This window comes from Flavobacterium xueshanense (genome assembly GCF_900112975.1).
GTDB lineage: Bacteria > Bacteroidota > Bacteroidia > Flavobacteriales > Flavobacteriaceae > Flavobacterium > Flavobacterium xueshanense.
Map to the genome: position 1 here is coordinate 1 of NZ_FONQ01000015.1, position 87,443 is coordinate 87,443.

Annotated in this window: 67 protein-coding genes, 2 tRNA genes and 1 rRNA gene; 45 read left to right on the forward strand and 25 right to left on the reverse strand. The window is 34.2% G+C overall.

The genetic code is table 11. The features are described from left to right. The 4 genes from BMZ76_RS16215 to corA form a co-directional block, all read right to left on the reverse strand. A partial coding sequence (locus BMZ76_RS16215) for a helix-turn-helix domain-containing protein (RefSeq protein WP_244281814.1) occupies positions 1-306 on the reverse strand: 306 nt, incomplete at its 3' end. A 97-nt stretch (positions 307-403) separates the two neighbouring features. Beyond that, entirely contained in the window at positions 404-1,603 is a 1,200-nt protein-coding gene (locus BMZ76_RS12680) for an acetate/propionate family kinase (protein WP_091207246.1), read from the reverse strand. 1 nt (position 1,604) lies between these two features. Beyond that, on the reverse strand, positions 1,605-3,698 hold the full coding sequence (pta, locus tag BMZ76_RS12685; protein WP_091207249.1) for a phosphate acetyltransferase: 2,094 nt from the start codon (positions 3,696-3,698) through the stop codon (positions 1,605-1,607). A 53-nt stretch (positions 3,699-3,751) separates the two neighbouring features. Then, positions 3,752-4,822, reverse strand: coding sequence for a magnesium/cobalt transporter CorA (gene corA / locus BMZ76_RS12690; RefSeq protein ID WP_091207252.1), 1,071 nt, complete (start codon positions 4,820-4,822; stop codon positions 3,752-3,754). Positions 4,823-5,163: 341 nt separating this feature from the next. On the opposite strand from corA, the gene BMZ76_RS12695 reads away from it, so the two are divergent. Then, positions 5,164-7,725, forward strand: coding sequence for a zinc-dependent metalloprotease (locus BMZ76_RS12695; protein WP_091207485.1), 2,562 nt, complete (start codon positions 5,164-5,166; stop codon positions 7,723-7,725). Positions 7,726-7,987: 262 nt separating this feature from the next. Here BMZ76_RS12695 and BMZ76_RS12700 read toward each other — a convergent pair whose 3' ends face one another. Next, a complete protein-coding gene (locus tag BMZ76_RS12700) occupies positions 7,988-8,713 on the reverse strand; it encodes a bacteriorhodopsin-like (RefSeq protein WP_091207255.1) in 726 nt (241 codons plus the stop codon). A gap of 111 nt (positions 8,714-8,824) precedes the next feature. On the opposite strand from BMZ76_RS12700, the gene BMZ76_RS12705 reads away from it, so the two are divergent. Continuing rightward, a complete protein-coding gene (locus BMZ76_RS12705) occupies positions 8,825-9,727 on the forward strand; it encodes a Brp/Blh family beta-carotene 15,15'-dioxygenase (RefSeq protein WP_091207258.1) in 903 nt (300 codons plus the stop codon). Positions 9,728-9,815: 88 nt separating this feature from the next. On the opposite strand, the gene dnaK is transcribed toward BMZ76_RS12705, so the two are convergent. Beyond that, a complete protein-coding gene (dnaK, locus tag BMZ76_RS12710; protein ID WP_091207262.1) occupies positions 9,816-11,702 on the reverse strand; it encodes a molecular chaperone DnaK in 1,887 nt (628 codons plus the stop codon). A gap of 498 nt (positions 11,703-12,200) precedes the next feature. On the opposite strand from dnaK, the gene BMZ76_RS12715 reads away from it, so the two are divergent. The 4 genes from BMZ76_RS12715 to BMZ76_RS16220 all read left to right on the forward strand — a co-directional run bounded on the left by BMZ76_RS12715 (position 12,201) and on the right by BMZ76_RS16220 (position 16,366). After that, positions 12,201-13,007, forward strand: coding sequence for a WG repeat-containing protein (locus BMZ76_RS12715; protein WP_167547463.1), 807 nt, complete (start codon positions 12,201-12,203; stop codon positions 13,005-13,007). A 399-nt stretch (positions 13,008-13,406) separates the two neighbouring features. After that, positions 13,407-13,988, forward strand: a complete 582-nt coding sequence (locus tag BMZ76_RS12720; RefSeq protein WP_091207271.1) for an outer membrane beta-barrel protein — start codon at positions 13,407-13,409, stop codon at positions 13,986-13,988. A gap of 136 nt (positions 13,989-14,124) precedes the next feature. Further along, complete coding sequence (locus BMZ76_RS12725) at positions 14,125-15,597, forward strand: serine hydrolase (protein WP_091207275.1); 1,473 nt, start codon at positions 14,125-14,127, stop codon at positions 15,595-15,597. Between the two features lie 604 nt (positions 15,598-16,201). Further along, a complete protein-coding gene (locus BMZ76_RS16220) occupies positions 16,202-16,366 on the forward strand; it encodes a hypothetical protein (RefSeq protein ID WP_244281815.1) in 165 nt (54 codons plus the stop codon). A 522-nt stretch (positions 16,367-16,888) separates the two neighbouring features. On the opposite strand, the gene BMZ76_RS12740 is transcribed toward BMZ76_RS16220, so the two are convergent. Further along, on the reverse strand, positions 16,889-17,932 hold the full coding sequence (locus tag BMZ76_RS12740) for an RluA family pseudouridine synthase (RefSeq protein ID WP_091207285.1): 1,044 nt from the start codon (positions 17,930-17,932) through the stop codon (positions 16,889-16,891). Continuing rightward, positions 17,922-18,548, reverse strand: a complete 627-nt coding sequence (locus BMZ76_RS12745) for a PASTA domain-containing protein (RefSeq protein WP_091207288.1) — start codon at positions 18,546-18,548, stop codon at positions 17,922-17,924. Before BMZ76_RS12745 ends, BMZ76_RS12740 begins: the two co-directional genes overlap by 11 nt. A gap of 246 nt (positions 18,549-18,794) precedes the next feature. On the opposite strand from BMZ76_RS12745, the gene BMZ76_RS12750 reads away from it, so the two are divergent. From BMZ76_RS12750 to BMZ76_RS12765, 4 genes are all read left to right on the forward strand, one after another. Further along, complete coding sequence (locus tag BMZ76_RS12750; RefSeq protein WP_091207292.1) at positions 18,795-19,769, forward strand: D-alanine--D-alanine ligase; 975 nt, start codon at positions 18,795-18,797, stop codon at positions 19,767-19,769. Positions 19,770-19,778: 9 nt separating this feature from the next. Then, positions 19,779-20,471 (forward strand): DUF421 domain-containing protein, encoded by a 693-nt coding sequence (locus BMZ76_RS12755; RefSeq protein ID WP_091207297.1) that lies wholly within the window; start codon positions 19,779-19,781, stop codon positions 20,469-20,471. A gap of 44 nt (positions 20,472-20,515) precedes the next feature. Next, positions 20,516-20,971, forward strand: coding sequence for a pantetheine-phosphate adenylyltransferase (gene coaD, locus BMZ76_RS12760; RefSeq protein WP_091207301.1), 456 nt, complete (start codon positions 20,516-20,518; stop codon positions 20,969-20,971). A gap of 119 nt (positions 20,972-21,090) precedes the next feature. Further along, positions 21,091-21,669, forward strand: coding sequence for a PhnA domain-containing protein (locus BMZ76_RS12765; protein ID WP_091207304.1), 579 nt, complete (start codon positions 21,091-21,093; stop codon positions 21,667-21,669). 157 nt (positions 21,670-21,826) lie between these two features. On the opposite strand, the gene BMZ76_RS12770 is transcribed toward BMZ76_RS12765, so the two are convergent. Continuing rightward, the gene (locus tag BMZ76_RS12770; RefSeq protein ID WP_091207307.1) at positions 21,827-23,173 is read right to left on the reverse strand and encodes a DEAD/DEAH box helicase; all 1,347 of its coding nucleotides are present in this window, start codon (positions 23,171-23,173) and stop codon (positions 21,827-21,829) included. Positions 23,174-23,327: 154 nt separating this feature from the next. Here BMZ76_RS12770 and BMZ76_RS12775 point away from each other — a divergent pair, with 154 nt between their 5' ends. Further along, on the forward strand, positions 23,328-25,058 hold the full coding sequence (locus BMZ76_RS12775) for a M14 family metallopeptidase (protein WP_091207310.1): 1,731 nt from the start codon (positions 23,328-23,330) through the stop codon (positions 25,056-25,058). 140 nt (positions 25,059-25,198) lie between these two features. Here BMZ76_RS12775 and BMZ76_RS12780 read toward each other — a convergent pair whose 3' ends face one another. Beyond that, entirely contained in the window at positions 25,199-25,801 is a 603-nt protein-coding gene (locus BMZ76_RS12780; RefSeq protein ID WP_091207313.1) for an NUDIX hydrolase, read from the reverse strand. Positions 25,802-25,808: 7 nt separating this feature from the next. Here BMZ76_RS12780 and pyrE point away from each other — a divergent pair, with 7 nt between their 5' ends. Both pyrE and BMZ76_RS12790 read left to right on the forward strand, forming a co-directional pair. Further along, positions 25,809-26,456 (forward strand): orotate phosphoribosyltransferase, encoded by a 648-nt coding sequence (gene pyrE, locus BMZ76_RS12785; protein ID WP_091207315.1) that lies wholly within the window; start codon positions 25,809-25,811, stop codon positions 26,454-26,456. A gap of 23 nt (positions 26,457-26,479) precedes the next feature. Then, positions 26,480-26,872: an SRPBCC family protein gene (locus BMZ76_RS12790; protein ID WP_091207317.1), complete on the forward strand. Its 393-nt coding sequence runs from the start codon at positions 26,480-26,482 to the stop codon at positions 26,870-26,872. A 409-nt stretch (positions 26,873-27,281) separates the two neighbouring features. Here BMZ76_RS12790 and BMZ76_RS12795 read toward each other — a convergent pair whose 3' ends face one another. Next, positions 27,282-27,668, reverse strand: coding sequence for a hypothetical protein (locus BMZ76_RS12795; RefSeq protein ID WP_091207320.1), 387 nt, complete (start codon positions 27,666-27,668; stop codon positions 27,282-27,284). A gap of 263 nt (positions 27,669-27,931) precedes the next feature. On the opposite strand from BMZ76_RS12795, the gene BMZ76_RS12805 reads away from it, so the two are divergent. The 6 genes from BMZ76_RS12805 (at position 27,932) to tamL (ending at position 39,675) form a co-directional block, all read left to right on the forward strand. After that, complete coding sequence (locus BMZ76_RS12805) at positions 27,932-28,369, forward strand: acyl-CoA thioesterase (protein ID WP_091207324.1); 438 nt, start codon at positions 27,932-27,934, stop codon at positions 28,367-28,369. Positions 28,370-28,453: 84 nt separating this feature from the next. Further along, positions 28,454-29,038: a cytochrome b/b6 domain-containing protein gene (locus tag BMZ76_RS12810; protein WP_091207327.1), complete on the forward strand. Its 585-nt coding sequence runs from the start codon at positions 28,454-28,456 to the stop codon at positions 29,036-29,038. 519 nt (positions 29,039-29,557) lie between these two features. Then, positions 29,558-30,367, forward strand: coding sequence for an NIPSNAP family protein (locus BMZ76_RS12815; protein WP_091207330.1), 810 nt, complete (start codon positions 29,558-29,560; stop codon positions 30,365-30,367). Between the two features lie 166 nt (positions 30,368-30,533). After that, positions 30,534-32,216 (forward strand): Na/Pi cotransporter family protein, encoded by a 1,683-nt coding sequence (locus tag BMZ76_RS12820; RefSeq protein WP_091207333.1) that lies wholly within the window; start codon positions 30,534-30,536, stop codon positions 32,214-32,216. 168 nt (positions 32,217-32,384) lie between these two features. Next, positions 32,385-37,388, forward strand: coding sequence for a translocation/assembly module TamB domain-containing protein (locus tag BMZ76_RS12825; protein WP_091207336.1), 5,004 nt, complete (start codon positions 32,385-32,387; stop codon positions 37,386-37,388). Next, a complete protein-coding gene (gene tamL, locus BMZ76_RS12830) occupies positions 37,381-39,675 on the forward strand; it encodes a translocation and assembly module lipoprotein TamL (protein WP_091207339.1) in 2,295 nt (764 codons plus the stop codon). The genes BMZ76_RS12825 and tamL overlap by 8 nt, the downstream gene beginning before the upstream one ends. A 70-nt stretch (positions 39,676-39,745) precedes the next feature. Here the strand turns inward: tamL and BMZ76_RS12835 are convergent, their stop codons facing one another. Next, positions 39,746-42,253, reverse strand: a complete 2,508-nt coding sequence (locus BMZ76_RS12835; protein ID WP_091207342.1) for a M14 family metallopeptidase — start codon at positions 42,251-42,253, stop codon at positions 39,746-39,748. A 238-nt stretch (positions 42,254-42,491) separates the two neighbouring features. On the opposite strand from BMZ76_RS12835, the gene BMZ76_RS12840 reads away from it, so the two are divergent. From BMZ76_RS12840 to BMZ76_RS12900, 13 genes are all read left to right on the forward strand, one after another. Continuing rightward, the gene (locus BMZ76_RS12840; RefSeq protein ID WP_091207346.1) at positions 42,492-43,919 is read left to right on the forward strand and encodes an L-serine ammonia-lyase; all 1,428 of its coding nucleotides are present in this window, start codon (positions 42,492-42,494) and stop codon (positions 43,917-43,919) included. Positions 43,920-44,040: 121 nt separating this feature from the next. Continuing rightward, complete coding sequence (locus BMZ76_RS12845) at positions 44,041-44,664, forward strand: outer membrane beta-barrel protein (RefSeq protein WP_091207350.1); 624 nt, start codon at positions 44,041-44,043, stop codon at positions 44,662-44,664. Positions 44,665-44,718: 54 nt separating this feature from the next. Next, the gene (locus tag BMZ76_RS15945; protein ID WP_167547464.1) at positions 44,719-44,889 is read left to right on the forward strand and encodes a hypothetical protein; all 171 of its coding nucleotides are present in this window, start codon (positions 44,719-44,721) and stop codon (positions 44,887-44,889) included. 128 nt (positions 44,890-45,017) lie between these two features. Further along, the gene (locus BMZ76_RS12850; protein ID WP_091207353.1) at positions 45,018-45,650 is read left to right on the forward strand and encodes a SatD family protein; all 633 of its coding nucleotides are present in this window, start codon (positions 45,018-45,020) and stop codon (positions 45,648-45,650) included. Positions 45,651-45,654: 4 nt separating this feature from the next. After that, positions 45,655-46,002: a hypothetical protein gene (locus tag BMZ76_RS12855; RefSeq protein WP_091207369.1), complete on the forward strand. Its 348-nt coding sequence runs from the start codon at positions 45,655-45,657 to the stop codon at positions 46,000-46,002. A 587-nt stretch (positions 46,003-46,589) separates the two neighbouring features. Further along, positions 46,590-47,408 carry a 3-methyl-2-oxobutanoate hydroxymethyltransferase gene (gene panB / locus BMZ76_RS12865; RefSeq protein ID WP_091207370.1) on the forward strand — a complete coding sequence of 273 codons (819 nt, stop codon included), beginning with the start codon at positions 46,590-46,592 and terminating at the stop codon, positions 47,406-47,408. Between the two features lie 30 nt (positions 47,409-47,438). Next, on the forward strand, positions 47,439-48,128 hold the full coding sequence (locus tag BMZ76_RS12870) for an RluA family pseudouridine synthase (RefSeq protein ID WP_167547465.1): 690 nt from the start codon (positions 47,439-47,441) through the stop codon (positions 48,126-48,128). Between the two features lie 156 nt (positions 48,129-48,284). Further along, complete coding sequence (locus BMZ76_RS12875; protein WP_091207372.1) at positions 48,285-49,613, forward strand: aldehyde dehydrogenase; 1,329 nt, start codon at positions 48,285-48,287, stop codon at positions 49,611-49,613. Next, positions 49,604-50,341, forward strand: coding sequence for a nitroreductase family protein (locus BMZ76_RS12880; RefSeq protein ID WP_091207373.1), 738 nt, complete (start codon positions 49,604-49,606; stop codon positions 50,339-50,341). The genes BMZ76_RS12875 and BMZ76_RS12880 overlap by 10 nt, the downstream gene beginning before the upstream one ends. Before the next feature lie 20 nt (positions 50,342-50,361). After that, positions 50,362-51,144, forward strand: coding sequence for a DUF2189 domain-containing protein (locus BMZ76_RS12885; RefSeq protein WP_091207374.1), 783 nt, complete (start codon positions 50,362-50,364; stop codon positions 51,142-51,144). Positions 51,145-51,356: 212 nt separating this feature from the next. Continuing rightward, positions 51,357-55,286 carry a PAS domain S-box protein gene (locus BMZ76_RS12890; protein WP_167547466.1) on the forward strand — a complete coding sequence of 1,310 codons (3,930 nt, stop codon included), beginning with the start codon at positions 51,357-51,359 and terminating at the stop codon, positions 55,284-55,286. Positions 55,287-55,368: 82 nt separating this feature from the next. Further along, a complete protein-coding gene (gene ypfJ, locus BMZ76_RS12895) occupies positions 55,369-56,229 on the forward strand; it encodes a KPN_02809 family neutral zinc metallopeptidase (RefSeq protein WP_091207401.1) in 861 nt (286 codons plus the stop codon). Between the two features lie 167 nt (positions 56,230-56,396). Continuing rightward, positions 56,397-57,686: a DEAD/DEAH box helicase gene (locus BMZ76_RS12900; protein WP_091207407.1), complete on the forward strand. Its 1,290-nt coding sequence runs from the start codon at positions 56,397-56,399 to the stop codon at positions 57,684-57,686. Between the two features lie 362 nt (positions 57,687-58,048). Here BMZ76_RS12900 and BMZ76_RS12905 read toward each other — a convergent pair whose 3' ends face one another. The 4 genes from BMZ76_RS12905 to BMZ76_RS12920 form a co-directional block, all read right to left on the reverse strand. Further along, a complete protein-coding gene (locus BMZ76_RS12905) occupies positions 58,049-58,219 on the reverse strand; it encodes a type II toxin-antitoxin system antitoxin (RefSeq protein ID WP_091207412.1) in 171 nt (56 codons plus the stop codon). A 4-nt stretch (positions 58,220-58,223) separates the two neighbouring features. Continuing rightward, a complete protein-coding gene (locus tag BMZ76_RS12910; RefSeq protein ID WP_091207417.1) occupies positions 58,224-59,078 on the reverse strand; it encodes an SPFH domain-containing protein in 855 nt (284 codons plus the stop codon). A gap of 358 nt (positions 59,079-59,436) precedes the next feature. Further along, the gene (locus BMZ76_RS12915; RefSeq protein ID WP_091207421.1) at positions 59,437-60,135 is read right to left on the reverse strand and encodes a pseudouridine synthase; all 699 of its coding nucleotides are present in this window, start codon (positions 60,133-60,135) and stop codon (positions 59,437-59,439) included. A gap of 217 nt (positions 60,136-60,352) precedes the next feature. After that, entirely contained in the window at positions 60,353-61,888 is a 1,536-nt protein-coding gene (locus BMZ76_RS12920) for a YifB family Mg chelatase-like AAA ATPase (protein ID WP_091207425.1), read from the reverse strand. Between the two features lie 234 nt (positions 61,889-62,122). Between BMZ76_RS12920 and BMZ76_RS12925 the strand changes: the two genes are divergently transcribed. From BMZ76_RS12925 to BMZ76_RS12940, 4 genes are all read left to right on the forward strand, one after another. After that, complete coding sequence (locus tag BMZ76_RS12925) at positions 62,123-65,113, forward strand: amidohydrolase family protein (RefSeq protein ID WP_091207428.1); 2,991 nt, start codon at positions 62,123-62,125, stop codon at positions 65,111-65,113. Positions 65,114-65,147: 34 nt separating this feature from the next. Next, a complete protein-coding gene (locus BMZ76_RS12930; RefSeq protein ID WP_244281816.1) occupies positions 65,148-66,491 on the forward strand; it encodes an amidohydrolase family protein in 1,344 nt (447 codons plus the stop codon). Between the two features lie 9 nt (positions 66,492-66,500). Further along, positions 66,501-66,878, forward strand: coding sequence for a PH domain-containing protein (locus BMZ76_RS12935; protein WP_091207433.1), 378 nt, complete (start codon positions 66,501-66,503; stop codon positions 66,876-66,878). 334 nt (positions 66,879-67,212) lie between these two features. Beyond that, entirely contained in the window at positions 67,213-68,529 is a 1,317-nt protein-coding gene (locus BMZ76_RS12940; protein WP_091207438.1) for an ammonium transporter, read from the forward strand. Between the two features lie 247 nt (positions 68,530-68,776). Here the strand turns inward: BMZ76_RS12940 and BMZ76_RS12945 are convergent, their stop codons facing one another. Continuing rightward, on the reverse strand, positions 68,777-70,624 hold the full coding sequence (locus BMZ76_RS12945) for a CocE/NonD family hydrolase (protein WP_091207441.1): 1,848 nt from the start codon (positions 70,622-70,624) through the stop codon (positions 68,777-68,779). Between the two features lie 631 nt (positions 70,625-71,255). Between BMZ76_RS12945 and BMZ76_RS12950 the strand changes: the two genes are divergently transcribed. The 5 genes from BMZ76_RS12950 to BMZ76_RS12970 are packed head-to-tail and all read left to right on the forward strand — an operon-like array spanning position 71,256 to position 76,518. Beyond that, a complete protein-coding gene (locus BMZ76_RS12950) occupies positions 71,256-72,728 on the forward strand; it encodes a sodium:solute symporter family protein (RefSeq protein ID WP_091207444.1) in 1,473 nt (490 codons plus the stop codon). Next, a complete protein-coding gene (locus tag BMZ76_RS12955) occupies positions 72,709-73,143 on the forward strand; it encodes a GNAT family N-acetyltransferase (protein WP_091207447.1) in 435 nt (144 codons plus the stop codon). The genes BMZ76_RS12950 and BMZ76_RS12955 overlap by 20 nt, the downstream gene beginning before the upstream one ends. A 6-nt stretch (positions 73,144-73,149) precedes the next feature. Next, positions 73,150-74,304, forward strand: coding sequence for an amidohydrolase (locus BMZ76_RS12960; RefSeq protein ID WP_091207449.1), 1,155 nt, complete (start codon positions 73,150-73,152; stop codon positions 74,302-74,304). Beyond that, the gene (gene alr, locus BMZ76_RS12965; protein WP_091207493.1) at positions 74,294-75,445 is read left to right on the forward strand and encodes an alanine racemase; all 1,152 of its coding nucleotides are present in this window, start codon (positions 74,294-74,296) and stop codon (positions 75,443-75,445) included. The genes BMZ76_RS12960 and alr overlap by 11 nt, the downstream gene beginning before the upstream one ends. Further along, positions 75,445-76,518, forward strand: a complete 1,074-nt coding sequence (locus BMZ76_RS12970; RefSeq protein WP_091207451.1) for an alanine/ornithine racemase family PLP-dependent enzyme — start codon at positions 75,445-75,447, stop codon at positions 76,516-76,518. The genes alr and BMZ76_RS12970 overlap by 1 nt, the downstream gene beginning before the upstream one ends. A gap of 6 nt (positions 76,519-76,524) precedes the next feature. On the opposite strand, the gene BMZ76_RS12975 is transcribed toward BMZ76_RS12970, so the two are convergent. The 3 genes from BMZ76_RS12975 to BMZ76_RS12985 are packed head-to-tail and all read right to left on the reverse strand — an operon-like array spanning position 76,525 to position 81,182. Beyond that, positions 76,525-78,558, reverse strand: coding sequence for a protein-disulfide reductase DsbD family protein (locus tag BMZ76_RS12975; protein WP_091207454.1), 2,034 nt, complete (start codon positions 78,556-78,558; stop codon positions 76,525-76,527). A gap of 2 nt (positions 78,559-78,560) precedes the next feature. Beyond that, a complete protein-coding gene (gene tilS / locus BMZ76_RS12980) occupies positions 78,561-79,868 on the reverse strand; it encodes a tRNA lysidine(34) synthetase TilS (protein ID WP_091207456.1) in 1,308 nt (435 codons plus the stop codon). Positions 79,869-79,880: 12 nt separating this feature from the next. After that, a complete protein-coding gene (locus tag BMZ76_RS12985) occupies positions 79,881-81,182 on the reverse strand; it encodes an anthranilate synthase component I family protein (protein ID WP_091207459.1) in 1,302 nt (433 codons plus the stop codon). Positions 81,183-81,325: 143 nt separating this feature from the next. On the opposite strand from BMZ76_RS12985, the gene BMZ76_RS12990 reads away from it, so the two are divergent. Next, complete coding sequence (locus tag BMZ76_RS12990) at positions 81,326-81,724, forward strand: VOC family protein (RefSeq protein WP_091207463.1); 399 nt, start codon at positions 81,326-81,328, stop codon at positions 81,722-81,724. Positions 81,725-81,766: 42 nt separating this feature from the next. Beyond that, positions 81,767-82,147, forward strand: a complete 381-nt coding sequence (locus BMZ76_RS12995) for a DoxX family membrane protein (RefSeq protein WP_091207466.1) — start codon at positions 81,767-81,769, stop codon at positions 82,145-82,147. A gap of 79 nt (positions 82,148-82,226) precedes the next feature. Here the strand turns inward: BMZ76_RS12995 and lpdA are convergent, their stop codons facing one another. After that, positions 82,227-83,630 carry a dihydrolipoyl dehydrogenase gene (lpdA, locus tag BMZ76_RS13000; protein ID WP_091207470.1) on the reverse strand — a complete coding sequence of 468 codons (1,404 nt, stop codon included), beginning with the start codon at positions 83,628-83,630 and terminating at the stop codon, positions 82,227-82,229. Positions 83,631-83,781: 151 nt separating this feature from the next. Further along, complete coding sequence (locus BMZ76_RS13005) at positions 83,782-84,240, reverse strand: Lrp/AsnC family transcriptional regulator (protein WP_091207474.1); 459 nt, start codon at positions 84,238-84,240, stop codon at positions 83,782-83,784. 285 nt (positions 84,241-84,525) lie between these two features. On the opposite strand from BMZ76_RS13005, the gene BMZ76_RS13010 reads away from it, so the two are divergent. Both BMZ76_RS13010 and BMZ76_RS13020 read left to right on the forward strand, forming a co-directional pair. Beyond that, positions 84,526-85,731: an aminotransferase class I/II-fold pyridoxal phosphate-dependent enzyme gene (locus tag BMZ76_RS13010; RefSeq protein ID WP_091207478.1), complete on the forward strand. Its 1,206-nt coding sequence runs from the start codon at positions 84,526-84,528 to the stop codon at positions 85,729-85,731. 687 nt (positions 85,732-86,418) lie between these two features. After that, positions 86,419-86,745, forward strand: a complete 327-nt coding sequence (locus tag BMZ76_RS13020; RefSeq protein WP_244281817.1) for a transposase — start codon at positions 86,419-86,421, stop codon at positions 86,743-86,745. 128 nt (positions 86,746-86,873) lie between these two features. Here the strand turns inward: BMZ76_RS13020 and BMZ76_RS13025 are convergent. From BMZ76_RS13025 to rrf, 3 genes are all read right to left on the reverse strand, one after another. After that, positions 86,874-86,959 (reverse strand) — tRNA-Leu (locus tag BMZ76_RS13025). A 6-nt stretch (positions 86,960-86,965) separates the two neighbouring features. Further along, positions 86,966-87,038, reverse strand: a tRNA-Phe gene (locus BMZ76_RS13030). 69 nt (positions 87,039-87,107) lie between these two features. Continuing rightward, positions 87,108-87,217, reverse strand: a 5S ribosomal RNA gene (gene rrf, locus BMZ76_RS13035). Positions 87,218-87,443: the final 226 nt, after the last annotated feature.

The following is an 87,443-nucleotide window of genomic DNA, read 5'->3' on the forward strand; positions in this document are numbered from 1 at the left end:
GGCAATGTCTATAGCAACATTTAAGACATGTACTTTTTCTTTTTCCTTAGAAAGTAGTGATTCTAGCTCTTTTATTCGTTGTTCTGGAGTATTCTTTTGTGACATAGATGGTAATTCTTTCCAATCTAAGATACTATGTTTTCGCATCCAAACCAAAACAGTGCTTCTACCTTGAATTCCATACTTTTTTTGAGCTTGTTTATAGGTTAACTCGCCTTTTTCTACTTCGGCAACTACTTGTAATTTAAAAGCTAGGCTGTAATCTCGTTGACTACGTTTTTGTCTTTGCGGGGATTGTGATTCCATAAATTAAGTTGTTTGAGTGACAACCTATTTCAGGACGGGACAATGTAAATAAAAAAAGCCTCTGTTTACAGAAGCTTTTTTCAAGTTGATTATTTTCTTAGTTTGTCAGTAATTCAAATACCTGATTTGCTATTTCAATTTCTTCATTGGTAGGAATAACTAATATTTTAGTTTTCGAGTCGGGTGTATTGATTTCCCGAATTTCATTTGAACGAATTTCATTTTTAGAATCGTCTAATTCTATTCCGAAATAATCCATATCTGTACATACCAGTTTTCGAATATAAGAGGAATTCTCTCCTATTCCTGCCGTAAAAACAATAGCATCAAGTCCATTTAAAACTGCCGTATACGAACCAATATGTTTTTTAATTCGATAGGCATTCATATCTAAAGCCAACTGGCAATCAACATTTCCTTTCGCTGCATTCGCTTCAACATCCCTCAAATCGCTATAGCCGGTAAGACCAAGCATTCCACTTTGTTTCTGTAACATCGTATTGACTTCATCAAGCGTGTAACCCAAAGAGTTAACTAGATAAAAAATCACGGATTGATCTACATCTCCGCTTCGGGTTCCCATTATCAAACCATTCATAGGACCAAAACCAAGCGTATGGTCAATGCTTTTTCCGTCTTTTATGGCTGTCATGCTGCATCCATTTCCTAAATGTATCGTAATAATTTTCGAGCCTTTATTTATAGAATTCTGTTTCAAATAATGAATCGCATTTTCTGAAACATACTTATGACTCGTTCCGTGAAATCCATAAACACGAATTTTATTTTCTGTCAAAAGGGAATTCGGCAATGCATATTTGTGCGCCACAATTGGAATCGTTTGATGGAATGCAGTATCAAAAACAGCTACTTGTATTGCCGAATTGAAAATTTCCTCGGCCACATTTATTCCTTCCAAATTCGCTGGATTATGCAAGGGTGCTAAATCAAAAAGTTGTCTGATTTTGTCTTTTACCTCACTGGTAATAATTACGGTATTCGAAAAAGCGCTTCCGCCATGCACCACGCGATGTCCGACCGCTTCAATTTCATCCGTACTTTTAATCACTCCTACTATTTCATCCATCAGTAATTTGGCAATTTTCTCCAAACCTATTTTATGGTTTGCAATAGGCAACGTTTCTTCTAATTTAGTAGTATTCGTAACATACGTTAGATTTGAAGTTTCCAATCCTATTCGGTCAATCATCCCCGAACAAATTACTTCATTCGCGGGCATATTGATTAATTGGTATTTTATAGAGGAACTTCCTGAGTTTACAATTAATATTTTCATTTTATAATCCTTGTGCTTGAATCGCCGTAATCACGACAGTATTTATGATATCATCAACCGTACAACCGCGGCTTAAATCATTTACGGGTTTGTTCAGTCCTTGTAACATTGGGCCAATTGCTAATGCACCCGTTTCTCTTTGCACCGCTTTATACGTATTATTTCCTGTATTTAAATCCGGGAAAATTAGAACGCTTGCTTGTCCTGCCACTTCTGAATTTGGCATTTTACTTTTCCCCACTTCCATATCTACGGCGGCATCATATTGAATAGGCCCTTCAATTTTTAAATCGGGACGTTTTTTTCTCACTATTTCAGTCGCTGTTCGCACTTTATCCACTTCATCACCTTTTCCTGAAGAACCGGATGAGTAGGAAAGCATGGCGATTTTTGGTTCAATACCAAAAGCCAAACTGGAATCAGCAGATGAAATGGCAATTTCAGCCAATTGTTCTGCAGTAGGATTTGGATTAATGGCGCAATCTCCAAAAACAGAAACCCTGTCCTCTAAACACATGAAAAATATCGAGGAAACCACTGATGAATTGGGTTTTGTTTTAATGAATTGCAACGCGGGTAAAATGGTATGTTGCGTAGTATGTGCAGCACCAGAAACCATTCCGTCAGCATGTCCTTTGTAGACCATCATCGTACCAAAATACGAAACATCTTCCATCAAATCTTTAGCCATTCCTACAGTTACGTTTTTTGCTTTTCGCAGCTCAAAATACGTGTTTACATAATCATCATAATATTTAGATTCTATTGGATTAATGATGTCAACTTTTGAGAAATCGAACTCTAAACCTAGTTCTGAGACTTTGCTTTCTATTTGTTTTTTGTTACCAATAATCGTAATATCAACCACATCCATTGTTAGTAATCGAGAAGCCGCAATAATAATTCTTTCATCGTTTCCTTCTGGCAAAACAATGTGTTTTCTGTGCTTTCTGGCTCTTTTTACCAAATTATACTGGAACATTTTTGGCGTCATTCCTTCTGCTTCAAAAGTAATCAGCTTTTCAGCCAAGTTGTCTAAGTCTACATATTTTTCAAAAGTGGTAATAGAAATTTCAATCTTCTGCTTGTTGTTTGCGTAGATTTTAGACTTTATAGATCCTATTTTATTGGTGATAAAATAAGTACCCTCTTCAACGGCAATAATTGGAACAACCGTCGAAAGTCCTTCTATCAATTTCAAAATACTGATTTCCGGCAAAATATTCCCTGTCAAAACAATTCCGGAAATTGTGGGATAATTTACAGATTCATTGGCTTGCAAAGCTCCCAAAATAATATCGGCACGATCTCCGGGAGTAATTACCAGACTATTCTCTTTTAAATGCAACAAATAATTACACAATTGCATGGCGCCAACGCTAAAATTTCCCGTTTGATTGTTCAAATTAGCGGCACCAAATAAAACTTTGGCATCCAACTCATTGACGATCTCCTGTACTGTTGGGTTGTTCAAATTATGGATTAATGGAATCGCATTTACCATTACGCTTTCAGGCAAAGTTTTTCGTAATCCATTCGTAACTATTTCTATATTTTCCTGCTGCACCTTATTCGCAATTACGGCCAAGACCTCCACATCCTTCACTTTGAATGAATCATAAGCGAGATACAAACTGTCCAATAATTCTTCCAGCGTTTTACCGACTCCTGAACCTACAATAATGGTTGGGATTCCAAGATTTTTAGCAATCAAAACATTCATATCTAATTCTATCACCGTTCCTTCGCCACTGAATCCAGTTCCTTCGACCAAAACAAAATCAAAACGTTCCTCTAATTTCTTATATTTTTCAATAATCAAATCGAGAACCTCCCCTATTTTTCCTTTATTTTTTTTCTTAATTAGTTTACTTTTTGTGATGGCAAATGCATCTTCAAACTCGATATCCAAACCAAAATGACCTAACACCGTTTCAATATGATTGTCAAATCCTCCTTCTTCGGTATCCTCAATTATTGGTCTGAAATAACCTACTTTGGCAGTTTTACCAATTAGCATGCTCATTAGTCCCAGTGTGACAATAGACTTACCGCTATTTTGCTCGCTTGTCGCTATATAAATGGCCTTGTTCATTTTTTATTTTTAATTTAATTCCAAAAAAAATTGGAGATATTGCTTTTTAAGTATTAAAACCAACGGCGTTTTTTAAAATAGATTATCATTCCTATCACAATCAAAAACATGAATCCCATGACAGTATGATACCCATATTGATATTTTAGTTCAGGTAAATTTTCAAAATTCATACCATAAACTCCCACAATAAAAGTAAGCGGAATAAATATTGCCGAAACGATGGTGAGCGTTTTCATAATCTCATTCATCTTATGGGTTTGTGCCGAAAAAAAGAAATTTGACGCACTTTCTAATGACCCCATATCCGATTCAATTTGTTCTAATAGTTCTAAACTCTTTTGATGCAATCGAGAAAAAAAGCTGAAAGTATCTAATTCCATAGCATTAAATATATTGTCGTCCTTGACACTTTTAATATCATACAAAGAATCGCGCAACGGAATGATCGAACGCTTCAGAAAATTAAAATTATCCCTGTGTTTCTCAATGTTTTCTAAAATTATTGGATCTACACTTTTCTTGGTCAGATTAATTAAATCTTCTACTTTGTCTTCTTCATTTTCTAAAGTTATGTAGAAATTTTCCATTATAGCGTCCAGAAGGATATACAATAAATAATCTGCTTTTTTTTCTCTCACTAAACCGGAATGCGTACGAATCCGTTCCCGAATATGAGTAAAAAAATCACTTCTTTTTTCCTGAAAAGAAATTAAAACACCATCTTTTATCAAAAAACTTATTTGTTCAACACTAATATTATCTGAATGTTCTGCAGGCAAAAGTGATTTGATATTAAAGAATAAAAATTCGTGTGATTCTTCAAGTTTAGTTCTTCTTGTTGTATTTAAAATATCGGCTAACATGAAATTATCTATTTTAAAATAATTTCCAATAGATTTTAGCCATTCCACATTATTTAAACCGTGAATATTTACCCAATTTGTTTTTTGTTTTTCTATAAAGTTGTCTAAATTAGAAACCTTAAAATCCTCATATTCCGCCAAATTCAAATCATCGTAAACAAATAATTGCATCTCTGAATCTTTGGTTTTGTGAATCCCTGTATATTCCAGATTATAAGGTTGCAATTTCCTTCCTTTCTTGTATTTAATTTTTCTCATTCAAAAATCATTTATAAAGTAATAATACAATAAAAAATCAAAAGTACGGCTACTTCCACCTTTTGGCATTGCTAAAATCAAAAATAATGCTTCACTATTTTTTAATTTTCAGGTGAAAATACACAGAAATATCCATCTCTTCTATGAGAAAAATCATGTCAGCATAGTAAATAACTAAGTATTCAACGAATGTTAATTTATGTTAATTATTTAAAATTGAATTTTCAATATATATATTTTTAAAAATATATCAATAGATTTGAAGATTAATGCCGAATAAATAGAAAATTCTCCTATTTATTCACTGAAAACTAATTATTAACTATTTTATGTTGAACCAAATGCTTAAAAAAAAATTAACCTTATTTATTGTATTTCTCTTGATTTTCTCAGCTCCAGAGACATTCGCTCAAAGCCGGAAAAAAAGAAAAGCAGATAAAAATGCTGTTGCCAAAGTAGATACCAAGGCTTCTGACGCCAAGAAAGAACCTAAACCGTACAAAAAAGTCATTGATTCAAGTGCAGTTACGCAAAGAGGACTTATTGATGTTCATAAAATAGACAACAAATACCTTTTTGAAATTCCAGATGCTATTTTAGGAAGCGAAATGATGACCATTACCCGATATTCTAAGACTCCTGCCGGTGGCGGAATTTTTGGTGGAGAAGAAATCAACAGACAGGTGGTTCGATGGGAAAAAGGATTAAATAACAACATCCTGCTTCGATCAATTACTTACGTTATTATGACTCCGGATGAAGATAAACCAATGGCTCAGGCGGTTAAAAATTCAACTTCTGACCCAATCATTGGAAATTATGATGTTCTGGCGTACAAAAAAGACGAAACTGGAAAGATTACTGGTTATGTAGTAGATTTAGCAACAACTTTCGATGCTGATGTTCAAACTTTTTCTTTGGATCCAATTAAGAAACAATTATTAAACATTCAAACTTTTCAAAAAGACAGATCGTTTATCTCAAAAGTAAGTAGTTTTCCAATAAACACTGAAATTAGAAGTGTAAAAACCTTTACAACAACACCCCCAAAAATCAATACGACACTAACACCAAAAATTGGAGTTGATTTACCATCCGCTTTAGATGCGGGAGTAGTTACTGTAGAAATGAATACTTCTATGATTTTATTGCCAAAAAATCCGATGCGCAAAAGAGAATTTGATGCTCGTGTAGGATATTTTGCAAACCAATACGGTGTGTTCGAAGAAGAATCTCAAAAATCAGACACCAAAGTATTTGCTGTGAGATGGCGTTTAGAGCCTAAATCACCTGAAGATGCACAAAAACAAAAAAAGGGTGAATTAATTGAACCTTTGAAACCGATTGTGTATTACATTGACCCGGCGACTCCGGAAAAATGGAAAAAATTCATCAAACAAGGTATTGACGATTGGCAAATCGCTTTTGAAGGAGCTGGTTGGAAGAATGCTATTCGAGGAGAATATTGGCCAGAAAATGATCCAACAATGAGCTTGGAAGATGCTCGTTTTTCTGTTTTAAGATACTTCGCAGCTGAAATTCAAAATGCTTATGGTCCAAATGTTCACGATCCAAGAAGCGGTGAAATTTTAGAAAGCCACATTGGTTGGTACCACAATATCATGAGTCTTTTAAGAAACTGGTATTTGATTCAAACTGCTGCTGTTGATCCCGCCGCAAGATCAAAAAAGTTTGATGATAAGTTAATGGGAGAATTAATCCGTTTTGTTTCGTCACATGAAGTAGGACATACTTTAGGATTGCGTCACAATATGGGCGCGAGTTCTGCCACTCCGGTTGAAAAACTTAGAGATAAAGATTACCAAGCGAAAAATGGTCATACTTCATCTATTATGGATTATGCACGTTTTAATTATGTTGCACAACCTGAAGATAACGTTACAACTTTATTTCCTAGAATTGGAGATTATGATAAATGGGCTATCAAATGGGGATATTCTTATTTTGAAGACACTAAAAATGAAGCGCAAGAGAAAGCTTTCTTAAATGAAATGACAAAGGAAGCGTACAAAAACAATCGCTTGTGGTTCGGTTCTGAAACTAGTCCTTACGATCCAAGATACCAAACAGAAGATATTGGTGATAATGCGATGAGAGCTTCTGAATACGGAATAAAAAACCTAAAAAGGATTCTACCTAATTTATTAGAATGGACAAAAGAAGATGGCGAAAGTTATGCTGAATTAGATGAGCTTTATGGCGCACTTACAGGACAATTCAGAAGATACATGGGACACGTTACTAAAAACGTGGGTGGAATTTATGATTCTCCAAAAACCTATGACATGTCTGGTAATCAGTTTCAAGTGGTGCCAAAAAGTATTCAAAAAGATGCTGTGGCATTCTTAAATGCTCAATTGTTTACCACTCCAAAATGGCTATTAGATCAAAACGTTCTTTCAAAAATAAACCCGGAAAGCGGTGTTGAAGCTATCAAAGGAATGCAGGATGCAACACTAACTAGCTTGTTAGCCGGTGACAGAATGGTTCGCCTTTTAGAAACCTCAACTGTGAGTAAAGACAATTATTCAGTAGACGAATTAATTACTGATTTGAATAAAGGAATTTTTTCTGAATTGAAAAGCAACAGTTCTATCGATATGTATCGCAGAAACATTCAAAAATTACACGTAGACAAAATGATTGGCTTGCTAAAGCCTGGCAATGCAGAAGTAAGGTCGGTACCAGTTGGTGTAACATATGGTTTCAATACAAGAAGAGTAAATTTAGCTCAAACAGATTTACCTTCTATTGCCAGAGGTCAATTGAATTCACTTAAAAATGATTTAAAAATGTCTTCCGCTAGAATGTCAGACCGAATTAGTAAATACCATGTACTTGATTTGATATCTAGAATTGGTGAAGCTTTAGATCCTAAATAATAAATTAAAAAGGGAAAATGTTCAAACAACATTTTCCCTTTTTTTGTTAAATGTGACTTTAATGTAATGTTTCTTTTAGAAATATACGTTAGAGAAACGCACTGCAGTGCGTCTCTACGTGATAAATAACAATAGTGATAGAATTAAAATACCCGACTTATTTAAAAAATAGGTCGGGTATTTTGTTTCATATAATAACACAAAAAAACCGAACTATTTCTAGTCCGGTTTTAACAAATAAATAGTAATATAAAGAACGTTATTAATCTTTTGAAGATTTTAAAGCTAAACTGTAAATTACTAAACCAAAACCGATTTTATTAATCGCATCAGCAATGTTGTAAACCACGTCAATATTACCCGCTGGTATAAATCCGTTGTACCATCCTGATGTTCCCATCATATATCCTAATGGATAGATAGACCAACCAACAAGTACAAACCAACACAAGATTTTGTGTGCTTTCTGCACTTCGCCTCCAGCTACTGCTGCTAATTTCGCAGCTTCGCCTAACCAAATCTCGTACACAATTGCAAAGTAAGCTAATCCGGAAATGAATCCCCAAAGCGCAGCACTATCCGTGAATACCACTTCACCAAAGTAACCTGTTACTAACATGATCACCGAGTAAATAATCATTTTCCATAATAATGATTGTTTTGCTCCTGCTACTTTTAGTATTAGGTAGAATTCTAAACACATTAACGGCACAGTTAATACCCAGTCAACGTAACGAAAGAAAGTTGGAGATTCACCAAATGAAGCCCAATAATCTCTCATGTAGAAATAATGTACAGCAGCAATAAAAGTGATTAATCCTGACACTAATACTGAAGTTCGCCACTTTTTATCAAATTGGCTTAAGGATAAAAAGAAAAATGCTGAAGCGGCCATCATTGCCATACAGCCTACAAAAAATGTAAACCCTACGTAATCGGTTGGGGATAATTTTCCGACTAATCCTGAAATAAACATAAAATTTGTCATAAATAAATAATTTTAATGGTTTTTGTTTACTCAAATATAGTAAAAGTTAAACAATAAAAAATTATTTTTGTTTAATATTTTTTAACTAATTTTAAACAATAATTAAAATTTATGAAAAATTATTCAAATATTGCAATTGTAGCCAGTTTTTTTGGGTTGTGGATGGACTCTTTTTTTACAGATAAGCTTCAGATTATATTGGGTTTCCTCCTAATTTTTACTTTTGGTATTTTGCATGGTGCAAATGATTTACTTTTGATTGAAAATATCGATACCACAAAACAATCCAATGGAAGACTAAAAACATTAGGGTATTATATTGCTGTGGTTTTAACAGGTATACTCTTGTTTTATACAATACCTCATGTGGCCCTTCTATTATTTGTTATTGTGAGTGCGTACCATTTTGGAGAACAGCAATGGCAGACTATTACTCAGCATGAATTTCCAAAATGGCTCGTAATACTGTTCCAATTTTTATACGGATTCGTAATTCTATTGTTATTGTTTAATTTCCACTCCGGTGAAGTGGAAAACATCATCTTGAACATCGCAAATATTAGTATTTCAAGCCAGTCTTTATTTTTACTCTTGCAAATTTCAGGCATCGTTTTTATTGGCTTAAGCGCTTATTTGTTTTGGAAAAGAGAAAAAATCAGAAGTAAACTGCTTTTGGAATTCTTTTATTTGGTTCTCTTTGCAATCCTTTTTAAATCTTCCAGTCTGATATGGGGATTCGCTATTTATTTTGTCTTGTGGCACAGTATTCCTTCTATAATTGACCAAATTAAATTTTTGAATGGCTCCTTTTCTATGAAATATTTTGTTGACTATTGTAGAGCAGCAGGAATTTATTGGTTCATTTCAATACTAGGAATCACATTAATCTACTATGTGTGCAAAGGAGACCAGCTTTTTAATGCTTTATTTTTCTCTTTTTTAGCTGCTATAACATTTCCCCATGCAGCAGTAATAACAGAAATGTTTCGTGGTAAAAAACAAACTAAAAAATAAAACGCATAAAAAAAACCGTTCACCAAAGGCGAACGGTTTTCTAAATCAACATTAAAGATGCACCGCAGTGCATCTCTACGGGAAATTATTATTTTACTTCTTCAAATTCAACGTCTTCAACATTGTCTCCTTGAGCAGCATCCCCTTGTGGTTGTGCTTCTCCTTGACCTTGTTCTCCTTGAGCATACATCGCCTCAGTTGCTTTTTTCCATGCAGCGTTGATATTGTCAAGAGCTGTTTGAATTGCAGGAATGTCTTGAGATTGGTGTGCCATTCTCAATTCAGTTAATGCATATTCTACAGCAACTTTGTTTTCATCAGATAATTTAGAACCTAATTCTTTCAATTGAGTTTCAGTTTGGAAGATCATTCCGTCTGCTTCGTTCAATTTTTCAGCTCTTTCTCTTAAAAGTTTGTCAGAATCAGCATTAGCTTCTGCATCTTTTTTCATTCTTTCGATTTCTTCAGAAGTCAATCCAGAAGAAGCTTCGATACGAATATCGTGAGATTTTCCAGTTCCTTTGTCAGTTGCAGAAACTTTGATGATACCATTAGCATCAATATCAAAAGTTACTTCAATTTGTGGAACACCTCTTGGAGCTGGTGGAATACCATCTAAATGGAAACGACCAATAGTTTTGTTGTCAACTGCCATAGCTCTGTCTCCTTGTAAAACGTGGATTTCAACTGTTGGTTGAGAATCTGCAGCTGTAGAGAAAACTTGAGATTTTTTAGTTGGAATTGTTGTGTTAGACTCGATTAATTTAGTCAAAACACCACCCATAGTTTCGATACCTAAAGATAAAGGTGTAACGTCAAGTAACAATACATCTTTTACATCTCCAGAAAGAACTCCACCTTGAATAGCTGCTCCAATCGCAACAACCTCATCAGGGTTAACTCCTTTTGACGCTTTTTTACCAAAGAATTTTTCAACCTCTTCAGCAATTCTTGGCATACGAGTAGAACCTCCAACCAAAATAACTTCGTCAATATCAGAAACAGTTAAACCTGCATCTTTTAACGCTTTAGCAACTGGTGCCATAGAACGTTTCACTAATGAATCAGTTAATTTTTCAAATTGAGCTCTAGTTAATTTTTTAACTAAGTGTTTTGGTCCTGAAGCCGTAGCTGTTACGTATGGCAAATTGATTTCAGTTTCAGCAGAAGAAGACAATTCAATTTTTGCTTTCTCAGCAGCTTCTTTCAAACGTTGCAATGACATTGGATCAAGACGTAAGTCAATACCTTCTTCAGCTTTAAATTCGTCAGCTAACCAGTCAATAATTTCGTGGTCAAAATCATCTCCACCTAAGTGAGTATCACCATTTGTAGACAATACTTCGAAAACTCCGTCTCCTAATTCAAGAACAGAAATATCAAATGTACCTCCACCTAAATCGTAAACAGCAATTTTTTGATCTTTACCTTTTTTATCTAAACCGTACGCAAGTGCAGCAGCTGTAGGTTCGTTGATAATACGCATTACTTTAAGACCTGCAATTTCACCCGCTTCTTTTGTAGCTTGACGTTGTGCATCATTAAAGTATGCTGGAACAGTAATAACTGCTTCAGTTACAGTTTGACCTAAATAGTCTTCAGCTGTTTTTTTCATTTTTTGAAGTGTCATCGCTGACAATTCCTGAGCAGTATATAAACGACCATCAATATCCACACGTGGTGTATTGTTGTCCCCTTTTACTACTGAATAAGAAACTCTTTTTGCTTCAGCTGTAACTTCTGAAAAAGAATGACCCATAAAACGTTTGATAGAAGCAATAGTCTTAGTTGGATTAGTTACCGCTTGTCTTTTAGCAGGATCTCCTACTTTAATTTCTCCACCTTCAACAAAAGCGATGATAGATGGTGTTGTTCTTTTTCCTTCTGCATTAGGAATAACAACTGCTTCATTACCTTCCATTACAGAAACACAAGAGTTGGTCGTACCTAAATCAATTCCGATTATTTTACCCATTTTTAATATATTTAATTTTATTGTATACTTGTTTTAATGACTCGAAGTCGATAAGTCAATCTTTGTGCCAATACAAAACGTCCTATTAAATTGTCAGTTTATGTTAAAATTGGCGTGAAAAAATCTGACAAGTTGACATTTCAGAGGGTTTGTCATTCTGGCGGAAGGGAGATTTAGGAGCTTATTCCCGCTCTCCGCTGTATCTTTTCTTTTTTAAAGAAAAAAAGAAAAGGATGCCGCTGCTATCGGGGCTAGGAAATCTGATTCCTAACTTCATTTATTTTTTTTCGATTACTTTAAAATTTCAATATCAATAATTCGTAATAAATGAACTACATTAGCAGAACGATAAAATGCTATTTGTAGCGCAAAGCAACCTGATTTTTGGTGGAGTTGCGGAAGTCTGTAGCGGGTTTATAAAAGTTATTAACAATGTTAAAAATGAAAACAAAATCAATTTTTTTGATAGCCTTGACATTAATATTTTGTCAAAACTATTTGTTTTCTCAAGATTTGAAACCATTTAAAACGGATTCTATTTGGGGCTACAAAAATTCAAAAGGAATAATTACGATTATTCCTCAATTTCAGTACGCTAGTAAATTTTCAGAAAAGTTTGCGGTAGTAGCACAAAATAATCTTCTCGGAGCTATTGATTCAATAAGTGAAACAGTTATACCTTTCAAATATGAGTATTTAAAGTATTTAAAAGACAATAAATTCATATTTGGTTACAGAACCAAATATTTTGGAGAATATAAATTAGGTTTAATTAATTCAAAAAATGAAATTTTGATTGAACCAGTTTACCGAATGATTAATTTGCGAAATAATATTTTAGAAACTATAAAACAAATAGATAGTGTCACTGGAACAACTTTTGCCGGTGACATTCGTTCAGTAAAATGGAAATATGGTCTTCATAGTTTGTCAGGAAAAGAAATTATACCAGATGAATTTGATTATATAAATTGGCTCGAAGAAAGCTTAATAGCATTAAGTAAAGGGGACTTTCAAGCTTTATTTCAAAGTAATGGAACTAAGCTTACAGATTTTGAATTCGTTGTTATTGATGAATTTAAAGACAATCTATCAAAAGTTAGAAAGGGAGACAAATATGGATTCATTAACAAGCAAGGAGTATTAGTAATTCCAATCATATTTGATCTGGCTGATCCATTTGAAATAGGATATTCAAAAATCCGAATAAATAAAAAATGGGGAATAATAAATACGAAAGGAGAATTCATTTATCAACCAAAATTTAGTTTTAAAAAAATGAAAGGCAAGATAAAAACACTTTAGCTACAAGCTAGAATTTCGTTGCGTGCGTAGCACGAGCAATGTAAGCCGATAACGTGGATTTGCAATCCGTGTCCATAACAATAAGACACAAAGAACAAAAACTATTATTTAATTCGCTCAAAAAAACATCAATCACTAAAACCAACAATCATCATGAAACAATGTTCCAAACATTTTACAGTAAAAACAATCCTAATTGGTCTATTCATACAGCTAATTACAATAACGGCTTCTTTTGGACAAACCCCGAACGCGCTGATATGCCACAATCGTTAGCGCAGTTTTGCAAACTGTTCCCAGAATAGTATGCAAATAATATAAATATCACCAAAGATTATTATCACTTAATACGCCACATCGCCAAGTGAACAAACGTTGCAATCAAATAAAAAAAGAACTATGAAACAAAAATTACTATTAGCATTACTATTGATCTTATCAATCAAATCATTTTCACAAGATTCAAAATTTAGCATTGAAGCTAGTTACCCAATTCCAATTGGAGATAATTTTATCGCAGAAAACTATAACGGAATTTTTGACATTGGAGCAAAATATAGATTTTCGAAAATAAAAAATATCAATATTGGAACATCTATCAATGGTGGAATTTTAGTAAACAACACTAATGACAATAATGGGAATCAAGACTTTAAAGTTAAATCATATCTTATTCAACCAAAACTTTTTGCTGAACTTACAATAGAATCAATTTCTAAATTACACCCATTTATAGGATTTGGATATACTTTTATGGTTTTCGATGCTTCAGGAACAAATAACGGATTTGATGTTTCAGGTTCAAGTAAAACAGACAGTGGAATAAATGCTAATTTTGGAGTTGCTTATGATATAACTACTAAAATATTCATAGGGATTCAATATGATTATGTGAAGTTAAAAGTTGATGAAGAAACCCCAAATACAACATTTAATACAAACGTAAATCTATTAAAAGTTGGATTAGGTTTTCGAATATAATAAAATATCCGACCGCACTGATATCCCACAATCGTTAGCGCATTTTTGCAAACTATGTCCATAACAATAAGACACAAAAAACAAAAGCTATTAATTAATTCAAAAAAAACATCAATCACTTAAACCAACAACCATCATGAAACGACGTTCCAAACATTTTGCCGTAAAGACAATCCTAATTGGTCTATTCATCCAGCTAATTACAATAACGGCTTCCTTTGGGCAAACCAAAGCAGAACAAATCGATAAGTTGATGAATCTATATTCAGAATACGGGCAATTTAACGGCTCCATTCTTGTCGCTGACGCAGGTAAAGTCATTTATAAAAAGGGATTCGGAATGGCAAACATGGAATGGAATATTCCGAACCAACCGGATACCAAACACAGATTGGGTTCTGTTACCAAACAGTTTACCGCTATGCTAATACTTCAATTAGTTGAGCAGGGAAAATTAAAGTTGGATGTTCCTATTACAACCTATCTTCCTGATTATCCTAAAACATTGGGCGAAAAAATCACTATTCATCATTTACTGACGCACACCTCCGGAATTCCTAATTATACTTCGTTTCCTAATTTCGTGAAAGATTTAAGTATCAATCCGTACAGCCCGGAGGCATTTGTAAAAAAATTCGCTAACTTGCCGCTGGAATTTACGCCGGGAGAAAAATTTGCATACAGCAATTCCGGTTATTTTTTATTGGGTCATATTATAGAGAAAGCTTCCGGTAAAACCTATGAGCAGTTTTTACAAGACAATATTCTTACACCACTCAAAATGAACAATACAGGATTCGATCACCATGAAACGATTCTGAAAAACAGAGCTTCCGGTTATGAGAAAAACGGCAAAAACTACAGCAATGCCAGTTATCTTGATTTGTCTATCCCCTACGCTGCCGGTTCTTTATATGCTACCGTAGATGATTTGTATTTATGGGATCAAGCACTTTACACCGAACAGTTACTTTCGACAAAAAATAAAGAGCTGTTATTTAATTCCTATATTCCTGCAGGACCGGGACAATATGGTTACGGATGGTTTATCAATAAGGCTTTCAATGGAGAAAAAAATGAGAGTATCCTGGTTACTGAGCATGGCGGTGGAATAAATGGATTTAACACCTTGCTTTCCCGTATTCCTTCTGACAAAAATCTAGTAGTATTGTTAAATAATACGGGTGGTACTAACTTAAACGAGATGAGTAAAGCTATTAGAAATATTCTGTACAATAAACCATATAGTTTACCTAAAAAATCATTGGCTGTTGCTTTCGTAGACGTTATTCTGGAAAAAGGAATTGCATCCGGATTAAATTATTTTAATGAAAATAAAAATTCAAATACCTATGCTGTCAACGAAAACGAAATGAACAGTGCAGGATATCAATTATTACAAACCGGAAAAGTAAAAGAAGCAATAGAAGTTTTTAAACTAAATGTAGAAGCGTTTCCAAAATCAGGAAATGCCTACGATAGTTTGGGAGAAGCCTATTTGAAAAACGGAGATAAAAAGCTGGCGATTATCAACTATAAAAAATCAGTGGAGCTAGATCCAAATAATGAAAACGGGAAAAAAGTATTGGAAGAAATTTCAAAGTCCTAAATTAGTAAACCTGTTTAAAAAAAACCGCACGGATCATGTTTGATTTTAAAAACACGATCCGTGCGGATAATAATAAAATCACGCTTTTTAATTCACTTTTTATTTCACTGCCTTAGTTGACTTCCCAACCGTCAAATAAACATGTGTATTGGGATATAGAAATTCAATTTTTGAATTTTGCTGGTTTAATCTCATCGCTGCTTGTCCATTGACAGCAACAGTATAATTATTTTTTTAGGGGTTTTGATAATTACTGATCAATTGACATTTATTCAAAGTATCGAAAAATTTACAAGAGAAAGTATTTTAGAATTCAACGATGAGTTCATTACGGATTTAGATTGCTTAGAATATTTAGCAAAAATAAAGTGGAAAGCAGATTTCAAATGTGTAATGTAATAACACAAAATTTACGATTCGTAAAACGAATTTTGCGCGGGATTGTAACGTTTGCCATCATATTAAAAGCCCAATTGTTGATACTATTTTTCACAAAGTTCGATTTGATTTGCGAAAAGCATTTACAATTGTTTTTGAGATTAGTGCAATCACAAAAAGCTTCTCTACAAAACGAACAGCAAAACAATTAAAAATTAGCACAAATATGGCAACTGATTTCATTAAAAAAGTTAGAATTAATATGGCAAATAGTGCCTCACAGCAAATGATTGTTGATATTTTTGTCGATGAATTTATTTTTGGTGGCAAAGAAAATCTTAAACAAGAAGGGAGCAATATTCCAAAAAATAAAGTTGATAATCGCCGTTGAAACCAATAACACTACCGGAATTTAAAGAGTGTAGTTTGACCAGTTTGAAGATTATTTGTGCAAATAAATACGCAAAATATTTGAGAAACATATTTCTAAATCTCCGACAATAAAAACTGAAAAATAGAATGGATGTAATTGGTTAAAAAAAAATTGATTTTAAACAGATTAAGAGTGACAAAGGAAAATCATCGAAAAAATTACACACTGTAATTCATTATGTAAAATCTTCTTTGAAAAGTTCTTTTTCTTTGGTTCACAAAGAGCATGTTCAGAAGTATTTAGACGAGTTTAGTTACAGAATTAATACGTTAGTTTACGAGGAAAAAATATTTGAGATGATAATAAACAGAATGATGAATACTTAAAAATTTTTATATCAAGGCATTACAAAAATTAAATAATTGCACACCTCAAAAAATATTAAAGGAATGAGCCCAATACAGTATCGAGCTCATTATTATTAAAATCCAATATAAATTTATCTAAAATTTTGTGTTTAGTGATTAAGGCTTTCCTATTTTATTCTTCGTCTTCGTCCGTACCATGGGATTTTGAATAGCCTCTCCATTTCTCGATACAATCCTGCAAATCCTGCGGAAGTTCCGTATCAAAACGCATCAGCTCGCCGGTTGTAGGATGCACAAAACCTAATGTTTTAGCATGTAAAGCCTGTCTTGGTAGTGCTTTGAAACAGTTGTCTATAAATTGTTTGTATTTGGTAAACGTAGTTCCTTTCAAAATCAAATGACCGCCATAACGCTCGTCATTAAATAAAGGATGTCCAATATGTTTCAGGTGTGCACGAATCTGATGTGTTCTTCCGGTTTCCAGTTGGCACGAAATCAACGTCACGTATCCAAAACGTTCCAACACTTTATAATGCGTCACAGCTGGTTTCCCTATTTCCGGATCAGCAAAAACAGCCATTTGCATGCGATCTTTTAAATGTCGTGCTAAGTTTCCTTCAATAGTTCCTTCATCAGCTAACACATTTCCCCAAACCAAAGCCACATACTCTCTTTCGGAAGTTTTAGCTTCAAATTGTTTTGCAAGATGTGTCATCGATGCCTCGGTTTTGGCAATTACCAATAAACCCGAAGTGTCTTTATCAATACGATGGACTAATCCGGGACGTTCGCTGCTGTTCATTGGCAAATTATCAAAATGATACGCTAACGCATGCACTAAAGTTCCAGTGTAATTCCCATGCCCAGGATGCACCACCATTCCTGGCAATTTATTTATCAATAGCAACGTATCATCTTCATACACAACATCAAGTGGAATATTCTCCGGAATGATATGGTTTTCATACGGAGGATGCGTAAGCATAACCCGAACCACATCATTGGCTTTCACCTTGTAATTCGACTTTACTGTAGCGTCGTTTACAAAAATATTTCCTTCAGTAGCAGCGATCTGTATTTTGTTCCGAGTCGCATTTTGAATAAGGCCCATCAAGTATTTATCAATTCGCAACGACGCTTGGCCTTTGGGAACTTCAAACCTGAAATGTTCAAATAACTCGTCCTCTAAATCTATTGTTTCTATATTATTGTTCATCAACTGGTATTTCTTCTTCTATTGGTGCTGCGAGCGTATCAGCAGCATTTTCCTCTTCTTCGTAACTCATTTTTCCGTCTCCCAAAACCAAATCAATTTTGGATGATTTCAAAACTCTATCCCCTGCTTTCAGGTTTCTTCCTTTGAAACGCATTTCCAATACCATATCTTTTCCAAGATTTGGAACATACGTAACCGCGCCTTCTTCAAGTCCCAAAGCTTTCAATGTAGGTACCGCTTCACGATAGGTTTTATTCACTAACTCAGGAATTCGCACGGATGAAAATCCTGATGTATTTATTTTTATGTATATTTTTCTACCTACTTTTACCTTTGTACCCGGCGTCGGATCTTGTTCAACCACACTGTATTGCGGAAAATTGCTTCTGTAATCGACGCTATCCAAAAGCACATAATCTAAATCCAACTCGTCCAGCTTTTCCTCCACTTGCTCTTCAGTCAATTTACTCAAATTTGGAACCTCAATTTCATTGCCATGATCGGTTGTAAAAGTCAACCAATGCATAAACAAATACCCCAAAGCAACAATAATGGCAATCGCAATTAATACTTGTGCTAAAAACACACGACTGGTAAGATACTTACGTAAACTCATAAATTTATTTTTATATGCGGCAAAGATAAAGCTATTTCGTTTCAAAAAAAATGATAATTTTGTTTAATCGTTTTTAGGATTATTCTTGATGAATTTCAGGAGCTGTTTCCCGCTATTCGCTTGTATCTTTGCTTTTTTAAAGAAAAAAAGCAAAGGATATCGCTGCTATCGGGGCTAAAAACAAATCGTTTTGCAAACAATATTATTTTTTTTTAAAACCTAAAAACCAAAACCCAACACCTAAAAATGAAAAACATTGCCATCATCATGGGCGGATATTCCAGCGAATATAAAATCTCACTTATCAGCGGAAACGTCGTACATCAATATCTGGACAAAACGAAATACAATGGTTTCCGAATCCATATTTTCAAAGAAAAGTGGGTTTATGTTGATGCTAATGATGCCGAATTCACTATCGATAAAAATGATTTTTCAGTAACTGTTGACGGTATCAAAATCACATTTGACTGCGTTTTCAATGCCATTCACGGAACTCCCGGCGAAGATGGATTGATGCAGGCGTATTTTGAATTATTGCATATTCCGCAAACTTCCTGCGATTATTACCAAGCAGCATTAACGTTCAACAAACGCGATTTATTATCAGTTTTAAAACCATACGGCATAAAAACCGCCACGTCCTATTACTTAAACAAAGGCGATGTTGTCAATACTGACGAAATTGTCGCTAAAGTTGGTTTGCCTTGTTTTGTAAAACCAAACAAAGCCGGTTCCAGTTTTGGAATTTCAAAAGTTAAAACGGCTGCCGAATTACCTATCGCTATAGAAATTGCGTACAAAGAAGACAACGAAATCATCATAGAAAGTTTTCTTGACGGCACCGAAGTTTCGGTAGGAGTCATCAACTACAAAGGAAAAGTAACCGTTTTACCCATCACCGAAATTGTTTCGGACAATGATTTTTTCGATTATGAAGCCAAATATTTGGGTAAATCACAAGAAATTACTCCTGCCAGAATCTCGGATGAAATGACGCAAAAAGTGAGTGAAATTGCTAAACGCGCTTACGAGATTCTTAAGATGAAAGGTTTCTCCCGAAGCGAATTTATATTAGTAAACGGAGAACCACACATGTTGGAAATGAACACTATTCCGGGATTAACAACGGAAAGTTTAATTCCTCAACAAGCCAAAGCCGCTGGCATTTCATTAGAAGATTTGTTTACAAATGCAATAGAATTGGCTTTAAACAACTAACTCTTTATTATGATAGAAATCTTTGAATGGAACCGATTATTGTACAATGATTTACCAGAATCCTTTCTTTTAGAAGTCATTTTCCGTTCCACTGTAATGTTCACCGTTTTATTATTGACATTAAAAGTAGCTGGAAAACGTGGCGTAAAGCAATTATCTGTTTTTGAAACAGTCATCATTATTGCTTTAGGATCAGCAGCCGGAGATCCCATGTTTTATGAAGAAGTTGGAATAATCCCACCCATAACCGTATTACTAGTCATTATCCTTTTATACCGATTAGTAACTTGGCTAACCGGAAAAAGTAAACGATTTGAAGAGTTTATAGAAGGCAAAACTGAATGTATTATCAGCGAAGGTAAATTTTCAATTGCAACTTTCAAAAAAGAAAGTCTGGCACAAGATGAATTTTTTTCGGAACTCCGATTAAAATCAGTAGAGCATTTGGGACAAGTGAAAAATGCATTTATGGAAACCAGTGGCGAAATCAGTGTTTTTTATTATCAAGACCATGAAGTTCAACCAGGCTTGCCAATCCTGCCTTTTTTATTTAAACTCAAAAGTAAAACGATTCCAACAGAAGGTGTTTATTCCTGCACCTTTTGCGGAAATACTGAAAGCCATAAACCAGGAAATGCGGAGTGCAGGGTTTGCGAAAAATCCGAATGGGTCGAAGCAATACAAACACTTAGAAAAACTTAATTCACCCCAAAGAAAATCCATTCGATTTAAATATATCTTGTATAATGAGAAAAGCCATATTTCCAGGATCATTTGACCCAATCACTTTAGGACATGAAGACATCATCAAGAGAAGTATTTCTTTATTTGATGAAATTGTAATTGCCATTGGAATAAATGCCGAAAAAAAATACATGTTTTCATTGGAAGACAGAAAGCGTTTTATTGAAGAAACATTCAAAAACGAACCTAAAGTTTCAGTAATAACCTATGAAGGTTTGACAATCGATTTGTGCCATAAAATAAACGCAGATTTTATACTTCGTGGTTTGCGCAATCCAGCCGATTTCGAATTTGAAAAAGCAATTGCCCATACCAATCGTCGCTTATCAAAAATAGAAACCGTATTTTTATTGACCGCCGCAAAAACTTCCTACATCAGTTCCAGTATTGTGAGAGATGTAATTCGCAATGGAGGACAATATGAAATGCTTGTTCCCGATGCAGTCCGAGTGAAATAGTGATCAGTATTCAGTGATCAGTCACCACTTCCGGGTTAACTCAACATTGAAACTAGAATACAAAACTTGTGAAACGAAGCAATAAGCCGTAATTTCGCCAAAAATAAAAGCCATTAAACATGAGTATAGAAAGAGAATTAAGCAAACGTAGCGGATCGAAATGTGAACTTTGTGGTGCAACCGAAAACCTAAAAGTATATGAAGTATTACCAACCAAAAAAGGTGGAACTGATGAAAGTATCATGGCGTGCAGTACGTGCATCGACCAAATCGAAAATCCAGATAACGTAGATTTAAATCATTGGAGATGTTTGAATGACAGCATGTGGAGCGAACATACTGCCGTACAAGTTGTCGCGTGGAGAATGTTAAGCCGTTTGCGTGGTTCAGGTTGGCCTCAAGAATTGTTGGACCAAATGTATTTAGACGAAGATACTTTAGCTTGGGCACAAGCAACTGGCGAAGGAGAAGAAGACGAAACAAAAGTAATTCACCGTGACAGCAACGGCGTGATTCTTGAAATTGGAGATTCAGTAGTTTTAATCAAAGATTTGAAAGTAAAAGGTTCGAGCATGGTAGCTAAACAAGGAACTGCAGTGCGTAACATCAGGCTGGATCACGAAAATGCTGAATATATTGAAGGTAAAGTTGATGGTCAGACTATTGTTATCATTACACAATATGTTAAGAAAATATAGTATTTATAGTTTTCAGTCACAGTCACAGTTTTCAGGGACTGAAGTTTAATAAAAGTGTTCAGTTTTTAATGAATCCATTACAGCAAAAAATCGTTAACAGTAAATATTTTACTGTTAACGATTTTTTTTAATTGAAAACTGCGACTGCGACTGAAAACTACTCCTCTTCCTTCTTAATCACTTTTCGAGCGACTTCGATTTTGAATTTCTTTCCTTTCATTTTTTCGTCTTTAATGGCGTGTAGTAAATCTTTCACTTTGTTAAATTTCACCGCTGCAAATGAGATAAAATCTTTCACTTCGATTAATCCTAAATCGCCTTTTTCTAATTTCCCTTTTTGGGAAAAGAAACCTACAATATCAATTTTATTCAGTTTATTTTTCTTTCCGCCACTGATATAAATGGTTTGAAATTCCGGTGGTTTTGGTAATGAAGTGGAATTTTCAACTTTCAAAGCTTCCATTCCATAATCGATGTAATCCATTTTTTTCTCACTTTCATGAGCAATAATATAAGCAGTTCCAGAAGCAAGCATACGCGCCGTACGTCCGTTTCTATGCGTAAATTCGTCTTCTTTGGATGGTAAATGATAATGAATTACATGATTCATTTCGGGAATATCAAGTCCACGGGCAGCCAAATCAGTTGTGATCAGATAACTTACACTTCCGTTTCTGAACTGGATTAGCGCGCGTTCTCTTTCGTCCTGATCCATTCCTCCATGATAATACGTGGCATAAATTCCTTTTTCGTTCAACGTATCACTAATGCGCTCTGCAGCATCTCGGTGGTTGCAAAAAACTATTGCCGATTGCGATTTCAACGAACAAATCAAGTTAAACAAACTTCCAATTTTGTCTTTTTCCTTAGAAACAACCATTTTCATGGAAAGATTCGTTTCTGCTACGTTTTCTGGAATAAAATCCAAAATAGTTGGGTTTACGACTCTTGTATATCTTGGAATCTCAATATCGGAAGTTGCTGAAACCAAAACGCGTTTGTTCAATTTCGTTAATTTCCCAATGATAAAAGACATTTGTTCATGGAAACCCAATTGCAACGATTTATCAAACTCATCCAGAATCAATGTTTGGATTTTATCCAAACGGAAAGTTCCTCTGTCGATATGATCTGCGATTCTTCCCGGAGTTCCTATTAAAACAGCTGGAGGATTGCTTAAATTTTTAATTTCGGTATCAATGGAATGTCCGCCGTAGCACACATTCACTTTATAATCGGTTCCCATTTTTTTCCAAACCTGCTCAATCTGCAATCCTAATTCACGTGATGGAACCAAAATTAAACATTGAACCGATTGAATTTCGGGTTGTAACATTTCTAAAATAGGCAATAAAAAAGCCAAAGTTTTTCCCGAACCTGTTGGCGAAAGCAATAAAACATTATTGTCATTCAGGATGGTATCTTGTGCTAATTCCTGCATTTCGTTCAGGCTTTCGATGCCTAAATTCAAAAGTATATTGTTGGAATGGTGTTTCTTATTCATTTTTTCTATTTCGGCAAAGGTAATTTTTAATTCTGAGTTATTAATTTTGAATTATAAATTTTCATTTTTTAAATCAAGAGCTTCATTTTAATCGTATCATCTCTATACCTATCAAAAAAAAGCTACATTTGATATTCAATCTAAAAACCGAAATATGAAATTTTTCACATTCTTTTTTTTATTATTCGCGATCGGTTCATTTGCGCAAAAAAACAATAAGTACGATACTTTTTTCGAAAAAGGTAATGGAAATCAATCTGCATCGTACCAAGAAACAATTGCGTACTACAAACTTCTGGCGGATGATTTTCCTACTATCGAAATGCAAAAAATGGGTTTAACGGATAGTGGCGAGCCTTTGCACATAATAGTTTTTAATCCGGAAAAGCAATTTGACTTCGAAGTCATCCAAAAAAACAAAGCGGTAATTCTGCTCAACAACGGCATTCACGCAGGGGAACCGGACGGAATTGACGCTTCTATGCAACTGTTTAGAGATTTAGCTTTAGGCAAAATAAAAGCACCAAAAAACACGGTTATCGTTTGTATTCCAGTGTATAATATTGGAGGCGCTTTGAACAGAAATTCCACTTCAAGAGCCAATCAGGACGGACCTGAACTCTATGGCTTTCGTGGCAATGCGAGAAACTACGATTTGAATCGCGATTTTATTAAATCAGACACCCGAAACACGAAAAGTTTTGTGGAAATATTTCATAAAATAAATGCAGATGTTTTTATTGACAATCACGTCAGCAATGGCTCGGATTATCAATACAAACTGACTTATATTATGACCCAACATAATAAATTAGGAACTGTTTTAGGTAATTTTTTAAATACTGAAATGATGCCTGCTTTGGTGAAAGATTTACAAAAAAAGAATATTGAAACTACGCCTTATGTCAATGCTTTTCAGGACACACCAGACAAAGGTTTTGGTCAATTTTTTGAAAGTCCAAGATTCGCAACCGGTTACACTTCATTGTTTAATACCATTGGTTTTGTGGTGGAAACACACATGCTTAAAAAATATGCCGATCGCGTGAAAGTGACGTATGAATACATGCGTTCCGCAATTGATTTTACGGATTCAAATTACCAACAAATCAAACAACTGCGATTGAAAAATGAAGAGCAGTATAGACCACAACAATCGTACACGATAAAATGGGAAATTGACAGTACAAAAACAATTCCTTTTTCGTTTTTAGGTTACGAAGCCAGTTACAAAAAAAGCGACGTAACATCCGGAAACCGCCTGTTTTATGATAAAACAAAACCATTCAAAAAAGACATTCCGTACAATAAGGAATTTAAATCGGCAAAAGAGATAATAATACCAGAAGCGTATATAATTCCGAGAGGATTTTGGCCTGTTATCGAATTATTAAAAAGTAATACAATCTCCTATCGTTTACTAAAAAAAGATACCATCATTGAAGTTGAAAGTTATAGAATTGCCGACTTTAAAACAACAAATTCAGCGTATGAAGGTCATTATTTACACCGAAACACTTCAGTAACCGCTAAAATGGAGAAAGTGGCTTTCGCCAAAGGGGATTACGTTATTCCTACACAACAAAAGGGAATCAAATACCTACTGGAAACTTTGGAACCGGAAGCAATAGATTCTTTTTTCAACTGGAATTTTTTCGATACGATGTTACAACAAAAAGAAGGGTATTCTGATTATGTTTTTGAAGATTCGGCAACACAGATTTTGAAAGAAAATCCAAAATTAAAAGCCGAATTTGATTTGAAAAAACAAAGTGACGTTACCTTTATTAATAATCCGGAAGCACAATTGGACTGGATTTACAAACATTCGACTTATTATGAAAAGGCACATTTACAATATCCGGTGTATCGCATTTTAAAATAAAAAAAAGCTCCAATTAAAATGTTAATAAAGCACGAATTTCCACCAAATAATTAGTGGAAATTCGTGTTAAACTTTATTACATCAACTTAAAAATCAATGTTAAACTGTTTAATCAACTTTTCTGTTTACAAAGTGAAGTGCTATTTCAACAGATTCTCTTCTTCGAACAATAATTTTATGTTTTCATAGGAGTTTTTTAGCGCTTCTTTAATTTGTTCCGGATTCATCCAAGCCACTTTATCAATTCCTTCGTCTAATTGTCCTTGAGGCGTTCCTTCAAAATCAGACTGCATTTCGAACCAATGCGTGATTTTTAGTTTATACTTACCATTCCGTCTAAAAACATGATACGTTTTTTGAAGTTTGTGAGATATTGACAAGCCATTAACGCCAGTCTCCTCCTCTACTTCACGCATGGCAGTATCTGCGATTTCCTCTCCTTTTTCGATTCCGCCTTTGGGTAAATCCCATTTTCCGTTTCTAAAAATGAATAAAACTTCCCCGTTTTTATTATAAACCAAACCGCCTCCCGCTTTACAAACCGGAATTTTAGCTTTTAAAGTCTTCATAATCAAGCTTTCGTCAGGATGATACAGATAGGCTTTATTAATTTTATTTTGAAAGATTTTAACTATAAGTTGCTCTATGTCAATGCTTTCTAATAGAAATAATTGAAAATCTGTCTCCTTGGAGATGTGATTTGTCAAAAAAAGTGGTTTGTCGTTAACAAAAACTTTATACATTTGTAGTATGATTTTTAATAAAGATACAGCCGAAAAAACAGCCGAATTTCTTTTGCAAATAAATGCAATTAAATTGAATCCAAGAAATCCTTTTACATGGGCTTCTGGATGGAAATCACCTATTTATTGTGATAACCGATTAATCCTCTCATTTCCAGCCGTAAGAAATTATGTCCGGGATGAATTTTCCAAGAATATTGAGAAGCAATTTGGTAAACCAGATGTTATTGCCGGTGTAGCCACTGGTGCAATAGGAATTGGTATGCTGGTTGCGGAAAGTATGGGATTGCCATTTGTTTATGTTCGCCCGGAACCAAAGAAACACGGGAGACAAAACCAGGTAGAAGGTTTTTTACAGAAAGGACAAAATGTAGTTGTTGTAGAAGATTTAATCAGCACGGGAAACAGCAGTTTGTTAGCTGTGGAAGCGTTACGCGAAGCTGGTGCTAATGTAAAAGGAATGGCCGCTATCTTCACCTACGGCTTTGAAGTTGCTGAACAAAACTTTAAAAGTGCAAATCTAGATTTATTTACGTTGAGTAATTACCAAAATTTATTGAATTTGGCTGTTGCCAAAAGATATATCAATGAGGACGAAGAACAGATTTTAAGAGAATGGAATGTGAGTCCGTCTACTTGGACTATTGAAGTTTAAAAAATAAAACAAAAATAAAAACAATGAACTTAGAAAGCACTAAAGTTACTGTTCAAAAATCAGCGCAAGAATTATTCAATTTATTGAGTGATGTCAAAAATTTTGAAAAATTAATGCCAGAAAACATTGCTAAATTTGAAGTTATTGGCGACGATGCTTTCATTTTTGGACTGAAAGGTATGCCGGAAATAAAGTTAAAAATGAAAGAACAAGTAGCTCCTACCAAAATCGTTTTAGGGGCAGCGAGCGACAAACTTCCGTTTACTTTAGTAGCGAACATAGATGCTGTTTCTGAGACTTCAAGTGATGTAAAACTGGATTTTGAAGGCGATTTCAATCCTATGATGGCCATGATGATTAAAGGTCCAATTGGGAAATTCATAGAAACTTTAGCAGGCAATATGAATAAATTGTAAAAACTATTTAAATTCATTGTTGTCCGATAAAAAACAAGCCAAATTAATAGCTTCTTTTTTATCGGACAACAATTGGTGACAATGTTAGATTTTTATCATTTCGAAAATGACTTTCGATATATTGTTGCAACAAAATAAAACGAAGAAGCTAGCAACAAACTTGTGGCAGTAGATTTAAATATCTTAATCAAAAAAATACACATTTCACTTAACGCCAAGCCAGAATTTAAAAAATTAATTGATCTTTTAAAAAAGAATCTAAATTAAAATTTGAAATATTATATTTAAAAGTCAATGATAGTTGGTTACATACAATTCTGCTAACAGTTGTAGCTTAATTAAGTCCTTAGCCGACCGCACAGATAGACCGCAAACGTCAAGCCTACAAAACCGTCCCAATCTAGAATCCTCATTCGTAATGCACTGCTTTAGTAGACTTACCAACTGTCAAATAAATATGCGTGTTGGGATACATAAATTCAATTTTAGTGTGCTGTTTGTTTATCCGCATTGTTACTTGACCTTTCTCATTTTCTAAAATATAAAACGTGTAATTCCTATCGGGAGCAAAAACACCAGATTCTACAATTTTATATTTCATCTTTGTCGCCGTGAGAAAGAAAACCACAGTATGCTTTTGAGTATCAAGAAACACAAAAGAGTATTCATTTCCTGCTACATTGCATTCACCTTGTCTAAAAGGTTGCTCATCTATGCAATATCGTTGCACGTTAAACACTTGTTCTTGAGCATACAAGCTAACCGATAACAACAAAAACAGAATTATTTTTTTCATGTCTTTTAGCTATTTTTTAATATCCGAAATTGAATATTTCTTTTTTCCCATACAAAATACAAGCCACATTCTTTTTTTGAAGAAAAAGAAACCACAAAATCCCCAATTACATTTGGTAACTTATCCTAAAAAATGGATTAAAAGGTTTGTGGGTTCTGTTTCTTTCCACATATTATTCGTAGTTTTGACCGTAAAAATGCGTCTTAATTTTGCTTTAGAGCAATCCAAAAGAACAGCGCAAAAAACTTTAAAAAACAATTACAATGACTTCATTTATTAAAGAATTATCCTTTCGTTGGTCTGATCTTGACCCTAATTTTCATGTTCGACACAGTGCTTATTATGACTTTGGCGCACAACATCGTATCGAAATTCTGGAAAGTCTTGGTTTAACCATGAAAGTGATGCAAGCGCAAGGCTTTGGTCCTATTCTTTTTAGGGAAGAATGTGTATTTAGAAAAGAAATAAAACTTTCGGATAAAATTTTTATGAATACCAAAACCTCAAAAGTAAATGCGGATGCTTCCCGCTGGTCCATTGTACATGAATTCATAAATGAAGACAATAAACTATGCGCAACCATAACTGTTGATGGTGCTTGGATGGACCTTAAACTTCGAAAACTAGCATCGCCAACGCCCGCAATTGCACTGGAAGCCTTAAGTATTTTTCCTAAAAGCGAGAGCTTTGTGAATCTTTAAAAAAAAACCTTGAAAAACGAGATTTCCTTTCGAATTTCTAAAAAAGTTGAATCAAAAGCATAACTACATAACAGCGTTACAATCATGAAAAACAGAGAATACTCCGCCATTTACAGAATAATGCATTGGTCAATCGCCATTTGTATGACTTTATTGCTTGTAACAATTTTCCTGAGACTTACTTGGATGAATAAAAATAATGTGGCGTTAATCATTCAAGACTATTTAGCGACTACAGACCAAAAGTTGACGCAAGACCAACTCATTACGCTTGCTAAAAAAATAAGAAAACCCATGTGGGACTGGCATATTTATATTGGTTATGCTTTGGTAGGTTTGTACAGTATTCGTATCGCACTTCCATTTTTTGGACAAATGAAGTTCTCTAATCCGTTCAACAAAGATTTAGTCATTAAAGAAAAATTCCAGTACTGGACTTATTTAATTTTTTATGTTTGTGTTGTTATTTCCCTGATTACCGGTTTAATTATCGTGTTAGGTCCAAAAAATTTAAAGGAACCGATGGAGGAAATACACGTACTTTCTATTTATTATCTTCTGGCGTTTATCGTAATTCACTTATCGGGCGTTTTCTTCTCTGAATCAACAACCCAACAAGGATTAATTTCCCGAATCGTAAGCGGACCAACAAAGACTAACGAAAATTAGAAACAAAAAACACTCTTTTTTGATCAGCAATTATGAGGCTCGTATTTAAAAAAAAACAATTTCAGATAAACGATTGAATCCAAAAATAATTAGTGTAAAATTGGTCTGTGACAATAAATGTCAAAAACATGGCCTGTGAAAGTTGTAAAATATTTGTAAAAGAGGCTTTAGAAGAATTCGACATCGCTGCAATAAAAATAGCTTGGTAAAATAGAAGTCAAAGAAGAACTCACTTGCACTGAAAAAAAGAAATTAAACAGTAAAATTAAAAAAGCAGGATTAGAATTATTAGAAAAAAATAAGACATTCTGATTGAGAAAATCAGAAGTGTATTAATTTTTGGATTCAAAAAAACAAATAGCGTATTTATCGTTTTGGTCAGCTCTGTTTTGGGATATGTATTGAATCTTCTTTAAAATAAAAAAAGTTATCCGCTCCTTTTGTAATTGTACCCTAAAAAGTTACAATTTTATTAATACTTTTATAGAATTACTAACTTCTAAATTCCAACCTGAAAAAATGAAATTTACAAAACAATTTTTCGCACTGCTAATCGTTTTTTCTATTACCAGTTTTAAAACAATACAAAATGATATTCTCGAAGTAAAAACTGTAGCACCATCAAGAGAATTCTACCAAATTAAAACTTATATTTTCAAAACGGAACAGCAAGTACAAACCACTGAAAAATATTTGAAAGAGGCTTTGCTTCCGGGTTTAAAAAAACTTGGGATTAAAAATATTGGTGTATTCAAACTAAAACCGAATGCTACGGACACCCTAAAAAAAGTTATCGTAGTAATTCCGTTTTCATCCATCAATCAATTTCTGAGATTAGAAGATAAACTGGCCAATGACAAAATCTATTTAACTGCCGCAGCCGATTATTTGAATGCTTCTTATAAACAAGCGCCTTATTTGCGTATCGAATCTATTTTGTTAAAGGCTTTTTCAGATCATCCTATTTTGTCAAGTCCCGCTTTGAATAGTCCAAGAGCAAATAGAGTGTATGAATTAAGAAGTTATGAATCAGCAACTGAAGCGATATACAAAAACAAAGTCGATATGTTCAATGCCGGCGGAGAAATAAAACTCTTTGACCGCCTTACCTTTAATGCTGTTTTTTATGGCGAAGTTATTTCGGGAGCCAAAATGCCGAACTTAATGTACATGACTACTTTTGCAGATCAGCAAAGCAGAGATGCGCATTGGAAAGCCTTTGTAGATTCACCAGAATGGAAAGGATTAATAGCTATGGAAAAATACAAAAACAATATTTCCCATATAGATATTACTTTTTTGTACCCAACTGATTATTCTGATTATTAGTTTTCAAACACATAATTATAAACGTAAGCTGTTAAAACTGCAACCCTAAAAGTTGTAGTTTTTTGTTTAAAATAATGACCTCTATAATAATTTTCAAAGAATAGAAGTTGACACATTACCAAAATTTTACTAGTAAATTTAAGTATCTTTAATACCAATTTAAGCTATGGAAACCCTCAATACAATACTAAAACTTGCTGCAGGCGTTGGTTTATTCCTTTTCGCCATGTACTTAGTTGAGGAATCCCTAAAAAATCTCTCCGGAAGAAGTTTCAAACTATTCCTGCAACGGATTACAAAAAACAATATTGGTGCAGTAATAGGTGGAACAATAGTTACTGGCGTACTTCAAAGCAGTTCTATGGTTTCGTTGATGGTTTTAGCGTTTGTGGGTGCAGGTGTTTTTACAATGAAGAATGCTATGGCTATTATTCTGGGGGCAAATCTCGGTACAACACTTGCCAGTTGGTTAGTCGCGACACTTGGTTTTAAAACTAATATTGAAGTGATTGCTTATCCGGCAGTTTGTTTGGGTGGTTTTCTTCTTATTTTACTTGGAACGCGCAAGAACATCAAGTACATTTCTTATTTTCTTTTGGGATTTGGTTTAATGTTCATCGGACTTTCCTTTATGAAAACCGCTATGGAAGCGCAGGTTCAATACTTCGATTTCTCGCAATATGCTTCGATGCCGCTAATCGTTTTTCTCCTTATTGGTTTTCTTATTACACTAATTGTTCAATCGAGTTCTGTAACCATGGCATTAACGTTAAGCGCATTAAATGCCGGAGCAATTGGATTTCCAATGGCGGCAGCGATCGTGTTAGGTGGTGAAACCGGAACTATTATTAAAATTCTTTTGAGTGCGATTGGAGGAAACGCTTCCAAAAAACGGGTTGCTTTAGGCAATTTATTATTCAACATTTTCATTACTGCCATTGCTTTTGCACTGCTAAAACCCATTTTGTTGCTGATTACTGATGTCATAAAAATAAAAGATCCACTCATTGGTTTGGTTACATTTTCAAGTCTTATTAATTTATTGGCAATTGTATTGTTCCTTCCGGTTCTCGATTTATTTACTCAATTTTTGGAACGTTTTTTCAAAAATACGGATGGCAATAGTGCCGCTTTTATAAGTCACGCCTCTATTACGGAACCCGAAACGGCTCTTGATTTATTCCGAAGAGAAACCAGCTATTTCATTTATAACTCGATGCTTTTCAATTTGGAATTATTCAAGATCGACACCCTCGCTTTGAAAAAACAAAGTGATTACATTGAAATCAATGAGAAAAAAAGCTTTGCATCTAAAACCAGTGAGGAGAAGTATGAATTCCTAAAACAATTACAAGGCGAAATGCAGGCTTTCTATTTGAAACTAAGAACAAAATTGAACAGCGAACAAAATTCAGAGCTTAGCCAATTGATTTCTGCTGCGCGAAGCTCCATGCATGCCGTAAAAAGTGTAAAAGATATTGATAGCAATATAATGGACTTAAGTCACTCTTCAAAAGACATAAAATATCAGTTTTTTATGCATCACAAAAAAGAAACGGAAAACCTATATTTAAAATTAAGTGCTTTTCTGAGCATGGAAGAACCTGTAAACTTTGAAGAATTGGAAGCAATATTTAATACCATTCAAAACAACTACACGACAGCACTTAATACCTTTTACACCGAAGTACAACTTACAATCGTTGAAAACATTGATATCACAACAGTCATAAATTTCAACAGAGAATTATTTATGTCAAATAAAGCCATGCTAATGGCATTGAAAGATTTAATTTTGGACGAAAAAAATGCTCAAAATTTTAATGAAATCTCTATTTACAAAACTTAAAAAATTAGTAATTCATTCAGATTTTATTCCAAAAAATTTTACAACTTTATTTTTGAATTTCATAACATATTTCACATTCAATTTTCGATCTTAACAGCCAATTTCGTTTGACAGTGAAATTGCGATTCTGATTTAAATTGGTTATTTTTATCCAAAAAAACACATCATTTGAAAACATACTTAAAGAAAATTTCGAAAGTTTTCCTTTGGATAATAGGATCCGTAATTCTGTTGCTCTTAATATTAGTAGTTGCTATTCAGATTCCCTCCGTTCAAAATTATGCGAGAGAAAAAGCGGTAACGTACTTGGAAGGAAAAATCAAAACCAAAGTCACTATTAAGAGAATAGAAATCGGGCTACCCAAAAAAGTGATTCTTGAAGGTGTTTATTTCGAAGACCAGAAAAAAGATACCCTTTTTGCCGGAGAAAAACTAGCCGTAGATATCAGCTTATTTCAATTGTTGAGCAATAAAGTCGAAATTAACTCCGTACATTTAGAAGGTATTACGGCACATTTAAATAGAGATTCAAAAGCCGTTTTTAATTTTAATTACATTATAAAAGCCTTTGAGTCACCAGAGAAACAGAAAACGGATTCGCCACCAATGCAGTTTTCCGTAGAACAAATAAAACTGGACCGAATCCAATTTAAATACAATGACTTTGTCACCAAAAATAATATCTATGCCAATCTAAATCATTTTGAAACAAACATCAAAACCTTCGATTTAGATCAAATGAACTTTGAAATTCCAAAAGCGAAAATCAATGGATTAAAGTTAAAATTAAGGCAAGGTATTGTTGAAATATCCAATGCGACTAAAGCAGCAGCAATCAAAAACGAACCGGAATCTATCTTAAAATTAAAATTAGGAGAAATTGATTTGGCAAAAATTGATTTTGATTATGAAAGTGAAGAAACAAAATTAGAGACCACTTTCTACTTGAAAAAATTACTCGCTAAAATTGACAAAATTGACCTTGATAATCAATTTGCCATCGTAGAAAGTGTTGATTTAACCGGTGTGGAGGGCGCTTTGACTTTTGGAAAATTAGATGAAATAATATCAAAAAAAGCACCCGTTAAAGGGAATTCGAACAATTGGGAAATCAAAATAAAGACGACCGAATTCAAACGAGTTAATTTCCGTTACGACAATTATAATGTTGCAGCGGTACAAAAAGGGATCGATTACAACCATTTAAATCTTACCAATTTAAACCTGCAAGTCGATTTTCTGAACTATAATGCTGAAAATATATCTGGAGATGCCAATTCCTTGACAGTTAAAGACAAAAGTGGTTTAAACATTCAGTCCTTTAATGCTGAATTTTTCTATGGAAAAAAGAATGCATTTCTTAAAAAACTATATCTCAAAACACCTCAAACGGAATTGCGAGACGAAATCCGAATTGGATATCCATCTATTGAATCTTTGGCTGGAAACCCGGGTGAACTAGGCCTTATCGCTTATTTAAAGAAAAGTAAATTGGGAATCAAAGACATTTTGCTTTTTGCCCCTACTCTGAATAAGACGAACCCTTTCATGAGTAATCCCAATGCCATACTGTTGATTAACGGCACCATAACAGGAAAATTGAATAATATTGTATTCCCATCTATTGAGATTAGCGGCATTGGAGCAACAAAATTAGCAGCAAGCGGTAGCATTGTGGGCTTACCGGACGTGAATAAAGCCTATTTTGATTTAAACATAAAAGACTTGCAAACCGGTGCAAAAGATTTTGTTGGCTTTTTGCCAAAAGGTACGATTCCAAATTCAATTCAGTTACCGTCAAAATTCAGCGCCAAAGGAACTTTTAAAGGAACAATTGCCAGTTTCAAGACTAATATGAACTTGGTAAGCAGTTTTGGAAATGCAAAAATCAAAGCAACTTTCGACCAACGCAGAAAAAATTACGAGAAATACGATGCCCAAACGGAACTTAATAATTTTGATTTAGGGAAATTTATCAAAAACGATTCCATTGGAAAAGTAACATTAAAAGCCAACATTAAAGGAACTGGTTTTGATCCGAAAACTGCAACAGCTTCATTGAACGGAAGTATCCTGAAGGCCTATTACAATAAATACACGTACAGAAATTTGAATGTAAAAGGTGCTATTCGCAATGGAAATTTCAATGTTAACGCTACTGCTAAAGATCCTAATCTAACTTTTGATTTAGTCAGCATCGGAAGTTTTAAAGACAAATATCCTTCCGGTAAATTAAAATTAAATGTAGATATCGCCGATTTGGAAAAACTAAATCTGCATGCAGGTCCCTTAAAAATAAGAGGCGTTGTTGATGCTGATATTCAATCGGCTAATTTAGATTATCTCAACGGAACCGTAAATGCGCATAGCATAAATGTGACCAATGCCAAAGAACAGTTTGTAATTGACTCGATAAATGTTGTAGCTATATCGACTGCTGAAAAAAACACGTTGTTCATAAATTCCTCATTTTTAGACGCAGAAGTTAATGGAAAATATAAGTTATCAAAAATTGCAAAAGCAGTATCCAATTCGGTTGCTAAATATTATGACAGCTACCCAAATTCAAGAAAAATAGCAGTTGAAAACCAATATTTCGTTTTTAAAATTGGTGTAAAAGACAATCCAATTATATTAAAACTTATTCCTGAATTGAAAAGTCTCGAACCTATAAATGTTACAGGACGATACAATTCAATCAATGATTTGATTGTAATCAATGGGGCTATTCCAAAATTAATTTATGGAGCAAATACGATTACAAATGCGACTTTAAAAATAGACACTCAAGACAAAGCGCTGCTTTACAGCTTTGTTGTAGACGATATTCAAAACAAACAAATTCAGTTACCACACACGAGCATTACCGGAAAAGTGGAGAATAATCTTGTGGATTACACGGTACAACTGAAAGATGCAAAAGATGTAGAACGGTATTTAATAACCGGAACATTAAAGGCAACTAATGGGAATAATGAAGTGAGCCTTGGTCCGGATAATTTGTTGCTGAACTATGAATCTTGGAAAATAGCTCAAAACAATCTCATTCGTTTTGGCAAAAAAGGAATTTACGCTGATAATTTCGAATTGAGTAAAGACGGAAGTAACATTCAAATCCAATCTGAATCTAATAATCCAAATGCTCCTATTGCAATTAATTTCAAAGATTTTGACATCAATACCATTACAAGTTTTGTTGAGAAAAAAGATTTACAGCTCAGTGGAAAAATTAATGGTGACGCATTGGTGAAAAATGTGAATACCACACCTCTTTTTACTTCAGACTTGAATATTGAAAATTTCACTTTCAAGAAAGATACTGTGGGTAATATCAGCATCAAAGTAAATAATGCGGTTGCCAATCAATTTGATGCCAAAGTGAATATCAGTGGTCAGGGAAATCAAGTAGATTTGGTAGGATATTACAAAACGAGCGAAAGCAGTTTTGACATGAATCTGGATATTGAAAAACTGAATTTGAAAAGTATTCAAGGTTTCACATTGGACAACATTGCTGAAAGTACTGGATTTTTGACGGGGAATTTCAAGATCACTGGAAATACAACCCAACCAAAAGTGATTGGAGAATTAAAATTTAATGAAATTGGTTTCAAAGCGGTACTGCTCAATGCGAAATTTAAATCTTTGAACGATAAAATCACGTTTACAAACAATGCCATTATTTTCGATAATTTCATTATTAAAGATGAAAAAGACAATGATTTAGCGATTAACGGTACTATCAACAGTGAAAATTTCAGTAATTTTGGATTTGAATTATCCATCGATGCAGACAATTTTAAAGCCGTAAATTCTGAAGCTAAAGACAATGATTTGTATTACGGAGAATTGTATTTGGACAATCATTTACAAGTGAGAGGGACGATTGACAATCCTATCGTTGAGGGAAATATCAAAATCAATAAAGACACTAAATTTACTGTAGTATTACCACAATCTGATCCATCAATTGCGGACAGAGAAGGAATCGTTGAGTTCATCGACCAAGATAATCCACAAATTCTGAAGACTGTTTCAGTTGATGAAATCACAAGTGAAATGGAGTTAAAGGGGATAAATGCCTCAGTAAATATTGAAGTGGATAAAGAGGCTGAATTATCACTCGTTATTGACAAAGCCAATGGTGATTTCTTAAAATTAAAAGGGGAAGCACAATTGAACGGCGGCATTGATCCTTCCGGAAAAACTACGCTGACCGGGAGATATGAATTATCTGAGGGAAGTTATGAAATGAATTTTAACGCTATCAAAAGAAAATTCGATATCAAACCAGGAAGTTATATTTTGTGGACTGGAGAACCAACAAGTGCTGATATCAGTATCACAGCGATTTATAAAACGGAAGCGGCGCCAATCGATTTAATAAACGACCAATTAGGTGCTGTTACTGCCGAAATAAGAAACACTTACAAACAAAAAATTCCTTTTGAAACCCGTCTGAAAATGACTGGAGAATTAATGAAACCAAATATTTCATTTGACATTGTATTACCTGATGGAAATAATAGCGTTTCAACCGAAATCATAAATACAACGCAGGCTAAATTGACTCAATTGCGTCAGCAACCAGATGAAATGAACAAGCAGGTTTTTGCCTTACTCTTACTAAATCGCTTTATTGGAGAAAATCCATTTGCCAGCGAAACTGGTGGAACTAACGTTTCGTCATTAGCAAGAGAAAGTGCCAGCAAAATTTTGTCACAACAGCTTAATAATTTAGCGGGTGACTTAATTGAAGGTGTAGAACTTAATTTTGATTTGAATACATCAGACGATTACACGACTGGTCAGCGAGAAAATAAAACTGATTTGAATGTGGGGATTTCAAAGAAATTGCTGAATGACCGATTGAAAGTTACTATTGGAAGCAGCTTTGGGATTGAAGGTCCACAACAAGTGAACCAAAACGCCAATAATATTGCCGGAGATGTCTCTCTTGATTACCAACTTTCTAAAGATGGAAGGTATAAAATGAGAGTGTACCGCGTAAACAAATACCAAGTGGCACTTCAAGGAGAAGTCGTTGAAACAGGAATTGCCTTCGTTATTACAATGAATTACAATAAGTTCAAGGAATTATATGCTAAAAGCGAAGCAAAAAAAGCAAAGCAGAAAGCAAAAAAAGAATTAAAAAAGAAATCAGATGAATAAGAGTCCTTTATTATATATTCTTTTTTTAGGATTGTTCGTCTCTTCGTGCAGTAATACCAAATATTTGCCGGAAGGGGAATTGCTCTACACGGGTGCAAAAATCAAAGTGGAAGGAAAACAAACTTCCAAGAAAGAAAACAAAGCGTTAAAAAACCAGTTGGAAGAAATTGTGAGACCAAAACCCAATTCTTCTTTTCTAGGATTAAAGCCAAAACTATTTATTTATAATTTGGCCGGAACGCCAAAGAAAGAAAAAGGATGGCGCTATTGGTTAAAAACTAAAGTGGGTGAACCTCCTGTTTTTTACAGCCAAGTGGATTTAGAATACAACAAAAGTGTTTTGCAAAACTTTTCTGAAAACAGTGGTTATTTCAATACGAAAACTGCAGCAGATTCAACCCGAAAAGGAAAAAAAGCAAGTGCAGAATATCTTGTAAATCCCGCGCAACAATACAAAATCAGAGAAGTTAAATTTCCTACGGATTCTTCAGTGATTTCAAGTAGCGTGAGCAATACAAGAGGCAGAAGTTTATTGAAAAAAGACGATGGTTACAGTCTTGATGCCATCAAAGAAGAAAGGATTCGCATTGACGCCAGACTAAAGGAAAAAGGATTCTTTTACTTCAACCCTGACTATTTAAAAGTTCAGGTTGATAGCACTGTTGCCGATCATCAGGTCGATTTGATTGTAAAAATTAAGAACGAAACGCCAAGTCTTGCAGAAACACCTTATAAAATCAATAAAATTATTGTTTATCCTAATTATTCTATTGGGATGGACAGTGTAAAAACCAACTTGGATTCGATCCAAAAATACAATGATTTAACGATTATTGACCCGGAGAATTTATTCAAACCACGAATTTTTGACCGCGCATTATACTTCAAAAAGGAAGATTTGTACAACCGTACAAACCATAATTTATCCTTAAATCGTTTAGTAAATCTTGGGACCTTCAAATTTGTTAAAAATCAATTTACGGTTTCTGACACAACAGGGAATTATTTGGATGCGTATTATTATTTAACACCATTACCTAAAAAATCAATTCGACTGGAATTATTAGCCAAAACGAATTCAGCTAATTATACAGGAACCGAACTTAATTTAAACTGGAGCAACAGAAATACTTTCAGAGGTGCTGAATTGCTTACTGTATCAGCTTTTGGCGGTGTCGAAGTACAAGTTTCGGGACAAAATAATGGATTTAATGTTTACCGATTTGGAACTGAAGCGAATTTAGTATGGCCACGATTAGTTGCGCCTTTCAAACTTAATTCTCCGAGTGGTTTTGTACCAAAAACTAAGGCAACTTTGGGTTATGAATTCCAAAACAGAATTAAGTTATACTCGCTGCAAACCTTCAAAGGCTCTTTTGGATATTTGTGGAAACAGAGCGAACAGAAAGAACATTTATTGAATCTTACTGAAATTACGTATGCCAGTCCGCAAAATGTAACGCAGTTGTATCAAGAACAAATCGATGCAAACCCCTCGTTGGAAAAAGTGATTGAAAAACAATTAATTTTTGGTCCAACTTATTCCTACACGTACACAAATACGTTGCAAACAAGAAAGAAAAATACTTTTTATTACAAAGGAACTATCGACTTAGCCGGTAACATCGCTGGATTAGCTTCGGGAGCAAACATTGAAAAAAAGGATCCAATTAAATTATTCAATGTTCCTTTTAGCCAATTTATCAAAATAGAAAATGATTTCAGACATTATTATAAGTTAGGTCCTGATTCTCAACTGGCCACCAGAATTATTGCAGGCGCTGGTTTTGCTTACGGAAATTCCCGTGAAATGCCATTTATTAAGCAGTTTTTCATTGGTGGAACCAATAGTTTAAGAGCTTTTAGAGCACGTTCTATTGGGCCGGGAAGTTTTGATGGCGCATCAACGAATACCAATACTTTTTTACCCGATCAATCCGGTGATTTAAAATTAGAATTTAATACTGAATACCGAGCTAAAATATATGGATTAGTTAAGGGAGCTTTGTTTATCGATGCCGGAAACATCTGGTTGTTACATGAGAATACGGAAAAACCCGGAGCTAAATTCTCTAAAAAATTCATGAATGAAATAGCTGTTGGAGCCGGCGCCGGATTGCGTTTCGATTTCTCTTTTCTTATCCTGAGAACTGATCTTGCCTTTCCATTAAGAAAACCATATTTACCTGATGGCGATCGTTGGGTTTTGGATAAAATTAATTTTGGAAGTGGTCCTTGGCGTAGAGAAAATTTAGTTTTTAATTTAGCAATTGGATATCCTTTTTAAAACAATACCATTGAAACAAAAAAAGAGCACAATAATTTCGTGCTCTTTTTATATCATCTATTTTGAAAATTTAGTCTACCAAAAACAAGGCATTGCTAAACAGTAAATTACCATTTTCCCAGAAACCTCTAAATAAGGGATTGTCCACCATATAAATTACAGATCCGTCGCCTTTACTTTCCACCGCAAAACTTACGGTGTTATTCAGTTTCTTTTTGATTTCATTACCTACAAAACCATAACTTTTATAATCCTTTGGAATATAAGCAACATTAGTAGCTTTTTTCAATAGCGAATAATGCCTGTCATCCGTTTTTAGACTGAAATATTTATCACCTAAACCAAAAGACATTGGATGTGTTTTATTCAGAAGATTTTCAATGATAGCACCAGGAATCGATTTAGAAATATACCTGCGCTCTGAATCCTGAAAATCTAGAAAGCGTTCTTTTAACTCCGCTTCTTCGGCTTCTTTCTCAGAACTCAATTTGTCTTCTTCTGTTGCAAAAGGGCTTAACGCGTATCCTTCTTTAGCCTCAAAAAGAGCAAGAGCGCTGTTCATCGCAATTACTTTTCCACCATTTTTAATCCATTCACCAATTTTCTTTTGTTGGTCTTCTGATAAATCATAATATCCGTCTGCCAAAATCAAAGTGTTATAATTGAAAAGATTTAATTTGTTAAAATTACCTACCTCAACCACGCTGACTGGATACCCAATAGTTTCTTCCATGTAATACCAAGCAGCACCAAACTCTGTAGAACCAACTCCTTTTCCTGATAATAAAACGACTTTAGGTGCTTTCAATAAATTGAAATTTTCACCTCCAACATCTTTAGAATTCGACGAAAAACCTGTGATTATGTAATTGTAATCGGTTTTTATTTTTACCAATTCGCCAATCGTTTTTTCAAAATCAACCACTTTAGGATTATCTGCTCTGGTCACGATCAAACCGCCTGGCTCCACAATTACATCGCCAAAAATAGCTTTTTTCATCGCAGATCGAACTTTGATATTATTTTGGTGCAACAGCGAAAGAACCTGGGCTGAAATTCTGTTATTCCAAGGAATATGAAAAGCATATACATTTTGCGGAATTACTTTTTCTTTTACTCCAATGGACGCTTTTGTTTTGACAGGCAAACTGTTTTTCAATGCAAATCCTTCTACTCCATACGCCAAAGGCAAAGCCCAAGAAGTAATATCATACGATAAACTGTCATTCAATTTTTGATTTGGTTCAAAAAGTACTTGAGCAAAAACGGCTTTTTGTTGGTCTACTTTTACAATTAAATCATTGGGTTCTATCGTAAAACCTTTCTCTGTTTTGGTACTGTAATTAAATCCGGACGCTTTTTGACTGGCATCGGCATAGCTGAATTCGACATTATTTTTTTTCAACAAATCCGCCATTTGAACCAACTTCGGATTGTTTTTCATCACGTACATTTTATAATTTCCCTTCACAGTTTTTCGGGAATTATTCATAAAACCTCTGAAACCTTTCAGCAAAACATCCGCTTGTGCCGCAGCAGATTCTACCACGGTAAGGACTGCCGTAGCGTGATGTGTTATCCGGTCTTGTATCGTCAGCGTAATTCCGTTGCTCATCGTAACGGCTCTCCCCGCGCCTATTCCGCCTTGTTCCATCGTCATTCCTACCGCACCATTGTACGTAGGATAAGTGTCGCCATAACTTGGATAAAACAAATCAAAACGTTCGCCAGTATTGTACATCCAGTTTTGAGCATCAAATTTTTTAGAAATATTTTTACCTAAAGTGTAATGAAAATCTTTTTGATACTTTTCAATATATTCGTGCAAAGGTTCCGCTGAGGGTGGGAAAAAATACGGAGAATTGTATCCCATTTCGTGTACATCCGTATGAATTTGCGGCATCCATTGGTTGTACAGCGCTATACGCTGTTGGGTTTCTGGTTGCGTTTGCCAAGCCCAGTCTCTGTTTAAATCAAAAATATAATGGTTGTATCTGCCGCCCGGCCAAACTTCCATGTGCTCTCTGTCTGATAATTCCGGATGCGTTTTTTTACCTGAAATTTCTCTTAACCAATTCCCGTATCTGGAATATCCATCAGGATTAATGCATGGATCCAAAATTACAATGGTATTTTCTAACCACTTTTTAGTTTCTGCATTCGAGGGATTTACCAATTCGTAAGCCACTTTCATCGCACTTTCGGTTCCGGCAAATTCATTTCCGTGAACATTAAAACTCAACCACACAATTAACTTATCGCCAATCATTTCAGATTTATTTTGGGATAATCCAATGGCTGCTAAATTGTTGTTTCGGATTTGTTCTAAATTAGCCAAATTCTCCGGACTGGAAATAAAATAAACATTCAAATCCCTTTGTTCCGGAGTTACTCCATATTTCTGGTGCTTGATAAAATTGGACTTTCCCGTAAGGTGCCTGAAATAATTTTCAGCCTCATGGTAATAGGTTATTTGCTTTCCGTAATTTGGTAAAAACTGGGAAGGACTTTGCACTTGTGAATGAACACTCAATACCAAAGTTAGTATTAGATAAAAAGAAAAAACGGTCTTTTTCATATTGTTTTGGGTTAATTATGCTTCAAAAATAGCCATTTACGAAGTATTTCACAAGCCAAATTTCGGATTAATGAAATATTAATTTCACCAAACTTCTCATTTTTATTAATTCATTTTTTGTTGCACGATACTAACAATACGGCAATATTCGATATTAAAAAAACAATAATATTCTGTTTTCAATTCGTATCATTGCAACAATCTATTATATTTGCAACCAACAAAATTGACACTACAGATGGAAGAATGTATCTCCGTTTTTGATATGCTAAAAATTGGCGTTGGACCCTCTAGTTCCCACACACTTGGGCCTTGGAGAGCTGCCGAACGCTTTCTAAGCGAATTAAGAAAAGAAAATTTACTTCCTGCTGTAAATCGGGTAAAAATAGATTTATACGGTTCCCTTTCCTTAACCGGAAAAGGTCATGCCACTGATTTAGCTGTAATGCTGGGTTTGAGCGGACAAGATCCGGAATACATTCCCGTGGAAAATATTGATGTAATTATCAAATCAATTGAATCTAAAAACGAAATGAATTTAGGAAACGAAAAACCAATATCTTTTTATTTCCTTCAAGATATTGTTTTCAATAAAAACTTTCTTCCATTTCATGCCAATGGAATGACTTTTACAGCTTATATGACGGATGACAGCGAATACGTTTCCACCTTTTATTCTATTGGTGGCGGATTTGTGGTCAAAGAAGAACGCATCAACGCTAAAAAGAAAATCGAAATAAAATGTGCTTTTCCATATCCAATTGAGAAAGCGGCAGAACTACTGGATTATTGCATAAAAGAGAACAAATCCATATCGGAAATCGTTTATGAAAACGAAAAATCGATGCGTACCGAAGCAGTTATCGATCATGAATTGATACACATTTGGAAAACGATGCTCGAATGCATGTACATTGGTTGTCATTCCGAAGGGATTCTTCCCGGAGGATTAAACGTGCGCCGCCGTGCTTTTGATATGCACCAAAACCTCATCGGTTTAGCAAATTATGATTCGCCTCAAACCTGGCTCGAAGAAATCAGAAAAACGGAAGTCAAATTCCGCCAGATCCTAAAATGGGTTTCTTGTTTTGCCCTTGCGGTAAATGAGGTAAACGCGGCTTTAGGTCGAGTGGTTACTGCTCCTACAAATGGAAGTGCAGGTGTAATTCCTGCCGTTTTAATGTATTATTTAGTGATTGAAAACCATGATGCCGGAGAAAAAGAAATCAAACAATTCCTTATGGTAGCCGGAGAAATAGGCAGTATTTTCAAGAAAGGTTCCACAATATCTGCAGCAATGGGAGGTTGTCAGGCCGAAATTGGCGTTTCTTCCTCGATGGCTGCAGCGGCCTTATGCGAATTGATGGGCGGAACTCCCGAACAGGTTTTAATGGCTGCCGAAATTGCAATGGAACATCATTTAGGATTGACCTGCGATCCTATTGGCGGCCTAGTTCAGATTCCGTGTATTGAGCGAAATACTATGGGTGCCATAAAAGCCATTAATGCTGCTGAATTAGCCTTGGAAACCGACCCGAAAAACGCAAAAGTGCCTTTGGACAAAGTAGTGGACACGATGTGGCAAACGGCCAAAGACATGAATAATAAATACAAAGAAACCTCTGAAGGCGGATTAGCCATTGCCGTGAATATGGCAGATTGTTAAAATTATTTTTTCTGTTTACCAGTTTTTTTAAGTACAAAATAATATATTTAGGTTGTCATTTTAAACACTTTTTCTAGTAAAAAGATTTATCGACCGAAAAAACATAAACAACACTTTAAACATGAAATTTAAATTACTTATTATCATCATATTATGTTTATTGTCAAGCAAAATGATTTCACAAACAGATGAAATCATAAATCTGAAAGGCAAATGGTTTTTTGGTGCTGAAATTGGAAATAATACAATTACATCATTTGTTTCCAACGAGAAAAAAAATTCAATTCAAGGAGGAATTGTTTCCGAATACTACTTTGCTAAACGTTGGAGCGTAAACGCAAAATTAAAATATTTTAAAACAGGAATGTCATTCAACTACAATTCCATTTATGGAAGATTTGATGGAACTGTCCTGACATTGCCAGTAAATATAAAATGGGAATATCCAATTTTTAAAAATTTACGAGGAAATTTAAAACTTGGATTAGCATTAAATAAAGAACTAGAAAGCAATTATTCCTATACAGTCGGAAAAAAAACTGATTATCCAACTCTCTATACTAATTTAAATTATGGAATTGGGTTAAATTATTTTATCAATAGTAAAACTTCCATTTTCATTGATTATGAATTATATGATTTGGGTACAGACAAAAATGATAATGGTTCCAGTGATTTACTTATTGACTCTGCTGACAATAATCTGATAAGTATTGGCGTAAAATATAATTTTAGAAAAAATTAAAAAGCGAACCGGTTATTTACAATAGATTTAATTTCTAATTTTAAATCAAAAAATATGAAAATTAATTGGATAGTAGTTAGCATTGTAATCATTTGTATTCTCGTTTTGATTGTATTTCTTATTAGAAAAAATCAAAAGGATAAAAAAAAATACACCGATTTTTTAAACAATGATTTCAAAAAAGCAGATGAAGAAGAGTCAGACTTGAATGACGATTCGTATTGATTTGCATTCTCTTTAAATTTTAGAACTTAATTATATCCTTCTTTAAATTCTGTTTTTAATTTCACTAAAAATGAAATTATGTTTTTTATTTCACTATTTTTGATATAAAATATATAATTTCATTTTTTATGAAACATTACATCCTGATGGCGGATATTATTAATAGTGGAAAAAAGGAGCAAAAACCACTAATGGAAGATTTTAAAAATCTAATAGAAGAGGTAAATGAAATCTACAAAGCTGATATATTATCTCCCTTGACTATTACTTTGGGTGATGAATTTCAAGGCGTAATAAAAAACTTAGCTGCATCAATTCAAATTATTCTTACTTTAGAGGAATACAGTATTCACAAGAAATTAAATTTTAAATTACGCTATGTTTTAAATCAAGGTGAAATAGAAACGCCAGTAAATAAAAAGATTGCTTATGAAATGTTGGGAAGCGGTTTAACGGAAGCACGATTGAAACTGAATGATTCGAAATATAAAAAATTTAGATTTAACATTGCAATAGACAATCTTTTACAGCAAAGTATTTTGAATGATTCTTTCATAATTTTTGAAAATATTACTGACAAATGGTCTTTAAAAAATGACTATGAATTAGCGTCAAATTTCATTCAATTCAAAGACTATAAAATCGTTTCTGAAAAAATGAATAAAACCCGCTCCCTAATATGGAAAAGAGAAAAAACATTACACATGGAATCCTATTATGCGACAAAAAATATAATTCAAACAATTACTTCAATAAAATAAAAGTATGGCAGTATTTCAATTTGTGGTTTTAGTTCTTTCTACAGAAGTGCTTTTGGGTATATTTTATTATATTATCACGCCAAAATCAATTAGAAAAACTAAAATAATAGATTATAAATCACTTATTAAAGGAATCGTTGAACGAATTTTTTTATTAGTTTCAATGATTAATGATTATCCACATGCGCTGACTTTATTTGGCGCTTTAAAATTGGCTACACGATTAAAAAGAGACGATGAACAAGATAAAGTAAAGCAATCTCTTTACAATGATTTTTATTTGGTGGGGAATTTTATCTCGGTTATGATCGCAATTTTATATGTTTTTCTTTATAATAAATACATTGGATAAAACGATTAATTGCCTCTACTATATCTTTAAATTAATGCCCAATCAAAACTACTTTCTTCGGGTATCAACAAGACGTACGATTTTCCAAATATTATCTTTTTTAATAAGTGTAAAAGCATTCACTCCTTTATAGCTTGATTTTCCATTTACATAAAACTCATAATGTGTCCAGACGTGCGACATACATACATCCATCTACCTAAATGGAGTAACTCAAATTTTTTTCCTGAAACTTTACTGCTGCGGGAATAGAAGCTATCGATTTAAAAAATGCTTCCTGTTTTTCATTAGATAATTTAGAGCCTTTCGCATTCTCTCATTAATGGACTGTAAAATCATTGTTTTAGCACAATGAACCTTTAGTTTCAAAGTATCTTTGGTTAGAAAAGTCTCAAAAAAAAATTAAACACTTTTTAAATTTCTTGATTTTGAGCTTGAGAATTAGCAGCTATGAACAATACAATCACTACAACTATTCTGCGAATAATTACTTTTTTTTGTTAATTGCTACTTCAAAAAACATTACTGTTACATTTTTGAGTTAAAAATATACATTTTATTACCTTTACGATTCTAAAACAACAAATATGTCTGTCGCAAAAAAAGATTATAAAAGGATTACTACAAAATCACTGATTGATATGAAAGCAAATGGAGAGAAAATTTCCATGCTTACTGCATACGATTATACTATGGCAAAAATCGTCGATACCGCTGGAATTGATGTGATTTTAGTGGGCGATTCCGCTTCAAATGTGATGGCCGGTCATGAAACGACTTTACCGATTACATTGGATCAAATGATTTATCACGCTTCCTCTGTTGTGCGAGCAACAGAAAGAGCGTTGGTTGTCGTAGATTTACCTTTTGGAAGCTACCAATCAGACCCTAAAGAGGCCTTACGTTCTGCCATCCGAATCATGAAGGAAAGTGGCGGTCATGCTGTAAAACTGGAAGGTGGTAAAGAAATAAAAGATTCTATCAAGAAAATACTAAACGCAGGAATTCCGGTTATGGGACATTTAGGTTTAACGCCACAGTCTATTTATAAATTTGGAACCTACACCGTTCGTGCTAAAGAAGAAGAAGAAGCGCATAAACTAATAGAAGACGCTAAATTGCTGGAAAGATTAGGTTGTTTTGCGTTAGTATTAGAAAAAATTCCTGCTCATTTAGCCGAAAAAGTGGCTCAAAGTATTTCGATTCCGGTAATTGGGATTGGTGCTGGTGGCGGTGTTGACGGACAAGTTTTAGTGATTCACGACATGTTAGGAATGAACAATGAATTTAGCCCGCGTTTCTTGAGAAGATACATGAATTTATACGACGAAATGACAACAGCAATCGGTCAATATGTTGCCGATGTGAAATCAAGCGATTTTCCTAATTCAAGTGAACAATATTAAGCCCCCTAACCCCCTAAAGGGGAACTGATAATGAAAATAATATCCAATAAAAATAACCTTCAAGTTCTTCACGAAGACAACCACCTTATTGTGGTCAATAAGCGTGTAGGCGATATTGTACAAGGTGATAAAACCGGTGATAAACCATTATCCGATGTGGTTAAAGAATACATCAAAGACAAATACAACAAACCTGGAGAAGTTTTTCTGGGTGTGGTACATCGTTTGGACCGACCGACAACTGGAATAGTTGTTTTTGCCCGAACCAGTAAAGCATTGACAAGAATGAATGAGTTGTTCAGCAATCGTGAAACTCAAAAAACGTATTGGTGTATTATCAAGAATAAACCATCAAATTCCGAGGATAAATTGATTCATTTCCTTAAAAGAAACGAAAAAAACAACACTTCAAAAGCGCATTTAAAAGAAGTTCCAGACAGTAAATTAGCCAGTTTAGATTACAAAATCATTAAAGAACTCAACAATTATTTTGCTTTAGAAATCAATCTTCATACCGGAAGACACCATCAAATCAGGGCACAGCTTTCGGCTATTGGTTCACCAATAAAAGGCGATTTGAAATATGGTTTTGACCGAAGCAATCCTGATGGAGGAATTCATTTGCACGCCAGAAAATTAGTTTTTGTACATCCTGTTACCAAAGAAAATATAGAAATCATCGCACCAACTCCAGATGATGTGATTTGGAATGCAGTCTGATACTTTCCTGTTTTTAAATAAAACGATAATAAAAACGATACTTAACCGACCTACATCGTTTAAAATAGGAATATAATCCTGTTTTTTTTATTCTTTAGGTTAGTTAGAAAGTTGGAATAAAATAATAATTATGTAATTTTAATTTAAAATAATCTTATGAATTACAAAACCGATATAAAATCCCGAAAAGAATCTCTTAAAAAATTATTGCACGTCATCACACAAAATGAACAGGCGATAATTTTGGCTTTATACAATGATTTTAAAAAACCTGCTTTTGAAGCCGTTTTAACAGAAACTAATTATGTGATTAGTGACTTGAAAGAAACCATAAAAAACATCGATTCTTGGGCTAAGCCAAAAAAAGTTATGGCTTCATTTTTAAATTTCCCTTCCTCAGATTATATATATAGTGAACCTTTTGGAAATGTTTTGATTCTTTCCCCATGGAACTATCCTTTTCAATTGGCTTTGTGTCCGCTTATTGCTGCTGTTGCTGCTGGAAATAAAGTAACCTTAAAACCATCTGAACTGACTCCAAATACTTCGAATATTATCGCGAAAATTATAAGCGAAACTTTTGCTGTCAAAGATGTGGTAGTAATTACGGGAGATGCCACTGTAGCGGCAAATTTATTGAGCAAACGTTGGGATTACATTTTTTTTACCGGAAGTGTTGCTGTTGGAAAAATAGTGGCGAAGGCTGCTGCCGAAAACCTAACGCCGGTAACATTGGAATTGGGCGGAAAAAGTCCTTGTATTGTTGACGAAACGGCAAATTTAGAATTAAGTGCCAAACGCATTGTTTGGGGAAAAATAATAAATGCTGGACAAACGTGTGTGGCTCCTGATTATATTTTACTACACCATAAAATAAAAGCTATTTTCGTAAAATTACTGATTGAGGAAATCGAAAAAGCACTTGGAACAAATCCTGAAGAATCTCCGGATTTTGCCAGAATCATCAACCTAAAAAACTGGCAGCGTCAGTTGAGTTTACTCGAAAATCAGAAAATACTTTTTGGAGGACAGTCGAACAGAGATTCGTTATATCTTGCTCCTACTTTACTAGACGAACCAAAAATAGATAGTTTAGTGATGACAGAAGAAATTTTTGGTCCAATACTTCCTATACTTTCTTATGAATCGAAAGCCGATATGCATAAAATAATTTCAAGCTTCGAAAAACCATTATCGCTTTATTTATTTTCCCAAAACAAATTGTTTATCGATGAGGTCTTGCAAAAATATTCTTTTGGTGGCGGTTGCATCAATGATACGGTAATTCATTTGGCGAACAATCGCCTGCCTTTTGGCGGAGTTGGAAATTCCGGAATGGGAGCGTATCACGGAAAATTAAGTTTTGATATTTTTTCGCATAAAAAAGCAATTGTAAAAAGAGGAACATGGCTTGATATACCAATTCGTTATGCACCCTATAAAAACAAATTAAAAACCATTCAAAAAGTACTAAAATGGTTGTAACCAATGAAAAATCAGTAAGCGAGGCCATAAAATACAGACGCTCCGTTCGGATTTTTAAAAATGAAGCTATTGATTCTGAAAAAGTAAAGCAATGTATTCAATTAGCGACTCTGGCACCCACAAGCAGTAATATGCAGCTATGGGAATTTTATCACGTTGTATCTCCAGAAATTTTACAAAAAATAGCCAAAGCCAGTTTTGACCAGAATGCTGCAAAAACTGCACAACAATTGGTCGTTGTTGTAGCGAGGAAAGATTTGTGGCACAAAAGAGTGCAATCGAACATCGATTATTTAAAAAATCAATTTGGCGAAAAACCGGAAGAAGCGTATTCAAAAAGAGAAAAATTTGCTTTGAATTATTACCAAAAAATTATTCCAACACTGTATTTTGATTTTTTAGGAATTATCGGAATGCTAAAATTCCTTGTTTTTCAAGTCATTGGAATATTCAAACCTATTTACAGACAGGCTCGACAAAGCGATATGCGAATTGTTACCCACAAAAGTGCGGGACTTGCCGCTCAGAATTTTATGATCAGCATGGCAGCCATAAATTACGATACGTGTCCAATGGAGGGTTTTGATTCTCTGAGAATTAAAAAAATATTACATTTGCCCGCTTCCGCAGAAATCAATATGATTTTAGGCTGTGGAATTCGAGACGAAAATGGTGTTTATGGAGAACGATTCCGAATCCCTTTTGAAGAAACCTATTTTAAAATATAATCAACCAATTTACAAATCAAATGAATAAAACTACACAATACCGTATTGAAGAAATAAATAAAAATGGTTACGCCCTAGATTTTGGAGATGTTTTCAACCACGCTTTCGAGAATTACAAAAAAATTGCACTTTATGGCGGTTTAATCATTTTTGTCTTTTTTGTTCTGCTTAGTCTTTTGGCATTTGGAATACTGATCGCAATTTTTGGAGCTCCCGCAGTTGTAGATTTTTTAAAACCGGAAAATTTACAGCCAGAAAATATCAGTATTACTACTTTATTAATTATCGCTGGAGCATCAGCCTTGACTTCCTGTTTATTAAGTCCATTTCCGGCAGGACTGATAAAAATGGCGTATTGTGCAGAAAGAGACGAAGAATTTCATGTCTCTACAATGTTTGAGTTTTATAAAGCTCCTTATTTCAAGGAACTTTTTGTAGCAACATTTCTCGTTTCTCTTACAAGTTCTATAATTTCCACAATAATAAATTACGCCGAAATACCTGCACTTGGTTTCGTTGTTACCGTGACAGTATCGTTATTCACCATCTTAATGATTCCACTTATCATTTTTGGAAAATTGAAAGCCGTAGAAGCTATACAAACCAGCATCCTTATAGTTTCTAAGCAACCATTGGTCTTACTCGGATTAATTATTATTGGATCTATTGCAACATTGGTAGGTTTTATAGGCTGCTGTATTGGAATCTTTTTTACTCTTCCTTTTATTTATTCCTTATACTACGCTATTTACAGTGAGATAATTGGTTTTGAAACTGAAGATGAATCTGAAGATAAAAACTAAAAAATAAAATTTACTTTAAGAATAAAAACCAAGGCAGAAATACTAATTTGTTTTGGTTTTTATTTAATTTTATTTCCTACATTCACAACCAAAGAAGATAGAAACCCAAATATACTCTTCACAAATCTGATAAAAATTTAACTATGGTGTTGTACTGTAGCCTACTGACTATTTTTAACTCAAAATTTATTTTATTTTGGGTCATTAATCCTATGATAAATAAACAATTATCTTATGTTATAATTCCTATTTTAATTATTTTTTTAATTTACAAAATTCGTAAAATAAGAACCGGATTAAAAAGTAATTTATTAGAAAGAAGCTTCAAGGCAATTATACAAAAAAGAGAATATCAAATCTATCTTTTGTTTTTAGGAATTATACTTATTATCATAGAAATCACTTATCAAATTTTAAAAGTAAGGCCACAAAGCTTATTAATAATAAACTGCACCATCGGGGTATTTTTAATGGCAATGTATTTTATTAGTACTAAGTCATCGATAGTTTTTAGAAATATCAAACAAATTTTTATTATATTTTATTTAGTCTATTTTAGCTCTATTTCTCGTAATATAATTATTTCTCCTAGTGATAATGTACCAATTGTAGCTTATGTAATAGCCTTTTTCTTTTCTTATAGCGTTCTAAAACCTGCTAAACTGTATTGGGGTTTTGTTGTAGCAGTTTTTATTTATTTTGGAATTATTTTTATTTTTGATTTAGTGCCATTAAAAACAATCTTGGCGCTATTAATTAGTGCTTCAATAATTCTAATCATAAATTACATGCACTACATTTTATGGTTAAATAGTAATGATGAAATTCGTTTCAACAATCAAATCATTAACAAAGGGAATTCACTGATTTTAGCGATAAACAGAAAAGGTGAAATTGTATTTTGCAGTGAAAATGTAGAATCGATTTTAGGATATACTGTAGATGAAATCATGGGATTAGGCTATTGGAAAGTCACGGAAGACAAAGCGTTTTTAAGTGAAGATTACCAAACCAAATTTAAGGATGACAGTATCTTTATCCGTAAACTCAAATGTCAAAATGGAGATTACAAACATATCCAATGGAACCATAAAAAATTTTCGGACAACTTAATTATCGGTATTGGGCAAGATGTAACTAATGAAATTCAAATAGAAAATCAGTATAAGAATTTAATTGAAAATGCTATTGATCTCATTTTTGAAGTTGATAATGACGGTAATTTTATATTTGTAAATGACTTCACCATCAAATCATTGGGTTACGAGAGTGGCGAAATCATAAATCGAAATTATTCGGAATTTATTCGGAAAGATTACATTACCAGTATCATAGATTTTTATCAAAATTTATTTGAACATGAAAATTATTTTCCAACTATTGAGTTCCCGTTAATAAAAAAGAACGGAGAAGAATTATGGGTTTCACATAAAGTGATTATCCGAAGAAATGATCTTGGAAAAGTAGTTGCCTACTCCGGAATTGCCCGAGATATCACTAAATTTAAAGATATTGAGGCTGAAAATAAAATACGTCAGGAAAAAGTAGAAGAATACAACCAAACGATTAAAAAATTAGCAACTACCAACTTTAGCAACTACAAAAATTTGGATGTCAGCGTGATGCAAATCATTGAATCTGCAGCAAAAGTTTCTAAGTGCAATCGCGTCAGCTATTGGAAATATACCGAAGATAGAATCACATGCGAAAACTTATATGATTTAGACACAAATTCGTACAGCAAAGGTGTTGTTTTAGAAAAAGAAAAATATCCAATTTATTTTAAATCGATAAAAAGTAAAACACAAATAAGTGCTCCAGACGTTTTTAACAAATGGGAAATATCTGAATTCATACATGATTATTTCTTGAAATTTGACATCAAATCACAACTTGATATTCCTATTTTCATCAATGGAGAATTAACCGGAACGATAAGCTTTGAAACTGCAAGAACGCAAAGAAATTGGGATAACGACGATATTATTTTTGCTCGAACAATTTCGGATATTATATCGCTGACTATAATTTCGCACAGTCGCTATGCAACAGAAAAAAAATTAGAATACAAGAGTGAACTTTTATCCGCAATGGCACTTTGCACGGAGAAATTTTTGAACAGTAATGACATAAACGATATTTTCTCGGATGTCCTTATTATTATGGGAAAGGCAACAGAATCCCACAGAGCGTACTATTATGAAAATGATGGAAGCACCGGGTTAATAAGCCAAAAATACCGATGGTTAATCAATAATAGTAAATTAACAGCAAATAATATTAGCCTTCAAAATCTGCGTCATGATTTTTTTGAAGAGCTATTGACGCCGCTTTTAAATAACAAAATTTATAAAGCAATTGTTCCAAAAATTGAAAATCGATCTCTTAGAAACAAATTAAATAATGTGGATGTGGTTTCAATTATCCTTATTCCAATTTTCGTTAAAAACAAATTTCATGGCTTTTTAGGATTTGATGACACCCAAAATGAACGAAAATGGTCAGAAGATGAATTGAATATTTTACAAACATTAGCGAGTAATATTGCTTCTTCCATTGAGCGTATTACTAATGAGACCGCTATTTATGAAAGCGAAGAAAAATTCAGATTATTAGCTAATAATATTCCGGGAACCGTTTATTTATCTAATTATGATGAAAATAATACTAAAATTTACATCAATGATGAAGTTGAAAAACTTACTGGTTATCCAAAAGAAGATTTCCTGAATAACCATTTGTCATTCATTGATTTAATTCATCCGGAAGATAAATTACGAACAATTAATGCTCAAAAAAATGCAATAGAGAGTACAATTCCCATTCATTTAACGTACCGAATTATTCACAAAGACAATCGTACGGTATGGGTAGAAGAATTTGGAGATACCATTTACAAAGACGGAAAAATTGCTTTTATTGAAGGTATTTTCATTAATATTACGGAGAGAAAACAAGCCGAAAACGTAGTTCAGGAAAAGGAATTAGCTGAAGCTGCCAACAAAGCAAAATCGGAATTTCTGGCAAACATGAGTCACGAAATCAGAACACCATTAAATGGAATAATTGGTTTTACTGATTTGTTAATGAATACAAATCTTGGTAAAACCCAAGAAAAATACATGACTACGATAAATCAGTCAGCTAAATCATTATTAGATATTATAAATGACATACTTGATTTTTCTAAAATAGAAGCTGGAAAATTAGAACTGTATTTGGAAAAAAATGATGTCCAGGAAATTTTGAGCCAAATTATTGATTTGATATTATATGAATCAAATCAAAAGAATTTGAAGTTAGAATTGAATATTGCGTCAGATGTGCCTAAATATTTTTGGACAGACAGCGTACGTTTAAAACAAATTTTATTAAATCTTTTATCAAATGCAGTGAAATTTACTGAAAAAGGTTCCATAAAATTAAATGTTTCAGTTGCTGAAAAAACAAATGATTCAAGAGCTAAAATACTTTTTTCTGTTATTGATACTGGTGTTGGAATACAAGAGGAGAACAAAAGAAAAATTTTTAAAGCCTTTTCTCAGGAAGATAACTCAACTACAAGAAAATTTGGAGGAACTGGACTAGGTCTTACTATCTCGAACCAATTATTAGGTTTAATGAATAGTCACTTGCAATTAGAAAGCACAGTTCAATTTGGTAGTGCCTTTTATTTTTATTTAGATTTAGAAATCAGTAATCTGGTGTCAGATACGGTAAAGGAAATTATTATTCCAGGTGCTAATAAAAAGATAGCACTTAAAAATTATCAAAAAATTAAAATAATGCTTGTTGAGGACAATAAAGTTAACATGTTATTACTTAAAACTATCATTAAAAACTTATTTGCAAATGTGACAATTTATGAAATTCCAAATGGAAAAGTGGCTGTTGATCAATTTGAAACGATTCATCCGGATATTATCTTCATGGATATCCAAATGCCCATCATGAATGGCTATGAAGCAACAGAAATCATACGGAATTTAAAATCTGGACAAAATGTACCTATTATCGCTGTAACTGCGGGTACGGAAAAAGAAGAAAAAGAAAAATGTCTTGAAGCGGGAATGAATGATTATATTGCAAAACCTATAATAAAAGGAATAATTGAAGAAACATTTTTAAAATGGGTACACTAACGTATTTAAAAAGGATTACTTATCGTTTTAAAAAATGTAATTTTATAAAATTAAAGATAATTAACAACTAAAATAGCAAAACATGAAATGGAGTGGCAGGCGTTCAAGTGAAAATTTTGAAGACCGAAGAGGAATGTCCTCTGGAGGAAAAACAATTGTTGGAGGTGGAATTATAGGAATTATTATCTTGCTATTAAACACCTTTGGTGGAGAAAATGTCCAAATGCTTACCCCTATTTTGGAACAAATGAATCAAGGAAACGGCGCTCCTACCGAACAAAGAGCCTTAACCGCGACCGAAAAAGAAGAAGGCAAATTCATAGAATCCATATTAGTAGATACGGAGGATGTTTGGGGTAAAATATTTCAGGAAAATAACATGCAATATGAAAGACCAAAATTAATATTGTTCTCCCAAACTGCAGAAACTGAGTGCGGAAATGCCACATCAGCTTCAGGACCTTTCTACTGTCCGGCTGACGAAAAAGTTTATATGGATTTAACTTTTTTTGATGAGTTGAAAACAAGATTTGGAGCTCAAGGTGGCGATTTTGCAACAGCGTATGTAATTGCTCATGAAATTGGTCATCACGTGCAAACCTTACTTGGAACTTCTGCCAAAATGAGACAAATGCAAGAAGGAAAAAGTCAGGCTGAAGCCAATAAATTATCAGTGGCTTTAGAACTGCAAGCTGATTTTTATGCAGGAGTTTGGACGCATTACAACCAAAAAATGAACAATTTCTTGGAAGAAGGCGATATAGAAGAAGCATTAAGTGCAGCTCACGCCGTTGGTGATGACGCAATTCAAGCTAAAATACAAGGACATATTGTTCCGGAATCCTTTACACACGGAACTTCCGCACAACGTAAAGCTTGGTTTATGAAAGGGTATAAATCAGGAGACATCAATCAAGGCGATACTTTTGCAGAAATAAGATAAATTACAAATCAATTAGAATTTAAAAATCGGGATATATTCCCGATTTTTTTTGTGTTTACATTTAAACAAATCGAGGCAATCAAAAACACATCGGAAAATTAACTGTACCTTTGCGCCCAATTAAAAAAGTAACCTAAACAATAGTGTTTACTTTATAAACACCATTTATGTCATTTAACTCATTAGGCTTATCTGATGCTTTACTTAAAGCCATCAGCAAAAAAGGATATACAACTCCTTCTCCAATACAACAAAAAGCAATTCCCCCAATATTAGAAGGTAAAGATGTATTAGCATCTGCACAAACAGGAACAGGAAAAACGGCCGGTTTTACACTACCTATTTTACAACTGTTATCGCAGGGTCAGCACTTAAGACAAAGACCCATTCGAGCTTTAATATTAACTCCAACCAGAGAATTAGCAGCACAAATATTGGCCAATATCAAAGAATACAGTGAATTTTTAGACTTAAAAAGCACCGTTATTTTTGGAGGTGTAAACCAAAATCCACAAGTAACACAACTGCGTCAGGGTGTCGATATTTTAGTCGCCACACCAGGTCGATTAATCGATTTGCAAAACCAAGGTTTAATATCACTTGCCAAAGTTGAAATTTTAGTTTTAGATGAAGCGGACCGTATGCTTGACATGGGTTTCGTACGAGACATCGAGCGCATTATAAAAGTATTACCTTCAAAAAGGCAAAACTTGATGTTTTCGGCAACCTTCTCAACAGACATCAAGAAATTGGCAATGGGCATTTTGCACCATCCCGTCCATGTAGAAGCTACACCAGAAAACACAACCGTGGATGCTATTACTCAAATAGTGTATCCTGTTGCAAAAGAGAAAAAAACCGAATTAATAATTAAATTGATTACGGAAGGGAACTGGAAACAAATTTTGGTTTTTACCCGCACCAAACAAGGCGCCAATAAACTGACGGAAAGCATGATTAGTTCCGGAATCAAAGCAGCAGCTATTCACGGAAATAAAGGTCAGGGCGCACGAACCAAGGCCTTGGCGGGTTTCAAAGACGGAAGCCTGACCGCTTTAGTCGCTACGGATATTGCCGCGCGAGGTTTAGACATCCCGTTATTACCACATGTAGTAAATTTTGAATTGCCTAACATTCCTGAAGATTACGTTCACCGAATTGGTCGTACAGGAAGAGCCGGAGCCAACGGAGAAGCTATTTCGTTATTTAGTCCGGACGAAACGGTCTTTTTACGCGATATAGAAAAATTAGTTGGCTTGAAACTGCCGGTTCAAAATATCAAAGGTTTCGAGCCAGATCCTAACGCTTCAAAAGAACCAATCAAACAAGGACAAGGAAGACAACAACGCGATTCAACTCCGCGAAAACCAAAAACAGATACTACAAACCGTAGCAGCAATAATAGTTTTGGTCCAAGACGCCCGAGTCAAAATAATGACCGACGTTCTAATAGATAATAGTTAAGAAAATACATTTTTTATTTTTAGGAGCAGAATAATTCCGTTTTTTAAGTGCGTATTTCCCGCTATACATTACAATCCTTGTTAGGGCTGAACACCAGCCCTAACAAGGATTTTCATTTCTATCGGGGCTATGTAGAGCGTTTTTACTTTCAAAATATCATTTTGCAAATTTCTCCCACAAATGTAAAATAGCCAAATGATTTGTAAGAAAAAATCAATATATTTGAGATGAAATATGACTTTTTTCAAGGAAGCCTGTCCTAAGTTGGGTGGCTTTTTATGATTTTGTTAGAGGCATTAATTATAGTTATTGTGTTAAAGAACCTGCTTAGATAAACATTATCATCAAATACACTTTATTTTTTTGGCACAGTCTTTACTTTTAGTCTTTTCCCCTCCTTCAGACTATTATTAAGCATCCACTCTATCTGACCATTGACACTACGAAATTCATCAGCAGCCCATTTTTCAATAGCCTTCATTGTTTCTGAATCAATTCTTAACGCAAATGGCTTTTTCTCGGACATATTGTTACTGATTTAAGGTCCCGGTATTTATCACAGGTTTTGTTTCACTATCTCCACACAGGACCACTATTAAATTACTCACCATTGCCGCTTTTCTATCTTCATCAAATTCAATAATCTGTTTATCCGCCAACAGCTTTAAGGCACTTTCAACCATTCCGACTGCGCCTTCAACAATTTTATGACGGGCTGCAACAACAGCAGACGCTTGTTGTCTCCTTAACATTGAATGTGCAATTTCAGGCGCATAAGCCAAATATCCTATTCGTGACTCCACAACTTCTATTCCGGCCATTTCTAATCGCTCAGTTACCTCACGCTCAAGGGCCTTATTTACATCATCAAAATTAGTGCTTAATGTTACCGTGGCTCTCTCATCTTCAAAATGGTCGTACGGAAAAGAACCCGCAAGCTTTCTAACCGCTGAATCGGTTTGAATTCTTATAAAATCTTCATAATTATCAACTTCAAAAATAGACTTAAATGTGTCTTCGACTTTCCACACTAAGATAACGCTTATTATAATCGGGTTTCCCATTTTATCGTTTACCTTTATTTTCTCACTCTCAAAATTTCTAGCACGTAAAGACAAGCTAGTTGTATTATACAAGGGATTTATCCAAAACAATCCGTTTAACTTTACACTTCCTTTATATTCACCAAATAATAACAATACTTTTGAATTATTAGGCCTAATAACAATCAAACCCTTTAATAAAAGAATAAATATTGGCAGCAATACAATACTCAATAAATTGTTGTTTGAGGTAAATCCAAAAACTATTAGTGCAGCAGTTATCAATAGGATGACAAAGGCGAGATAGCCGTTGAACGGCGTAATAATTTTTTCTGTTTTCATAATTAGTAATATTTAAATGATATCATATTGATATCACAAACTTAAACAATAATTATATTCAAAAACAAATATTTTACAATAATTTGTCACTTGAATATCCGACATTAATAAAAAGCTGTTAAATAACATAACATTGTGTGTACCTATTCCTGAATACTAAAAAGGTAAATCAACATAAATTTATGCCAGGCATTAGCGGCACGCTCGCGCTAGCAATCGCATTATCGATTCCGCAGAGATTAAATATCTAAAATCAAAAATCGTTAATCAAAAATCTGAAATCTGCCCATCTTTACTCTTAAAGCTGTTAATTTCACATACAACAAAAATTTAAAGCATTAATTTACAAATTAGTATTCTATTCATACTTATTCAAATCTAGCTTAAGAATAGTACCTACTCTGCTAAACTCTTCATTAATCTTTGCATTCAAGATCAGTTGTTCATTAGTTATAGGATGATTAAAAATTAACTGATGGGCATGAAGCATCATTCCTTTCAGTTCAAAATTCTCCAACCATAATTTATTTTGTTTGTTACAACCATGTGGCCGACTTCCTAAAATGGGATGAAAAATATGCTTGAAATGTTTTCGTAATTGATGCATCCGTCCAGTTTCAGGAATCGCCTCTACCAAACAATATCTTGACGTAGGTTTATTGTTAAATTCTAACTCAATTTCGGTAGTTTGCAATCGACGAAAGTAGGTTATTGCATTTTGTATAATGCCATCATCATTGGTTAAATCATAATCAATCGTTAGTTCTTCGGGTGACCAACCACGTAAAATTGCTAAATATTTTTTTTCGACTTCGCGTGTGGCAAAACGATCATTCATAATTTTTAAAACGGCTGCATCCAACGCAAATAACAAGACACCAGATGTTTTGCGATCTAACCGATGAATAGGATAAACGTGTCGCCCTCCTATTTGATTTCTCAATTCTTGAATAGCAAAAACTTTTGCATCGCGCGCATAAAATGATTTGTGGACCAACAATCCACTTGGTTTATTAATTGCAATAATATATTCGTCTTGGTAAAGAATTTCTAACATTTGGCAAAAATAAAAGAGATTTTTATCGAAATCTCTTTTTTGACTTATTTATTTCTATACTTTTCTTTTTTTTCCGATCGTGAACACTAACAAAAGTAAATCACTAATAAATTTTTAATAGGCACGAGCAAAAAACGCGCTAGCAATCGTATTCTTAATTTTGCAGAGGTGAAATATCAAAAATCAAAAATCGTTAATCAAAAATCTGAAATCTAATTTACCCCAACCACCCATCACGATCCAAACTTCTATACTGAATAGCTTCAGCAATATGGCTGGAAACCATTATTGGAGCAGCATCAAGGTCAGCGATTGTGCGTGCCACTTTCAAAATACGATCATACGCACGAGCCGATAAATTCAATCGTTCCATGGCAGTTTTCAATAATTGCTTAGAAACATCGTCCAAGGCGCAATATTCCCGAATGTGTTTGGTGTTCATTTGGGCATTGTAATGAATATTCTCCATTTGCTCAAAGCGTTCGGTTTGAATTTCACGAGCTGCCGTCACTCTTTTGCGAATGTCAACACTGCTTTCTGCTTTTTGGTCATCCGATAATTTTTCGAAAGGAACTGGCGTTACTTCGATGTGAATATCAATTCGGTCTAATAATGGTCCTGAGATTTTACTCAAATATCGTTGCATTTCATGTGGCGAAGAAGTTTGTGGAGAATCCGGATCGTTGAAGAAACCACTAGGGCTCGGATTCATACTCGCCACAAGCATAAACGAGGACGGATAAGTTACTGTAAATTTTGCTCTGGAAATTGTCACTTCTCTATCTTCTAATGGTTGACGCATCACTTCCAAGACATCTCTCTTAAATTCTGGCAATTCATCCAGAAACAAAACTCCATTATGGGCCATAGAAATTTCGCCAGGTTGCGGATAACTTCCCCCTCCTACAAGTGCCACATTTGAAATAGTATGGTGCGGACTGCGAAACGGACGTTGATTCATCAAACCCACTTCCTTCAATTTTCCGGCAACACTATGAATTTTTGTAGTTTCTAATGCTTCCCGCAACGTCATTGGTGGCAAAATACTTGGTAATCGTTTGGCTAACATCGTTTTTCCTGCTCCCGGCGGGCCAATCAAAATAATGTTATGTCCACCGGCAGCAGCTATTTCCATACAACGCTTGATGCTTTCTTGTCCTTTCACATCAGAAAAATCAAATTCGGGAAAATCTAATGTCTTATAAAATTCGGCTCTTGTATCGATTGTTGTTGGTTCCAGAGTTCCTTTTCCTTCCAGGAAATCAATTACTTCCTGCACATTTTCGATTCCATACACATCCAGTCCTGCAACAATTGCGGCTTCTTTAACATTTTGCTTTGGAAGAAAAAAACCTTTAAAACCTTCCTCTTTGGCTTTAATGGCAATTGGCAAAGCACCTCGTATCGGTTGAAGGCTTCCATCAAGGGAAAGTTCTCCCATAATGATATATTTATCAACATCTTCTGCATTAATTTGTCCCGAAGCTACCAAAATCCCAATCGCTAGAGTCAAGTCATAGGCAGATCCTTCTTTACGCAAATCCGCAGGAGCCATATTGATAGTGATTTTTTTGCCGGGCATCGCGTAACCATTATTTTTGAGCGCTGCCGCAATACGGTAACTACTTTCCTTTATAGCATTGTCTGGCAAGCCAACTAAATGATATCCAATCCCTTTGTCAATATTTACTTCAACAGTAATCGTTGTGGCTTCGACTCCAAAAACTGCACTTCCAAAAACTTTTACTAACATGTGTCTGTATTTGATTCTAAAATTAGAAAAAACTTTTCTTATTATAATAACAAATCCTACAAAACTTCTAATGAAATAATGAATAACAAAAATTTATTCAAAAAATACTCAAAATTCTTTGGTATATAGCCTTATACCATACATTTTTCGCAAAAATCAAATGTTAAAATTAAAAAAATTGAAGGTATACTATTAGCATTTTTCTACTTTTAGAAAATAATTAGAAACCACACTATGAAAAAAATCTTACTCCTACTCTTTTTTAGTTTTTTACTGCCAAAAACCTACGCACAGGAATACTTTCCTAATAATGAAAGTGTTCAAAACAAAACCAGCAATTTTACTGCTTTTACCAATGCAAAAATCTATGTAACACCAACACAAGTTATCGAAAAAGGTACTTTACTGATTCAACACGGAAAAGTAATTGGTGTTGGAACTAATATTTCAATTCCTAAAAATTGTACGACAATCAATTTGGATGGAAAATCCATTTATCCTTCTTTTATTGACATTTACACCAGTTTTGGAATCGAAAAACCAAAAGCAACTACCGAACGGAATCCGTCATACGACACTAACAGATCAGGTTTTTATTGGAATGAGAGCATTCGTTCCGAGGTAAATGCCTACCAAGCTTTTAAATACGACCAAACTAAAGCGGAAGAATTATTGAAAGCTGGATTTGGTGTGGTAGGAACTCATGTACCTGACGGAATCGCCCGCGGATCAGGAACCTTAATCGCTTTAAATAACTTTGAAAAAAAGGATCAACTGCTTTCCGATAAAGTGACCAATCATTTTGCTTTTACTAAAAGTGTAACCACTAATCAATCCTATCCAAGTTCATTAATGGGAATGATGGCATTATTACGCCAAATGTATTATGATTTAGACTGGTATAAAAAAGGAAATTCAACTACCAAAGATTTGTCGTTAGAAGCCTTAGCGAATAATGAAAAGTTAGTGCAAATATTTGCTTCAGAAGACAAATTAAACAGTTTACGCGCTGCCAAAATAGCAAAAGAATTTGGCTTAAATTATGTTTTAAAAGGAAACGGAAATGAATTTGAACGCATTGAAGAAATCAAAAAAACGAATTCAAAATTTATTATTCCTGTCAATTTCCCGGAAGCGTATGATGTTTCAGACCCAAACCAAGCGAACCAAATGGAATTGAAAGACTTGCGTTTTTGGAACCAAGCACCGACAAACCTTAAAGTTTTAGCTGACAATGGAATTATTTTCGCCTTGACAACAGACAAGTTAAAGAAGATGGAAGATTTCAGACCAAATCTTTTAAGAGCCATCAAATATGGTTTTGATAAAACAAAAGCATTAGAAGCATTGACGACAATTCCTGCTGCTCTATTAGGAAAAAGTAACGTAATGGGAACTTTGAAAACAGGAAGTTTGGCGAATTTTGTGATTACATCCGGAGAAATTTTCGATGAAAAAACTGTGCTATACGAAAACTGGGTTCAAGGAAACAAATTTGTTGTCAATGACATCGCAACGAAGGACATTCGTGGAAATTATGATTTAACTATTAACGCTGAAAAATACAAATGGAAGATTGATGGCGAAATTACTGCACCAAAATCAGAAATCACAACGGTTGACGCAAAAAAAATCAAGTCAAAACTTACGATGACCAATAATTGGATTTCTACAGTTATTAAACCTAATGACTCCACTAAAACTAGTTTCACAAGATTAATTGGATATGTCGAAGACACCCAGAATCTTTCTGGAAAAGCGATTTTATTCAATGGAAATGAAGTAAAATGGTCGGCGGTAAAAACCTCTCCATTTGTAAAAGCAATTGATTCCTCTAAAATTGAGAAGAACAATATGATTATCCCAACAACATTTCCTAATGTTGCTTTCGGAAATCTAAAGAAACCTACAGCAGAAACAATACTTTTTAAAAATGCTACCGTTTGGACCAATGAAAAAGATGGTATTTTAGAAGAAACAGATGTATTGGTCAAAAACGGAAAAATAGCCTCTATCGGAAAAAATATTTCTGATGCATCCGCTACAGTCGTTGAAGCCAAAGGAAAACATTTAACCAGCGGAATTATTGATGAACATTCACATATCGCAATTTCTAATGGTGTGAATGAAGGCGGACACAACTCCAGCGCCGAGGTTACGATTCAAGATGTAGTGAATTCAGAAGACATAAATATTTACAGAGATTTAGCCGGTGGAGTTACGACATCACAATTATTGCACGGTTCAGCCAATCCAATTGGGGGACGTTCAGCGATTGTAAAATGGAAATGGGGAGCACCTGCAGATGAAATGCTGTACAAAGACCAACCAGGATTTATCAAATTCGCTTTGGGAGAAAATGTAAAACAAGCCAATTGGGGTAACGTAAATCCTACTCGTTTTCCACAAACTAGAATGGGTGTTGAGCAAGTTTTTACGGACTATTTTCAACGTGCTAAAGAATACGACTTAGCTTGGAAAAATTACAATTCTACTGGTAAAAAAGGAAAAGGGAAAGCGCCAAGAGTTGATTTAGAACTTCAAACATTAGCCGAAATCTTAAACAAAGAACGTTTCATCTCTTGTCATTCTTATGTACAATCTGAAATTTTGATGTTGATGAATGTAGCAGAAAAATTTGATTTTAGAGTCAATACCTACACCCACATTCTTGAAGGCTATAAAGTTGCCGACAAAATGAAAGAACACGGTGTTGGAGCCTCTACTTTTTCGGATTGGTGGGCTTATAAATTTGAAGTAAATGATGCTATTCCTTTCAACGGACCTATTATGCATAATGCCGGAATTGTAGTAGCCTACAACTCTGATGATGCTGAAATGTCCCGAAGATTGAATCAGGAAGCAGCAAAAGCAGTAAAATATGGGAATGTTTCTGAAGAAGATGCTTGGAAATTTGTTACTCTGAATCCTGCTAAACTATTGCATATTGATGACAAAGTAGGAAGTATCAAAGTGGGTAAAGATGCGGATATTGTATTGTGGAACACCAATCCATTATCAATTTATTCCAAAGCTGAAAAAACCTTAATTGAAGGTGTCGTATATTACGACGCTCAAAAGGATGAAGCGCAAAGAGTAGCAATTGCTAAAGAAAGAAGTGAGCTAATAGGTCAGTTATTGCAAGAAAAAAATAAAGGCATGACCACGCAAGAACCTAAAAAAACGGAGAAGAAAGAATATCATTGTGATACTTTAGAAGAATAATACAATGCATTTAAATTTCAAAAATCGTGCTTTTATGATAAAGCAAAGCAATTCTAAAAAATCTATAAATATGATTAGTAAAAAAATATATCTTTTAATATTGGCATTTAGTATATCAATACTTACACAGGCACAACAAACACCTGCCGCGAAACAATCAAAATCTATTTTGATTCTCAATGCTACAGCACACCTAGGAAATGGTGAAATAATTGAAAACAGTGCCATCGGATTTGTCGACGGGAAAATCACTTTGGTTGCAGATGCCAGAGTAATCCGATTGGCCGCAGGTGCATACGATGTAACAATTGATGCAAGCGGAAAACACGTTTATCCAGGATTCATAGCTCCAAATTCTACATTAGGTTTAGTTGAAATTGATGCCATAAAATCTTCTGATGATGAAGATGAAATTGGTGCCATGAAACCTCACGTAAGAAGTATTGTTGCTTACACAGCCGATTCAAAAGTAATAGAAACTGTAAGACCAAACGGTATTTTGATGGCTCAAATCACACCAAGAGGCGGAGTTATTTCTGGTTCTTCCTCAATTGTTCAACTAGATGCGTGGCACTGGAAAGATGCACTAATAAAAGAAAATGATGGAATTCACATCAACTTTCCTACTACGTTCAAACGTGGCGGTACCAGATTTGAACCGGGAAACATCGAGGCCAATAAGGATTATTCAAAACAAATTTTAGAATTATCCTCTTTTTTATCTAATGCAAAAGCGTATTTAGGCGAAAGTTCGAAAGAGCGAAATTTAGTTTTAGAATCCACAAAAGGTTTGTACGACGGAAGCCAAACTCTCTTTATTCATGCCAATGAAGAAAAACAAATCATCGATGCGGTGCAATTTACCAAAGAAAGTGGCATTAAAAAAATGGTGATTGTTGGCGGATATGAAGCCTACAAAACAGCTGAATTATTACAAAAAAATAATATTGGCGTGCTGCTTAGACGAGTGCATGAAATGCCCGAAAATGATGATCATGATATTGATTTACCATACAAAAATGCTAAATTATTAACAGATAAAGGAGTTCTTGTAGGTCTAGAAAACAGTGGTGCCCATGAAAGAATGAATACCAGAAATTTACCATTTTTAGCAGGAACATGCGCTGCGTACGGACTAGATAAAGAGCAAGCGTTGCAATTAATAACCTCAAATACTGCTAAAATACTAGGAATTGATGCGCAATGTGGTACCTTAGAGCAGGGAAAAGACGCTACACTATTTGTTTCTGAAGGTGATGCTTTGGATATGAGAACAAATAAATTGACCAACGCTTTTATCCAAGGCAGGATGATCAGTCTGGAAACGCATCAAACAAAGCTGAACGACCGCTATAAAACGAAATACAATCAAAAATAAAGTAATACAATGGGACTATTTAATGCCATTTTAGGCAATGCATCTGAAGTAAATATTGAAAATATTTCTAATGAGTTTGAGCCAATCTTAATTGATGGAGAAAAAATTGAAAAAGCTTATAAACTTATTAGGGATATGTTTATTTTCACCAATAAAAGACTGATTTTGGTTGAAAAACAATTGGTTGGAAGCAAAGTTGATTACATGTCAATTCCGTATTCAAGTATTAAGAAATTCTCTAAAGAAAGCGCCGGAATATTGGATTTGGATGCCGAATTAAAAATTTGGTTGAATCACGACAACAATCCAATTGTCAAACAATTTGGAAAAGGCGGAAACAACATTAATGAAGTATACAAAATTTTAAGCATGCATACTTTGAAATAGAAACAATCTTGAAGAAATCATAAAAATGACATTAATTGAAATTCATTCAATTGGTGTCATTTTTCTTTTACCCAATTCTGTTTACAGTAAAAAAAATAAAATTACTCCGAATCAGAATATTAAATATTTTGAGAATACCCACTTTAATATTTAAAAACAGATTTTCCTTTAACCTTACTTTAACAAATTCTAATTTTTAGCTCAAAATTACACTATACCTATAATAAAAAGGGGTACGCATTGTTTAAATCATAAAAATAAAACATTCAATAGCTTTTTTAAAGGGGGTTAATGATGATTTTTATATTTTTATTGAAATTTAAAACGAAAAACAATGAGAAAAATTATTTTAAGTGTGTTATTAATCACAATCCTGCTATTAACCTTTTTTTCAAATTATTTTCTAACAGATAACCCTGCTCCGGCAGAAGCTGTAAAATTTGATACTGGCGATACCGCTTGGATGATTGTTGCTACAGCACTTGTATTAATTATGACTCCTGGTTTAGGTTTCTTTTATGGTGGAATGGTAGGCAAAAAAAATGTTATCAGTACCATGCTTCAAAGTTTTATGGCAATGATAATTGTAACCCTTTTATGGATTGTTATCGCTTTTGGATTATCATTTGGCCCATCAATTGGTGGCATCATAGGAAATCCTATCCCAAATTTATTTTTCCAAGGTGTAGGAACCAACACATCATGGAGTTTGGCTCCAACAATCCCTTTTATGTTGTTTGCTTTATTTCAAGCGAAATTCGCCATAATCACACCAGCATTAATTACAGGCGCATTTGCGGAAAGAATTCGTTTTTGGGCATACTTATTATTTATGGTTTTATTCATATTATTTGTTTATACCCCATTGGCGCATATGACTTGGCATCCAGATGGTATTTTCTTTAAAATGGGAGTTTTGGATTTCGCCGGTGGAACAGTTGTTCACATGAGTGCTGGATGGGCTGCTTTAGCCGGAGCCATTTTCTTAGGAAAAAGAAAAGTACAAAAAGTAAATCCTGCTCGTATCACTTATGTATTATTAGGAACTGGTTTATTATGGTTTGGATGGTTTGGTTTCAATGCGGGATCAGCTTTAGGTTCAAACGGTTTGGCAGTTCAAGCGCTTGGTACAACTACTGTTGCAGCTGCGGCGGCGGGAATGTCTTGGGTATTTCTTGATAAAATTCTTGGTCACAAACTTTCTGCAATGGGAGCTTGTATCGGTGTTGTAGTAGGTTTAGTCGCCATTACTCCTGCGGCAGGATTTGTAAGCATTCCACACGGAATGTTCATCGGAGCCTTTGCCAGTATAGTGAGTAATTTAGTGGTTAGAAGTTTCCATAAAGGGAAAATTGATGATGCTTTAGACGTTTTCGCCTGTCATGGTGTCGGTGGAATGGTTGGAATGCTTTTAACTGGAGTATTTGCTTCAAAATCAATCAACTCTTTTGTTGGTGATAACCAAGGACTGATTTTTGGCGATGCTACATTATTCTTGAACCAATTAACTGCTTTAGTAGTCGTTTCCATATTTGCTTTTACAGCTTCTTATTTCCTTTTCTTTATTGTAAATAAAATTACACCGCTTCGTGTAAGTGAAGAAAAAGAAGAGTTAGGTTTAGATATTTCTCAACATGGTGAGTTTTTGTAAATCATCATAAAATCATTAAACTCTCTGAAATTCAGAGCGTCTATTTTTGCTCTAAAACTGTCCTAAATACCGATAATTTACAAAGTAATACTTATCCATTAAACAATGAACTAACAGCATAAAATCTAATTTATCAAATATTAATTTTAGCCAACATACTTTAAAACAAAATCCCAATCTTAAAAAAAAGATTGGGATTTTATTTTAAAATATAGTCTAATGATTTCTTATTACTTAACCCGATTATCTATTTTAAGATAGTAAACTCAACTTTTGAATCATTATAAATTCTATGGGTTTGTTTTTGAAAATCTTCTGGTTTTGCATAAAAAATATTATCAACAAACGTTTGCGGATTCAAATCAATAAATGGAAACCACGTACTCTGAACCTGAATCTGAATTTTATGTCCTTTTTTGAACGTATGAAAAACATCTTGCAATTTAATATTTACTGGCGTTTTTTCATTGGCAATAAAAGGTTCCGGTTTTGAGAAACTATTTCTGAAACGTCCTCTCATAACCTCGCTGCGCACCATCATATGGTAATTACTCATCTTTAAATAAGGTGCAACTTCTTTTGTTTCCGGCTCGTCGTTAGGAAAAACGTCAATCACCTTAACAATCCAATCCGCATCTGTTCCTGTGGTTGACACTTGTAATTTTGCCAATATTTCTCCGGCTAATGTAGTATCGTCGTTCAATACTTCTGTTTCAAAAACAATCACATCTGGGCGTCTAGCCGCAAAACGCTGATCATCCGTCATGTATTTCCTTGGCGTTAGCCCTGCTTGTTTGATATCTTCAGAATAAGGAACCGGCTTTTTAGGATCACTGATGAATTCTTCAAAAGAAATATTTTTCTTCGCCATTTTTGTCAATTGACTTCCTTGCAAAAAGAAATCTTGTTTTTCAGTATTTTGAGGAGGCCAAGTTTCATACGTTTTCCATTCTTTTCTTCCAGTGTCAAAAACATAGGCTTCCGGTAATTTGTTTTCACCTTTCCCATTATTTTTTAAGAAATGACGGAAGAAATTAGCTTCTATATTTTTTTGATAATAACCGGAAATACTGTCTCCAAAATTAATATTACCGATCACTTGTTTTGCAGAATTTCTAGCCCAATCACCGTGACTCCATGGTCCCATTACGATCGTGTTGTAGTTTTTGCTGCTCTTTTCTATTGTACTATAGGTATTCAAAGGACCATATAAATCTTCAGCATCAAACCAACCTCCTACTGTCATTACAGCTGGTTTAATGTTTTTTAAATGTTGTAAAATGCCACGCTTTTGCCAAAAATCATCATAACTGGAATGGTCTTTCAGCTGTTGCCAAAACTCATTATCTTTATTGTAATACTGATCTAAATTAGACAATGGGCCTGCATCCAAGAAAAACTGGTAATCGTCATTGCTACCTATAGTGGTGAATTTATACCATGGCTCAGTAGTACGTTTTGTTTTTTGAGGTCCAAATAATGGCGTTACTTTCCAATAGCTCAACAAATAAGCGCCATTATGATGAAAATCATCAAAAAAGAAATCAGCAATACACGCTTGAGGCGAAACTGCTTTTAATGCGGGATGATTACTTAATAGTGAATAGGTCGCATAAAAACCCGGATATGAAATCCCCCAAGTTCCAACGTTTCCATTATTGTTAGCCACATTTTTAACCAACCAATCAATAGTATCATTCGTATCCGAAGCTTCATCGGTATCTTTCTTTCCTTTTTTATTTGGAATAAAACCACGCATATTGTCGTATGAACCATCACTCATAAATCTACCGCGAACATCTTGATAAACTACAATATATCCTTCCTTCATCATGGTTTCACTTGGAGAAATACTTTTCTTGAACTGATTTTCTCCATAAGGCCCAGAATTATAAGGCGTTCTTTGCATTATAATAGGATATTTTTTAGAAACGTCTTTTGGAGTGTAAATGGAAGTAAACAACTCTGCACCATCACGCATCTTGATATGCACTTCTTTTTTAGTATAATTATCCGCAACATAATTAGGTGCTTTATCTTGGGCAAAAAGAATTGCACCAATAAAAAAAAGAGAAATACTTAATAATTTTTTCATGAATTTTTTGGATTTAAATAGTTTTTAAAGATAAAAAATCTTGTAGAAAATCATCTTGTTATTTTGTTTATTATTTTACGAATAATAGTTAACGATTAGTAATAAATAACAAAAAGTGTTTCAACTATTCCAAGTGATTTTATATCACTATTTTTACAAAAAAAGGAGTAATCGACATGCTATTTAATGTTGATTTTTATTTCAAAAACTTTAAAAACTGCCGTTATAAATTAAATTTACATTTTTTTTGAACAAAAGATTATTTTAACTTTTCCCAACAAAAATTTAAATAGCATTTATTTTATAATGCTATGATATGTAATGCATTGAGTCTGTATTTCGTTTTTATTTTATTGTTAAAACGCTTAAAAAAAGTCTCTAATTTATTTATAAAAAAGACTTTGCTTAAACTTTTAGAGTGCTTTTTGGATAAATTTACCCTACATTTGTAAAATACCAATTTATTATTTGCGGGTTAAATAGTCTCTTTTTGCAAACTATTATTCCAAAATAAAAAAACCTTGATTTCAGAAATCATTCTGAAAAAATCATCTTTTTTGTAGTTTACTACATCTTTTGCCTTTTGGAAAAATTCCATTTACAGGCTATTAAATAATCTAAAATAAATAATATGCACATAATAGATTATGCAATCTTTGTTATTTATATGCTGGCTATGTTAGGAGTTGGCGTTTATTTTTTCAACAAAAACAAAACCGCTGAAGATTTTTATGTAAGTGGCAGAAATATGAGTAGCTGGCACATCGGATTGTCCGTGGTAGCCACAGATGTTGGCGGTGGATTTTCAATTGGTCTGGGCGGGCTGGGTTTTACGATGGGAATATCAGGATCTTGGATGCTATTCACCGGATTATTAGGTGCTTGGCTCAGTGCCGTTTTCCTTATTCCAAAAGTGAGTGCCTTAGGCCATAAATACAAGTTTTTCACTTTTCCACAAATATTTAATCATTTTTACAACGCCAAAGTTGCGTTGCTGGCCGGAATTATTTCGGCCGTTGGATATATTGGATTTACGAGTTCTCAGGTTTTGGCTGGAGCCAAATTAGCTTCGGCAACCATAGCAGGGCTTAATTTACAAACAGCACTGATTGTAATGGGACTTATCGCGGTAATTTACACGGCTATTGGAGGATTAAAAGCCGTCATATATACCGACACGATTCAATGGTTAGTTCTAATTGGCGGATTGGTTTTCATAGGAATTCCAATTGCCTACACCGCCGTTGGAGGTTACGAGGCTATCAAAACTACATTGGCACCCGAATATTTATCGTTGACTAATGTGAAATGGTATCAGATTGTAAATTGGTCCATAACCATAATACCCATTTGGTTTGTAGGAATGACTTTATATCAGCGAATTTATGCCAGCAAAGGTGAAAAAGAAGCAAAAAAAGCATGGATGATCGCGGGTGTTTTTGAATGGCCCATAATGGCATTTATGGGAGTGATTTTGGGGATGCTCGCTAAAGTGGCCGCCACGAAAGGAATGTTTGCTGGCATTACTGATGCAGCTTCTATGGACAGCGAGATGGGATTGCCTATTTTATTAGCAACTATACTTCCTGTAGGATTAATGGGCTTGATGCTATCCTCCTATTTTTCGGCCATACTTTCGACTGCTGATAGTTGTTTAATGGCAGCATCCGGAAATATTGTTACTGATATTATTGCTAAATTTTCTAAAAAAGAATTGAGTCATAAAAAAGAGTTGCAACTGTCACAATTGGTCACGCTGATTGTAGGTTTTCTTGCTATTTTAATAGCTTCACAAATGCAAAATGTGCTGGAACTTATGCTTTATTCCTATGCTTTTATGGTTTCAGGATTGTTTATCCCAGTGATAGGCGCTTTGTTTTGGAAAAAAAGCCATCCGACAGCGGCTTTTTGGAGTATGCTTTTTGGAGGCGCTACCACAATCCTGCTAATTGTTACGGAGAATAAACTACCCTTAGGAATAAAACTTCCGGAACACTTAGACGCAAACCTCTATGGAATAAGTATTTCACTTATTTTATTTGTTACAATATCAATCTATCATTTTAACAAAAAAGAAAGACAAAATGGAATTCAAACAAATTAATGCGATTACTGGAGCAGATACAATTTACACCAATCAAATTGTAGCACTATTCCTTTATACTCATTTAGAACAATATGGCGATACCATTACAGACATTCAAAAATGTATTGATTATGTCATGAATCCTGATAAGGGAGGAAATATTATAGTGGGAATCGAGGAACAAAAAATTGTAGGTGTTGTGATCTTAAACAACACGGGAATGAAAGATTTTATTCCCGAAAATATTTTGGTATACATTGCCGTAGACAACAGTCAGCGCGGAAAAGGTTTAGGAAAACAATTGATGCAAAAAGCCATATCAATTGCCGAAGGGAATATTGCACTGCATGTAGAACCAGACAATCCAGCCAAAAAGTTATATGAAAAATTAGGCTTTACGAATAAATATTTGGAAATGCGTCTTATCAAATAGTCCAAAATGGAAAAATCAAACCAGTATATCGATTCACTTGTGCGGTTGCGAAAGGAATTACACAAACACCCTGAGGTTTCAGGAACAGAAATTCAAACCGCTAAACGCGTCATTTCATTTCTCGAAAATTATCCTCCTGATGAATTGATTACCGGAATAGGAACAACGGGCATAATCGCAATTTATAAAGGTACAAAAACCGGAAAAACAGTATTATTCCGGTGTGAACTGGATGCTTTGCCAATTGAAGAGAGCAATACTTATGAACATCGTTCCATCATTAATGGCGTTTCACATAAATGCGGACACGATGGCCACATGGCCATTCTTTGCGGTTTAGCTGCCGAATTACATCATAAAAAACCGGAATCAGGAACTGTAATTTTGCTATTTCAACCAGCCGAAGAAGATGGCAGTGGTGCTCAAAAAGTATTGTTAGATCACAAATTTACTTTATTGCAACCCGATTACGTATTTGCGCTGCACAATTTACCTGGATTTCCAATACATCAAATTGTAGTGAAAAACGAAACTTTTACCTGCGCCGTAAACAGCATTATTATAAAATTAAAAGGCAAAACCGCCCATGCAGGTGAACCCGAAAAAGGAATAAACCCTGCCTTAGCAATAGCCACTATTATAAATCAATTCAACGCAAATATTCAAACCGACAGTACTAAAGAAAATTATTGCCTGATTACCCCTATTTATGCCAAAATAGGAAGTAAAGCCTATGGCGTAGCTGCTGGTGATGGAGAAATTCATTTTACAGTGCGAAGCGACAGCAATTTGCAGATGAGAAAAATTGAATTGACGTTAGAAAAGATAGCAAAATCAATCGCAAAAGCGCATCATCTGAAGTGTAAAACCAGATGGGCGCAAAGTTTTCAAGCCAATGAGAATGATAAAACGGCTGTAGCAATTATCAGAAAGGCCGCAAAAGTTACTGATTTTACATTATTCGAAAAAGAAAAACCATTTACGTGGGGTGAAGATTTTGGCTTATTTACACAACACTATCCTGGCGCAATGTTTGGAATAGGAGCAGGAATAAACACACCTGCTTTACACAATCCTGATTATGATTTCCCGGATGAAATTATAGCAACTGGAGTAGCTGTTTTTCATGAAATCAGTAAACAAATTACAAATGCACACTAATTCACTCATAGAGCTTGATCGCTCTGCATATCAAAACAACATCGGTTTTCTAAAAAAAACCTTTGGAAAAAAAGTTATTATTTCCAGTGTAGTAAAAGGAAATGCTTATGGTCATGGGGTACAGGAATTTGTGTCTATGGCTTTTGAATGTGGCGTAAAGCATTTTTCTGTTTTTGATGTTCAGGAAGCTAAAGTTGTAAAAACTACTTTAACTAATAAGGCGACAATTATGGTAATGGGACTTGTACAAGATGAAGATCTGGAATGGGTAATCCAAAATGACGTCGAATTTTTTGTTTTTGATAAAAGCCGACTTACTAATGCTATGAAAGTAGCCAAAAAACTCGATAGAAAAGCAATTCTGCATATTGAAGTAGAAACCGGAATGAACAGAACCGGTTTTGACAAAAAGGAACTGAATGCTGTGATTACTTATTTAAAAAAAGAAGAACAGCATCTCACTTTCAAAGGACTTTGTACTCATTATGCGGGCGCCGAAAGTATCGCTAATTATTATAGAGTAGATCAACAAATTAAGAAGTTCGAAGAAATATATGCCTTTTTTTGTAAAAATAATCTAAAGCCACAAATCAGACATTCCGCTTGCTCTGCGGCATCAATAATGTTTCCGCAAACGCGAATGGATATGGTGCGCATCGGAATTATGCAATATGGATTGTGGCCCAGTCCAGAAGTATTTGTAACGTACCTTAATTCTAAAAAGAATAAAACAGATCCATTACAACGCGTTATCACCTGGAAAAGTGCTATAATGAGCGTTAAAAAAGTAAATAGTGGTGAATTTATAGGATATGGAACCAGTTTTATGGCTAAAAGAAAAATGACAATTGCTACTATTCCCATTGGCTATTGCCACGGATACAGTCGTTCACTTAGCAATCAAGGCCGTGTGCTTATCCATGGACAACGCTGCGTTGTTGTGGGCTCCGTGAATATGAATATGATGACCGTCGACATTACTGATCTCGAGATGGCAAAAAAAGAGGATGAAGTGGTCCTCATAGGCACTCAGAAAGAGTTATCGATTTCTGTTGCTTCATTTAGTGATTTTAGCGATCAGCTCAATTATGAATTATTAACTCGGATTTCTAAAGCAATTCCACGTAAAATTATAAAATAATGGCCTTTATAAAATTATACCGCAAAAAATTACAGGAAAATTATCATTTTTTAGACCACATATTTAAATCCAGAAATATTCAGTGGGGAGTAGTGTCAAAACTCTTATGTGGAAATAAAATTTATCTTAAAGAAATTATCGCTTTAGGAGTACGTGAAATTCATGATTCCAGAGTAAGTAATTTAAAAAAAATTAAGGGACTGGATCCGGAAATTCAAACCGTTTATATAAAACCACCAGCAAAACGAAGTATTGAAAGCATTGTTAAGTATGCCGATATCAGTTTTAATACTGAAATCTACACCATACAATTACTTTCCGATGAAGCAGTGAAGCAAAATAAGACGCACAAAATCATAATCATGATTGAAATGGGTGATCTTCGTGAGGGTGTTATGGGAGAAGAATTAATAGCCTTTTATGGTACTATTTTAAAAATGCCGAATATCGAAATCTCTGGAATTGGTACCAATTTTAATTGCCTCAGCGGTGTAATGCCAACACAGGATAAACTGATTCAATTGAGTTTATACAAACAATTAATCGAAGCTAAATTCAACATCAGTATTCCCTTCGTATCGGGAGGAACTTCTGTTACGGTACCGTTACTACTCAAAAATGCCCGACCAATGGCAGTGAATCATTTCCGAATAGGAGAAGCGCTCTTCTTCGGGAAAGATTTGTTCACCGGAAATACCATTGAAGGAATGCACCATGATGTTTTCAAATTGTATGCTGAAATCATCGAAATTACTGAAAAACCAAATACACCAACAGGTGAATTAGGCGAGAATGTAGCAGGAAATTCCTTTTCAATGAATCAGGTTACTGATTTGGGAATTACTTCACTCAGAGCCATTCTAGATATTGGATTATTGGACATGCAACCCCAATACATCGAATCTGACGACGAAGATATTACAATTGTGGACGCCAGTTCTGACATGCTGGTAATAGATATTTCAAATTCTAAAAAAACCTATAAAATTGGAGATTTAGTTGCTTTTAAAATAAGATATATGGGTGCATTGTATCTTTTAAATTCCGACTATATCGAAAAAATAATCGAATAAAAAGGCCTATCTAGCCTTTTTAAATCGATCAATTCCCTCTCTCAACCATCCTTTATAAGCATTGATATCTGAATTATAACTTTCTGGTTTATCAGATAACATGTTTTCTTCGGTATCCAAAACAATGTAATACGGTTGCGCATTGGCTTTGTATCTTGTAATTTGAAAATCACTCCATTTATTCCCCACACTTACAATTTCTTTACCCGTTTCTTTAGATACATATTGCTCGCTTTTTGGCAATTCTCTTTTATCATCAACATATAAAGAGATCAACACCACTTCATCTTGTAATATTTTTAAAATCGCAGGATCAGACCAAACATAATCTTCCATTTTTCTGCAATTTACACAAGCATATCCTGTGAAATCAAGTAAAATGGGTTTATTTACTGATTTAGCATAAGCCAATCCTTTTTCATAATCTTCAAAAGCTATAAGATCATGCGGTCCTAAATGTGCGCCGTCCGGCAAAATTAGAGCTGATGCATTAGTACCACCTTTAGAGTTTCCCACTCCGTATGGACTTTCGCTATAGGTCATTGGCGGCGGGAAACCAGAAATTAATTTTAAAGGTGCTCCCCAAATTCCTGGAATTAAATAGATGGTAAAGGCCAAAACTACTAATCCAAAAGACAATCTTCCCACTGAAATATGATTCATGGGGCTATCATGCGGAAGCGTAATTTTTCCGAATAAATAAAATGCCAATGTTCCAAAAATAGCAATCCAAATCGCTAAGAAAACTTCTCTTTCCAAGAAATGCAACTGCAGTACCAAATCGGCATTCGATAAAAATTTGAATGCCAAAGCCAATTCTAAAAATCCTAAAACTACTTTAACGGTATTCAACCATCCACCGGATTTTGGCAGTGAATTCAACCAACCTGGGAACATCGCAAACAACATAAAAGGTAAAGCTAAGGCCAATGAAAATCCGAACATTCCGATAATTGGTGCAATACCGCCTTTAGAAGCTGCTTCAACCAAAAGTGTTCCTACTATGGGTCCTGTGCAAGAAAAAGATACAATCGCTAATGCCAACGCCATGAATAAAATTCCAATTATTCCGCCTCTGTCGGCTTGATTATCTACTTTATTAGCCCATGAATTAGGCAACATAATTTCAAAAGCTCCTAAAAATGAGGCAGCAAATGTGACCAATAAAATAAAAAATATAATATTAAACCAAACATTTGTCGACAACGCATTCAGTGCATCGGCACCAAAAATCCAGGTCACCAAAAAGCCTAAAACTACATAAATGAATATAATGGCAATTCCATAAATAATGGCGTTCCTAATTCCTTTTGCTTTTGTTTTACTTTGTTTCGTAAAAAAACTTACCGTCATAGGAATCATCGGGAAGACACAAGGAGTAAGCAACGCGGCAAATCCAGAAAGAAAAGCAATGAAGAAAATAGACCATAAACCTCTTTGTTTTGAAGATTTAGAATCTAATACAGGAACTTTTTCAGGAGTAACACTTTGTGCTTTATTTACATCTGTATTTACAACTGCAGTATCAACTTTAGCCGAATCTATAGTAGTTAAATCGGTTGCTAAAGTAGCTACTTCTGCTGTTTTTGAACCCTCAGGAATGGTAAACGAAAAATTATTCTCGATATTGATGCACGCTTCTTTACAAACTTGATAATTAAAGTTGACTTCAATTTTCGTGATTTTCGGATTTGTAATCGAAATCTCCTGCTGAATTTGAGCTTTTTTCTCAAAGTACGTTTCGTTCACTTCAAAAATATCATTGAAAGCAGTCGTGGTTTTGCTTTCTTTAGCTTTGCCCACTAAATTAAAATTTCCTTTTTGATTTTTAAAACTAATTTCCAAAGGCAAAGAGCCGCCTTCAGCCGTAAATTGGGAATACAGATGCCAATCTTTTTCTATAATAGCATCAAAAGTTAGGATGTAATTAGTTTCTGATTTTTTTTCTATTTTGGTCGTCCATTTTGCAGGATCAAGAATTTGAGCGTCACCATTGGCAAAAGCCAAAAAAGCAATAAGTATAAATAGTAGTTTCTTCATTATTATAATTGTATTTTAAGTATATTTTTTGTTGTGTCATCTATTCTAAAACGTTCATCCTGACGCAGACCAATAATCCAAACAATTTCATCATCCGAACTCAAAAGCCACAAGTTTTCTTTTTCTATCAATGATAATTTTTCATCTTTAAAAAGCTTACTCACTTTCTTCGATTTACCATTCATACCAAAAGGTTGAAAACTGTCGCCCTCGTTCCAATGGCGCAAAACTAAAGGAAATTGCAATTTATCAGCATCCACAAAGATAGCTTTATTTGAAACGTTATTAATGTCAGCTACTTTACAAAATGAAAGATTTAAGGGAATCTTAACTTCTTTTTGATCTTCAGCAATAAAATATTCCTCCTTTTCATTTACGAAATTTATCGGACTTAGGATTAGAGAATCTCTATCTTTTAACAATCGAAATTCATGAGAATATACGTATTTTCCAGATTGGCTTTCGACCAAATCATAAATATCATCCCATGCCGAAAATTCAAATTCTTTTAACCATTGATATAAATATGATTTATAATTGGGTAATTTTTTTAATTTTATTAAATCAAAATAAATAGTATCCTCCTCTTGTTTTGCAACTTGCTGATAAATCATGATGGAAGCATCTTCAACCATAACTTGCGCTTCCTGCAAATACGTTTGTGTTTTGTTAAACGAGGAAAGGAAATGTGGATTTAATTCTTTTAACATTGGAACCAGATGATGGCGAATTTTATTGCGAAGGTATTTATCCGATGCATTACTGCTGTCTTCGCGCCATTGAATGCTATTTAATCCGGCATATTCTTCCATTTCGTCTTGGCTAAATGCCAAAAGTGGACGTATCACTTTTTCGTTTTGTTCTGCAATCCCTGTCAAACCTTCTAATCCAGTTCCTCGACTGAAGTTGATTAGGAATGTTTCCAGATTATCATCGGCATGATGTGCCGTAAGAATATAGTCGAATTTTTCGGTTTCCAATAACTCATAAAACCAATTATACCGCAACTCTCGGGCTGCAACTTGGGTCGAAAGTTTATAATCTTCAGCAAAAGCTTTAGTGTCAAATTGAGTTATAAACACGGGGATTTCATGTGCCGTGGCATACTCGTGAACAAAATTTTGATCTTCAAAACTTTCCATTCCACGCAATTGGAAATTGCAATGTGCAATTCCTATTTTATAATCCAATTGCCTAAACAGATGCACCATAACCATACTGTCTTTGCCTCCGCTTGTGGCAAGAAGGATTTTTTTTCCGTTCAAGAACTGGAAATTACGGAGAAGATGGTTTTTGAATTTCTGTAACATATTCAAATTTAATTAATTCGTTTTGATTTCACTTAAAACTTCTCGCATAGCTTTAGCTTTTAGCAAACATTCTTCATACTCCTTTTCAGGAATAGATTGTGAAGTGATGGCACTTCCAACCGAAAAAGAAACATATTTTTTTTCTTGATTGTATAAAATGCTACGGATAACCACATTAAAATCGAAATCCCCGTTAGGCTTAAAGTACCCCATTGCTCCACTATATAAACCCCGTTTTGTTTCTTCCAGTTGTTCAATGATTTTCATCACTGAAATCTTTGGCGCTCCAGTCATACTTCCCATTGGAAAAGTTGTTTTCAAAACATCAACAACTGAATATTGCGAATCTAATTTAGAAGTAACCGTTGATATCATCTGATGCACTTGTAAAAAAGAATAAATTTTGCACAACTCTTGTACTTCAACGGATCCTTTTTGTGCCGTTCGAGATAAATCATTGCGAACTAAATCCGTAATCATAATGTTTTCGGCTCGCTCTTTTAGGTCAAATGCCAATTGCATTTTTGATTGCTCATCTTGACTTGCATCCAAAAAACGTTTCGACGTTCCTTTTATCGGTTGCGAAATAATGAATTCTCCTTCTTTCCTTAAATAACGCTCCGGTGTCGCCGACAGTAAAAAATGTTTATTGTTTTTAAAAAAAACGGCAAATGGTGGCTGAGAAATTTCGTTAAGTTTTATAAATTTTTCGATTGGATTTATTACGGCATTTTCGGCAAAAAATTCCATACAAAAATTAGCTTCATAAATATTGCCTTGATGAATGTGTTCCAATACTTTTGAAACCTTCTCAATATAATTCTCCTTCAGAATTCGTTGCTGAATTTTTATTGCCGATTTCTGATTATTGAACACTAAACGCTGAACACTGATTTCTTCAAAATCTTCCTCCACTTCATCGTCACACATATTGAGATATTGAATTTCCAGCTGATTCCCTTTCAATAAAAACAGTTTCTTAGGTTGAAAGAAAAATAAATCCGCAAATTCCAATCCGTCATAATTCTGAGATTGTAATTGCTCGATATCATTTTTTAAATCATACGATAAATAACCAAAAAGCCAGTCTTTGGTATTTTGCTGGTATTGTTTTAAATCCTCAAAAGCATTGTGATAGTCTGTTTTTATTGAAGTAAAAGCGTCAACGGCAAGAACACAATCATAACTGGAATAATTTTGTGGATAATCATTGCTGTCCAAATAAATGATTTCTCGAAACTGTTCAGACCAAAATAAAAGTTGCTGTTTGAACAATTTTGGATCAGAAATAGACTTGTAAATTGAAGTTCTCAAAAAGTATTGGTGTTTAAAATTCAAAATTACAACAAAAAATAAACCTTCAATAACCGATTTTACTAAAATTAGCTTATTTTTTTTGTAAATTTGATAGTGCGTGATCAGTTTTAGATTTTTTAAATCATTAAATCATTCCCGTTATGGCTTCAAAAATTTTTATCAATTTAGCTGTTAAAGACCTAAAAAAATCAATTGATTTTTTTACTACACTTGGATTTTCTTTCAATCCAAAATTTACTGATGAACATGCCACTTGCATGATTATAGCAGAAAATATTTTTGCGATGCTAGTTACTGAGCAACGTTTTGAAGACTTTACCAAAAAAGAAATTTGCAACGCCCATAAAAATACCGAAGTATTAATTGCCATAGATGTTGACAATAGAGAAAAAGTAGATGAAATGGTCAAAAATGCAGTTGGTGCCGGTGGTACAATTTATATGGAGCCACAAGATCATGGGTGGATGTATGGACATAGTTTTGCCGATTTAGACGGACATCAATGGGAAATTATGTATATGGATGAAAATGCAATTTAACAATAATAGTTTTCAAATATGTAACCTCTATCACAATATACTATGAAAATTGCAATTATTATTATCCGAACTTTTATTGGACTTTTGCTACTTTATGCATCAATCAGCTTTTTTTTAAAACTAGCACCAGAGCCAGAAGTTACCGGAAATTTCAAAGCTTTTAATGTGGGTTTAGTTGCATCGACTTACATCTTGCCATTAGCCAAATCAATAGAATTATTATGCGGACTAGCATTTGTAACCGGTCGTTATGTTACCCTTGCCAGTATTTTAATTTTACCAATTACCATCAACATTTTATTTATTAATTTTTTCTTGTCTCCCGAGGGAATTCCAATTGCCCTTTTCTTGTTCTTGGGAAATATATTTTTGATTTTCAACCATTGGAACAATTATAAAAGTTTATTTGTGGCCAAAGACTAAATAAGCGCACCTCATAAAAAAAACAAAACCCGCTCAATTGAACGGGTTTGATTATTTTTAAAGGAATTTTATCCTCTAATTACACATGCAAAGCTCTATTATCAGTAGCAGCTAATGCCGCTTCTTTTATTGCTTCAGCAAATGTTGGATGTGCATGAGACATTCTCGAAATATCTTCAGCAGATGCTTTAAATTCCATTGCAGTAACCGCTTCAGCAATTAAATCCGCACAACGAGCACCAATCATGTGAACACCCAACACTTCATCAGTTTTTGCATCAGCAAGGATTTTTACAAATCCATCTAAATCCCCTCCTGCACGAGCACGACCTAAAGCTTTAAAAGGGAAACTTCCTGATTTGAATTCAACACCAGCCGCTTTCAATTGTTCCTCCGTTTGTCCTACAGCAGCCACTTCTGGCCAAGTGTAAACAACACCCGGAATCAAGTTATAATCAATATGTGGTTTTTGGCCCGCTAATATTTCAGCAACCATTGCTCCTTCTTCTTCTGCTTTGTGCGCTAACATTGCTCCACGAACTACATCTCCAATTGCATAAATATTTGGAATATTAGTTTGCAAATGATCATTTACTTCAACCATTCCTCTATCCGAGATTTTTACTCCAGCTTTTTCCGCATTTAAACCGTCAGTATATGGACGACGTCCCACAGAAACTAATGAATAATCACCTTCTAGCGTAATTGTTTCTCCTTTTGCATTTTCCGCTTGAATAACAACACCTTCACCATTTCTTTCTACTGATTTCACTTTGTGCGAAACGTAAAATTTCATTCCTTGTTTTTTTAATACTTTAGTCAATTCTTTAGACAATGAAGCATCCATTCCTGGAATGATTCTGTCTAAATATTCTACTACAGAAACTTGCGCTCCCAATCGTAAATACACTTGACCTAATTCGATTCCGATAACTCCACCACCAATAATTACCAAATGTTTTGGTACTTCTTTTAGTTTCAAAGCTTCGGTAGAGGTGATAATTCTTTCTTTATCGATTTTAATAAATGGTAAAGAAGATGGTTTTGAACCTGTAGCGATAATGATACTTTTACCTTCGATCGTTTCAGAAGTTCCGTCCGCTTTTGCAACAGCAACATGTGTAGCATCAACAAATGAACCCAACCCTTCAAAAACTGTTATTTTATTTTTGTCCATTAAAAATTTCACACCACCCGAAGTTTGATCTACAACAGCTTGTTTGCGCGCAATCATTTTTTCAAGGTTCACTTTTACTTCTCCGGAAATTTCAATTCCGTGCTCTGCAAAATGAGCAATTTCACTATAATGATGAGAAGAAGCAAGTAATGCTTTTGATGGAATACAACCTACATTGAGGCAAGTTCCTCCAAGAGTTGAATATTTTTCTATAATTGCTGTTTTGAAACCCAGTTGTGCACAACGAATTGCTGATACATATCCGCCTGGTCCAGAACCTATAATGACTACGTCAAATGAACTCATGGTATATTTTTTTTATTGTGTTTTTATAAAATGTTCCACAAAATTAAGGAATTAAGTTTTGTTTGAAGTTTAATTCAGAAGGTTTTTTGTAATGAATTTTCAGCACTTACCATTTGCTTATCCTTGAATACCGCTTTAAATTTACATTTATTTAAATAGCAACAATGGTCGTGTTTTTTACTTCATTAATCATGAAGGTACTGTGTGTACTTCCTATATGTTGTAACATAGTAAGTTTTGTAACCAAAAATTCGCGGTACGCTTCCATGTCTTTAACTACTATTTTCAGTATATAGTCGTAATCTCCGCTCACATGATGGCATTCAATAACTTCAGTGAGTTGTATCACTTCATTTTCGAATGTTGTAATAAACTCCTTGGTGTGTTGTATTAATTTGAGGTGACAAAAAACGACAAACCCTTTTCCTACTTTCGAACGATTAACTAACACTACATATTTATCAATAATTCCTTCTCTCTCTAATTTTTTAATGCGTTCGTAAACGGCAGTAACCGAAAGATTGAGTTTTAAAGAAAGTTCCTTGGTTGTTTTCTTACTATCTGTCTGTAATAAAAAAAGCAGTTTTTTGTCTGTAGCGTCTAATATCATTTTTTATTGAAGTTGAATTAAAATAAAATCTATATCCATACTATTTAAGAAGCTAATTTAGAAAATTAATTTACATTAATCTTATTTTATAGTTTTAAAATCCAATATTTACTAATATGATTGATTATTAATCTATAATGCTTTTATTTTGAAATAGATTTCTCGATATACCCGAGATTTCTAGCCCAGATAGCAGTGAAAATCCTTTTCTTTTTTCCTTAAAAAAAGAAAAGATTGAAACGAATAGCTGGAAATAGCTCCTAAATAAACGATTAAATATAAATTATGAAAAATTTCAATCCAGCAGATAACATTCAGGATTTACAGTACTTTGGTGAATTTGGTGGTGTAAATCCCTCTATTTCTGACTCCTCAACTTATACTTTTTTATCAGCAAAAACAATGTTTGATACTTTTGAAGGCAATATGGAAGGTTGCTATTTGTATTCTCGTCATTCCTCACCGAGCAATTTATACTTAGACAAAGCCTTAGCAGCAATGGAAGGAACAGAATCAGCTAATGTTTCGGCCTCGGGAATGGGAGCGATTACGCCTACTCTATTGCAATTGTGTGGAACGGGTGATCACATCGTTTCAAGCAGAACTATTTACGGTGGAACCTATGCTTTTTTAAAGAATTTCACTCCAAGATTAGGTATCAAAACTACATTTGTCGATATCACAAAACTTGATGTAGTGGAAGCCGCAATTACTCAAGAAACTAAAGTTTTATACTGCGAAACGGTGAGCAATCCTTTGCTAGAAGTGGCTGACATTGCCGGTTTAGCAAAAATAGCAAAAAGACACAATTTGAAGTTAGTGGTGGATAATACATTTTCACCATTATCCGTTTCCCCTGCCAAATTAGGGGCAGATATTGTCATTCACAGTTTAACAAAATACATTAACGGGAGCAGTGACACCGTGGGGGGTGTAACCTGTGGTTCACAAGAATTTATTGATAGTTTAAAAAACGTGAATAGTGGCGCCAGTATGTTACTGGGCCCAACAATGGATAGTTTGCGTTCGGCCAGTGTAATGAAAAACTTGCGTACGTTACATCTCAGAATGAAACAGCACAGCCATAATGCGCTATATCTAGCAGAACGTTTTGAAAAAGTAGGATTAAAAACGGTTTATCCGGGATTAAAAAGTCACCCTAGTCATAAATTGTATGCAACGATGATTGATCCAGAATATGGTTTTGGCGGCATGATGACATTGGATGTTGGAACTTTAGAAAAAGCCAATGCATTAATGGAATTGATGCAAGAAAAAAACTTGGGTTACCTTGCTGTAAGTTTAGGGTTTTACAAAACCTTATTCAGTGCACCGGGAACTTCAACTTCTAGTGAAATTCCAATGCAGGAACAAATTGAAATGGGACTGACGGACGGTTTAATTCGATTTTCTATAGGTTTAGATAATGACATTGAAAGAACATATCAAATGATGATGAAATGCATGATAAAATTGAAAATATTAACATAAAAATCAATTCTGAAAGAATAGGATACTTATTTTTTAATTTAAAAAAAGCAACAAAATATTTGAGTGCACTGAAAAATCTCTAATATTTTCATTAAAGTTTTTTTTTAGACAAACTAGATTCAACTAATTAATGCAACTTTTAGGGGGGAGATAAAGACATTTTTTCAAAAGAAAGGACTTTTAAAAGCCCTCTCTCTCGAATGGAATAAATGTTCTTTATTTGCTCCTGACCAAAGTTGTAAATAATGAGCCACTTAACCAGCGAACAAAGATACACAATCGGTGTATTATTAGACTTAAATTCAATTAATAAATGCAACATTTGGAAGTTCCGATGTGGTTAAATTTTTTCAGAAAAGAGAAAAGAAAATTAATTCTTTTCCTCTTTTGTTGCGTGGTAAATTTAGCCATACTTGCTCCTCGACCAAAAATTGCAAATCATGAGCCACTTTACAGGAAATTAGAATCAAATACCGTTGGCAAGCAATCGACAGCGAAAATAAAGCTATTGAGAAAGCCAAGAAAACCACGAAAAGGTTCGAATCCAAAGTACTTGCACACGGAGATACCATTAAACAACTACTAGCCTGAAGCCGTTATTTTCTGTATAAAAACAAATCTAAATGGTCAGAACTGCCGAGCACATCACGAAGACCAAAATTCAAATAAAAATGTGAGTAAAACCAAATGGACCGTGCCGCAATATTATTTGAATTATATCCCAATCTCGAAAAAGCATGTAATTTAGCGAAAGATTTGAGAAACATCTTTGAGAAAACAACCGATAAAATCATTGGACTTTCGATGTTAGCCAAATGGCATGAAAACGTAAATCAATCTGGGTTTAAGTCTTTCAATACAATCTCAAGATCTATAATGAATCATTATCAAACCATATTGAACTATTTTGATAACAAAAGCACAAATGCTTCGGCGGAATCTTTCAATGCTAAAATAAAAGCTTTTAGAGCGCAATTTAGAGGTGTTAGAAACGTTGCGTTTTTCATTTTTTAGACTAACTAATATTTATGCATAATTTTTATCGCTCTACACGTTTTGGACATGATCCTAAGAAGGAGCAAAATTACGATACTTTCAAAAATAAAAAAACTTCACTAGTCTTAAACTAATGAAGTCTTTTGTACTCAGAGCGGGACTTGAACCCGCACGAACATTGCTGTTCACTGGATTTTAAGTCCAGCGTGTCTACCAATTTCACCATCCGAGCATTTTGTGGTACCTCCAGGGATCGAACCAGGGACACATGGATTTTCAGTCCATTGCTCTACCATCTGAGCTAAGGTACCATTCTACTTTACTTATGAGGCGAAGTATGAATAAAAAACCCCGTTTCGTAAGAAACGGGGTTTTCAAAAGAAAGGCGACGACATACTCTCCCACATAACTGCAGTACCATCTGCGCAGGCGGGCTTAACTACTCTGTTCGGGAAGGGAAGAGGTGAGCCCCGCCGCAATAACCACCTTAAGAGGTTATAATTGCTTTGGGCAATTATTGTAATGTTGTTTACATCTTATAAACATCAATTACATAATATCTTAACATACTGAGATAAAGAAAATAAAAAGTGTTAGAAAGTTTCTTCCCCGGGTTACCCCGGGGAAAAGCGTACATAAGCTTACGGGTTATTAGTACTACTCGACTATGACATTACTGCCTTTACATCTATAGCCTATCAACGTGGTCATCTCCC

Bases quoted from the DNA above. Each gene is read 5' to 3' on its own strand.
- BMZ76_RS12990 (WP_091207463.1), top strand. From the start codon at position 81,326: ATGGCTTCAAAAATTTTTATCAATTTAGCTGTTAAAGACCTAAAAAAA.
- BMZ76_RS12995 (WP_091207466.1), top strand. From the start codon at position 81,767: ATGAAAATTGCAATTATTATTATCCGAACTTTTATTGGACTTTTGCTA.
- BMZ76_RS12950 (WP_091207444.1), top strand. From the start codon at position 71,256: ATGCACATAATAGATTATGCAATCTTTGTTATTTATATGCTGGCTATG.
- BMZ76_RS12795 (WP_091207320.1), bottom strand. From the start codon at position 27,668: ATGAAAAAAATAATTCTGTTTTTGTTGTTATCGGTTAGCTTGTATGCT.
- tamL (WP_091207339.1), top strand. From the start codon at position 37,381: ATGAATAAGAGTCCTTTATTATATATTCTTTTTTTAGGATTGTTCGTC.
- BMZ76_RS16220 (WP_244281815.1), top strand. From the start codon at position 16,202: ATGGCAACTGATTTCATTAAAAAAGTTAGAATTAATATGGCAAATAGT.
- BMZ76_RS12855 (WP_091207369.1), top strand. From the start codon at position 45,655: ATGGCAGTATTTCAATTTGTGGTTTTAGTTCTTTCTACAGAAGTGCTT.
- BMZ76_RS12930 (WP_244281816.1), top strand. From the start codon at position 65,148: ATGATAAAGCAAAGCAATTCTAAAAAATCTATAAATATGATTAGTAAA.
- BMZ76_RS12820 (WP_091207333.1), top strand. From the start codon at position 30,534: ATGGAAACCCTCAATACAATACTAAAACTTGCTGCAGGCGTTGGTTTA.
- alr (WP_091207493.1), top strand. From the start codon at position 74,294: ATGCACACTAATTCACTCATAGAGCTTGATCGCTCTGCATATCAAAAC.
- pta (WP_091207249.1), bottom strand. From the start codon at position 3,698: ATGAACAAGGCCATTTATATAGCGACAAGCGAGCAAAATAGCGGTAAG.
- BMZ76_RS13010 (WP_091207478.1), top strand. From the start codon at position 84,526: ATGAAAAATTTCAATCCAGCAGATAACATTCAGGATTTACAGTACTTT.
- BMZ76_RS12745 (WP_091207288.1), bottom strand. From the start codon at position 18,548: ATGAGTTTACGTAAGTATCTTACCAGTCGTGTGTTTTTAGCACAAGTA.
- BMZ76_RS12955 (WP_091207447.1), top strand. From the start codon at position 72,709: ATGGAATTCAAACAAATTAATGCGATTACTGGAGCAGATACAATTTAC.
- BMZ76_RS12680 (WP_091207246.1), bottom strand. From the start codon at position 1,603: ATGAAAATATTAATTGTAAACTCAGGAAGTTCCTCTATAAAATACCAA.
- BMZ76_RS12875 (WP_091207372.1), top strand. From the start codon at position 48,285: ATGAATTACAAAACCGATATAAAATCCCGAAAAGAATCTCTTAAAAAA.
- BMZ76_RS12945 (WP_091207441.1), bottom strand. From the start codon at position 70,624: ATGAAAAAATTATTAAGTATTTCTCTTTTTTTTATTGGTGCAATTCTT.
- BMZ76_RS12840 (WP_091207346.1), top strand. From the start codon at position 42,492: ATGGAAGAATGTATCTCCGTTTTTGATATGCTAAAAATTGGCGTTGGA.
- BMZ76_RS12835 (WP_091207342.1), bottom strand. From the start codon at position 42,253: ATGAAAAAGACCGTTTTTTCTTTTTATCTAATACTAACTTTGGTATTG.
- BMZ76_RS12695 (WP_091207485.1), top strand. From the start codon at position 5,164: ATGCTTAAAAAAAAATTAACCTTATTTATTGTATTTCTCTTGATTTTC.
- lpdA (WP_091207470.1), bottom strand. From the start codon at position 83,630: ATGAGTTCATTTGACGTAGTCATTATAGGTTCTGGACCAGGCGGATAT.
- dnaK (WP_091207262.1), bottom strand. From the start codon at position 11,702: ATGGGTAAAATAATCGGAATTGATTTAGGTACGACCAACTCTTGTGTT.
- BMZ76_RS13005 (WP_091207474.1), bottom strand. From the start codon at position 84,240: ATGATATTAGACGCTACAGACAAAAAACTGCTTTTTTTATTACAGACA.
- BMZ76_RS12790 (WP_091207317.1), top strand. From the start codon at position 26,480: ATGAACTTAGAAAGCACTAAAGTTACTGTTCAAAAATCAGCGCAAGAA.
- BMZ76_RS12960 (WP_091207449.1), top strand. From the start codon at position 73,150: ATGGAAAAATCAAACCAGTATATCGATTCACTTGTGCGGTTGCGAAAG.
- BMZ76_RS12920 (WP_091207425.1), bottom strand. From the start codon at position 61,888: ATGTTAGTAAAAGTTTTTGGAAGTGCAGTTTTTGGAGTCGAAGCCACA.
- BMZ76_RS12870 (WP_167547465.1), top strand. From the start codon at position 47,439: ATGAAAATAATATCCAATAAAAATAACCTTCAAGTTCTTCACGAAGAC.
- panB (WP_091207370.1), top strand. From the start codon at position 46,590: ATGTCTGTCGCAAAAAAAGATTATAAAAGGATTACTACAAAATCACTG.
- BMZ76_RS12810 (WP_091207327.1), top strand. From the start codon at position 28,454: ATGAAAAACAGAGAATACTCCGCCATTTACAGAATAATGCATTGGTCA.
- BMZ76_RS12885 (WP_091207374.1), top strand. From the start codon at position 50,362: ATGAATAAAACTACACAATACCGTATTGAAGAAATAAATAAAAATGGT.
- BMZ76_RS12775 (WP_091207310.1), top strand. From the start codon at position 23,328: ATGAAATTTTTCACATTCTTTTTTTTATTATTCGCGATCGGTTCATTT.
- BMZ76_RS12770 (WP_091207307.1), bottom strand. From the start codon at position 23,173: ATGAATAAGAAACACCATTCCAACAATATACTTTTGAATTTAGGCATC.
- corA (WP_091207252.1), bottom strand. From the start codon at position 4,822: ATGAGAAAAATTAAATACAAGAAAGGAAGGAAATTGCAACCTTATAAT.
- BMZ76_RS13020 (WP_244281817.1), top strand. From the start codon at position 86,419: ATGGACCGTGCCGCAATATTATTTGAATTATATCCCAATCTCGAAAAA.
- BMZ76_RS12700 (WP_091207255.1), bottom strand. From the start codon at position 8,713: ATGACAAATTTTATGTTTATTTCAGGATTAGTCGGAAAATTATCCCCA.
- BMZ76_RS12765 (WP_091207304.1), top strand. From the start codon at position 21,091: ATGAGTATAGAAAGAGAATTAAGCAAACGTAGCGGATCGAAATGTGAA.
- BMZ76_RS12845 (WP_091207350.1), top strand. From the start codon at position 44,041: ATGAAATTTAAATTACTTATTATCATCATATTATGTTTATTGTCAAGC.
- BMZ76_RS12890 (WP_167547466.1), top strand. From the start codon at position 51,357: ATGATAAATAAACAATTATCTTATGTTATAATTCCTATTTTAATTATT.
- BMZ76_RS12900 (WP_091207407.1), top strand. From the start codon at position 56,397: ATGTCATTTAACTCATTAGGCTTATCTGATGCTTTACTTAAAGCCATC.
- coaD (WP_091207301.1), top strand. From the start codon at position 20,516: ATGAGAAAAGCCATATTTCCAGGATCATTTGACCCAATCACTTTAGGA.
- pyrE (WP_091207315.1), top strand. From the start codon at position 25,809: ATGATTTTTAATAAAGATACAGCCGAAAAAACAGCCGAATTTCTTTTG.
- BMZ76_RS12850 (WP_091207353.1), top strand. From the start codon at position 45,018: ATGAAACATTACATCCTGATGGCGGATATTATTAATAGTGGAAAAAAG.
- ypfJ (WP_091207401.1), top strand. From the start codon at position 55,369: ATGAAATGGAGTGGCAGGCGTTCAAGTGAAAATTTTGAAGACCGAAGA.
- BMZ76_RS12915 (WP_091207421.1), bottom strand. From the start codon at position 60,135: ATGTTAGAAATTCTTTACCAAGACGAATATATTATTGCAATTAATAAA.
- BMZ76_RS12740 (WP_091207285.1), bottom strand. From the start codon at position 17,932: ATGAACAATAATATAGAAACAATAGATTTAGAGGACGAGTTATTTGAA.
- BMZ76_RS12880 (WP_091207373.1), top strand. From the start codon at position 49,604: ATGGTTGTAACCAATGAAAAATCAGTAAGCGAGGCCATAAAATACAGA.
- BMZ76_RS12940 (WP_091207438.1), top strand. From the start codon at position 67,213: ATGAGAAAAATTATTTTAAGTGTGTTATTAATCACAATCCTGCTATTA.
- BMZ76_RS15945 (WP_167547464.1), top strand. From the start codon at position 44,719: ATGAAAATTAATTGGATAGTAGTTAGCATTGTAATCATTTGTATTCTC.
- BMZ76_RS12815 (WP_091207330.1), top strand. From the start codon at position 29,558: ATGAAATTTACAAAACAATTTTTCGCACTGCTAATCGTTTTTTCTATT.
- BMZ76_RS12970 (WP_091207451.1), top strand. From the start codon at position 75,445: ATGGCCTTTATAAAATTATACCGCAAAAAATTACAGGAAAATTATCAT.
- BMZ76_RS12720 (WP_091207271.1), top strand. From the start codon at position 13,407: ATGAAACAAAAATTACTATTAGCATTACTATTGATCTTATCAATCAAA.
- BMZ76_RS12805 (WP_091207324.1), top strand. From the start codon at position 27,932: ATGACTTCATTTATTAAAGAATTATCCTTTCGTTGGTCTGATCTTGAC.
- BMZ76_RS12975 (WP_091207454.1), bottom strand. From the start codon at position 78,558: ATGAAGAAACTACTATTTATACTTATTGCTTTTTTGGCTTTTGCCAAT.
- BMZ76_RS12755 (WP_091207297.1), top strand. From the start codon at position 19,779: ATGATAGAAATCTTTGAATGGAACCGATTATTGTACAATGATTTACCA.
- BMZ76_RS12780 (WP_091207313.1), bottom strand. From the start codon at position 25,801: ATGTATAAAGTTTTTGTTAACGACAAACCACTTTTTTTGACAAATCAC.
- BMZ76_RS12750 (WP_091207292.1), top strand. From the start codon at position 18,795: ATGAAAAACATTGCCATCATCATGGGCGGATATTCCAGCGAATATAAA.
- BMZ76_RS12725 (WP_091207275.1), top strand. From the start codon at position 14,125: ATGAAACGACGTTCCAAACATTTTGCCGTAAAGACAATCCTAATTGGT.
- BMZ76_RS12935 (WP_091207433.1), top strand. From the start codon at position 66,501: ATGGGACTATTTAATGCCATTTTAGGCAATGCATCTGAAGTAAATATT.
- BMZ76_RS12910 (WP_091207417.1), bottom strand. From the start codon at position 59,078: ATGAAAACAGAAAAAATTATTACGCCGTTCAACGGCTATCTCGCCTTT.
- BMZ76_RS12705 (WP_091207258.1), top strand. From the start codon at position 8,825: ATGAAAAATTATTCAAATATTGCAATTGTAGCCAGTTTTTTTGGGTTG.
- BMZ76_RS12925 (WP_091207428.1), top strand. From the start codon at position 62,123: ATGAAAAAAATCTTACTCCTACTCTTTTTTAGTTTTTTACTGCCAAAA.
- BMZ76_RS12905 (WP_091207412.1), bottom strand. From the start codon at position 58,219: ATGTCCGAGAAAAAGCCATTTGCGTTAAGAATTGATTCAGAAACAATG.
- tilS (WP_091207456.1), bottom strand. From the start codon at position 79,868: ATGTTACAGAAATTCAAAAACCATCTTCTCCGTAATTTCCAGTTCTTG.